The organism is Snodgrassella alvi, assembly GCF_002777855.1.
Classification (GTDB): Bacteria; Pseudomonadota; Gammaproteobacteria; order Burkholderiales; family Neisseriaceae; genus Snodgrassella; species Snodgrassella alvi_E.
Genome location: NZ_MEIK01000034.1, coordinates 346,030 through 461,372, shown reverse-complemented (window position 1 = coordinate 461,372; position 115,343 = coordinate 346,030). Strand labels below are relative to the sequence as shown.

114 protein-coding genes and 2 tRNA genes (2 of these 116 only partly in view) are annotated in these 115,343 nt (G+C 40.9%); 61 read left to right on the top strand and 55 right to left on the bottom strand.

Translation table 11 applies throughout. The annotated features are described in order from the left end of the window. The 6 genes from lepA to BHC43_RS07895 all read left to right on the top strand — a co-directional run. Positions 1–302 carry the 3' portion of a translation elongation factor 4 gene (gene lepA, locus BHC43_RS07920; protein ID WP_100140681.1) on the top strand. It extends 1,489 nt beyond the left edge of the window, so only the last 302 of its 1,791 coding nucleotides appear in the window; its start codon lies beyond the left edge, outside the window; its stop codon occupies positions 300–302. A gap of 3 nt (positions 303–305) precedes the next feature. Next, positions 306–1,292, top strand: coding sequence for a signal peptidase I (gene lepB, locus BHC43_RS07915; RefSeq protein WP_100157023.1), 987 nt, complete (start codon positions 306–308; stop codon positions 1,290–1,292). Between the two features lie 124 nt (positions 1,293–1,416). Continuing rightward, on the top strand, positions 1,417–2,142 hold the full coding sequence (rnc, locus tag BHC43_RS07910) for a ribonuclease III (protein WP_100152635.1): 726 nt from the start codon (positions 1,417–1,419) through the stop codon (positions 2,140–2,142). A 585-nt stretch (positions 2,143–2,727) separates the two neighbouring features. Next, positions 2,728–3,654, top strand: a complete 927-nt coding sequence (gene era, locus BHC43_RS07905) for a GTPase Era (protein WP_100157022.1) — start codon at positions 2,728–2,730, stop codon at positions 3,652–3,654. A gap of 156 nt (positions 3,655–3,810) precedes the next feature. After that, the gene (locus BHC43_RS07900) at positions 3,811–4,371 is read left to right on the top strand and encodes a class I SAM-dependent methyltransferase (RefSeq protein ID WP_100157021.1); all 561 of its coding nucleotides are present in this window, start codon (positions 3,811–3,813) and stop codon (positions 4,369–4,371) included. A 31-nt stretch (positions 4,372–4,402) separates the two neighbouring features. Continuing rightward, complete coding sequence (locus tag BHC43_RS07895) at positions 4,403–5,266, top strand: ATP-binding protein (protein ID WP_100140594.1); 864 nt, start codon at positions 4,403–4,405, stop codon at positions 5,264–5,266. 175 nt (positions 5,267–5,441) lie between these two features. Here the strand turns inward: BHC43_RS07895 and xseA are convergent, their stop codons facing one another. Continuing rightward, positions 5,442–6,794: an exodeoxyribonuclease VII large subunit gene (gene xseA / locus BHC43_RS07890; RefSeq protein ID WP_100157020.1), complete on the bottom strand. Its 1,353-nt coding sequence runs from the start codon at positions 6,792–6,794 to the stop codon at positions 5,442–5,444. A gap of 120 nt (positions 6,795–6,914) precedes the next feature. On the opposite strand from xseA, the gene lpxK reads away from it, so the two are divergent. The 6 genes from lpxK to BHC43_RS07860 all read left to right on the top strand — a co-directional run bounded on the left by lpxK (position 6,915) and on the right by BHC43_RS07860 (position 11,338). Continuing rightward, positions 6,915–7,955, top strand: coding sequence for a tetraacyldisaccharide 4'-kinase (lpxK, locus tag BHC43_RS07885; protein WP_100157019.1), 1,041 nt, complete (start codon positions 6,915–6,917; stop codon positions 7,953–7,955). A gap of 294 nt (positions 7,956–8,249) precedes the next feature. Beyond that, a complete protein-coding gene (locus BHC43_RS07880) occupies positions 8,250–8,438 on the top strand; it encodes a Trm112 family protein (protein WP_100140598.1) in 189 nt (62 codons plus the stop codon). Continuing rightward, positions 8,435–9,193 (top strand): 3-deoxy-manno-octulosonate cytidylyltransferase, encoded by a 759-nt coding sequence (kdsB, locus tag BHC43_RS07875; protein WP_100157018.1) that lies wholly within the window; start codon positions 8,435–8,437, stop codon positions 9,191–9,193. Before BHC43_RS07880 ends, kdsB begins: the two co-directional genes overlap by 4 nt. Positions 9,194–9,252: 59 nt before the next feature. Further along, positions 9,253–9,900: an adenylate kinase gene (gene adk, locus BHC43_RS07870; protein ID WP_100140600.1), complete on the top strand. Its 648-nt coding sequence runs from the start codon at positions 9,253–9,255 to the stop codon at positions 9,898–9,900. A 121-nt stretch (positions 9,901–10,021) separates the two neighbouring features. Next, positions 10,022–10,552 (top strand): CNP1-like family protein, encoded by a 531-nt coding sequence (locus BHC43_RS07865; protein WP_100157017.1) that lies wholly within the window; start codon positions 10,022–10,024, stop codon positions 10,550–10,552. Between the two features lie 12 nt (positions 10,553–10,564). Then, complete coding sequence (locus BHC43_RS07860) at positions 10,565–11,338, top strand: sulfite exporter TauE/SafE family protein (protein ID WP_100140602.1); 774 nt, start codon at positions 10,565–10,567, stop codon at positions 11,336–11,338. A gap of 55 nt (positions 11,339–11,393) precedes the next feature. Here BHC43_RS07860 and tadA read toward each other — a convergent pair whose 3' ends face one another. Further along, positions 11,394–12,149 carry a tRNA adenosine(34) deaminase TadA gene (gene tadA, locus BHC43_RS07855; protein WP_100157016.1) on the bottom strand — a complete coding sequence of 252 codons (756 nt, stop codon included), beginning with the start codon at positions 12,147–12,149 and terminating at the stop codon, positions 11,394–11,396. Positions 12,150–12,352: 203 nt separating this feature from the next. After that, complete coding sequence (gene bioB, locus BHC43_RS07850; protein ID WP_100157015.1) at positions 12,353–13,402, bottom strand: biotin synthase BioB; 1,050 nt, start codon at positions 13,400–13,402, stop codon at positions 12,353–12,355. Positions 13,403–13,872: 470 nt separating this feature from the next. Between bioB and BHC43_RS07845 the strand changes: the two genes are divergently transcribed. Both BHC43_RS07845 and trmA read left to right on the top strand, forming a co-directional pair. Continuing rightward, complete coding sequence (locus tag BHC43_RS07845; protein WP_180297456.1) at positions 13,873–14,589, top strand: SDR family NAD(P)-dependent oxidoreductase; 717 nt, start codon at positions 13,873–13,875, stop codon at positions 14,587–14,589. 56 nt (positions 14,590–14,645) lie between these two features. After that, complete coding sequence (gene trmA, locus BHC43_RS07840; RefSeq protein ID WP_100157091.1) at positions 14,646–15,731, top strand: tRNA (uridine(54)-C5)-methyltransferase TrmA; 1,086 nt, start codon at positions 14,646–14,648, stop codon at positions 15,729–15,731. A 96-nt stretch (positions 15,732–15,827) separates the two neighbouring features. Here the strand turns inward: trmA and aspS are convergent, their stop codons facing one another. Then, positions 15,828–17,636, bottom strand: a complete 1,809-nt coding sequence (aspS, locus tag BHC43_RS07835) for an aspartate--tRNA ligase (protein WP_100157090.1) — start codon at positions 17,634–17,636, stop codon at positions 15,828–15,830. Positions 17,637–17,717: 81 nt separating this feature from the next. Beyond that, positions 17,718–18,434 carry a DUF502 domain-containing protein gene (locus BHC43_RS07830; RefSeq protein ID WP_100157013.1) on the bottom strand — a complete coding sequence of 239 codons (717 nt, stop codon included), beginning with the start codon at positions 18,432–18,434 and terminating at the stop codon, positions 17,718–17,720. A gap of 510 nt (positions 18,435–18,944) precedes the next feature. Between BHC43_RS07830 and BHC43_RS07825 the strand changes: the two genes are divergently transcribed. After that, a complete protein-coding gene (locus BHC43_RS07825) occupies positions 18,945–21,197 on the top strand; it encodes a DNA internalization-related competence protein ComEC/Rec2 (RefSeq protein ID WP_100157012.1) in 2,253 nt (750 codons plus the stop codon). A 78-nt stretch (positions 21,198–21,275) separates the two neighbouring features. Next, the gene (locus tag BHC43_RS07820; RefSeq protein ID WP_100152621.1) at positions 21,276–21,704 is read left to right on the top strand and encodes a hypothetical protein; all 429 of its coding nucleotides are present in this window, start codon (positions 21,276–21,278) and stop codon (positions 21,702–21,704) included. Between the two features lie 52 nt (positions 21,705–21,756). On the opposite strand, the gene lolA is transcribed toward BHC43_RS07820, so the two are convergent. Next, positions 21,757–22,371: an outer membrane lipoprotein chaperone LolA gene (lolA, locus tag BHC43_RS07815; protein WP_100157011.1), complete on the bottom strand. Its 615-nt coding sequence runs from the start codon at positions 22,369–22,371 to the stop codon at positions 21,757–21,759. Between the two features lie 188 nt (positions 22,372–22,559). Then, positions 22,560–22,973, bottom strand: coding sequence for a DUF1090 domain-containing protein (locus tag BHC43_RS07810; RefSeq protein ID WP_100157010.1), 414 nt, complete (start codon positions 22,971–22,973; stop codon positions 22,560–22,562). Positions 22,974–23,098: 125 nt separating this feature from the next. Here BHC43_RS07810 and BHC43_RS07805 point away from each other — a divergent pair, with 125 nt between their 5' ends. Next, on the top strand, positions 23,099–23,980 hold the full coding sequence (locus tag BHC43_RS07805; protein ID WP_373885638.1) for a ferritin-like domain-containing protein: 882 nt from the start codon (positions 23,099–23,101) through the stop codon (positions 23,978–23,980). Positions 23,981–24,035: 55 nt separating this feature from the next. Here the strand turns inward: BHC43_RS07805 and BHC43_RS07800 are convergent, their stop codons facing one another. From BHC43_RS07800 to BHC43_RS07770, 7 genes are all read right to left on the bottom strand, one after another. Then, entirely contained in the window at positions 24,036–24,923 is an 888-nt protein-coding gene (locus BHC43_RS07800) for a metal ABC transporter substrate-binding protein (protein WP_373885637.1), read from the bottom strand. Positions 24,924–24,964: 41 nt separating this feature from the next. After that, positions 24,965–25,840, bottom strand: a complete 876-nt coding sequence (locus tag BHC43_RS07795; protein WP_100157009.1) for a metal ABC transporter permease — start codon at positions 25,838–25,840, stop codon at positions 24,965–24,967. 4 nt (positions 25,841–25,844) lie between these two features. Then, positions 25,845–26,573 (bottom strand): metal ABC transporter ATP-binding protein, encoded by a 729-nt coding sequence (locus tag BHC43_RS07790; RefSeq protein WP_100140614.1) that lies wholly within the window; start codon positions 26,571–26,573, stop codon positions 25,845–25,847. 202 nt (positions 26,574–26,775) lie between these two features. Beyond that, entirely contained in the window at positions 26,776–28,341 is a 1,566-nt protein-coding gene (gene mnmC, locus BHC43_RS07785; RefSeq protein WP_100157008.1) for an FAD-dependent 5-carboxymethylaminomethyl-2-thiouridine(34) oxidoreductase MnmC, read from the bottom strand. After that, on the bottom strand, positions 28,338–30,500 hold the full coding sequence (locus BHC43_RS07780; protein ID WP_100157007.1) for an AsmA family protein: 2,163 nt from the start codon (positions 30,498–30,500) through the stop codon (positions 28,338–28,340). The genes mnmC and BHC43_RS07780 overlap by 4 nt, the downstream gene beginning before the upstream one ends. Positions 30,501–30,721: 221 nt before the next feature. After that, on the bottom strand, positions 30,722–31,195 hold the full coding sequence (locus tag BHC43_RS07775; RefSeq protein WP_100157006.1) for a copper chaperone PCu(A)C: 474 nt from the start codon (positions 31,193–31,195) through the stop codon (positions 30,722–30,724). An 84-nt stretch (positions 31,196–31,279) separates the two neighbouring features. Beyond that, the gene (locus BHC43_RS07770; protein WP_100140685.1) at positions 31,280–32,071 is read right to left on the bottom strand and encodes an inositol monophosphatase family protein; all 792 of its coding nucleotides are present in this window, start codon (positions 32,069–32,071) and stop codon (positions 31,280–31,282) included. 244 nt (positions 32,072–32,315) lie between these two features. Between BHC43_RS07770 and BHC43_RS07765 the strand changes: the two genes are divergently transcribed. From BHC43_RS07765 to clpP, 4 genes are all read left to right on the top strand, one after another. Further along, positions 32,316–33,128, top strand: a complete 813-nt coding sequence (locus BHC43_RS07765; RefSeq protein WP_100140618.1) for an RNA methyltransferase — start codon at positions 32,316–32,318, stop codon at positions 33,126–33,128. A 40-nt stretch (positions 33,129–33,168) separates the two neighbouring features. Then, positions 33,169–34,041 carry a DUF1853 family protein gene (locus BHC43_RS07760; protein WP_180297454.1) on the top strand — a complete coding sequence of 291 codons (873 nt, stop codon included), beginning with the start codon at positions 33,169–33,171 and terminating at the stop codon, positions 34,039–34,041. Between the two features lie 162 nt (positions 34,042–34,203). Next, the gene (gene tig / locus BHC43_RS07755; RefSeq protein ID WP_100152613.1) at positions 34,204–35,523 is read left to right on the top strand and encodes a trigger factor; all 1,320 of its coding nucleotides are present in this window, start codon (positions 34,204–34,206) and stop codon (positions 35,521–35,523) included. 86 nt (positions 35,524–35,609) lie between these two features. Further along, positions 35,610–36,221 (top strand): ATP-dependent Clp endopeptidase proteolytic subunit ClpP, encoded by a 612-nt coding sequence (clpP, locus tag BHC43_RS07750; RefSeq protein ID WP_100140621.1) that lies wholly within the window; start codon positions 35,610–35,612, stop codon positions 36,219–36,221. Positions 36,222–36,342: 121 nt separating this feature from the next. Here clpP and rodA read toward each other — a convergent pair whose 3' ends face one another. From rodA to BHC43_RS07725, 5 genes are read right to left on the bottom strand one after another with little or no spacing between them, the layout of a single operon-like run. Beyond that, complete coding sequence (gene rodA, locus BHC43_RS07745; RefSeq protein WP_100140622.1) at positions 36,343–37,449, bottom strand: rod shape-determining protein RodA; 1,107 nt, start codon at positions 37,447–37,449, stop codon at positions 36,343–36,345. A gap of 11 nt (positions 37,450–37,460) precedes the next feature. Next, complete coding sequence (mrdA, locus tag BHC43_RS07740) at positions 37,461–39,500, bottom strand: penicillin-binding protein 2 (RefSeq protein ID WP_100157004.1); 2,040 nt, start codon at positions 39,498–39,500, stop codon at positions 37,461–37,463. Then, positions 39,497–39,994 carry a rod shape-determining protein MreD gene (gene mreD / locus BHC43_RS07735; RefSeq protein ID WP_100140624.1) on the bottom strand — a complete coding sequence of 166 codons (498 nt, stop codon included), beginning with the start codon at positions 39,992–39,994 and terminating at the stop codon, positions 39,497–39,499. The genes mrdA and mreD overlap by 4 nt, the downstream gene beginning before the upstream one ends. Next, on the bottom strand, positions 39,987–40,877 hold the full coding sequence (gene mreC / locus BHC43_RS07730; protein ID WP_100152611.1) for a rod shape-determining protein MreC: 891 nt from the start codon (positions 40,875–40,877) through the stop codon (positions 39,987–39,989). Before mreC ends, mreD begins: the two co-directional genes overlap by 8 nt. A gap of 31 nt (positions 40,878–40,908) precedes the next feature. Next, positions 40,909–41,946, bottom strand: coding sequence for a rod shape-determining protein (locus tag BHC43_RS07725; protein ID WP_037405504.1), 1,038 nt, complete (start codon positions 41,944–41,946; stop codon positions 40,909–40,911). A 190-nt stretch (positions 41,947–42,136) separates the two neighbouring features. On the opposite strand from BHC43_RS07725, the gene gatC reads away from it, so the two are divergent. The 14 genes from gatC (at position 42,137) to BHC43_RS07655 (ending at position 54,799) form a co-directional block, all read left to right on the top strand. Next, positions 42,137–42,424 (top strand): Asp-tRNA(Asn)/Glu-tRNA(Gln) amidotransferase subunit GatC, encoded by a 288-nt coding sequence (gene gatC, locus BHC43_RS07720; RefSeq protein WP_100157003.1) that lies wholly within the window; start codon positions 42,137–42,139, stop codon positions 42,422–42,424. Between the two features lie 90 nt (positions 42,425–42,514). Further along, positions 42,515–43,972 carry an Asp-tRNA(Asn)/Glu-tRNA(Gln) amidotransferase subunit GatA gene (gene gatA / locus BHC43_RS07715; protein WP_100157002.1) on the top strand — a complete coding sequence of 486 codons (1,458 nt, stop codon included), beginning with the start codon at positions 42,515–42,517 and terminating at the stop codon, positions 43,970–43,972. Positions 43,973–43,987: 15 nt separating this feature from the next. After that, positions 43,988–45,436 (top strand): Asp-tRNA(Asn)/Glu-tRNA(Gln) amidotransferase subunit GatB, encoded by a 1,449-nt coding sequence (gene gatB / locus BHC43_RS07710; RefSeq protein ID WP_257378002.1) that lies wholly within the window; start codon positions 43,988–43,990, stop codon positions 45,434–45,436. A gap of 10 nt (positions 45,437–45,446) precedes the next feature. Beyond that, complete coding sequence (locus BHC43_RS07705) at positions 45,447–45,932, top strand: LPS-assembly lipoprotein LptE (RefSeq protein ID WP_100157000.1); 486 nt, start codon at positions 45,447–45,449, stop codon at positions 45,930–45,932. Continuing rightward, positions 45,929–46,912 carry a DNA polymerase III subunit delta gene (gene holA / locus BHC43_RS07700; RefSeq protein WP_100156999.1) on the top strand — a complete coding sequence of 328 codons (984 nt, stop codon included), beginning with the start codon at positions 45,929–45,931 and terminating at the stop codon, positions 46,910–46,912. Before BHC43_RS07705 ends, holA begins: the two co-directional genes overlap by 4 nt. Before the next feature lie 49 nt (positions 46,913–46,961). Then, positions 46,962–47,396: a type II toxin-antitoxin system RatA family toxin gene (locus tag BHC43_RS07695; protein ID WP_100156998.1), complete on the top strand. Its 435-nt coding sequence runs from the start codon at positions 46,962–46,964 to the stop codon at positions 47,394–47,396. Then, positions 47,386–47,670, top strand: coding sequence for an RnfH family protein (locus BHC43_RS07690; RefSeq protein WP_306807698.1), 285 nt, complete (start codon positions 47,386–47,388; stop codon positions 47,668–47,670). The genes BHC43_RS07695 and BHC43_RS07690 overlap by 11 nt, the downstream gene beginning before the upstream one ends. A 55-nt stretch (positions 47,671–47,725) precedes the next feature. After that, positions 47,726–48,301: an aminoacyl-tRNA hydrolase gene (pth, locus tag BHC43_RS07685; RefSeq protein WP_100156997.1), complete on the top strand. Its 576-nt coding sequence runs from the start codon at positions 47,726–47,728 to the stop codon at positions 48,299–48,301. Between the two features lie 18 nt (positions 48,302–48,319). Then, complete coding sequence (gene ubiD, locus BHC43_RS07680; RefSeq protein ID WP_100156996.1) at positions 48,320–49,798, top strand: 4-hydroxy-3-polyprenylbenzoate decarboxylase; 1,479 nt, start codon at positions 48,320–48,322, stop codon at positions 49,796–49,798. Between the two features lie 61 nt (positions 49,799–49,859). Then, a complete protein-coding gene (locus tag BHC43_RS07675; RefSeq protein ID WP_180297453.1) occupies positions 49,860–51,503 on the top strand; it encodes a phospholipase D family protein in 1,644 nt (547 codons plus the stop codon). Positions 51,504–51,560: 57 nt separating this feature from the next. Beyond that, a complete protein-coding gene (locus BHC43_RS07670) occupies positions 51,561–52,130 on the top strand; it encodes an aminodeoxychorismate/anthranilate synthase component II (protein ID WP_100156994.1) in 570 nt (189 codons plus the stop codon). A gap of 46 nt (positions 52,131–52,176) precedes the next feature. After that, positions 52,177–53,220, top strand: coding sequence for an anthranilate phosphoribosyltransferase (trpD, locus tag BHC43_RS07665; protein WP_100156993.1), 1,044 nt, complete (start codon positions 52,177–52,179; stop codon positions 53,218–53,220). A 91-nt stretch (positions 53,221–53,311) separates the two neighbouring features. Beyond that, entirely contained in the window at positions 53,312–54,619 is a 1,308-nt protein-coding gene (gene serS / locus BHC43_RS07660) for a serine--tRNA ligase (RefSeq protein ID WP_100156992.1), read from the top strand. Positions 54,620–54,723: 104 nt separating this feature from the next. Then, positions 54,724–54,799, top strand: a tRNA-Lys gene (locus BHC43_RS07655). Between the two features lie 143 nt (positions 54,800–54,942). Here BHC43_RS07655 and BHC43_RS07650 read toward each other — a convergent pair. Next, entirely contained in the window at positions 54,943–55,419 is a 477-nt protein-coding gene (locus tag BHC43_RS07650) for a S24 family peptidase (protein ID WP_100156991.1), read from the bottom strand. 451 nt (positions 55,420–55,870) lie between these two features. Here BHC43_RS07650 and BHC43_RS07645 point away from each other — a divergent pair, with 451 nt between their 5' ends. Beyond that, complete coding sequence (locus BHC43_RS07645; RefSeq protein ID WP_180297451.1) at positions 55,871–56,065, top strand: DUF3761 domain-containing protein; 195 nt, start codon at positions 55,871–55,873, stop codon at positions 56,063–56,065. A gap of 329 nt (positions 56,066–56,394) precedes the next feature. On the opposite strand, the gene BHC43_RS07640 is transcribed toward BHC43_RS07645, so the two are convergent. The 10 genes from BHC43_RS07640 to BHC43_RS07605 all read right to left on the bottom strand — a co-directional run bounded on the left by BHC43_RS07640 (position 56,395) and on the right by BHC43_RS07605 (position 62,510). Next, complete coding sequence (locus BHC43_RS07640; RefSeq protein ID WP_100156989.1) at positions 56,395–57,144, bottom strand: hypothetical protein; 750 nt, start codon at positions 57,142–57,144, stop codon at positions 56,395–56,397. After that, positions 57,141–58,781 (bottom strand): RNA-directed DNA polymerase, encoded by a 1,641-nt coding sequence (locus BHC43_RS07635; RefSeq protein WP_100156988.1) that lies wholly within the window; start codon positions 58,779–58,781, stop codon positions 57,141–57,143. The genes BHC43_RS07640 and BHC43_RS07635 overlap by 4 nt, the downstream gene beginning before the upstream one ends. Positions 58,782–58,943: 162 nt before the next feature. After that, on the bottom strand, positions 58,944–59,357 hold the full coding sequence (locus tag BHC43_RS10750; protein ID WP_180297450.1) for a hypothetical protein: 414 nt from the start codon (positions 59,355–59,357) through the stop codon (positions 58,944–58,946). A gap of 66 nt (positions 59,358–59,423) precedes the next feature. Then, positions 59,424–59,972, bottom strand: coding sequence for a relaxase/mobilization nuclease domain-containing protein (locus BHC43_RS10745; protein ID WP_180297449.1), 549 nt, complete (start codon positions 59,970–59,972; stop codon positions 59,424–59,426). After that, positions 59,969–60,316 (bottom strand): plasmid mobilization relaxosome protein MobC, encoded by a 348-nt coding sequence (locus BHC43_RS07625; protein WP_100156987.1) that lies wholly within the window; start codon positions 60,314–60,316, stop codon positions 59,969–59,971. Before BHC43_RS07625 ends, BHC43_RS10745 begins: the two co-directional genes overlap by 4 nt. Positions 60,317–60,755: 439 nt before the next feature. After that, complete coding sequence (locus tag BHC43_RS10740) at positions 60,756–61,166, bottom strand: zincin-like metallopeptidase domain-containing protein (protein WP_257378008.1); 411 nt, start codon at positions 61,164–61,166, stop codon at positions 60,756–60,758. Between the two features lie 8 nt (positions 61,167–61,174). Next, complete coding sequence (locus BHC43_RS10735) at positions 61,175–61,318, bottom strand: hypothetical protein (protein WP_180297448.1); 144 nt, start codon at positions 61,316–61,318, stop codon at positions 61,175–61,177. A gap of 120 nt (positions 61,319–61,438) precedes the next feature. Beyond that, a complete protein-coding gene (locus BHC43_RS07615) occupies positions 61,439–61,618 on the bottom strand; it encodes an ArdC family protein (protein ID WP_373885639.1) in 180 nt (59 codons plus the stop codon). Positions 61,619–61,901: 283 nt separating this feature from the next. Continuing rightward, positions 61,902–62,099, bottom strand: a complete 198-nt coding sequence (locus BHC43_RS07610) for a hypothetical protein (RefSeq protein WP_100156984.1) — start codon at positions 62,097–62,099, stop codon at positions 61,902–61,904. Positions 62,100–62,102: 3 nt separating this feature from the next. Continuing rightward, positions 62,103–62,510 carry a hypothetical protein gene (locus BHC43_RS07605; protein WP_100156983.1) on the bottom strand — a complete coding sequence of 136 codons (408 nt, stop codon included), beginning with the start codon at positions 62,508–62,510 and terminating at the stop codon, positions 62,103–62,105. A 217-nt stretch (positions 62,511–62,727) separates the two neighbouring features. Between BHC43_RS07605 and BHC43_RS07600 the strand changes: the two genes are divergently transcribed. From BHC43_RS07600 to polA, 6 genes are all read left to right on the top strand, one after another. Beyond that, on the top strand, positions 62,728–63,714 hold the full coding sequence (locus tag BHC43_RS07600; RefSeq protein WP_100156982.1) for an SHOCT domain-containing protein: 987 nt from the start codon (positions 62,728–62,730) through the stop codon (positions 63,712–63,714). Between the two features lie 165 nt (positions 63,715–63,879). Then, entirely contained in the window at positions 63,880–64,410 is a 531-nt protein-coding gene (locus BHC43_RS07595) for an inorganic diphosphatase (protein ID WP_100156981.1), read from the top strand. A gap of 104 nt (positions 64,411–64,514) precedes the next feature. Then, positions 64,515–64,748 carry a type VI secretion system amidase effector protein Tae4 gene (locus tag BHC43_RS10830; protein WP_218966480.1) on the top strand — a complete coding sequence of 78 codons (234 nt, stop codon included), beginning with the start codon at positions 64,515–64,517 and terminating at the stop codon, positions 64,746–64,748. Next, entirely contained in the window at positions 64,738–65,034 is a 297-nt protein-coding gene (locus tag BHC43_RS11010) for a T6SS effector amidase Tae4 family protein (protein ID WP_218966483.1), read from the top strand. The genes BHC43_RS10830 and BHC43_RS11010 overlap by 11 nt, the downstream gene beginning before the upstream one ends. Continuing rightward, the gene (locus tag BHC43_RS07585; protein ID WP_100156980.1) at positions 65,031–65,450 is read left to right on the top strand and encodes a type VI secretion system amidase immunity protein Tai4; all 420 of its coding nucleotides are present in this window, start codon (positions 65,031–65,033) and stop codon (positions 65,448–65,450) included. Before BHC43_RS11010 ends, BHC43_RS07585 begins: the two co-directional genes overlap by 4 nt. A 303-nt stretch (positions 65,451–65,753) precedes the next feature. After that, complete coding sequence (gene polA / locus BHC43_RS07580; RefSeq protein WP_100156979.1) at positions 65,754–68,549, top strand: DNA polymerase I; 2,796 nt, start codon at positions 65,754–65,756, stop codon at positions 68,547–68,549. Positions 68,550–68,725: 176 nt separating this feature from the next. Here polA and rpe read toward each other — a convergent pair whose 3' ends face one another. Beyond that, positions 68,726–69,427, bottom strand: a complete 702-nt coding sequence (rpe, locus tag BHC43_RS07575) for a ribulose-phosphate 3-epimerase (RefSeq protein ID WP_100156978.1) — start codon at positions 69,425–69,427, stop codon at positions 68,726–68,728. 115 nt (positions 69,428–69,542) lie between these two features. On the opposite strand from rpe, the gene BHC43_RS07570 reads away from it, so the two are divergent. Then, positions 69,543–69,944, top strand: a complete 402-nt coding sequence (locus tag BHC43_RS07570; protein WP_100140178.1) for a Spy/CpxP family protein refolding chaperone — start codon at positions 69,543–69,545, stop codon at positions 69,942–69,944. A gap of 109 nt (positions 69,945–70,053) precedes the next feature. Here BHC43_RS07570 and BHC43_RS10960 read toward each other — a convergent pair whose 3' ends face one another. The 6 genes from BHC43_RS10960 to dnaB form a co-directional block, all read right to left on the bottom strand. Next, positions 70,054–70,509: a type IV pilin protein gene (locus BHC43_RS10960; protein WP_100156977.1), complete on the bottom strand. Its 456-nt coding sequence runs from the start codon at positions 70,507–70,509 to the stop codon at positions 70,054–70,056. 32 nt (positions 70,510–70,541) lie between these two features. Then, complete coding sequence (locus BHC43_RS07560) at positions 70,542–71,156, bottom strand: pilus assembly PilX family protein (protein ID WP_180297447.1); 615 nt, start codon at positions 71,154–71,156, stop codon at positions 70,542–70,544. A gap of 36 nt (positions 71,157–71,192) precedes the next feature. Beyond that, positions 71,193–72,134: a PilW family protein gene (locus tag BHC43_RS07555; RefSeq protein WP_100152540.1), complete on the bottom strand. Its 942-nt coding sequence runs from the start codon at positions 72,132–72,134 to the stop codon at positions 71,193–71,195. Next, positions 72,134–72,613 (bottom strand): type IV pilus modification PilV family protein, encoded by a 480-nt coding sequence (locus BHC43_RS07550; RefSeq protein ID WP_100156975.1) that lies wholly within the window; start codon positions 72,611–72,613, stop codon positions 72,134–72,136. Before BHC43_RS07550 ends, BHC43_RS07555 begins: the two co-directional genes overlap by 1 nt. 32 nt (positions 72,614–72,645) lie before the next feature. Further along, positions 72,646–73,356 carry a GspH/FimT family pseudopilin gene (locus BHC43_RS07545; protein WP_100157086.1) on the bottom strand — a complete coding sequence of 237 codons (711 nt, stop codon included), beginning with the start codon at positions 73,354–73,356 and terminating at the stop codon, positions 72,646–72,648. 105 nt (positions 73,357–73,461) lie between these two features. Continuing rightward, positions 73,462–74,853, bottom strand: coding sequence for a replicative DNA helicase (dnaB, locus tag BHC43_RS07540; RefSeq protein WP_100140173.1), 1,392 nt, complete (start codon positions 74,851–74,853; stop codon positions 73,462–73,464). 213 nt (positions 74,854–75,066) lie between these two features. Here dnaB and BHC43_RS07535 point away from each other — a divergent pair, with 213 nt between their 5' ends. Next, positions 75,067–75,651: a superoxide dismutase gene (locus tag BHC43_RS07535; protein WP_100156974.1), complete on the top strand. Its 585-nt coding sequence runs from the start codon at positions 75,067–75,069 to the stop codon at positions 75,649–75,651. Positions 75,652–75,706: 55 nt separating this feature from the next. Here BHC43_RS07535 and BHC43_RS07530 read toward each other — a convergent pair whose 3' ends face one another. The 10 genes from BHC43_RS07530 to radA form a co-directional block, all read right to left on the bottom strand. Further along, complete coding sequence (locus tag BHC43_RS07530) at positions 75,707–76,519, bottom strand: MetQ/NlpA family ABC transporter substrate-binding protein (protein ID WP_100156973.1); 813 nt, start codon at positions 76,517–76,519, stop codon at positions 75,707–75,709. A 293-nt stretch (positions 76,520–76,812) separates the two neighbouring features. Next, positions 76,813–77,481, bottom strand: coding sequence for a methionine ABC transporter permease (locus tag BHC43_RS07525; RefSeq protein WP_100156972.1), 669 nt, complete (start codon positions 77,479–77,481; stop codon positions 76,813–76,815). After that, the gene (locus BHC43_RS07520; RefSeq protein ID WP_100156971.1) at positions 77,478–78,491 is read right to left on the bottom strand and encodes a methionine ABC transporter ATP-binding protein; all 1,014 of its coding nucleotides are present in this window, start codon (positions 78,489–78,491) and stop codon (positions 77,478–77,480) included. The genes BHC43_RS07525 and BHC43_RS07520 overlap by 4 nt, the downstream gene beginning before the upstream one ends. A gap of 179 nt (positions 78,492–78,670) precedes the next feature. After that, positions 78,671–79,453: a ChbG/HpnK family deacetylase gene (locus BHC43_RS07515; protein ID WP_180297445.1), complete on the bottom strand. Its 783-nt coding sequence runs from the start codon at positions 79,451–79,453 to the stop codon at positions 78,671–78,673. Continuing rightward, entirely contained in the window at positions 79,446–79,859 is a 414-nt protein-coding gene (locus BHC43_RS07510; RefSeq protein ID WP_100140167.1) for a GtrA family protein, read from the bottom strand. The genes BHC43_RS07515 and BHC43_RS07510 overlap by 8 nt, the downstream gene beginning before the upstream one ends. Further along, entirely contained in the window at positions 79,856–80,818 is a 963-nt protein-coding gene (locus BHC43_RS07505; protein ID WP_100156969.1) for a glycosyltransferase family 2 protein, read from the bottom strand. The genes BHC43_RS07510 and BHC43_RS07505 overlap by 4 nt, the downstream gene beginning before the upstream one ends. 92 nt (positions 80,819–80,910) lie before the next feature. Continuing rightward, entirely contained in the window at positions 80,911–82,386 is a 1,476-nt protein-coding gene (locus BHC43_RS07500) for a glycosyltransferase family 39 protein (RefSeq protein WP_100156968.1), read from the bottom strand. Between the two features lie 176 nt (positions 82,387–82,562). Further along, complete coding sequence (locus BHC43_RS07495) at positions 82,563–83,213, bottom strand: fumarylacetoacetate hydrolase family protein (RefSeq protein ID WP_100156967.1); 651 nt, start codon at positions 83,211–83,213, stop codon at positions 82,563–82,565. Between the two features lie 145 nt (positions 83,214–83,358). Continuing rightward, positions 83,359–83,661 carry a putative quinol monooxygenase gene (locus BHC43_RS07490; RefSeq protein ID WP_180297444.1) on the bottom strand — a complete coding sequence of 101 codons (303 nt, stop codon included), beginning with the start codon at positions 83,659–83,661 and terminating at the stop codon, positions 83,359–83,361. A gap of 97 nt (positions 83,662–83,758) precedes the next feature. Next, positions 83,759–85,132, bottom strand: coding sequence for a DNA repair protein RadA (radA, locus tag BHC43_RS07485; RefSeq protein WP_100156965.1), 1,374 nt, complete (start codon positions 85,130–85,132; stop codon positions 83,759–83,761). Positions 85,133–85,713: 581 nt separating this feature from the next. Here radA and putP point away from each other — a divergent pair. The 5 genes from putP to secF all read left to right on the top strand — a co-directional run bounded on the left by putP (position 85,714) and on the right by secF (position 91,307). Further along, positions 85,714–87,201: a sodium/proline symporter PutP gene (gene putP, locus BHC43_RS07480; protein WP_257378001.1), complete on the top strand. Its 1,488-nt coding sequence runs from the start codon at positions 85,714–85,716 to the stop codon at positions 87,199–87,201. 121 nt (positions 87,202–87,322) lie between these two features. Beyond that, positions 87,323–87,997 (top strand): RadC family protein, encoded by a 675-nt coding sequence (gene radC, locus BHC43_RS07475; RefSeq protein ID WP_100140161.1) that lies wholly within the window; start codon positions 87,323–87,325, stop codon positions 87,995–87,997. Positions 87,998–88,122: 125 nt separating this feature from the next. After that, on the top strand, positions 88,123–88,422 hold the full coding sequence (gene yajC / locus BHC43_RS07470; RefSeq protein ID WP_100140160.1) for a preprotein translocase subunit YajC: 300 nt from the start codon (positions 88,123–88,125) through the stop codon (positions 88,420–88,422). Positions 88,423–88,511: 89 nt separating this feature from the next. Continuing rightward, a complete protein-coding gene (secD, locus tag BHC43_RS07465) occupies positions 88,512–90,365 on the top strand; it encodes a protein translocase subunit SecD (protein ID WP_100156964.1) in 1,854 nt (617 codons plus the stop codon). Between the two features lie 6 nt (positions 90,366–90,371). Then, positions 90,372–91,307 carry a protein translocase subunit SecF gene (gene secF, locus BHC43_RS07460; RefSeq protein ID WP_100152528.1) on the top strand — a complete coding sequence of 312 codons (936 nt, stop codon included), beginning with the start codon at positions 90,372–90,374 and terminating at the stop codon, positions 91,305–91,307. A 190-nt stretch (positions 91,308–91,497) separates the two neighbouring features. On the opposite strand, the gene BHC43_RS07455 is transcribed toward secF, so the two are convergent. Next, on the bottom strand, positions 91,498–92,142 hold the full coding sequence (locus BHC43_RS07455) for a hypothetical protein (RefSeq protein ID WP_100140157.1): 645 nt from the start codon (positions 92,140–92,142) through the stop codon (positions 91,498–91,500). A 181-nt stretch (positions 92,143–92,323) separates the two neighbouring features. On the opposite strand from BHC43_RS07455, the gene BHC43_RS07450 reads away from it, so the two are divergent. Together BHC43_RS07450 and BHC43_RS07445 are read left to right on the top strand one after the other, a co-directional pair. Further along, positions 92,324–92,680: a Spx/MgsR family RNA polymerase-binding regulatory protein gene (locus BHC43_RS07450; RefSeq protein ID WP_100156963.1), complete on the top strand. Its 357-nt coding sequence runs from the start codon at positions 92,324–92,326 to the stop codon at positions 92,678–92,680. A gap of 20 nt (positions 92,681–92,700) precedes the next feature. Then, positions 92,701–93,438 carry a UDP-2,3-diacylglucosamine diphosphatase gene (locus BHC43_RS07445; RefSeq protein WP_100156962.1) on the top strand — a complete coding sequence of 246 codons (738 nt, stop codon included), beginning with the start codon at positions 92,701–92,703 and terminating at the stop codon, positions 93,436–93,438. 185 nt (positions 93,439–93,623) lie between these two features. Here the strand turns inward: BHC43_RS07445 and rho are convergent, their stop codons facing one another. After that, the gene (gene rho / locus BHC43_RS07440) at positions 93,624–94,886 is read right to left on the bottom strand and encodes a transcription termination factor Rho (protein ID WP_100140154.1); all 1,263 of its coding nucleotides are present in this window, start codon (positions 94,884–94,886) and stop codon (positions 93,624–93,626) included. Between the two features lie 843 nt (positions 94,887–95,729). Between rho and BHC43_RS07435 the strand changes: the two genes are divergently transcribed. Next, entirely contained in the window at positions 95,730–96,257 is a 528-nt protein-coding gene (locus BHC43_RS07435; protein WP_100140153.1) for an FKBP-type peptidyl-prolyl cis-trans isomerase, read from the top strand. A gap of 58 nt (positions 96,258–96,315) precedes the next feature. Here BHC43_RS07435 and BHC43_RS07430 read toward each other — a convergent pair. The 4 genes from BHC43_RS07430 to BHC43_RS07415 all read right to left on the bottom strand — a co-directional run bounded on the left by BHC43_RS07430 (position 96,316) and on the right by BHC43_RS07415 (position 98,711). Further along, positions 96,316–96,391, bottom strand: a tRNA-Asn gene (locus BHC43_RS07430). 123 nt (positions 96,392–96,514) lie between these two features. Next, complete coding sequence (gene argB, locus BHC43_RS07425; RefSeq protein ID WP_100156961.1) at positions 96,515–97,426, bottom strand: acetylglutamate kinase; 912 nt, start codon at positions 97,424–97,426, stop codon at positions 96,515–96,517. Positions 97,427–97,675: 249 nt separating this feature from the next. Then, positions 97,676–98,140, bottom strand: a complete 465-nt coding sequence (ruvX, locus tag BHC43_RS07420; RefSeq protein ID WP_100156960.1) for a Holliday junction resolvase RuvX — start codon at positions 98,138–98,140, stop codon at positions 97,676–97,678. Further along, a complete protein-coding gene (locus BHC43_RS07415; RefSeq protein WP_100140246.1) occupies positions 98,133–98,711 on the bottom strand; it encodes a YqgE/AlgH family protein in 579 nt (192 codons plus the stop codon). The genes ruvX and BHC43_RS07415 overlap by 8 nt, the downstream gene beginning before the upstream one ends. 214 nt (positions 98,712–98,925) lie before the next feature. On the opposite strand from BHC43_RS07415, the gene gpmI reads away from it, so the two are divergent. The 3 genes from gpmI to BHC43_RS07400 all read left to right on the top strand — a co-directional run bounded on the left by gpmI (position 98,926) and on the right by BHC43_RS07400 (position 103,467). Then, complete coding sequence (gpmI, locus tag BHC43_RS07410) at positions 98,926–100,449, top strand: 2,3-bisphosphoglycerate-independent phosphoglycerate mutase (protein WP_100156959.1); 1,524 nt, start codon at positions 98,926–98,928, stop codon at positions 100,447–100,449. A gap of 38 nt (positions 100,450–100,487) precedes the next feature. Then, positions 100,488–101,747 (top strand): murein hydrolase activator EnvC family protein, encoded by a 1,260-nt coding sequence (locus tag BHC43_RS07405; protein ID WP_180297443.1) that lies wholly within the window; start codon positions 100,488–100,490, stop codon positions 101,745–101,747. A 136-nt stretch (positions 101,748–101,883) separates the two neighbouring features. Then, positions 101,884–103,467 (top strand): S41 family peptidase, encoded by a 1,584-nt coding sequence (locus BHC43_RS07400; protein ID WP_100156957.1) that lies wholly within the window; start codon positions 101,884–101,886, stop codon positions 103,465–103,467. A gap of 846 nt (positions 103,468–104,313) precedes the next feature. On the opposite strand, the gene ppsA is transcribed toward BHC43_RS07400, so the two are convergent. After that, positions 104,314–106,701 (bottom strand): phosphoenolpyruvate synthase, encoded by a 2,388-nt coding sequence (gene ppsA, locus BHC43_RS07395; RefSeq protein WP_100156956.1) that lies wholly within the window; start codon positions 106,699–106,701, stop codon positions 104,314–104,316. Between the two features lie 422 nt (positions 106,702–107,123). On the opposite strand from ppsA, the gene ppsR reads away from it, so the two are divergent. The 4 genes from ppsR (at position 107,124) to BHC43_RS07375 (ending at position 111,799) form a co-directional block, all read left to right on the top strand. Then, positions 107,124–107,945 carry a posphoenolpyruvate synthetase regulatory kinase/phosphorylase PpsR gene (gene ppsR, locus BHC43_RS07390; protein ID WP_100140146.1) on the top strand — a complete coding sequence of 274 codons (822 nt, stop codon included), beginning with the start codon at positions 107,124–107,126 and terminating at the stop codon, positions 107,943–107,945. Positions 107,946–108,209: 264 nt separating this feature from the next. Next, positions 108,210–108,980, top strand: coding sequence for a gamma-glutamyl-gamma-aminobutyrate hydrolase family protein (locus BHC43_RS07385; RefSeq protein ID WP_100156955.1), 771 nt, complete (start codon positions 108,210–108,212; stop codon positions 108,978–108,980). A gap of 8 nt (positions 108,981–108,988) precedes the next feature. Further along, positions 108,989–110,323, top strand: a complete 1,335-nt coding sequence (locus tag BHC43_RS07380) for a glutamine synthetase family protein (RefSeq protein ID WP_100140144.1) — start codon at positions 108,989–108,991, stop codon at positions 110,321–110,323. Positions 110,324–110,410: 87 nt separating this feature from the next. After that, positions 110,411–111,799, top strand: coding sequence for an aspartate aminotransferase family protein (locus tag BHC43_RS07375; RefSeq protein WP_100156954.1), 1,389 nt, complete (start codon positions 110,411–110,413; stop codon positions 111,797–111,799). Between the two features lie 49 nt (positions 111,800–111,848). Here the strand turns inward: BHC43_RS07375 and BHC43_RS07370 are convergent, their stop codons facing one another. Next, positions 111,849–112,547, bottom strand: a complete 699-nt coding sequence (locus tag BHC43_RS07370) for a class I SAM-dependent methyltransferase (RefSeq protein ID WP_180297442.1) — start codon at positions 112,545–112,547, stop codon at positions 111,849–111,851. A 159-nt stretch (positions 112,548–112,706) separates the two neighbouring features. On the opposite strand from BHC43_RS07370, the gene BHC43_RS07365 reads away from it, so the two are divergent. Then, positions 112,707–114,647, top strand: coding sequence for a lytic transglycosylase (locus BHC43_RS07365; protein WP_100156952.1), 1,941 nt, complete (start codon positions 112,707–112,709; stop codon positions 114,645–114,647). Positions 114,648–115,215: 568 nt separating this feature from the next. Further along, positions 115,216–115,343, top strand: the beginning of a protein-coding gene (locus tag BHC43_RS07360) for an HLGFF motif protein (RefSeq protein WP_100156951.1). Its footprint extends 199 nt past the window's final position; 128 of the gene's 327 nt are visible here — the first part of the coding sequence; its start codon is at positions 115,216–115,218; its stop codon lies off the right edge, out of view.

The following is a 115,343-nucleotide window of genomic DNA, read 5'->3' as shown; positions in this document are numbered from 1 at the left end:
TGATTGTACACCGTAGCAATTCAGTTCATCGTGGACGCGAGCTAGTTGCCAAGATGCGCGAACTGATTCCAAGGCAGATGTTTGATATTGCGGTACAAGCTGCCATCGGCGGTAAGATTATCGCGCGTGAAAATGTTAAGGCATTGCGTAAAAATGTGCTGGCCAAATGCTATGGCGGTGATATTACGCGTAAGAAAAAACTACTGGAAAAACAGAAAGCCGGTAAAAAACGCATGAAGCAGGTAGGCAATGTAGAAATTCCGCAGACAGCCTTTCTGGCGATTTTGCAGGTTGGAGATTAACACATGTCAAAAACAATGATTATCGGCGCAGCGATTTTGCTGGTTTTGGGTATTTTGCTGTTTATTAAAAGCACAAAAGAGCGCGAAGAAAACGGTGAATGGAGCGGTTCGCTGCAATGGGGCTACCTGTTGATGTTGGTAGGTGCGTTTGGGCTGTTATCAGTGCTGATGAGTTTTACTGCAGTACTACTGTTGTTTGTGCTGTTTACTGGAGTAGCTTGGTTTATTCATCGCCGTAAAAGGAAAAATTCTGCTCAGCCCGATGATAATCACTTTACTGATTATATGAGTGGTTTTTTTCCCATCATACTGGTGGTTTTCATTTTGCGTACTTTTGTTGCTGAACCTTTTCAGATTCCCTCCAGCTCAATGCGGCCGGGGCTGATTCCGGGTGATTTTATTTTAGTAAATAAATTCGCCTATGGTATTCGCTTACCTATTCTGAATAATGTACTGATTCCGGTACACAAGGTAGAGCGTGGTGATGTAATGGTATTTAATTACCCTCGTGACACTCGAGTAAACTATATTAAACGTGTAATTGGCTTGCCGGGAGATGTGATTACTTATAAGGACAGAACACTGACCATCAATGGTAAGGTAGTTAATGATATTGATGAGCAGAAAATATATAGCTACCAGGAACAGGTACCTAATCTGGGCAAAATTATGATTCAGGCACAACAGCAAACTGAACAGCTGGGTAATAAGGGAATCGAAGTATTGAAAATGCCGCAGCAACCAGCAGTTATCTTAGAAGGTGTTCACTCTGACTTTCCGAATCGAGAAATGTGCTCATACTATCCTGACAGTAGTGGCTTTAGCTGTACCGTACCAGCAGGCCAGTACTTTATGATGGGTGATAATCGTGACAACAGTGAAGACAGCCGTTACTGGGGTTTTGTGGATGATAAGCTGGTAGTGGGTAAAGCGTTTTTGATATGGTTGAATTTGGGTGATATGAAACGAATCGGCACTAAAATTCAGTAATGTCTGATTTTAAGCGCAAGAATCTGTCTTGCGCTTTATCTTTTGTAGTGCACCTGCAGTTAGTATGTGAATGTAGGAAATGTTTGTCAGTAAAGAAATTAGATACAGGATTTATAAATAATAAATGAAAAAAAATGATGTACGCCATGAAAATGCTTTGATTAATGTACAAAAAATGCTTGGCTACCACTTCAAACGCACTGATTTTCTACAACAGGCATTGACGCATCGCAGTTACAGCGCGTTACACAATGAGCGGTTTGAGTTTATAGGCGACTCAATTTTAAATTATTCGGTAGCTAAAATGTTGTTTCAGGCCTTTCCACGCCTGACAGAAGGAGAGCTTTCCAGAATGCGTGCCAATCTGGTGAATCAGGATACTCTCGCTCAGATTGCGGCTGAATTAAGAATAGGCGATGCATTATTGCTGGGCAGCGGCGAACTGAAAAGCGGCGGATTTCGCCGGCCTTCAATATTGGCCGATGCCATGGAAGCCCTGTTTGCTGCGGTGAGTTTTGATGCCGATTTTAATACTGCTGAAGCCGTGGTAAGGCGTTTGTATGCGGAGCGTATCCGGCATATTAATCCTCAAGACAGCGGCAAAGATGCTAAAACCCGCTTGCAGGAAGGTTTGCAGGCACGGCACATGCCCTTGCCAAAATACCGAATTGTAGACCAGATTGGGGAAGGACAGGATCAGCAGTTTGTGGTGCAATGTGATCTAGGTGAAACCGGCTTTCAGACTGAAGCTACAGGGCATAGCCGCCGTGAGGCAGAGCAGCAAACCGCACAAACTGCTTTGGATTGGATGGAAAAGCATTTTCCACTGGCCAAAACCAGAAAAAAATAGAATTTAATGGCTAAACTATAAATGATATTTCTCAATTAGCGGCTTGCTCTAAAAGCAAGTTTTTTCAGCGGATGAATATATCGGCATGAAATGTGAGATTAGCTTAGCTTTTCTCTTGCTATGCTAAAAGCCTATCAAGTTTGGACTAAGATTTCACAAATAGGCAGATAATTATTGCCAATTCAAAGCCTTGTGATAAGAAAAGCGATGGGTAATCCTGTATTCATTTCCAGCATGTTAATGCATTATTTGATATTGTTAGATAGCACAAAAGTTTGATTATCTGGACTACCGATTCATCTGAAAATATGCTTTATATCATTGCATCAGAAAGCTAAGTTATTTTACTGATGGATTATGATATCTTCAACTTATCCTCTTACTGTAAAACACCTCTTCAGAGCACTAATTGAATAAGAAAAAACAACTTTGAGTTTAGTTTCGGCGCAAATTATTTGTCCAAATGATAAGTAATCATTTATTCTGATGGCTAAGTAGGAATAAATAAATTTTATGCGCTTACTTTTGCACGTTTTGCATTAATTTTAGCCTAGGCAAGGCTGTCTGTATTTTTTGAAAGAATGTATGTCTGTAAAGCCCGATTACCAGTATCCCTCTTCATCCGATAATTTCCGTTGCGGCTTTGTGGCCATCGTTGGCCGCCCGAATGTGGGTAAATCCACATTGATGAATCATCTGATAGGCCAAAAAATCAGTATTACTAGTAAAAAAGCTCAAACTACACGCCATAAAGTGAATGGTATCTATACCGATAACGAAGCTCAGCTGGTATTTGTGGATACACCCGGTTTTCAAACTTACCATCGCAATGCATTAAATGATCGTTTGAATCAGAATGTCACCGAAGCAGTTGCCGGTGTAGATGTGATTGTATTTGTTGTTGAAGCTTTGCGCTTTTCTGACGCAGATCGTGAAGTATTGCAGCAATTACCTAAGCGTATTCCAGTGGTATTGGTTATCAATAAAGTGGATAAGGCGAAAGCCAAAGACCAGAGCGTGATGCAAGCATTTATTGAGGAAGTGCAGCAAGAATTTACTTTTGCCAGCATTATCTTGGTCAGTGCTAAGCATGGTCTGGGTGTTGCACAGCTTGTACGCACGCTTAAGCCAATGCTACCACAAGGTATACCGCTTTATCCGGAAGACATGGTTACCGATAAATCGGCACGTTTTCTGGCCATGGAAATTGTTCGCGAAAAACTGTTTCGTTATCTGGGCGAAGAACTGCCCTATGCGATGAATGTAGAAGTAGAGCAGTTTGCAGAAGAAGAAGAAGGGCTGTATCGCATATATATTGCTGTACTGGTGGATAAAGACAGCCAGAAGGGCATTCTGATTGGTAAGGGTGGTGAAAAGCTAAAAAAAATATCTACTGAGGCTCGGCTAGATATGGAAAAATTGTTTGAAACCAAAGTATTTTTAAAAGTTTGGGTAAAAGTGAAATCGGGCTGGGCGGATGATATTCGTTTCCTGCGTGAACTTGGTATGTAAAAAGGGTTGGATTTTAGTGCTATCTGGGGCTACCGATAACAATCAATCAGTCATGGTAAATGATTTTGTTTACATCAAAATATTCTGATATCCTTAACATGCTGCAGAACAGATAACTGCAATGTTGCTGTGTTTGGAAAATCAGATGTCTACACAATGCTATTAAATATTCTAGATTTTGTTCACGCTACAATCCGTCAGGTTGTACAGGCTGGTGATACTGTAATAGATGCTACGGCAGGTAATGGATACGATACGTTGTTTTTAGCATCCTGTGTAGGTCCTACTGGGAAAGTAGTGGCCTTTGATATTCAACCTGCGGCTATTGTATCTACACGTACCAAACTTGAAAGTGCTGGTATGAGTGATTGGGTAGATCTGATACAGACAGGCCATGAACATATGAATGAATATATCAAAAGCGAAGTTAGTGCCATTATGTTTAATTTGGGCTATTTACCAGGTGCGGACAAAAATTGTACCACTACAGCCATTACCACACTTAAAGCCATGCAGACCGGATTAGCACATCTAGCACCTGGTGGCATACTGGCAGTTGTAATTTATCCTGGTCACGAGCAGGGTAAAATTGAGGCAGTGGCCGTGCTAAGCTGGGCAGAAGAGTTGCCGCAACAGCAGATATCCGTGCTGCAATATGCTTTTATCAATCGTGTTCACAATGCACCCTTTGCTTTATTCTTACAAAAGCGCAATTAAAAAACTACGAAAATAATCATGAGGAAAACACATGAAACGCAAGGAACTCGTACAGCTGGCTGCTACAGTATTGCAGCGGCTTGATGCCATACTACCGCCTTTGGCTCAGGAACCAGACTGGACAGCTATTGCCTATCGCTGGCATAGGCTAGGTAATAAAGGGGTTCTGGAAAGCCTGCCGCATCCGCATACATTTGATCTTAACTGTCTAGCCGCTGTTGATGAGCAACGCAAGCAACTAGTGCGTAATACTGAGCAGTTTCTAGCTGGCCGTTCTGCAAATAATGTATTGATGACCGGTGCACGCGGTACAGGCAAATCCTCACTGGTAAAAGCGTTATTGCATCAATATGCCAGCAAGGGTCTGCGACTGGTGGAAGTAGATAAAAATGATTTACTTACTTTGCCTGCGTTGCTGAATATACTAAAACAAAGGCCGGAAAAATTTATTTTGTTTTGTGATGATTTGTCGTTTGAAGATGGCGACGAAGCTTATAAGGCTTTGAAAACTACACTGGACGGCGGTTTATCACAACGCTGTGATAATGTATTAGTCTATGCAACTTCCAATCGACGTCACTTGATGCCGGAATATATGGCAGACAATATGGCTCAGACAAGCCAAGGCGGAGAAGTCCACCCACAGGAAGCGGTTGAAGAAAAAGTGTCTTTGTCTGATCGTTTCGGATTGTGGCTAAGTTTTTACCCATTCGACCAGAATGCTTACTTGCAGGCCGTAGAAAACTGGCTGGCTGAGGCAGGTTTACAGCTGGATGATACTGCCCGACGCGCAGCACTGAACTGGAGCCAGAGCCGTGGCAGCCGTTCGGGCAGGGTGGCATGGCAATTTGTGTGCGATTGGGCTGGACGAAAACCAGAAGAGCGCACTCTTTAAGTATTGACAGCTTTAAGCGTTAATATATTGGCGTTTTATGCTAAACCAAAGATAAAAACTTTTGATAAGGTATGTTTTTATCAAAAGTTTTTTCAATGAGCAATGACTTGTGATTCTGAGAATCAGGATTGCGTGAAATCGGTTTGCGTCAGAATTGCTATCTTAAAATTCCAATTCAGTTATCAAATAAATCCGATTGAACTTTGGGTGGAGCGACCTGTACACTGCGCTCGCCGCTGGCAAAACGAATATTGAGAAACTGACCGGTTTTCAGTTTGTTACCATCACTTACGATATGCCCACGCTGATTGGTTACCACACTATAACCTCTGGCCAAAATCTGCAAAGGTGATACAGCCTCAAGTAACGAATTCTGCTGTTGTAATCTTTGCTGTGCCTGTAGCAGAATATGTTGCCATAACTGCCGCAATTGCTGATATTGAAAAACAAGCCTCTGGTCCGCATGGTCAGTCTGAGGCCGCAGATTGTTTAAAAGGTGCTGTTGCTGTAAAAGATTTTGCTGGTGCTGCCTGAATTGCCGCTGCATGCTGAGCTGCAATACGCGCTGCATATCAGATAATTGTTGCTGTTGTTGCTGCCAGTTTTGCTGTGGGTGTCTTAATTGACGTGCCAGCCAGTCCAGCCGTTGTGAAGCATCATAATAGCGTTGCTGCAGTATTTGATAGATACGGGTCTGCAATAGAGCGACATTGCGCCGCAATTGTGCCATATCTGGGCTAACCAGTTCTGCGGCAGCAGTGGGCGTAGGCGCGCGCACATCAGCGGCGAAATCTGTTAGGGTGAAATCAGTTTCATGCCCCACACCGCTCACGGTCGGAATAATACTATCGGCTACAGCACGAACAACCATTTCCTCATTGTAAGACCACAGATCCTCAATACTGCCACCACCACGGCAGACAATCAGTACATCTGCTTGAGCATGCTGATTGGCACTGGCAATAGCCGCTGCAATCTGCATTTCACTGCCAGCACCCTGTACCGCTGTAGGGTAAACTATCACATGAATACCACTATGGCGCCGGCGTAAAGTTGTCACCACATCGCGTAAAGCTGCAGCCGCCAGACTGGTTACCACGCCGACTACCTTCGGATGAGCAGGTAACGGACGTTTACGTTCGGCTGCAAACAGGCCTTCTACTGTTAATTGTTGCTTGAGTCGTTCGTAAGCTTCGTATAACTGTCCCAAGCCTTTATGGCGTACGGCATTAACGGTAATCTGAAATTCTCCACGGGCTTCATAAATACTGATTTTGCCGGAAACTTCCAGATGATCACCTTCTTGCAATGGCTGGCTCATTTGCTGTGCTACACCTTTAAACAATACACAGCGAACCTGCGCGCGCGCATCTTTCAGAGAAAAATAATAATGTCCACTGGCTGCACGGGTAAGATTGGAAACTTCTCCGCCTACCCACAGACCAATCAGATTCTCTTCGAGCAACTGCCGCGCACATGCGTTTAGCTCAGAAACACTCAGCGCCGCAGGCGCAAAGAATTCAGACATAGAAGACACCATTATTTTTGTGCAAATTTATTAGCTGAATATTATACGGCCTTTTATGATGAGTTTCAGTTCCGTCTGCGCACCATGGTATAGTATTATTTTATCGTTGAGAGCCACAACATGGACTGGTTAGCCGGTTTAATACAGCGTCACTGGCAGCATCCTCAAATGGCTTTGAGTATCGCATTGTGGCCGCTGGCCAGAATCTTTCAGACCATTGCCTGGATGCGTCGGTTATTTTATCGGACAGGTATATTATCTAGCACCAAATTGTCTTGCCCAGTAGTGGTGATTGGCAATATCCATGTTGGTGGAGTAGGTAAGACACCGCTTGTAGCGGCTTTGGTAAAGGCACTGCAGGCGCGACAAATAAAAGTAGGTATTATCAGCCGGGGATATGGGCGCAACAGTAAGAAGACTGTTATTGTTGAGAATGGCACTGTTGTCAGTGAGGCCGGAGATGAACCGCTAATGCTGTTTCTGCAAACACAGGCACCAATTGCAGTGGCCACCACACGTGAGGCTGCCGGCCAAGCACTGTTAGCTGCCTACCCAGACATACAGCTCCTGATTAGTGATGATGGCCTACAACATTATGCTTTGAAACGAGATATGGAAATCGTGGTATTTCCATCTGTTGATATCGGCAGAAAAATGGATGTACTGCCCAATGGTCCTTTACGTGAACCTTTACGCCGGCTGCAATACGTAAATGGTATTATTTTCAGTCAGGGTAACCAGCAATCTATACAACAGGCCAACCAAGCGGGGCTAATCATAAATAACCAATGGAAGGGTTATAGCTCAATCAATTATGGCGCTTTTTATTCTTTGAATGAGCCGCATCGTACGGCACAGGCTCAAGAATTTAGCGGCAAACATTGTGCTGCTATAGCAGCCATAGGGCGTCCGCAGCGTTTTTTTCTGGCATTGCAAAATTTGGGGATTGAGCTTGTACAAACCGTAGCACTAAATGATCATGCCACCATTGAATCGGCAGACTGGCCAGAGGCAGACGTGGTATTTATCACCGAAAAGGACGCAGTTAAACTTACCATCCCTATGCTAAACAATATCTGGGTTTTACCGCTCTCTGCACAGATTTGTCCTGATTTAGCACACTTTATTCAGACTGAATTACAACTACAACAGCGCCCATAAATTCCAATAGTTATTTAATTAAACAGATGCCATCAGCACTGGCTGCTGGTAAAATTTGTTCTGGGATAGCATCTTGGCTGATATCAAATGCCTCATTTGCACTAGAGCGTAATCAGCATAAAGCAGGATGAGTACATAACGGATAGACAAATGTGTACTGTCTCAGTATTCCGTTATATGGTAAAGTCATTGATGATTGCGATTAGAAATTAATTAAGCGGCTGTGCCTGATTCAAATACAATCCGAATCAATAAGGATATAGCTTGCCACCACAGTGGTATGAAGGACTAAAAATGGATCAAAAATATTTGGATATTCTGGTATGCCCCGAATGTAAAGGGAAACTACAATGGCATGCACAGCAGCAGGAACTGTGGTGTCGGGCATCTCGTCTGGCTTTTCCGATTAAAGATGGTATTCCCTATATGCTGATTAATGAGGCGCGTCAGCTATCAGATGAAGAATGTGCGGCTAGCGCATGAGTAATTTTATCGTATTAATTCCGGCTCGTTTGTCTTCCAGCCGTCTGCCTAATAAGGCTTTAGCAGATATCCATGGTAAACCAATGGTGGTACGCGCAGCCGAGCGTGCGCAACTAAGTAATGCAGACAGAATTGTTGTAGCTACAGACCACGCAGATATTCAGGCTGCCTGTCAGGCGCATGGAATTGAAGCAGTGCTAACAGCCACCGAGCATGAAAGTGGTACTACTCGGCTGGCTGAAGCTGCAAGGATTTTGAATTTGGCTGATCAGGATTGTGTTATCAATGTGCAAGGGGATGAGCCACTGATTGAACCAGAGCTAATAAATGCTGTGGCTATGCAGTTGGTGCAAAGCAAGGCTCCCATGGCTACCGCTGCACACAAATTAACCGATTACGCTGATTTTACCGATGCGAATTGCGTTAAGGTTGTGCTGAATAATCAAAATAACGCCCTTTATTTCAGCCGTGCCCCGATACCATGGCCGCGGGAACTAATGCGTAGCGGCGCTGAAGTAATGCCTACCGATATCTCTGTTTACCGGCATATCGGTATATATGGCTATCGGGTACAGTTTCTGCACCAATATACTGAGCTAACTCCATCACCATTGGAACAAATTGAGTCACTGGAGCAGTTACGGGTGTTATGGCATGGTTTCAGTATCGCAGTACAAATTACCTCTCACGCACCGGCGGCTGGCGTGGATACAGCAGCTGATCTTGAACGCGTACGTGCCAGTTGGACAAACTGACAACATCAAATCTGAACAGTTTATCTTTTATTTAATTTAAGTGTTTTTCAGGAGTTACAATGAAAATTTTATTGTTAGGCGCGCCAGGAGCCGGAAAAGGCACTCAGGCACAATACATTACTGCTGCTTTCAATATTCCTCAGATTTCTACCGGAGACATGCTTCGTGCGGCTGTTAAAGCCGGCACACCTCTGGGTGTTGAGGCCAAAAAAATTATGGATGCCGGCGGATTGGTACGGGACGACATTATTATTGGCTTGGTTAAAGAACGGATTGCTCAGCCAGATTGTGCCAATGGTTTCTTATTTGATGGCTTCCCGCGCACGCTGGCTCAGGCTCAGGCAATGGAAAAAGCAGGTGTGCATTTGGATGCAGTGGTAGAAATCGCCGTACCAGATGAAGTAATTATCGAACGCCTATCCGGCCGCAGAGTTCATCAACCGTCAGGTCGTACCTATCATCTGATTTACAATCCACCCAGAGTCAACGGCGTAGACGATGAAACCGGCGAACCGTTGATTCAACGCGACGATGATCAGGAAGAAACCATCAAAAAGCGTTTGCAGGTTTACCATGAGCAGACAGAAGTGCTGATTGATTTTTATGGCAAACAGGATGGTGACAATGCGCCAGATTATATCCGTGTAGACGGTACGCAGCCAGTAGAGGCAGTGAAAACTCAAGTGTTGGCGGCATTAAAACTGTAATGTCAGTAAACCATCAGGCTGTCTGTTCGAAAAGGTAGACAGCCTGAAAATTAGCTGCTATGTACCGAACGATTTCATAATCAAGAATACTGAATAGATACTCAGTTCCGGAGAATTTGGTATGAATATTGCCAAAACCGTGCTTGCAACCCTATTATTTGGTGTATGTGCTCTTGCACTGGCACGAAAGGAAACCTTATATAACGAACACTATATAGGTCCAGACGAAAATCAGGCATGGGAAGAGCAAGCTGTACCATTACCCGCTTATCCTGCTGGTAACCAGCAGTGGGTAGATGTATATATCAACCAGACTTACAGCGGCCACCCCAAGCTTTTGCTCAACAGCATTTCCATCAATCCCGATCGAACTGTGCACTATATTCTGAATCAGCAATCTGCGCAGGGCATTAACAATCTTTCAGCAGAAGCGATTCATTGTCCTACACGACGGATGAAAGTATTTGGCTTTGGGGATGATGTCAACAAACGCTGGATCCAGCCACGCAATGGCCAATGGAAGGTAATCGGTACTTCACTGAATGAACTAGATAGAGTGCGCTCTGTACTGTATCAGACCTTCTGTGAAGACGGCTTGCCGCGGAACCACAATGAATTAATGCAGCGCATCACAACTCGCGCTATGCGCTAGACAGGAAGATATGTGGATTGGTTAAATGATGCCCATATTTGGTGGCTGTTAATTCTAGGATTTAGTGCTGGACTGATGGATGCAGCAGTGGGTGGGGGTGGGTTGTTACAGATACCTGGCCTCTTTGGTGTACTGCCAGCACAAACTCCCGCTCCGGTTGTTTTGGGGGTGAATAAATTCGCTTCAGCCAGTGGCACACTAGTGGCCACTGCTCAATATACTCGCCGCATATCTGTACCTTGGGCTATGCTGATACCTGCAGCTGTACTTGCATTTGGTTTTTCGTATCTGGGTTCTCATATTGTTGTATACTTGCCAACGTCATGGATGAAGCCGTCTATTCTGGTTATTTTAATCGTGATGGCGGCATATACATTTCTGAAAAAAGACCTTGGACAAGTTGAGCGCCAAAGTGTGCTTACTAAACGCGAATACGTACATGGTTTGATAATCGGCGCTCTTATCGGCTTATACGATGGCGTTTTTGGCCCAGGCACCGGTAGTTTACTGGCTTTTGTGTTTGTGCGGTTTTTCGCCTTTGATTTTATTACTGCTACGGCTTCATCCAAAGTTATCAACCTGACCACAAATTTTGCAGCTTTGTGCTTTTTTATACCTCATCACTATGTAATATGGCATTGGGCCATTCCTCTGGCAATAGCGAATTTAACCGGCGGGCTAATTGGAGCCAGACTGGCCATGCGTGGCGGTACTAAATTACTACGCAAAGGATTTATTGTTCTACTATGTATTATGATTGGTAGATTCGGCTACGATTTGATGTGATAGATAAGAAAATAAATGATGCATTCGTGGCAGTAATTACTCTAATATCTATCATTCAGATTGAATTGTCATCTATGGAAAGAGAAGATGAACGCCTTTTACGGAAAAACTGCTGTAATATTTGTCGCGATTCTGATTCCATTACTCCGCCTAGAATAGCAGTGTGCTGATTAAGCCGGTGATCGGCAAATAAATCTATCACACTGCCGGCTGCACCAGTTTTGGGTTCTGCAGCGCCATAAATAACTCTATGTACTCGAGCCTGAATCAAAGCACTGGCACACATGGCACAAGGCTCAAGAGTCACGTAAACGTCACATTCCTGTAAACGATAGTTCTTTTGTTTTTGGCTTGCTTCTGTCAGTGCCTGAATTTCCGCGTGATGACTCACATTATGATCAGTGATGCAACGATTGTAGCCTAGACCAATAATATTATTTTTATAAACAACTACCGCGCCAACAGGTACTTCATCCAATAACTGTGCCTGATGCGCTGCCATTAATGCATGACGCATCCAAGATTCCATGTTTTCTTTTGCTGGAAATATTGCTACTGGCGGATGTTGTTTGAGTTGTTGCCGCCAATATTCTTTCTCTTCTGTGCCTATGCTTTGAACATTACAGTTTTCTGCTAGCGCAATCAATTGCCATAATACTCTTTCAGTAGTACCTGTACTAATATTTCGCAGCTGTAAAAAAGTTGTAATCGGGCCACGGCGCTGCAAATCTTCCACATTATGTATATCAAGTTGTTTTAGAATAGTAATCGTTTTATGTGGTAGTGGGGGTGAAGTCATTAAGGTATTCATAATTAAAACCAAAATTAATGCACGTTATCCTACTATAAATTTATTTGATTTTGATGAATAAATTATGCCTCATTATTTTAATTTTTTTTGAATAAAAATCGAATGGTATCAAAATCAATATTCAATTTTTATAGTTGACAGCAGAATATTGAAAAAAGTTGATTTTATATTTAAGCTAAAACTTTTAAGTGTTGATTTTTTTGTTAGGACACTGAAGTTTTGTTCGCGCTATTTATCTGTCTTTGTTCATTTACGGCCTGTGCTATGGCTGCTAAATGAATTTCATCGCTGTGATCCTCATGTTTTTCTGGAATAATTCCAAGCTTCTGGAAAAGAGCCTGATCCTTTTCTACCTGTGGATTTGCAGTTGTTAATAACCTATCGCCATAAAATAATGAATTAGCGCCGGCTAAAAATGCAAGAGCTTGAGTTTGTTCATTCATCTTTTCCCGTCCAGCGGATAAGCGAACATGGGATTTTGGCATCATAATACGGGCTACAGCTAGGACTCTAATAAAATCGAACGGATCAATATCTTTTTCATTTTCCAGAGGAGTACCTTTAACCTTAACTAAATTATTAATGGGTACACTTTCTGGATGTTCTGATAAGTTGGCTAATTGAATCAACAGATTTGCTCGATCTTTGATTGACTCACCCATACCAAGAATGCCGCCACAGCAAATTTTCACACCGGCTGCTCTGATATAAGCCAGTGTTTGTAATCTTTCGCTATAAGTACGAGTAGTAATTATATGACCATAAAATTCAGGTGAAGTATCAAGATTATGGTTATAGTAGTCCAATCCCGCATCGGCAAGGGCGGTTGCCTGTTCTTGCGTCAAACTACCCAATGTCATACAGGTTTCCATTCCCAATGCTTTTACTCCTTTTACCATTTCTAAAACATAGTGCATGTCTTTTATAGTAGGATGCTTCCATGCTGCACCCATGCAGAAACGAGTGGAACCTGAGTCTTTAGCAGCTTTCGCTTTATCAATTACTTTCTGTACTTCAAGCAATTTTTCTTTATTCAGCCCGGTATTATAATGGCCTGATTGGGGACAATACTTGCAATCTTCAGGACAGGCACCTGTTTTGATAGATAAAAGTGTCGATATTTGTATTTGATTGGCTGGAAAGTTTTGTCTGTGCACAGTTTGTGCCATAAAAATTAAATCATTAAACGGCAATTTTAATAATTCCATAACTTCCGGCAATGCCCAGTTATGGCGAATAGCACCTAATGACATATAAATTTCCTTTTGGTGTCAATCTGATAATTACAGTGCATCTTAATATGTAAAACTTTGTTGTCAACCGTTTTGAATATATTTTTATATTAAAATAATAAATTTTGAATTACATCTCTTTGAATTAGTTTATTTTTCATTTGTAAATTAAATTTTTTTATCAGGTAAAAGCAATAATGTACTTACTGCTTTTTATGAGAATATTAATTTGAATCGAGCCAATCAAAGGGTTAGAAATTTTATTTATTTCAAAGATATAATGTGTAGATATTAATTCAAAATTTAATTAAATCTTTGAATTAACAATGTTTACGAATTAAATATCAGTAAGTGTTAAAAATTAGTTTGTTTTTGCTATCTTTTAGCTGGAAAATTTATCTGAGGCTGTTTTAGAATAAATATAACTTGATTAGCTCTGTAGATATTTTTATCTGCATGGAATGAGCAAAATACTGGAAAGGGAAATCAATATGCAAAATTGTGTCATAATCACTGGACATAGCCGAGGATTGGGGCGCGCACTAGCTGAATATTATCTGAATCAAGAAGTTAAGGTGATCGGATTGTCGCGCCATGGCTGGGATAATCCGCCAGAAAGGCTATTACAATATGCTATTGATTTTGCCAATACTGAAGCTATATCCACATTGGTGCAATCGGCCAGTTGGCAAAACGGACTGGAAAATAAAAATGAGGTCACGCTGATTAATAATGCCGGAATAGTGGAGCCAAATGCTCTGGCCGGTCAGCAAGGCTGTGATGCCATTTCCAAAGCCATAGCTGTAAACATCACTGCGCCTATGCTGCTCACTAATGCAGTTATTGCAGCTGCCACCAAAGCCGCTATACGCATTGCCCATATCAGCAGCGGTGCCGGTCGCCATCCCATTGCCGGTTGGAGTGTATATGGTGCCACCAAGGCAGCTTTGGATCAGCATGCAGCCGTCATTGCTGCGGAGCAGCATCCACGCGTGCGTATTGCCAGTATTGCTCCTGGTGTAGTGGATACTAATATGCAGCAATGCATCCGTGCAGCTGATGCCGCCAAATTTCCCATGGTAAACAATTTTATTAATATGAAAACAAATAGCCAGTTGCAGAGTGCTGCCGAAACCGCACAGAAGATTGCGGCCATGATTGCTGCCGACGATTATGGTCAGCAAACACTGCGGGATGTGCGGGAGTAGACAAGGGTTTGTTATAATGGCTCCCTTTTTGCTTTGCCTGACAAAACTTCATGACCATTGCCGCCTACCAGCAACAGCTTACTGAGAAACAACTTTATCTTAATAAATTATTTGCCGACTGTGCATTTCCTGAGATGCAGGTTTTTACTTCACCTGCATCACATTATCGCATGCGTGCTGAATTTCGCATCTGGCATGATGGGGAGACATGCAGTTATGCCATGTTTGCTCCAGGAGAAAAGGCCGGTAATGGTAATGTGAAAAAATTGCGGCACTTTGCTGTCGCTCATAAAAATATCGATTCACTGATGCCAGTAATGCTTGATTGCATACAGTCTAATGAATTACTTAAATCACGATTATTTCAGGTAGAATTTTTAACTACACTGGCTGGAGATACGCTAGTTAGCCTGATATATCACAAAAAACTGAATAACGACTGGATGCAGGCAGCTAAAGCCTTAGCCTCTGAACTGGGTATTCAGATTATAGGACGCAGCCGTGGACAAAAAGTGGTACTTGAGCGCGATTACGTTATCGAACGATTAAGCGTAGATAATGAAGTGTTTCAGTACAAACAATTGGAAGGCGGCTTTACCCAGCCTAATGCAGTGGTGTGTGAGTCGATGCTTAGCTGGGCAACAAATGTTGCTAAAGCTATTCCAATGGGAGATTTACTGGAACTTTATTGCGGTAATGGGAATTTTACCTTGCCATTGGCGCGTCACTTCCGTCGCGTACTGGCTACCGAAGTATCAAAAACCTCAGTACAGGCTGCCCGCTGGAATATAGATACCAACCAAATTCACAATATAGCTATTGCACGGCTTTCGGCTGAAGAATTTACTGAAGCCTATGCCGGTGTTAGAACTTTTAAGCGTCTTGTCAGCGAACAGATTAATTTGGGTGATTATGAATTCAGTACGGTATTTGTGGATCCACCACGAGCCGGTATTGATGCAGACACGCTGCAACTATTACAGAAATTCGACAATATAATTTATGTATCCTGTAACCCCGTTACCCTGTATGATAATCTACAAACCTTGTTAACAACACATCAGGTAAGGCTGGCTGCGATGTTTGACCAGTTTCCGTTCACGCCGCATATTGAATCAGGTGTCTGGTTACAGAGATGTTAATATCTAATTCATAGCATGTTTTTCTATTTATTATATTTTATATCAATAAAAAAACTGCCTGATATTTGTCAGGCAGTTTTTTTGTAGAAAAACATTTTAATTCTGTTCTTCAGTTTGTACTTTCTGGCGCAGGCGCAAGCCTAGTTCGCGCAGTTGTTTTTCATCAACGTGGTTTGGTGCATCTACCAGCAAGTCTTGTGAACGTTGTGTTTTCGGGAACGCAATCACGTCTCGAATGGAATCCGCACCTGCCATTAAGGTTACCAAACGATCTAAACCGAAAGCCAGACCGCCATGGGGTGGAGCACCGAATTTCAGATTATTCAGTAAAAAGCCAAATTTATTCTGCTGCTCTTCAGGCGTGATTTTTAGCGCAGCAAATACTTTTTCCTGAATATCTGCGCGATGGATACGAATAGAACCACCGCCGATTTCCCAGCCGTTTAATACCATATCGTAAGCACGGGCAATACATTCTTCCGGAGCGCTTGCGAGCAGGTCTTCGTGGCCAGCCTTCGGAGCGGTGAACGGATGGTGCATAGCAGACCAGCGTTGTTCTTCCTCATCATATTCAAACATGGGGAAATCAACTACCCATAACGGACGCCATTCATCAGTAAAGTAACCATTTGCAGCACCATGTTCGTGGCCAATTTTGATTCGCAAAGCACCAATAGCTTCGTTTACCACTTTGGCTTTATCGGCTCCAAAGAAGATAATATCGCCATTTTGAGCACCGGTTTTGTTAATAATTGATTGCAACGCGGTGTCAGACAAAAATTTCACAATTGGTGACTGTAAACCACTGTCTTCGCTGTTATTTACTTTGCTAATATCATTAACTTTGATATAAGCCAGACCTTTGGCTCCATAAATACCCACAAATTCAGTATAGGTATCAATCTCCTTGCGGCTCAAAGAGGCACCGTTCGGTACACGTAAAGCCACAACACGGCCATTTTTCATGTCGGCAGCCGCACGGAATACTTTGAATTCTTCCGTTTTCATTACGTCGGTTAGTTCGGTAAATTGCAGGCTAACGCGTAAATCCGGTTTGTCTGAACCATAAAGGAACATAGCATCATGCCAGCTCATGCGAGGAAATGTGGGCAATTCAACGGACAAGGCTTTCTGAAATACCAGTTTTACCATGTTTTCAGTGATGTCCATGATTTCGTTTTCGTTTAGAAACGATGTTTCAAGGTCGATCTGGGTAAATTCCGGCTGACGGTCAGCACGCAAATCCTCATCACGGAAACATTTAACAATCTGATAATAGCGGTCAAAACCGGCCACCATCAGTAATTGTTTGAATAATTGCGGTGATTGCGGTAAAGCGAAGAATTCACCTGGGAATACACGGCTGGGCACCAGATAATCACGCGCACCTTCTGGAGTGGAACGGGTAAGCATCGGTGTTTCAATATCGATAAAACCTTGGCTATCTAAATAGTTACGCACGGCCATGGCAACACGATAGCGCAAACGCAAATTATTTTGCATTACTGGACGGCGTAAATCGATAACGCGGTTGGTCAGACGAACATTCTCGCTGATGCCTTCATCGTCAATCAGGAAGGGGGGCGTAGCTGCAGTATTGAGAATCTCAATTTCTTTGGCCAGCAGTTCAATGCCACCAGAAATCATTTTGTCATTTTTAGTTCCTTCCGGACGTGCGCGCACGCGGCCGGTAATGCTCAATACGTATTCATTACGTGCAGAATCAGCCAAGCTGAATGCTTCCGGTGTATCCGGATCAATTACAACCTGTACAATGCCTTCGCGGTCACGCAGATCTATGAATATCACTCCGCCATGGTCTCGGCGGCGATGAACCCAGCCCTTCACGGTGACAGTTTGGTCTAGGTATTGCTCGTTGATTAAGCCACAATAGTTGGTTCGCATTTTGATGCCTTTGTTACTGTGATTACGGTTAATTGTGTTATCAGGAATATCCATTCCGGCCAGTTGTATGCTAATTGTATGCTAATTTGGTCTGGCGGGCTTATGTAAAGAAAATATCGCCTGTAAAGATTGATTGTGCGGCGGTTCATCCGGCTGCACCATTCCCAATGAAATAACATATTTCAGTGCATCGTCCACACTCATATCAATTTCACGCACATCTTTACTGTTGACCATAATATAGTAGCCACCAGTAGGATTGGGGGTAGTGGGCACGTAAACCGAAATATATTCATTGGACTGGGTAGCATCAGACTGCTCTGGCAATGCCGACGCAATATTATCCGGTATGTGTCCAGATACAAATCCGATTGTCCAGATGTTGGGTTGCGGAAACGGGATCAGAACCGGTGTTTTAAATGACTGGCGCGAGTCTGACAAAAGAGATTCAGAAACTTTTTTTACGCCAGAATAAATACTTTTCACTACCGGAATGCGTCCCCACAAGGCGTCCCATGCAGCAAATATTTTACGTCCGAGCATATTTGCAGCCAATAGGCCAGTAAAGAAAACCACGATTATGGCTGCTACAAGACCCAGTCCATGAATTTTAAAACCAAAAAGTGCCTGTGGCTGCCAGCGTGCCGGTAAAATATTCACCAGCTCATCAGCCATACCGATGATATAGCTGATTACCCAAATGGTGACAATAATGGGCAGCCAAACCAGCACGCCGGTGAGCATGTACTTTTTAAGAGATTTTTTCAGTTTTCCGCCCTCGGCAGGCTGTGGTGCCATATTTTGAGAAAGTCCTTTTTAATATGTTCTGATTACAAATATCAAACTTTATATTATACCCATATTTGGTTGTTTTCACAGTGGCTATTACTGATGTTGATTAAATTTTATTTTAAGGAGCGAACAAAGATTCAGAATTGGTTTGATTGAGATGCAGCTTTATTAACTGTTATATGTGTTTGATTTGTATCATCTGCATCGGTATGCTCAATTAATCAAAAGTATGTATTTATAATCTCGTATACAATTAATTTGTTTGTTTTTAAATTATTGATATTAAATTGATATAATAGAGAACCTTTTATTTTAGATTCTGCAAGCATTGGTTTACCGAATTATTGAAGATAGATTCACATTAGCATATCAGCAAAATTGATTCGGCTTCTAATTTGCAATTTATAACTAATGAATAATTAATAATTACAAATAAATTTTTTAGTTAATCTATTTGGTATAATCTGTACCTTAATCAATCTTCTAATAATGTTTTAGGAAGTTATAGCTTTCTGTATGGCTAGTTTCCGTTTTTTCTGTGCATGGCTGCCATGGTGGGTAGCAGGTATTTGCGGCTCTTTTTTATTACCTCAGGCTGATATCTGGCCATGGATTGGTGGCTTTTTCTTATTATTAATACTGTATTTATGTTCTGGTTGGCTGTGGTGTCGTTGTGTTGCAGCACTATGTGCCGGTGTAATTTTTGGGTTATGGCGCACCGATATAGCCTTACAGCAGCAGTGGCCAATAGCCGATAAGACACAACTACAGATTGTGACTATTCAGGTTAAAGATATACCACAGCAGGATACACAACGCAGCCGCTTTGTTGCTCAAGTAAACCTACCTGATGGCCGGCAGCAACAATGGTTGATTACTGATTACAGCAGGCAAGAATGGCCAGTGGGGAGCCGATGGGAGATTAAGGCCAAAGTTCGCGCTATGATCGGGGAAAACAATATGATTGGGTTCAATCGTGAAGCGTGGGCGCTCAGTAATGGTATCGGAGCTATGGCTAATGTCGTTAAGGGACAGCGTAAAGCATTAACAGTTACTTCAGATTGGAAAATAAAACTTTCTCAGTGGCGCATGTGGTGCAGTGCACGTTGGCATAATCAGGAGCAAAAATATCCGCAAGGTGTAGCCCTGCTGAAAGCGCTTGCTGTAGGTGAACAATCTGCATTACCAGCAAGTGCATGGCAGATATTCCGCCCGTTGGGACTAAATCATTTAGTCAGTATTTCCGGATTGCATGTGGGGATGTTGGCCATGCTGGCAGGATGGTTATGCAGCAAGTGCTTACAGTATCTGCCACTGCGAATCCATCAGCCGTGGATATATACGCGCTCTACAGCAGTTATAACTGCCATTGTTTACAGCGCACTGGCCGGCTTTGCTGTACCTACACAGCGGAGTATGCTAATGATTATTATACTGGCACTTACGTGGCGTCGCGGTTATTTACGCGCTTTTCAAGTGTGGTGGCTGACCATAGCATTAGTGTTGCTGTTTGACCCGCTAGCGTCATTAAGCGTGGGTTTCTGGCTTTCTTTTCTGTTGGTAGCAGTGCTGATGTGGGCAGGTGACGGTAATAGTCAGCATGCTAAATGGAGGCAGATGGTACAGGGTCAATGGGCTGCCGGTATGGCTTCCGTGGTGCTGGTGGCTTATTGTTTCGGTTCGGTAGCCATTATCTCGCCACTGGTTAACGCTGTTGCTATTCCTTGGTTTACTTTGGTATTGGTACCACTGGCTTTGCTTTCGTTAATATTGCCATTTGATATCTTACGTACGGTGGCGGCTTATCTGGCTGAGCGAACCATGCGTATGCTGCATTGGATTGCTGATTACGCTCCAGAATACTATCCAGCACAGGCACCGTTGGCCTTGTGGTTGATTGCTGCTGTTGCAGTTATGTTGTTACTTTTGCCTAAAGGCTGGTATTTGCGGCCTTTGTGTTTGCTTATTTTGCTTTTATTGCTGGGCTACCGGCCTCCTAAACCGGCTTTTGGCGAAACTAATATCAAAATATGGGATGTAGGGCAGGGACTAGCCATCAGCATTACTACCGCCAGACATGAATTGCTATTTGATACCGGTACAGCTTACGCGGCACAATCTGTGCTTATGCCCAACCTGCGTGCGGCTGGTATCAATCGTTTGGATACGCTGATATTGTCACACCATGATAATGATCATGATGGTGGTGCTTCGTTAATTAGGCAACAGCTGCAACCACTGAAAATTATTGCTGGACAGAGCAAAGCCTATAACTTTCCGGTGCAACCCTGCCTAGGTGGTGAAAACTGGAAATGGGATGGAGTATGGTTTGAGTTTTTGAATCTACCAGTAACACAGAATAATAAAAAAAATGATTACAGTTGTGTTTTGCGAGTGATCAGCGCTGATAAGGCACTGCTAATAACTGGCGATTTGGGAAAACAAGGAGAACGAGCTTTAGTAGACGCTTATGGTGATGATTTATTTAGTCAGATTCTTGTATTAGGCCATCATGGTAGTAAACATTCCAGTGAAAAAAACTTTCTTCGTACTGTGGCTCCTATCTATGCAGTAGCCAGTGCCGGCTTTGCCAATTCTTATAGCCATCCTCACGCAGAGGTTCAACAGTTACTGAAACAAGAAGGTGTTACTCTATTACGCACCGACCGGCAGGGAGGATTACAGACAACTCTATCTTCACGCCCACTACATTGGAAGTTATTACAAAACTACCGGCCTTATTGGCAGCGTAAACCAGCATTGCTTTAGTTTACCAGCAACTGAACGCCATAATATACTGGCGTATAATGGATAAAATAAATAAACGGCTGATTTGAAGGATTCAACATGCACTGGCGTAAACTATCTATATATATCCTAACAGCTTTCATACTGGCTGCATGTGCTACCCCAGAGCAAAAAGCAGCACGGGCTGCGGCAGAGAAAGCTGCACAGCAAAAATTACAACTTGATTTAGCTGCTCAGTGCGACCCTCGTACCGCTGAGCTGATGCAGGCTCAGATGCAGAATCCAGCTTTTTTTTCCGACCCTGCTAATGCCAAAATAGCTCAAGAGTACATGCAGAAAGTAAACTTGCCTATTTTTCAAAGCTGCTACAAGCTAGCATGGAATAATTATATCAATCAGGTGAAGCTAGAGCAGGCGCGTAGCTGGGCCATGCAACGTAGATGGGACGATGATATGGACTGGATGATGTTCCGGCCGCGTTGGTGTCGAAGTAGTCACAATGGACGGACATTTGTTCATCGCTGCTAATGCAAAAAAACAGACAGGTTAAACCTGTCTGTTTGCCTTGTTATAAGTTTACTTACTGAGTTAGAACGTCTACACCTTTGGGAGGGGTAAACTTGAACTGTGCCCGGTTTAATTGTGGATGCGTATTGATTTTACTGAATGTAATCGTAGTCAGATTACCAAAGCTATCCTTTAGCTTCATATTAGCCAGATTCTCACCTTTAAAACCGATACGAATATTCTGATAGCCTGTATTACTACGTTTAGGTAAGGCACGGACATAGTCAATACCGTTGCTGCTACCATCATCAGATAATGAATAGTTGGCATTTAAGGCTGTTTTATTAGATAGAATCGCTGCAGGAGAATCGCCAATTGTCTGATTTTGAGCACGTTTTGTGACTTGAGCCAAATCCTGATCATAAAGCCAGACAGTGTTTCCATCGCCTACTATTATTTGTTTATAGGGCTGGGTGTATTCCCAGCGAAACAGCCCCGGCCGTTGAATAGCAAAAGTACCCGCAGTTGTCTGAGTTCGCTTTTTACTTTTCACTGACTGACTAAACTGTCCGGAAATACCATCTGTATCAGCATTGAATTTTTGCAAAGTTTCCAGTCCGCCTGCATTAACCCATGCAGTACTGAAAGCCAAAATGCCGCTGAGTACAGCCTGAGACAAAATCCGCATTAAATACTCCTTTGCTTAACAATTATTGAATATTTTAGCTGTTTACAGATAAAGTTGGAACAGAAAATCAATGTTTGATAGGTCATTCCATTCTGGAATAAGACCTAGACACGTCTGCACTTGGCATAAAAATACCAATAAAAAAGCGGATAAATCAGCTTTTTCATTGGTGTGAAAATTAGCCTATTTTACTGTTTGGTAGCCTGCTCAAAACGAGCAAAATTCTGTTTTGCCTGTTGAAGTTTAGCTGTATTTTCATTCATTTTGTTTTGCAGCTCTGCTACTTTATCGTTATCGCCTTTTGCCTGAGCCTTTGCTAGCTTACGCTGTGTTTCATCAATTTTATTATTTAGCTTTGCAATTTTCTGCTGATATTTCTGACGCAAATCATTGTTGTCACAATTTTGCGCAATATCGGCTTTTTGTGCATTAAGACGGTTAATCTGTCTTTGATTATTGTTGGCGCGGGCATATTGCATTTGATTATCAATCTGTTGCTGTTTTTCAGCACAGGTTTGCCATTGATGATCGGCCATAGCTGGTAGGGCGGCAGACAATGACAGACTAAGCAGAGCCACTTTAAGTATACGTGCTGTTTTCATAAATTTAACCTTTAGAAAAAAAATAATTCTGTGTATTGTAAAACTAAGCAGCGATAAACACTATCTAAAATGTAAATTCAGTTTAAATCAAAGTTTATTTTGTTACTGCAGCACATGTATACTGAATGCTCAGTTTTTTACCCTTTTCTGTGAAAATGTCCATTGCTGCCTTATTGGAATCAGCTTTGTTAAGTACTTTGCCTGATGAAAAATGTTCTTTGAGCCATATTGCTCATAAATTATGTATTCAAACACCAGCCAATGCTTTGAAGAGGGAGGTAACGGCTGTTATACGTGATTTTCGTTTTGCGGGCCATCCCGCAAGACCTAAGCTGGTACCGCCTTCTAAAGTGAAAAGCCGTAAATTTTCAACCGAGGAAGGATATGCGGCTTTATTACATGCCGTTTGTCATATTGAATTTAATGCAATCAATCTGGCGCTAGACGCAGCCTACCGCTTTCGTCTCATGCCAGAAGAATTTACCCGCGACTGGGTACGTATTGCAGCTGAAGAAGCACATCATTTTCAGCTTATGCGGCAACGTCTGCAAGCTTTCGGCTATGATTATGGTGACTTTGCTGCGCACAATCATTTATGGGACATGGCCTATAAAACCGCATTCGACCCACTGCTACGGATGGCTTTGGTACCACGCGTTTTGGAAGCACGTGGGCTGGATGTTACCCCAGGAATGCGCTCTAAAATTGCACAAAAAGGAGATGAGTATACCTGTGCAGTATTAGATATTATCTACCGCGAAGAAGTAGGCCATGTTCAAGTGGGAAATTATTGGTATCAGTATTTATGCGCACAACGAGGACTAGAACCACAGGCTTTATTTCGGCGTTTACTCAGCCGTTATGATTTATTTATTTTCCGAGGTTATGTAAATATCGAAGCACGAGAACAAGCAGGTTTTTCCCGTTTTGAACTGGAAATGCTGGAAAATTTCGAACAAAGCCGCCAGTCTGATGTACACAACTGGCGGCTGGCATTGCAAAACTAAATATGTTTTCTGTTAGATAATAACGGCCAAATAATTCTGAAACTGTATTTTCAATCTATATCATAGCCGCAGCGAGTGCATTAACATTAAAACGGAACATATCGATATAGGTTGCCGCTGGCGCTCCGTTGCTCAAGGCATCTGAGTACAAACGACCACTGATTTTTGTCTGAGTTTCGCTGGCAATTCGCTGCACCATTTTCGGATTTTTAATGTTTTCTATAAAAATGGCTTTGATATGCTCACGGCGTATCTGGCTAATAATTGCTGCCACCTGACGCGCTGATGGCTCGGCTTCAGTGCTTACACCTTGCGGAGCAATAAACTGAATACTGTAACGCTTGGCCATATAGGCAAAAGCATCATGACCGGTCAAAACCTTACGTTTGTCTGCCGGTACAGCATTAAATATTTTAGTAGCCCAGTTATTGAGCTCCGCCAGCTGGCGCTGGTAAGCCGCCAGCCGCTGCTGGTAATAGGCTTTGCCTTGCGGATCAACTTTAATCAATGCTCCGGCAACATTACGCGCATAGGTCTGCATCAGAACGGGGTCATTCCATATATGTGGGTCTGTGTGCTGATGATGGTCGTGGCCGCCGTCTGCCATCATCAAAGGCTGAATACCCTGAGTAACAGTAGCCAAAGGTACACGGCTTTGTTGAGCAGCTCGTTGCAGAGACAATGGTTCTAGGCCTAAGCCATTAAGTAGAATCAGTCTGGCTGAGCGCATGTCGCGTAAATCCTTACTGACCAGCTGATACATATGCGCATCCTGATCATAACCAATCAAGCTTCTGACCTGTACACGTTCACCGCCAATTTGCCGTGTAACATCGCCCAGAATACTGAAACTGGTGATAACCGGCAGCGGTGCCGCCTGAAGCAGGCTGGCTAAACTACACAGAAACATACTAAACAGGCAAATAAAAAAGCCTCGTTTCATTTTTATATATCCTTCAGTGATTTATGATGCAAAAATTATCTCTAAGCAACATGGTGTCGCTGACGTTTATATACACGCCATAAAATACCGCTTTCACTGCCAACAAATAATGACAGTATATAAACCAGACCACAGCACAGAATAATAGCCGGCCCAGATGGTAAATCAATATAGAAAGACAATAGCAGACCTATATAGCCACACAACACAGCAATGATAGCTGCTATCATCAGAATACCGCCAATTGATTTTTGCCACAAACGGGCACTGATAGCGGGCAACATCATTAAACCTACAGACATCAGTGTTCCTAAAGCCTGAAATCCAGCAACCAGATTCATCACAACCAGTATTAGAAAAATAATGTGCCAAAGCGTGCCTTTACCGTTCACAGCACGTAGAAACAGTGGATCTATGCTTTCCAGCATTAGCGGGCGATATATTACGGCCAATACCAGCATTGAAATACTGCTCACTATCGCCACCAGCGTCAGCGCTGGCTTATCGACTGATAAAATGGAACCAAAGAGTAAGTTCAATAAATCAACACTGTTTCCCCCTCGGCTCACCAACACTACACCTAAGGCCAAACAGGTAAGAAAAAAAGCGGCAAAGCTGGCATCCTCGCGCACATTGGCAAATCGGCTGGCCAAACCGGCCAGCAAAGCCATCAACAGGCCAGCAATAAACCCGCCTAAACTCATTGCTGGTAAACTTAAGCCAGCTAGCATATAGCCGGCTGCTGCACCCGGTAAAATAGCATGCCCGAGCGCATCCCCAACCAGACTCATACGCCGCATCATCAAAAAAACCCCAACCGGCGCAGTACCTAAAGCCAGAAATACAATTGAACATAATGCATAACGCATAAAATCGTAATCAGCAAAAGGCTGAAAGAGTAAATAGGCCATATTCATTAATTTACCTGTTACACCACTGGTCCTGTTCGTATTGCTGCATTGCTGCGGCCGCCTGTTGCAGATATTGTTCAGTTAATACATGATCCGTTTTACCCGCTGCAATTTTTTCCCGAGCAATCAACAAAGTGTAGGGGAAATACGCCTGCACCTGCTCATAATCATGCAAAACCGTAATCACCGTACATTGCTTCTGCTGCTGGTATGCTTTCAAAATATCCAACAAAGCAAAAGTTGTAGCAGCATCAACTGCGTTAAATGGTTCATCGAGCAACAAAACACGAGCATTCTGAATCAGCATGCGTGCCAGTAATACTCGTTGAAACTGGCCGTTAGACAACTGCGCGATACTGCGTGCCTGATATTGCAGCATACCAACTTGAGTTAATACTGCAATAATCCGCTGATGCATAGATTTACTGATACCCGCAAAGAAACCAGTTTCATACCATAACCCCATAGCAACTAGTTCAAACACACTCATAGGCTGGCTGCGGTCAATATCCGACTGCTGAGGCAGATAAGCTATATCAGAGCGCTGTAAATGCTGCCAGCAAATTTCACCACTATCGGGTCGTACTAGCCCCATAATGGCTTTGAGCAACGTGGATTTACCCGCTCCATTAGGGCCGAATATTGCCCACATTTCATTTGGTTTAAAATCAATGCTGAGATGATGGATAGCTGGTCGCTGGCGATAACTGACCGTGACATTGTCTACCTGAATACTCATGATGCACTCACTGCCCATGCATACATCAACCACATCAAAGCCAAAATAACGCCCACACCCATCAAGCGTTTACCCACACCGCATAGCAAAAGTGAAAACATTGTGATGCCTTTACCGGATCAGCTCAATGACAATTTAATGTTATAGTATAACATTACATTCATCATACCTATACTATAAAGTTTTAGCAAAATGAGAAATTTTAAGCAGGCAAAGGAAATGATAAATGATGTGTTAGCGCTCTAATGGGTAAGCGGTTAGGATGCAAAGCTTGTTGCAGCCGCACAGATAAAGGAGAGGGCAAACCCAGTATGGCAGCAGCAATTGCTTCGGCACATAAAGGCGCTGTCAGCAAACCGCGGCTGCCATGAGCCGTATTAATAAACATACCTGGCTGCCATGGACAAGGTTGATTAAGCCGATAATTTTTGTCCAAACGCAAGCGGGCATACTGCTGCAGCATCGCCTCTGCATTGCCCACAGGCCCGGCCAAAGGCAAATGATCAAATGCATCACAGCGTATAGCCGCATGCCCCTGCGGTTTTGTATTCGGATACAGATTTGCTGCGAGATGTGGTAGCCAGCGGCGTAATTGCTGCCAGTTAACATTTTCATCCTCTTCATTTAGGCTGTTATCGGTATTGTTCGGATGAAAAGTGGCACCAAAACAAAGTTTATCCTGCCATGCGGGGGTAATATAGCTATTTCCGCTTAGCGCACAGCTTGGCTTTATAACATCAGTTCTAAAACAAGCTGTGGTAGTTTGCCCTCTGATTTTATGTAATGGCCAGCCAGAAACTGGAAAGAGCTTATCACTGTCCGCTCCGGCACAGATAACGACATGGGATGCTTTCAAAGTGAATGATCGATTCATATTCTGACAACCAATTTGCCAGCCATCATTCTGATACGCAACACTTGTAACCTTAGTTGCAGTCAACACCTCAATTATAGGTTGTCTAAGCAAAGCATCAACCCAGCTATAAGGATTGATGGCTGCACCAAATGGCCACCATAATCCTCCTGAAAGTAATTCCATACCGGCAATATCACCAGCCTGAGCCTGCGTGACAGATCGAAACAAAGCATTATCAGAATTTTGTGAAGCTAATAATTCATTGCGATTCTTTTCGGCATCATTGTAGTTCAAATGAAGTACACCACAGTCTAGCCAGCCTTGACCCACTGGCAAACTATTTTGAAGCAGGCTACGGCTAAATCCATAGCCTGCCAGCAACAGCTCTGTCTGCACAGTATAATTGGGAGAAATTTTGGCATACAGCAGCCCGAGATGGTTGCCAGAAGCAGCACTGGCGATGGCATGTTGTTCAATTACTGTGACCGCAATCCCACGTTTGGCAAGAGCAAAAGCAGTGGCAGCTCCAGAAATACCGGCACCGATTACCACTACAGATTTAACTGCTCGAGTGGGAGGCAATGTTAGCCAAGGTTTAAAACCACTAACACCAATGTCAGCCTTATCGTGTGCAAAACCCGAGTAAAACTGCGCCCAGTGCTTATATTCTTGCGGCTGAATAAGAAGGAATTTACCTGCCGCTCGAAATGGATAGCTGAATACTGGTTGCTGTTGCCAGAATAATCTTGCCTGAGTCCAAAACCTCACTATCGCTTGCCCAGCATCTGAAGTAGCCAATAATGTCTTCGGCCAGCTTTCGGCTACCACCACAACCTCAGCCTGCTCATCGTTTCCCAACTGCTGAGCCAGCTCATCTGGCTGCGGCCAATTTTGGAAGACATAAGCACTCATGGCTGCCTTACAGTTTCATGATGCTCTACTGATGCATTGCTACCCTGATTTAGCCAGAGCCATTGCTGTTGCAATGTCTGCCGAAGACTATTCTGCTTCTGCTGTGAAGTATGTAGACCAGCAGTAAGTTTTTGATAATCTATGGAGAATGATGGTCTAGTAAATGTTCCGTTAATCCGTAACGGCAGTAAAGTTTGCTGCTGGGCTCGTCTAGTAGCAATCAGAACATTATAATCCATCTGTTGTTGTAACCACTTCACATCACCAGTACCCTTGATATCAAAATTATCAGCATGTAGTTCCATACGGCTACTTCTGGTATTTCCATTACTCAATGGAATCTGCAAGCGAATATAGCGGAAAGGCGTTTGGCTAGTTTCGTTGTAAGCTACAGTTGTCTGACTGTCACTATTTTGCAGAATATTATTAATATCAATACCGTTCCACACACCTTGACGAATATGGATATCCGCCTGACCCGAAAGACTGGAAAGCCATTGCTGACGATTGACACCTGTTCCATGGAAATCAAAGTCTGCATCACCTTCACCATCAAGATTATGCAAACCAAATGTATCTTGTAAAAAAGATTTCATTTGCACACCACGTGCGTGTTGCCGTGCTTTCCAGCTTAAAGGATTAGAATTAGTCACCTGCAACAATCCATCAGTATTACCACCATACATATTTAAACTGATCGGGTCCAAATTTAACGTACGTGCATTTAGAGACAACTGAGTTTTAAACTGATTTACAACTACGGTTGGTGTGAGCAGAGAATCAATGGATAGTTGAGCCGTAAGCGACCGTTTCTTAAACCAGCGATACCATAACTGTTGCCAGTCTAGCGGGAGCAAACTAGTACTGCTATCTGCATAAGGGCGTAAATTTAACTGTGCCAGATGAATGCCTCCGTTTATTTTTGCTTGCTGTTTATCATGTTGATAGTCAAGAGAAATGCTGACAGGCTGATTATCAAACTGGCCTTGCAGATTAAGCTGACCGTTGCCGGCATCGTCACCCTGAACACTGCCAGATAAATCACTGATGAAACGGGAGTTGGGTAGGGCATTGACAGTATCCTGATGGCTATTCACCGAAAAATTGTCAATTTTCCAGTGGCGCATATCCAACCATGATAGCTGACCACTGACAGTAAGCGCGGTCTGAAACAAATGGCTTTGCCAACCACTGTCAATCTGAAACTGAGGTAAAAACCAGTGATTCTGCAACCAGCTGGTATTGGTGGCAGACACCGTGGCATTAATCGCATTATCACCAATCTGAGCTGTAGCAACACCATTTAATTGTGGTAAAAACAGTTTGGCCCAGCCTACCTGCCAGTTTTGCCCATTGCCGGTCACATGCAACTGATTACGCTGACTATGCCACTGCCATTGCACAGCAGCTGTCTGCAGTAACTGCTGCTGTGGCAACCAGCGTGCATCAAAATGCCACTGGCCGTTACTCTCACCCAAAACAGAGACTTTAGTATCTATTTCCAGATTAACATCTTTCCACTGCATCACAGCATCAGGATGATAAACAGCATTGAGCTTGCAATGCAGAGTTTGCATATCTTGGCCTCCTAAAATTCCCTCCAGTTGCAGTGCACTGGAGCTGCCAAGATTACGCCATTGAAGATTCATCTGCTTAATATATTGTAAGTTCTGATCGTCTTGAATATTAAATTTAGCGTTTTCCAGTATCAGCCGGTTTATATGTAAACGTTTACCCGAATATGCTTTCTGCCATAAATCAGCCAGATTCCACTGGCCGTTACTACCGCGTACCAGATTGATACTTGCATCGTTAAGCTGCAATTTTTCAATTGTCATGCGACCAAAGAAACTTTGCCAGCCCAAGCCGATTTTCATCTCGCCTACATTAATGTCATTTTTTTTAGAGGCAACATTTTTAACCTGTACCTGATGTAATGTCACAGTAGGGCGCGGAAACATAGAACGGCTGATATCTGCATCAAAAAAAACTTGCCTGCCACTATCGGCCACAAACTCATTAGCACGTTTATTAATTTCTTTAGCATTAAACAAATAATGCAACACAGCCATATCAATGGCCAATAGCAAAAATATGCTCAGGCAGCCAAAAACCAGCAATTTCAACCAAAATTTGCCTGAATGCAATAAGGAAATCATAAAAACTTAATTTAAAATTGTTTCAAAATATAGATTTGTCGGCTTCAGGACAAATCCATTTTGAAATAACCGTTACAATAGAAAACAATCCAAGCCTTACAAAAGCGTGGATTAAGTCCATATAAAAATACTTATATCAGCCCGCATCTGTAAACAGAGTTAACAAATTAATTCTGTTTAAAATTTACTTCCCCGTCATTTAATTTAAGACACAGATTATTTTAATGATGCATATGATGAGAATTTTCAGTTTGGCTTATATCAGCGGAAGCCGGTCCTATAGCAACAGGCACATTTAGAACAAGGGGTCGTGCATGACGGAAAGTCAATCGCAATGGAATAGTAGTATCTTTAGCCAATGGTTTTTTTAAACCCATCAGCATAATATGCATTTTTCCTGGCTGTAAATGTGTCACTTTGCCAGCAGGTAAAGGCAAACCTTTGGACAAAGAACGCATTTTCATCACACCGTCAGTTTCTACCGTTTCATGCACTTCAGCAGACATTGCCACCGGTGTCGAAGCGCTAAGCAGTATATCATCCCTGCCGGATTGATTATCCAGATCCATAAATACACCACTGGACGACATGCCGGGCACACTAAAACGAACCCAAGCATTATTTGCTTCAATGCCCTTAGCCATCAGCAGGCTAACATAAGAAACTAATAATGCAGTAAACAGTAGTTTTTTCATGTTATCGCCTTCAGCAAATTTCACAGTAATTTTGTTTGTGATGATTTAACCAGAATTAGCCTAAACCATCACAACTTACTTACATTATACCGCTAAATGAGGTGCAAAAATCTGCAATAATTGAGCCAGAATTTTCGGATTGGCAGCTACAATATCTCCACTGTCCAGCCACGCCTGCTCACCTTGCATATCGGTAACAATCCCACCAGCTTCCTGAACAATCAGAGCACCGCCGGCAACATCCCAAGGTTTAAGATTAAATTCAAAAAAACCATCCACACGGCCACAGGCTACATTACATAAATCCAATGCGGCCGAACCTTCACGGCGTGCACCGGCTGTTTTAGCCAGCACATCTTTTAAAATGGCTAGGTAAGTATTCATCATACTCTGATCAACCACCGGAAATCCGGTAGCAATCAGACTACGCAGCAAGTCAATACGACTACTTACTCTAATACGTTTGTCATTTAGTAGCGCACCTTGCCCACGGCTGGCAACATATAGATCATTGTGCTCTGGAGCATAAACCAGTGCTTCAGCCAATGTTCCCTTGTGCAATAGCGCCATAGAAATAGCATATTGCTTATGTCCATGCAAATAATTCGTAGTTCCATCCAGAGGATCAATAATCCACTGATACTCAGCATGAATATTTCCCAGCTGACCGGCTTCTTCACTCAGAATAGCATGCTGGGGATATACTTCCTGAATAGTGCTAACAATAATTCGTTCCGCCTCACGATCAACATCAGAAACAAAATCGTTAGCAGCTTTATTGTCAATTTTAATATTATTTAAATTGCTGCTGGCGCGATGCATCATCTGGCCGGCTTTACGCGCTGCTTTCCAGGCAGTAGTCAAAATAGGATTCATGCTCATTCTCGTGATATGGCTGATAAAAGCTTCAAACAGATAGAAAAGACGTGTTTTAAAGAACAAATGCCGCATTAAAACAACATAGCGGCAATGGAATAGAGAAATTAATTATACGGCAAAATTGCTTTTTCCAAAACCGGCTACTTTCATATACAGAATATATAAACTCATTTTGCTATAATATGCTGGATATATCAGGATTCTGCTATTTCTGAGCTCTTCCCCAGATTTAATATTAAACATGAACAAACCCGTACTTCCCGATTTTTTAAGTAACATACTTGTAGTACTCACACGTACCAGCCATCCGGCAAATATTGGTTCCGCAGCTCGTGCCATGAAAACCATGGGTCTCACCAACCTGACACTGGTCGCACCAAATCTGATGCAAACTCCCATGACAACGCAGCCTCCAGTATTCGACAGTACCAATCCAGACACATTTGCTTTACCGGAAGAAAGCTTTATTCTTGCATCTGGAGCAAAAGATGTGCTGGAAAACGCACACGTAGTAGCCACACTTAATGAAGCTCTGGCTGATACCACATTATCTTGTGCCCTTACCAGCCGGCGGCGTGAGCTAACAGCTCCTTTGTACACACCACGCGAAATCATGCCATCATTACTGGATACAGCCAGAGCTGGGCAGAAAATTGCATTAGTATTCGGTAATGAAACTTATGGACTAAGTATTGAAGAAGTACAAAGCTGCAATCGCCTAATTACCATCAACGGTAATCCTGAATATTTTTCACTAAATCTAGCCCAAGCCGTACAGGTAATTTGTTATGAATTATTCAGCCATGTAAACAGCAGCATGGCTCATTTGATACAGCCAAAAAATCTGGCCACACATCAACAAACACATGATATGGTGGCACATCTACGTCAGGTAATGGATAAAGCCGGATTCTTTAACCGGCGTAATGAAACAAGGTTAATGCGCCGTATGGCTGCCATGTTTGACCGAGCGCAACTCAGTACCGAAGATATTGACATCTTACGTGGCTTTTATAACACCATTAACCAGCAAATTCAGAAAAAGCAAGATTAACTTTCAATAAATCATGTTTATAAAGGAGAAAGCACTACTCATGAATTATGCGTCTGATCCCATCTGGTGGCGGTTAAAAAAAACCATTGTACGCGATTTGGCTAGTTTACTAACCGCTCCTTCACCATGGATATCTACCTTAGAATTGCCTATTTCCCAATTACTTGGGGATGATGGCTTTCGGTTTTTACTCGCTCTTGATAAACAACCCGAGGATTTATATATATTCCTGAAAAGACACAGTGGTTATCAATCCCATCTGGGTATATATGCAGAAAAATTATTGCAATACTGGTTTTTAAATGCACCGCATAGCCAGCTCATTGCCCATAATCTGACAGTGATGGCTAAGCAGCGCACAGCTGGAGCCATGGATTTCATCGTACAGCTGGATAATCAAAAATATCATCTAGAATTGGCGTGTAAATATTATGGTAGTTATTCAAATAAACTGGAAAGCTTTATTGGTCTAAATCAGTCAGATCTGCTGAAAAACAAAAGGGATAAAATCATACAGCAGATAGCATTGAGCACAAGTCTAGAAGCCAAAAAATCGCTGGCAAAGTTATCTGTGCAACCAGAAGAGCTCCGGCAAGCCAGTATAATCCGAGGTATGCTCTTTACCCCTACGGGCAACACACCTTTTCAAACACCATTAAATCCTTTATGCTGGCAGGGACGGTATATCGAAGACTGGTCTGATTTGGAAGCTCCGGAAGATTCTCGCTTTTATCTACTTAATCACTTATCTTTACTATCACCAGTACGCATTAGCAGCAATGCGATTGTGAATTTTAATCAGATTAAACAAATAAAGCAGGGCATCATAGCAAGAGTACAAAAGCATGAAGATGGTTACTGGCACGAAACAGAAAGAATCATGAAAAAAGACAAAAATCCTGTTCAACCATAAATTACTGCAAGTGTCTCGGACATTACATAGGCTTTTATAAAGGCTTATGGTAAACTTGCGATTTAATTTTGTCTGCATGAAAGAATGCCGGGTACTGACAGCCCAGGCAGTGCCTGAAGACAAATCAAACAAATCAGATTAACTGACATCTAAGGGTTAACGATGAGCGTAACAGTAGAAAAATTAGATAATTTAGAGCGTAAAATTATTTTGGCTCTGAACTGGGAAGACATCCGGGCAAAAGTCAATGCACGAATGAAAGTGGCACAAAAACGTGCTCGCGTTGATGGCTTTCGCCCTGGTAAAGCACCCCTGCGAATCATTGATTCCATGTATGGCTATGGCATTCGCGATGAAGTGCTGAACGAAATGACCCATAAAGCTTTCGAAGACCTCATTGTAGCTGAAAAACTCAAAGTTGCAGGCCTGAAAAGCCTCACCGCTTTGGAAGATGAAGATCAGGACGATGAAAAATTTTACAAAATTGCTGTAGTGTATGAAGAATTTCCAGAAATCAAAATCGGCGATTTAACTTCTCAGGAAGTCACCAAATTCAGTACTGAAATCGGTGATACAGAAATCGATAAAACCATCGACATCTTGCGCCAGCAGCGTACACGTTTTAATCACGTAGAACGGGAGGCACAAATTGGAGACCGGGTAATCATTGATTTTGCTGGCAAAATTGATGGAGAGGCTTTTGCTGGAGGATCTGCTGAAAACTATCCGTTCTTACTAGGGAAAGGCCAGATGCTGCCTGACTTCGAAACAGGTATTGCCGGTATGAAAGAAGGTGATGTAAAAGAAGTATCAGTTACCTTTCCAGAAGATTACCAGAGCAAAGAGCTCGCTGGTAAAACAGCTATTTTTACCATTACTCTAAAAAATGTTTCAGAAGCTGTTCTGCCGGAAGTAAATGAAGAATTTGCCAAATCACTGGGCATTGAAGACGGCGACGTAGAAAAAATGCGTGCTGAAATCAAAAAAAATGTCAGCCGAGAAGTAAACCGTCGCGTTAGTGAAATGACAAAAGATAGTGCTATTAACGCTTTGCTGGCCTCTACACCTATCGAAGTACCTACTTCTATGATTACCGAAGAAGCCAAGAGCATGGCAGCACGCATGAAAGAAAATTTTGCCGCGCAGGGTATGGATCAAAAAGATTTGGACTTGCCGCTTGACATGTTTAATGAACAAGCTAGTCGCCGAGTAGCCATTAGCCTGATTATGGGCGAATTGATACGCGAAGAAAAACTGGAGCCAAGCGAAGAACAGGTACGTAAAGTTATCAATGAGTTCGCCGACAGCTATGAAGATCCACAGGAAGTTATTGATTGGTACTATAGCGACAAAAAAAATCTGCAAGGGCCAACTTCTCTGGCTATCGAACAAAATGTTGTAGACTATGTTCTCAGTAAAGCCAAAGTTAGCGATAAAGTGCTTACTTTTGATGAAGTAATGGGACAGCAGGCACAGGCCTAAACATAGCAAACATTGAATAAATGACCAAAAGCACCAAAGTAGTTGAGAAGCTGCTTGGGTGCTTTTATTTCTATTGAGGAAAAAACATGTCACATATACAGAATCTTGGTCTCGTACCCATGGTGGTCGAACAAAGCGGCCGTGGTGAACGCGCATACGATATCTACTCACGTTTACTTAAAGAGCGGATTGTATTTATGGTAGGGCCTGTTACAGACGAAACCGCTAATCTGATTGTAGCTCAGTTATTATTTTTGGAAAGCGAAAATCCCGATAAAGATATTTCTCTCTATATTAATTCACCGGGTGGGTCTGTCACTGCCGGCATGTCTATTTTTGATACCATGAATTTTATTAAACCAGATGTAGCTACATTATGCTTGGGTCAGGCTGCAAGTATGGGGGCATTCCTTTTATCTGCCGGAGCTAAAGGTAAACGCTTCGCATTGCCAAACAGCCGTGTAATGATTCACCAACCTCTCATCAGCGGCGGCTTAGGCGGACAAGCATCTGATATCGAAATTCATGCGCGTGAATTACTCAAATTGAAAAAACAGTTAAACGAACATTTAGCTCGTCATACTGGCCAAAAACTGGCACAAATTGAAAAAGATACAGACCGTGATAATTTTATGTCAGCAGAAGAAGCACAAAAATACGGATTAATTGACGAAGTACTGGTTCATCGCCCCAAATAAACATTCCTGATGCTTAATTAACTAAGAGCAAGCTTTAAATCAATATAAAATCGAAACCAAAATTGGTTTCGATTTTATAATTTTTCACAATACCCTACAGTATAAATTATTCGAGCTGAAATTAGCTTTTACGTTGATTACTAATACCCATTAGCATCGCCAGTATCACCATTACTGATAAAGTAGCAGTACCACCATAGCTTACCAATGGCAAAGGCACTCCCACCACAGGCAGAATACCACTAACCATGCCCATATTAACGAATGCATAGCAAAATAATGTCATAGTCAGTGCACCAGCTAAAGTACGGCAATACAAAGTAGGTGCTTTAAGCGTAATATATAAACCGCGCACCAAAATAAATGTATATACACTCACTAGCAGAATATTGCCAATCAGACCAAACTCTTCTCCAAAAACTGCAAAAATAAAGTCAGTTGTGGATTCAGGAATATAATCAAGATGTGTCTGAGTTCCTTCGAGCCAACCTTTTCCCCAAATTCCTCCTGATCCAATAGCCGTCATCGATTGCAGGATATGATAACCAGCACCAAGACGATCTTTAGTAGGGTCAAGCAAAGTCAGAACCCTCATACGCTGATAATCATGCATACCATAATTCCAAATTATAGGTAGCATAGCCACAAACCCGATAATCGCAGTAATAATAACTTTCCACGGTAAACCAGCAAAAAATATAACAAACAAGCCGGAGGCCATAATCAAAGTGGCAGTACCTAAATCAGGCTGTTTCAAAATCAGTGCTACAGGGATAAATATCAGCACAAAGGCAATAATATAGTGATACCAGCGAATATTACTTTCATTTTTCTGGAAATACCATGCAATCAGCATTGGTACAGCAATTTTCATGATTTCTGAGGGCTGGATTCGTCCTATCCCAATATTTAGCCAGCGAGTAGAGCCATTTACAGTGATACCAGCAAAATGCACACCCACCAAAAGTAATATACCTAAACCATAAAGGGGTAACGCAAAATTACTTAATATCTGCGGTGGAGTTCGTGCAATCAGCCATAATAAAATAAAACTAAGAATAGTATGCAAGGTTTTATTTTCCAGCTGGCCAAAATCTTGTCCATCTGCCGAGTAAAGTAGAAATAAACTCATGACATAGATTATCAACATAGCATAAAAAAGCCACACATCCATCGGTGCCCAGAGCTTATACCAGATACGTTTCAACCATTGCTTCTCATTAATCATATTTATTTATCTCACAAGCCTGACTGTGGACGATAGGCACGCAGTAATGGTGGCAAAGCAGCCTGATTATGCTCATCATGCTGTTGCGCATCCATCATGGCATTATTGGATAAATCATTTACCGGCAAATCAGAAGCATTGCTGGCCACACCTGCGCTAGGAAGATTTTTGAGTTTCAACAGATAAAAATCGGCCAGCTGTCGAGCCAATGGTGCAGCCGTAGCTCCCCAGCCATTATTTTCAAGAATTACAGCTATAGCTATCTGAGGTTTGTCAGCCGGTGCAAAAGCAATAAACCAAGCATGGTCACGTAACTGCATTTTTAGTGCTGCAGCGTTATAACGAGCACCTTGCTTAATCTGTACCACTTGTGCCGTCCCGGTTTTACCTCCCATGGTATAACCCAAACCAGAGCCGATTGCAGCAGCAGTTCCACCCGGCTTCAATACTTTTTGCATTGCGTCCTTCACATATTCAAAATTGCTGCGTTTAAATGGCACAGTTCTGACAGGCTGAGGATCAATCAAGGTCATTTTTTGGGAATTATGGTCGAGTAAAGCCTGTACCAGATGAGGACGATAAACAATGCCATCATTACTCAAAATAGCAGTAGCAAAAGCCATTTGTAATGGTGTATACGCATTGTAACCCTGTCCAATGGCCATACTGACACTATCGGCCGGTTGCCACACCCGTGCCTGTGGCTTATAACGAGCAAATCTTTTCTCTTTCCATGCACGAGTTGGCAACACACCTGCATATTCATGATTAATATCAATACCGGTCTGTTTACCAAGATTAAATTCGGCTAGATAGGGCGACATACGGTCAACACCCATTTCGTAGCCCAGCCGGTAAAAGAATGTATCCGATGATACCTGAATGGCCTTGCTCAGATTAGCAGAACCATGTCCACCTCGTGCCGCATCACGAAACTGATGCGTAGAACCGGGAATACTCCAGACACCAGGGGCAGGCAAGACAGTGTTCTGATTTAGTTTGCCACTTTCAAGTGCAGCCATAGCCAAAAAGGGTTTGAAAGTTGAACCAGGCGGATACATCCCTTGTGTAGCTCGGTTCAATAATGGATGGCGCCAATCTTCATTCAAACTTTTCCAGGTTTCCGTGTCTATTCCATCAATAAACAAATTAGGGTTGTAGCTTGGTTTGGATACCATTGCTAGAATGGCTCCGGTCTGCGGATTTATCGCCACCAACGCACCACGTTTATTGCTCATCAACCGGTCGGCTTCCTGCTGTACACGGATATCCAGTCCTAGCCTCAACGTTTGGCCTGGAATGGCTGGTACGGTTTTTATTGTCCGAACAATATGACCCTGAGCATCTTTTTCAACTTCACGATATCCAGGCACACCGTGCAGCTGGCGCTCATAATATTCTTCCAGTCCCATTTTGCCGATATGTGTGCTACCACGGTAGAGATTAGTAAGATTAGCCTTATCCAGCGCCGCCATATCACGGTCACTAATACGGCCGATATAACCAACAATATGTGCCAGTAACTCACCATACGGGTAATCTCGGAAAGTCCGGGCATTTATTTCCACACCCGGAAACCGATATAGTTCAGCTGCAAGGCGGCTGGCTTCTTCCATGGTGAGCTTCAGTTTTAAAGGGACTTTATCGTAAGACCGGTAATCAGCGCGAAATTTAGCAAAACGTTTCAAATCACTGGGTGTGATGTCTACATAAGCGCGTAAAGCATTAATAGTATCATCAATTTTTCCCGGCACCTGATTAGGGATAATCTCCAGCGAATATGCGGGATAATTATGGGCTAGCACTACACCATTAACATCTACAATTTCACCGCGTACCGGTGGCGTAGGAATCAAAGAAATACGATTATTGGTAGCCGCAATAACATAATCATCATATTTGATAACCTGTAAATAAACAAAGCGTGCAATTAACAGGCAAAAACAAACAATAATTAATATAAATGCTACTGCAATCCGTAGTCCCAGATCACCATACTGAGCCGGTTTGGACGGACGTTTTTTTTTGGTTCGAAATTGCAGTGCTTTCATAGACGTCTAGAGTAGGCGAGATAAAGCATGAATTTAGATAACAGAGGCCAGAGCAAAGCACTGATAAAGGGTGAAACAAAAAGATTCCAGCCTGTGAACTGATGCGTAGAAAAAAAATGAACAATTACCAAAATTAGTGTCATCAGCATCAAGCTACCAAAAATGGTTAGTGCTTGAAACCCATATGAGTAACCAAGCATCTGGTGCCGGTTTTGCTCAATTACATACACCGCAGCAATCAAAGCAAGTGCATGCTGACCAAATGGTGTACCTTGACCAACATCCACAATCAGACCAAGTATAAAAGCCATGCCAATACCAACATTCTGCGGCCGGTGTAAGCTCCAGTACAAAGTCATCATTGCCGTACAGGCTGGCAGCCAACCGGCTAGTGGCTGGGGAATAGGAATTAAATCTAGAAATAATGCAGCCACAAGACTCAAAACAATAAGCCGTTTTCGGGTATGGCGGTGCAGGCTGTCTACTTCAGTCATGATTGGCGGATGTTGGGTTAGTCACTGCTACATCAGCAGAATAATGAGCTGTCTGCCCATGCTTTTGGGGAATAACCAGCACAAATGTGCTGCTACGCATTTGTGCCACCGGCTCAATCTGAGCACGATAATAGGGCGAACCATTACCACTTTGTGCTTTTGTGACGGTAGCAACTGGTATACCTGCTGGATAAACACTATCCATTCCAGACGTTACCAGCAAATCATTGGGTAATAAACTGGCATTAGCCGGAAAATAACGCAAGTCCAAACTACCAGAGCGACCATAAACCAATGTACGAACTCCAGTGCGCATAACCATAGTCGGAATCACTGCATTAGTACTGGTTATCAGCATAACCTCCGAACTTAAAGGCTGAACTGCAGTAATCTGTCCGATTAGGCCATGCTCATCACTTACTGCATCTCCCATGCGAATCTGATGATGGCTACCTTTATTAATAATAAACCTATCAGCAAGCGGATTACTGTCATTTGATACAATCTGCGCTACCTGCGCCTGTGGCAAAGCTGCTTTTTGCACCTGATTCAGCTGATTCAGATTAAGCACAGACTTTAACTCTACTGCGTGCTGACTGAGCTGCAATTTTAATTGTGCATTCTGAGCCTTCAATAATCTGTTTTCATTGCTCAGATTTTGCTGCTTCTCAAGAAAAACCATACCATTGGAAACAGCGTTAACCGGCTGCATCGCTAGCCACTGAAACGGGTACAAAGCCGTAGCAATATAATTGCGGCTTATTTTAACCACATCATATCGGTTATCAAGCAAAAGCAACACTACCGAAACCAGTGACAGAACAACCAGTTTACTGGTACTGCGCAGACCATTGTGAACAAAATTTAGTGAAGGCTCTGCCATTATCAATTACATTGAACAAAAATTACGGCATTTAGGGATTAGATACAAATACAGAATTCATCTTACCAATCATATCTAGCGCATGGCCAGAACCGCGGGCAACACAGGTAAGAGGATCCTCTGCAATCATAACTGGCAGACCGGTTTCTTCTGATAGCAATCGGTCAAGCCCTTTCAGCAAAGCACCGCCGCCAGTTAATACCAGACCACGATCGGCAATATCTGCACCTAATTCTGGAGGTGTTTGTTCCAGAGCATTTTTAACGGCCTGCACAATTTGATTTAATGGTTCTGTCAGCGCTTCTAGCACTTCATTAGAACTAATTGTAAAGGCGCGCGGAATACCTTCAGCAAGATTGCGTCCTTTAACTTCAATTTCTTTAACTTCCATCCCGGGGAAAGCAGAACCGATATTTTTCTTAATTTCCTCAGCAGTTGATTCACCAATCAACATGCCATAATTGCGGCGCACATAATTGATAATGGCATCATCAAACGCATCACCACCCACACGGATAGAGTGGGAATACACCACGCCGGATAACGAAATTACCCCCACTTCAGTAGTGCCACCGCCAATATCCACCACCATGGATCCTGTTGGTTCTTCGATCGGCAAACCGGCACCAATCGCTGCAGCCATCGGTTCCTCAATCAGGTTTACGATAGATGCACCCGCTGCCAGAGCAGAATCACGAATAGCCTTGCGCTCAACCTGAGTAGAACCGCAAGGTACACAGATTACGATACGCGGAGCAGTAAAACGGCTATTGTTCACTTTTTTTATAAACTGCTTCAGCATCTTTTCAGTAACATTAAAGTCAGCTATCACACCATCTTTCATCGGTCTGATTGCTTGAATGCTACCCGGTGTACGGCCCAGCATTTTTTTCGCCGCCGTTCCCACAGCCAGCATGCCGTTTTTGGCATTTATCGTATCGTTCTGTACCGCCACCACAGATGGCTCGTTCAATACTATGCCTTTATTTTTAATAAAAATCAGAGTGTTAGCTGTACCAAGATCAATAGCCAGATCATTGGATAAATATTTAGTAAAAAAGCGAAACATGGGGCTGTCCTAATGAACTTTAAAATTATCAGTATGGCAAAAGCAGTTGTTTGACACATTAACCAAAGCAAATCAATGCGCCATAGAATAGGGATTTCGGTTATAATTCCTGACTATGTAAAAACCGAATCAGAACGCGCAATGATACCGCAGTTTGCTCGTTTTGCTAAATCAAATTTAAGGATTTTTGATGGCTTTAACACTAAGTGATGTAGATAAGCTCGCACGCCTCTCTCGCTTGAGTCTTTCAGAAGCTGAGCGAAATAATATGCTGGCAGAACTTAATCATGTATTCGAACTGGTCGAAAAAATGCAGGAAGTCGATACAAACCAAGTTGAACCGATGGCACATCCTCATGAACTCGCATTACGTTTACGCAATGACATCGTGACTGAAACTGATCAGCATCAGGCTATACAATCTTGTGCACCTTTGGTCGACAAAGATATGTACCTTGTACCTAAAGTAATCGAATAAGTTCAGATTTGCCAATTAAGCCATATCTTTAATTTTTGAAATTATCACAAACAGCTTCTTATCACACTGTTTGAACATTATCTGACCACCATGCCCAAAAACTACACATTGAAACAATGCAGTGATTTACTGCAAAGCAAACAGGCTTCAGCAAGCGAGTTGGCACAGGAATACCTAGCAGCCATTGCAGCGGATAATCCCAGCCTGAATGCCTATATTACGCTGGATAAAGAACGTACTCTAACAGAGGCCAAAGTTGCCGATGACCGTTTGGCACAAGGTTCAGCCAGTGTATTGACAGGTGTACCCATAGCCTACAAAGATATTTTTTGCCAGCAAGGCTGGCGCAGCGCGTGTGCCAGCAAAATGCTGGATAATTTTACTGCCCCCTATACCGCCACTGTAGTACAGAATTTGCTGGATGCAGGTATGGTCACACTGGGTCGAACCAATATGGATGAGTTTGCCATGGGTTCAACTACTGAGACCTCACATTATGGCATTACCAAAAACCCTTGGCAGCATGATCATGTTCCTGGTGGTTCCTCCGGTGGTTCTGCCGCTGCTGTTGCAGCGCGACTGGCACCAGCAGCATTAGGTTCAGATACTGGTGGTTCTATCCGTCAACCGGCAGCTCATTGCGGCATCACTGGTCTGAAGCCTACTTATGGTGTCATCAGCCGCTTTGGCATGGTGGCTTATGCTTCCAGTTTTGATCAGGCCGGCCCAATGGCACAAACCGCTGAAGACTGCGCTTTGCTACTAAACAGCATGGCCGGTTTTGATGAACGGGATTCCACCAGTATAGAGCGTGATAAGGAAGACTACACTCGAGATTTAAACCGTCCGCTTCAGGGTTTAAAAATAGGGCTGCCACGAGAGTTTTTTGGAGAGGGGCTTGATTCACAAATACATTCATCCATTGAGGAAGTTTTAAATATACTGAAAAAACAAGGGGCAGAAATTATTGATGTCTCTTTGCCGCATACTGAATTATCCATTCCGGCTTATTACGTTTTGGCATCAGCAGAGGCCAGTACCAATTTATCTCGGTATGATGGTGTTCGTTACGGATACCGAGCAAAAGAATTCAGCAATTTAGATGAAATGTACAGTAAAAGCCGTGCTGAAGGCTTTGGTGAAGAAGTAAAACGGCGCATCATGATTGGTACCTATGTATTATCACATGGTTACTATGATGCCTATTATCTTAAAGCACAAAAACTACGTCGTATGGTAGCCAACGACTTTCAAGCTGTACTTAATCAATGCGATATTATCTTGGCTCCGGTAGCACCTACTGCTGCACCAAAACTAAGCAGCCACAGTAACGATCCAGTGCAAATGTATCTTTCTGATATATACACTGTCTCACTTAACTTAGCTGGATTACCGGGCATCGCCTTACCCGCCGGTCAAACCACCAGTGGACTACCTGTGGGAGTACAGCTCATCGGTAACTATTTCGCCGAAAGCCGCCTGCTTGGAATTGCACATCAAATACAGCAACATAGTGACTGGCATACCAGAACACCATTTGCACAATAACAGCCAGTATACGAATTGAAAGAAAACAGAATGAATTGGGAAACTGTAATCGGTCTGGAAATCCATGTTCAGCTAAATACACAATCCAAAATTTTTAGTGGTTCTTCTACTGCTTTTGGTGCAGCGCCGAATGTTCAGGCAAATGTAGTAGATTGCGCCTTGCCCGGTGCCTTACCAGTAATGAATCGCGAAGTGGTAAATAAAGCCATCAAGCTTGGTTTGGCATTGAATGCCACGATTAACAGGAAAAACGTATTTGACCGGAAAAACTATTTTTACCCTGATCTACCAAAAGGCTATCAGATCAGTCAATTAGATTTACCGATAGTAGAGCATGGGCAGCTGGAAATCGTAGTAGGTGATGAAGTTAAAATCATCAACGTGACCAGAGCGCATATGGAAGAAGATGCTGGCAAATCTGTACATGATGAATTCGAACACTATACCGGTATTGATTTAAATCGTGCCGGTACACCTTTGCTAGAGGTAGTTTCCGAACCTGAAATGCGTTCGGCTGCCGATGCCGTTGCCTATGCTAGAGCAATGCATAGCTTAGTTACATGGCTAGATATTTGTGATGGCAATATGGCAGAAGGTTCATTTCGTATTGATGCCAATGTATCAGTACGCCCTAAAGGACAGGCTGAATTCGGAACACGCTGTGAAATTAAAAATCTGAATTCTTTCCGCTTTCTAGAGCAGGCCATCAATTACGAGGTTGAACGGCAAATCGAATTGATTGAAGACGGAGGCAAAGTTATACAGCAGACTCGCCTGTTTGACCCCAATAAGGGGGAAACACGTGCAATGCGCAGCAAAGAAGATGCTCATGACTACCGTTACTTTCCTGATCCAGACTTATTGCCGGTTGTAATTACAGATACAATGCTGGAAACGGCCAAAGCCTCCATGCCTGAGCTACCAAAAGAAATGGCTGCACGCTTCATAGAGCAATATGGCATTTCTGACTATGATGCACGCTTATTAACCAGCAACCATATTCAGGCCAGCTGGTTTGAGCAGGCTGCAAAAATAGGGGGGCATGGCAAACTTGTAGCCAACTGGATGCTTGGAGAACTTGCGGCTGCGCTGAATAAAGCCGGAATTGACATATCAGCCAGTCCGATCAGTGCCGAGCGTCTAGCTGGACTGACTAACCGGATTGCAGATAATACCTTAAGTAACAAATTAGCTAAGCAGGTTTTTGAAACCATGTGGGACAGTAATCTGACTGCTGATGCCATTATTGAGCGTGATGGCCTGAAACAAATGACAGATATCGGCGCTATAGAACAAATCATCGATGAAGTGCTTGCTAAAAATCAGAAATCTGTTGAAGAATTTAAATCAGGTAAAGAAAAAGCATTCAACGCTTTAGTAGGTCAAGTAATGAAAGCTTCACGCGGCAAAGCCAACCCGCAGCAGGTGCAAACTTTATTACGCAGCAAACTGGCTCAAGCGTAAAGGATTAGATATGAAAAAATGGCTGGTACTGACTATCTTATTTGCATTGTCCGGCTGTGGCTTTCATCTGAAAGGCACATCCGCATTTGATACACCTTTGCCCTATCACAGCTGGAAAATAGATGGTGGTAGTATGCAACGGGCATTAGAAGTAGTATTGCGGCGTCAGCCAGATGTTGTTGTTGATACCGAACAGCCAGATGTGGTCGTAAAAGTAATTGCTGCTACTCAGGACTCAACTACATCTTCTGTAGACTTGTCCGGTGGAGCCAGTGAATATTTGTTATCACTGAACGTTACGGTACAAGCTTATCGCCACGACCAGCCATTAGGAGATCCTATTCAAGTAACTGTAAATCGTTATATGGATTATTCTGATCATGAAGTGCTGGCAAAAGAAAACGAGCAAAACATGATTTGGCATGACATGCGTACCGATGCAGCAGAACAAATAGTGCGGCGTTTGGCTTTTCTACCCGTCAATACCACAGAATGAGTGAAATATATATCCATCCTCTGGCCGCAGCATATCTGATTCATGGTGAAGAAGATTTATTGCGGCTAGAGGCTATAGACAAGATTAGAACCGGCGCACGTGAGCAGCAATATTCTGAGCGTGAAGTCGTCATAATTGAATCCGGCTTTGATTGGTCATCTCTATTGGCTTCAGTACAATCTGTAGGTTTATTTGCTGATAAAAAACTATTGGAAATACATTTGCCATCTGGCAAACCTGGCAAAGAAGGTGCGGCAATACTACAGCAACTTGCTGAGCATCTACCGGAAAGCACTTGTCTGATGCTGATATTGCCTAAACTGGAACGTACACAAATACAGAGTAAATGGTTTGCGAGCTGGTTTAAAGTCGCTCAAGTCTATGAAGCCAAAACAGTCAGCCAGACAGCTTTACCTCAATGGATAAAAAAACGCCTAGCTGAAGAAAAGCTTAGCATCGACAACGATGCTTTAGCACTATTTGCTGAAAAAGTGGAAGGTAATCTTCTAGCGGCAAAACAGGAAATTGACAAAATTGTACTTATCCATCCTGCTGGTCATATTGTTACACTGCCTGAAGCACAAGCTGCAGTGGCAAACGTGGCGCGATTTGATGTATTTCAGCTATCAGCTGCATGGATGAGTGGCAATTCCGAAAGGATGGTACGACTGCTTGATGGACTGGCAGCAGAGAGCAATGAACCAGTATTACTTTTATGGGTAATCAGTGAGGACATCCGTACCTTATTACGCTTACTGGCAGCACAAAAACAAGGAAAACCCCTCAGCGAATTACGCCAAAGCCTGCGCTTATGGGGAGAAAAACAGACTCTGGCTCCGCTTGCAGCCAAACGCATTGGTGTAAAACGTTTACTAGGCGCTTTGCAGACATGTGCGCACATCGACAGACAAATCAAAGGTGTGGAAGAGGGTGATGCATGGTCAGAAGTTAAGCACCTGTTTCTGACTTTGACAGCTTGATTACCATGCAAACTAATTCTCTTCCATATCGCAATAAATGTGACAAAAAATGAAAACAGTTGAAAAAAGCGTTTTAGTACTCCATAGTGCCGAGCACATATTTGATCTAGTCAATAGCGTTGAAGATTATCCTCAGTTTTTGCCATGGTGTAATCGAACAGAAATTTTAAAAAGAGATGAACATTCACTTGAAGCAGTGTTGCATATGGATTACATGAAAATACACCAATCCTTTGCTACCCGGAATATCAATCACAGACCTCACAAAATACAAATGAGTTTGCTTAACGGCCCGTTTCGCCGGCTAGAAGGTTTCTGGCAGTTTACCCCTATCGATAATTTAGGCTGTAAAATTGATTTTCGCTTGGAATATGAATTTTCTAGTGCCGTTCTTTCAGCACTAATTGGACCTGTTTTCAACCATATAGCTACTACACTAGTAGATGCATTTATTCAGGAAGCCGACAGACGCTATGATGACTGATATTATGGTTGAAGCCGTGTGCGCAACACCTGAATGTCAGCATCTATGGCAAGGTAAAGTCGCAGCGGGAAGCACAGCACGTCAGGCATTATTGGAATCAGATCTGCCACAACAATTTCCACAAATTGATTTTCGTACAGCCCCTATAGGTGTATTTGGCAAAAAAATTAAAGATGATTACATCCTGTGCAACTGGGATCGCATAGAAGTTTATCAGCCATTACTTATCGACCCAAAAGAAAATAGACGTCGTAAAGCACAACAAAAAAAGTAATCCGTTTTTTCTTGTATTTAATTATCTTACTTGCAAAACATTCTAAGGAAAATCTATGTCCCAAATACGGCTCATAGTAGGTCTGGGCAATCCGGGCACAGAGTATGAACATACACGTCACAACATCGGTTTTGATTTTGTCGATGAACTGGCCAGATTATGGAAAACCAGTTTCAGAGAAGAAAAAAAATTTTTTGGACAGATCGCACGAGTTAATCAGGCTAATAGAGAAATCTGGCTATTAAAGCCATTTACATACATGAATAAATCAGGCACTTCTGTTCTGGCGCTGGCAAAATTTTATAAAATTACACCTGCAGAAATTTTAGTAGTTCATGATGAGCTTGACATACCTTGCGGACAGGTAAGATTCAAACAAGGTGGTAGCAATGGTGGTCACAACGGCTTAAAAGATATTCAGGCGTGGCTTAGCAGCCCAGATTTTTATCGCTTACGCCTTGGCATCGGCCATCCCGGCGACCGTAACCTTGTTGTCAGCTATGTACTGCATAAACCACAAGCCCAGGAACAAAACTTAATCAATGAAGCAATTCAAAAGTCACTGACAGCTATGCCTTTACTACTTGAAGGCGAATACAGTAGCGTACAACAACGATTACACAGTAAATGAATTTTGAAAGTTAAAGTAATGAAATACCGTGATTTACGAGAATTCATTGCCATGCTCGAGCAGCAGCAGCTATTAAAACGGGTTCAGATCCCTGTATCACCATATCTGGAAATAACCGAAATAGCAGATCGGGTATTACACAAACAAGGGCCAGCTTTGCTGTTTGAAAAAACAGTCAGTCAGTCAGGAAAACCATATAATTTTCCGGTTTTAGCCAATTTGTTTGGCACAGCAGAGCGAGTGGCCATGGGTATGGGCGCAGAAAGTACTGCTCAATTAAGAGAGATAGGCAAAACTCTAGCTTATTTGAAAGAGCCTGAACCGCCCAAAGGTATTAAAGACGCCTTTGCCAAACTTCCTTTACTCAAAGATTTATGGAGTATGGCGCCACATATCATAAAAAAAGCACTCTGTCAGGAAATCATTCTTGAAGGAGATGCCGTCGATTTAACGCAGCTTCCTATTCAGAAATGCTGGCCAGAAGATGCAGCGCCACTCATAACATGGGGATTAACCGTCACCCGCGGACCGGACAAAAAACGTCAGAATCTTGGTATTTACCGACAGCAATTACTGGGAAAAAACAAACTCATTATGCGCTGGCTAGCACACCGTGGTGGAGCACTTGATTTTCAGGCATTTAAACAAAAATATCCTCATAAGCCTTATCCTGTATCAGTTGTACTTGGCTGTGATCCGGCCACAATACTGGGAGCAGTTACTCCCGTACCAGATAGCTTGAGCGAATATCAGTTTGCCGGATTATTAAGAGGTTCACGTACCGAACTAGTAAAATGCATTGGTAACGATTTACATGTACCAGCCAGAGCAGAAATTGTGCTTGAAGGCGTGATACAGCAAGATGAAATAGCGCTGGAAGGCCCTTATGGAGATCATACGGGTTATTACAATGAACAGGATTATTTTCCAGTTTTCACCGTAGAACGTATCACTATGCGTGAAAATGCTATCTACCACAGCACCTACACTGGCAAACCGCCAGATGAGCCTGCTGTTTTAGGCGTTGCCTTAAATGAAGTATTTATTCCTCTATTACAAAAGCAGTTTCCTGAAATAATTGATTTTTATCTTCCTCCTGAAGGATGCTCCTATCGTATGGCTATTGTCAGCATGAAAAAACAATATGCTGGACATGCCAAAAGGGTCATGATGGGATGTTGGAGCTTTTTGCGGCAATTTATGTATACCAAATACATAATTGTTGTGGATGATGATATCAACATACGTGACTGGAAAGAAGTCATTTGGGCTATTACCACTCGTATGGATCCCGTACGGGACACAACACTAATCGATCATACACCAATAGATTATCTCGATTTTGCCAGCCCCATCAGTGGTCTAGGAGGTAAGATGGGATTGGATGCTACCAATAAATGGCAAGGAGAAACCAACCGTGAGTGGGGCAAAGTGATACGTAAAGATGCAACAACCATAGCCAAAATCGATTCAATATGGCAAGATTTAGGTTTATAAATTGCTATTGGCTCCATGCAGTTTAAAAAATTTAGCAGCATAATCAACATATGGTATGCACATGAATAGTAAGATATTTAATCAAATCTGTACTATCTGTTTCAACCTGTGCACACTTTTTATATTAACTGCCTGTCAGACATTACCGTCACTTCAGGGACGAACAACAGAAACTCATGTTGCAGCCGATATCCCAACTTCATTAGCTTATGCAAATGCTTCTCTTGTTAGCCAGCATCCGGGATTTTCGGGTATATACCCACTTGATGATGGCCATGAAGCCTTTGCAGCACGTGTTGCCTTGATACGTGCAGCTGAGAAAAGTTTGGATGTTCAGTATTACATATGGCGCAATGACACATCTGGGCAGCTATTATTCCACGAACTTGTCTTAGCTGCTCAGCGAGGTGTACATGTCCGTCTACTGTTGGACGACAATAACACTGTAGGGCTGGATAAAGTTCTCACGGCTCTCAATCAGGAGCCTAATATCGAAATCCGGTTATTTAATCCTTTTATCCATAGGCACTGGCGCGCTTTAAGTTACATTACCGACTTTGCGCGATTAAACCGACGTATGCACAACAAATCCATCACTGCAGATAATCAGGCTACCATTCTTGGTGGGCGTAATATCGGTGATGAGTATTTCGATATGGGAAAAGGTACGTTGTTTGTTGACTTGGATATTCTCGCCATAGGTCCTATCGTCAATCAGGTTTCTAATAATTTCGATCGCTATTGGAACAGTGCATCTGCATATGATTTTAGCAGCATAGTTCACAGACGCAACAAACTTCAACCTAGTATGACAGTATTTAAGCGGCGTAGTTTCAACCGTTTGCGTGCAGATAGCTATGACAATGCCTATAATCGTGACAATTTCGTCAATCGCTTACTAGATGGCTCACTTGATTACCAGTGGGCACATTTAATTTTAGTAAGTGACAATCCAGAAAAAGCATTACCTAAAAGTAAACAGGAAACAGCTAAGCAAAATATCGAGACAGGTCTTGTAATTGCTTCAGATATAAAAGATACCAATCATCAACCTGTCATAAAATATGAAAAAGCCAGTTTAACTCTGAATGCACTTGCCGCATCAGTTGTTGAACCACAAAAAGATTTACTGGTTATAACTCCTTATTTTGTACCAACTCAAACGGGTCTAGAATATTTGCAAAAGCTCAGAGAAGAAGGGGTAAAAATCAGAATTCTTACCAACTCACTGGCTGCAACAGATGTACCAGTAGTTCATTCCGGCTATTCCCGCTACCGTATTCCTTTATTAAAAGAAGGTGTTGAAATATACGAACTGAAAAATCAGGGTTTTATCAAAGGTCACCGAGACAGGGCATTTACAGGTAATTCTGAATCCAGTCTTCATGCCAAAACATTTACTATAGATGGACAGCAGCTTTATATCGGTTCCCTGAACTTTGACCCACGTTCCGCCAGACTCAACACCGAAATGGGTGTTGTTATTCAATCACCCGAAATGGCACAATATATGAATCAGGCCATCAATGAGGCATTACCAGACGTGACTTATCAAGTAAAACTCTCACTTGAGGGAAAACTAGAATGGTTGAAAAATAACGACAAAAATCAAATCAGGGTTTATCATCATGACCCAGATACCAGTGTGTGGAAGCGAGCTTGGGTAAAAATACTATCATGGCTACCATTAGAAAGCTTGCTTTAAAACCTTAACTAAAATTATCTAATATCGACCAACACCCAACAATACAAGGTAGAGCTAATGCTGCTATTTATCGACAATTACGATAGTTTCACCTACAACATCGTGCAATACCTTGGTCAGCTAGGCGAAACAATAACCGTTAAAAACAATGATGAAATAACTCTGAAAGATATAGAATCCTTAGCTCCAAATAAAATTGTCATTGGCCCAGGTTCCTGTACACCCAAAGAGGCAGGAATATCAGTAGCCACTATCCAGCATTTCGGCGGCAAAATCCCTATTCTGGGTATTTGTCTTGGACATCAGGCCATTGGCTTTGCTTATGGAGGCAATATAGTCCGTGCCAAAAAAGTAATGCATGGTAAAATTTCGCCTGTTTATCATCACAACAATTCATTGTTCACTGGCCTGCCTAATCCAGTAAATTGCACCCGTTACCATAGTCTGGTTATAGAAAAAGACACTTTACCAGACAGTCTTGAAATCACCGCATGGACAGATGATAACGAAATTATGGGTATCAGACACCGCTCCCTTAGAATAGAAGGGGTACAGTTTCATCCTGAAGGCTTACTCACAGAATATGGCCATCAGATGTTACAAAATTTTTTAGAGCAACACCCATAACCATAATCACATCTGCAAAACGAAATCTACTTCAGAAAGAATAAATATGATTACGCCGCAACAGGCTCTAAACCGTCTACTGGACAATAACGAATTATTTTACGATGAAATGACCGACTTAATGCGCCAGATTATGAATGGGGAAGTGGCGCCAGAAATCATAGCTGCCATACTAATTGGTTTACGTATCAAAGTAGAAAGCGTATCTGAAATTGCCGCCGCAGCAACAGTCATGCGTGAATTTTCCACTAAAGTACCCGTACAATATCGGGATCATTTGGTAGATATCGTAGGTACCGGAGGCGACAATGCTCATACTTTCAATATTTCAACTACCAGTATGTTCGTCGTAGCCGCTGCAGGTGCCAAAGTTGCCAAGCATGGTGGGCGTTCAGTATCCTCTTCAAGTGGTTCTGCCGATATTATCGAAGCCATGGGTGCGGCTCTCGAACTAACGCCCGAACATGTAGGCGAATGTATTGATCAGCTAGGTGTCGGATTTATGTATGCTCCCAATCACCACAACAGCATGCGTTATGTTGCTCCGGTACGCCGAGCGCTTGGCGTACGTACCGTATTTAACATCTTAGGACCACTAACCAATCCGGCAGAAGCATCAAATCAGGTTTTAGGTGTATTCCACATAGATTTAGTGGGTATATTATCACGTGTACTGAAACAGCTAGGCAGCAAACATGTGCTTGTGGTTCATGGCAGCGATGGCCTAGATGAAATTACGCTCACTGGTACAACCCGCGTAGCCGAATTGAAAAACGGTACTATCATGGAATATGATATTCATCCAGCACAATTCGACATGCCGGTTATCGAAGATTTGAAACCCCTTAAAGTAGCCAACAGCGAAGAATCACTGCATATCATGAACGCTGTATTAAACGGAGAAAAAGGACCTTGTCGTGATATCGTCGTTTTGAATGCGGCTGCCGCCATTTATGCATCCGATATCACTACCTCATTGGAAGAAGCAGTGGATTTAGCAATTACTGCCATTGATTCTGGCAAAGCCAAAACCAAACAGACCGAATTTATTCAGAAAACCCAACAATTAGCTGCCATACAGAAAACTTAACATGCAGTAAGCTTGCAGATGTTCACCCTGCGTCACTGCAATTAATCGTTTACAATAAACGCTACAAACCGTCAACAAACACATTAATATCATGTTAGACATTCAAATACTCCGACAAGACATCGACACAGTTGCCCGAAAATTACAAACCCGTGGTTTCCAGCTGGATATTGCAGCATTCACCCAACTAGAACAGCAACGCAAACAATTGCAGATTCGCACTGAAGAACTGCAAGCTAAACGCAATAGCCTGTCCAAACAGATTGGCACTTTGAAAAGCCAGGGTAAACATGATGAAGCCAACGAAGTGATGGCCGAAGTAGGCAAAATTAAAACAGAGCTCGAACAGACTGATCAGAATTATCAAAATATACAAAGCCAGATAGATAATTTAATCCTAACCATACCCAACCTTCCTCATAACGATGTACCAGTAGGAAAAAACGAAACCGAAAACGTAGAAATCAGACGTGTTGGTACACCACGGCAATTTGATTTTCAGATTAAAGACCATGTCGATCTCGGCGAACCACTAGGTTTAGACTTTAAAACAGCTTCAGAACTATCAGGTGCCCGTTTTGCATTAATGCGTGGTCCGATAGCACGGCTACACAGAGCATTAGCACAATTTATGCTTGATACCCATACACAGAAGCATGGATACGTTGAGCATTACACCCCTTATATTGTTAATCCCGAAATACTCGTAGGTACAGGACAGCTCCCTAAATTTGCTGAAGACATGTATAAAGTTACTTGCGGCGGAGAAGAAAACAATCAGGAACAATATCTGATTTCTACCGCAGAAATCACCCTAACCAATACCGTACGTGAACGCATTCTGAGTAAAAATGAATTACCGAAGAAATTAACCGCACATTCACCGTGCTTCCGCTCCGAAGCCGGATCATACGGTAAAGACACACGCGGACTGATACGACAGCACCAGTTTGATAAAGTAGAAATGGTACAGATTCAGCATCCTGAAAATTCTTATGCTGCACTTGAAGAAATGGTTGGTCATGCAGAAAAAATACTTCAGCTTTTGGAATTACCCTATCGAGTAATCGTATTATGTACAGGAGACATGGGCTTCAGTGCAGCCAAAACATACGATCTAGAAGTGTGGGTACCTGCACAGAATACCTATCGCGAGATTTCCAGTTGTTCAAACTGTGAAGATTTTCAGGCACGACGTATGCAAGCGCGCTTTAAAGATAGCGAGGGTAAAAACCAGCTAGTTCATACATTAAACGGTTCCGGTTTAGCTGTCGGCCGCACATTAGTAGCTGTGCTAGAAAATCATCAGAATGAAGATGGTAGCATCAACATTCCTGTCGCTTTACAACCTTATCTAGGGGGACAAAACATATTAAAAGCACAACCAGATACTCTATAAAACATTGAATTTTAATACTTATATCAAAACTTAAAGGACAATATAACTGATCCACTGTATATATTGTCCTTTAATGTAAAGACGAGTATAATTACCTCCCTGTTGGGTCGTTAGCTCAGTTGGTAGAGCAGTGGACTCTTAATCCATTTGTCCAGGGTTCGATCCCCTGACGACCCACCATTTATCTTCCATTTCTTTCAGTATCTTACGCATCATCTCTACTGTAACGACTTCCTCCTCTGATTTATTTGCTGTGACAAAATTGTGATATCAAGACTTTTCCCAAAACGGTCATATTGGTTTTTATTTTTTTGAGAAATGGATCATGTTTGGTATCTTGAGTTGTCTGAAATAATCCTAAGAGTATGGCTTACTATCTGTACTCTTTTTAAATGTAAGTGGTTTGAAAATACAAAAGGGTATATACCGTCACCATCATATTTAGTGGTAGACGTATCCACAAAAACTAAATCGCCTGGTTCAAGTGTACCAGACATGTTGTCGACTTTTATATTCGTAATTCTGAGATTGTATGGCTCCTTTGCGCCAAACATTCTTCTATTTTGTTCTTCAGTATAGTGAATTGATGCCATTGAAGATTTAATGTCGGAGGTACTTATAATAAAATCATTCAGAAATAAAGGGCTGATAGCTAACAATTCAAATTCCGTTAGTGCTTGATGTTCTTTATCTTCGTGTTCAGAAGTACATTCTGAAGGCATTGAAACATCAGTATGCCAAAATCCTTTACCAGTTGACAACCAATCAGGATCACATTCTAAATACTCAGCTGCACGCAAAAGATTTTTTCCTTAGATTCTTTGTCATGCCACTAGTCCATTGTGATACAGATGGCACTTTTACTTTGCAATAATTACCTAGCCCAGCTTGCGTTTTCTTAAGAGCTTTTAAGCGGAATTTAATGCGTTCTGAAAGTGTTTTCATCTTGTTATTATCTAAAACTTTATATTCCCTATGGGAAATAAAATTTACAGAAAATATTAACTCCAAATGTTAGCTATAGGTAACATTGCACAAAATTTTTTTCTAATAAATACGATAAAGGAGTAAAAGATGTCAGAGGGTTGTACATTAAAAGAATGGTTGAGTATGTAAATAGGACGGGTTAAATATATTGCTCGACAGCTTAATACACACTATTCATGGATTAGCCAAATTGCAAATGGCTATCGAAAAGCACCTTTAGAAAAACAGCAGTTCGTATTTCAGAATTGACTGGTGATGGGGTATGTGAAAGAAAACATCCAGAAAGAAATGGGTGGTTTTATCAAACTCAACGGTGAAGTTGTCTATGATGATTTGCCAAGAAGAAGAAATAAAAATATGCAACCAAGAAATTACCCTAATAGTGCCAGATGTTCCGATGGAACTTCATCAAAAGCAGGGAAAGGAGTCTGTTCAAGACATGGTGGAGTAGCAAAATAGAAATTTCAAAAGTAATGTAAAAATGTTAATTTTCAAAGTCGTATTTTCGCATTTCGAAATATTTAATTCTTTGAATAGAGATAATTTTCTACTTTTAAGCTGCCTTAATTTAGTGCAATGTTATAAATAGATAGCTTATGAAAACTATTATTAAGAAAACGAGTCAGAAACGTCATAATTGTTAAGATGGTAGTCGATTCATTATTACAGATAAACTTTTAGATAAAACATTTCGTTAACTATTAAATTTTGTTTTGTATATTTTATATTAAAAAAAATGTTTAGATTCTAAAGTGGCTATAATTTTTCTTAGAAACCAAAGCACATCATTATGCTAAATTTGAAGTTAATGCCCCAGTAATAAAATCATGTTCAGTTACAAAAGTTTTAATTTCATAAAAGACTTCTTCTGGAAGTAATGCCGCTAAATTTTTACATAATAAATGTACATTTGTTGAAAATGCAATTCCTAATCTAGGATTGAAAAGTTTTATTTCATTGATAGGTTTACGATCATTAGAATAAAAATTTAGCGTGCAATAAATAAGTATTTGCCTAAAATCTATAACTTTAAAATATCGATCACCTGCTTTAATCTCAATCAATTTTGAATCTACATAAACATCTCCTTTTACCTGATCTATGAATCCACATCCTCTAAATTCTGGTGCAATAACAATATTAGAATAGTTTTTAAAGTAATCTAACAAATTAGAAGTTAGTTTGCTTATAGAATTTATTTCTTGTTGATTAAATGGTAACAAAAATTTAGAACCATACCTAAATTTGAGGAGATTAGACTTCACTTCTTCCAGTAATAAAGAAAAACTTTTGCTTCTAAAAAATTCATTTTTAAAAACTATAGGGGATAGCAGTGTACCATTAACTATTTTAGTGTATAAATTGAAGGAAATTTCATTAATTAAAGCTATATTTTCTTTATTTTCCGTATGCCTTTGTGGTTCATAGAGTGTTTCAAGTAGACATCCATTGACCAATCTAACATAATTATTTGCATTTGGAAGAAGTTGATTCCAAAAAGAAGTAAATTTTCTTGAAAAGGTAATCTCAGAAATCATAATGCTTCCTCTATGTTATTTTTTTGTTTTCTTTTCGATGCCCATTGTATATATAATTGCTCTATAAAAGTAAATGTTTTCTTGTTATGCTTTCTCCAATGATCTCCTTCATCGTCTAATTGATAACTTGCTATAATAAACAATCTACGCTGTAACATATTCATTGTATGAAATTTTGATTTTAAATCTGATAACCAATATCTTTGATTCCATTTAATCATTGCTTGGGTAACAATATTAGTAATAATAATACTTGTATTATTTTTAGAATAAATTTCAATTAGTAAAATGCGGGTTTGATCACAATTCTCTTTAGCTAATAATTTAGATGCATATGCTAGGTTTAATTCAGTTTTTAATATAAAAGAGTTATTTTTTATTAAATTTTCTATAGAATCTATTATTAATTGTTTTATCTCTTTACTAAATCTTTTCCAACAAGATATTGCAACTTGCATTATAGTAGCGAATATTGGATACAATTCATTATAGTTAGAAATTATTATCTTAAATGCACTAGATAAAGTAGTGTCTTCAGCAACAGTTAATGATTTGATTAATTGTTTACCAAGCGGTTGGTTAATTCTTGATTTTTGAATTTCACTACTGAGCATACCTAATAAATCGAAGTTTTTAAGTGAATCTTTAATCTCTTCGTATTGCTTATCGGCATCAGAGGAGTAAGGATCATATCTTATTGGTAGCCTCATAAATTCAACAACTTGTGTTGAATTTTCATCTTCGTCAAATCCATAAATTTTAGCTTTGGTATACGAAATGAATTCGTCTTTGGACATTATATTTGTTTTATGTTTTTGAAGAGTTAATCCTTCATTTTCCATCAATTTATGTGTTATTAATGTTAGAACTGAGTGAGCAGACTCTTGTGAGTCGCAAAATATTGTATAATCATCAACAAATCTTTTAAATTTAACTCCATTTATTTGTAAAATATGATCTATTGAGTTTAATAATAGTTCAGCCAAAATTCTTGATGCTGGGCAACCAACAGGAACACCATATGACTTAGAGTTTGAAAAAACTTGTAGTAATTTTTTAATCTTACTCGATGTATTTTTTAAATTTTTTTTATCTAAATCATCAAGTGCATTTTCTAGACGGTGGTGATAAATTCTAGGATAAAAGTCGGCGATATCACATGCAAGAACATATTTTATATCGTCACTATTTTGACATAATTCAAAGCTATCTTTTTGAAATTTTTTCCAACCAATATCACTAGAAAATAATGAAAAATTATTATAATTAGGTTTAAATCGATATGAATAAACATAGTCAGAATCTAATCTATTTTCTTCAATTTCATTAGATAGATTCAAAACTAAACCAAGAAAAAAAACATTCCAGTATGGGTCAATTTGGGTTGCCCATCTATAACCAGTATATCCTACTGTTGCGCAACAATTTATATTTAATGGCATTGCTTGCTCAAGCTTATCATTTAAATATTGATAAGTGTCACATAACGAATTAATAATATCCTCTTCTATATCCTCAAACATTCTTGTTTCTAGAGGATAAGGAAAAATATCAGTATCTCCATATTTAATTATATTTTTTACAGCAAGCCTAAAACAATCTTCGATATTATTTAAATTAAATTCGGTTGAAGGCATATAGAATCCCTTTGTTTAGCTTATAAATATGCTTTAGTTGCCACGTTTTAAATTTTGTTAAAATTACATCTAAAAATTTTATAGCAAAAAAATAAAATACTCTCAAATAATTTTAATAAAACGTTTATTTTACATATAAATCTTCATTTAATTATGACTTAGCTACCGTTGAATGTCATCATGCTTAATATCTTTAAATGGGGTATAGTTCAAATTACTAACAGTTTTATCATATCTTTCCTGAGCCTGAGTAGTAAAACCAGCCTTAGTTACATCTGTAGCAAATTTAGTCAGCAGTCGAGCTTCGGTTTTGTGCCCGCTTTTGTATAGTTCTTTGGCTATCTTGGCATATTCGCTGACGATTTCTGAACGTGTTGCAACTGCTTCTTTCAGGAAGATATGTGCCGGTCTGTTACCGGTTTTAATAGCTTCAATTAATACTTTAGCCTGTTCTTTGTGAACATTGCCTGCATAACCACGTTTTCGCATGGAACGCAGTACAAAATTTTCTCCTTTTCTGGTTACTTCTCTGTGCTGGCGACGAGTAGCTGCGCAAGGCACACCTTGTTCGCGCATCTTTTCAGCAAATCGCAGCCGCCATTCGAACAGATCATTTTTACGGGGATTAAGCCTTTGGCCAAACTAATCACGTATCAGTACGCACAGGTGTACATGTGGGTGAGTCGATTCGTCAGGGCGGTCACTGTCTGTATGCAACGCAAACGCGTACTGGTGGACTTGAAACTGTTCGGCGGCAAACTCTCTTGCTGCATTCTTTACGGCCTGTGGCGGCATTCCTGCGGGCATTGAAAGCACAATATTAAGTGCTTCGCAGCGTTTCTCATTTTCTGATATGCCAAGTTTTTGCCAGTTTTTTGTCTGGTTACGCAATGCTTTCTTGCCATTCAGCTTTTCGCCGTCCTGATTTTCAACCTCTACCTCACCGTTACGGCTGATGTAATCAAGATGATTGCGTATGCCTTTCAGGCCGTTACAGGCATTACTTTTGCGTCGTGTTATCTTTACCATCACTTCAGGCTGTTTCAGAGCAGCTGTGCGTAAATTGGCCAAACCGTAGCCTGGTCTAAGTGGTGGGGATTTCTTGAGGACAAGCAAAAAACCGCCAGAATCTTTTGTTCTGACGGCTCGTGTTTTATGGCCTAACAACCAATCATCAACTGACTTATTCATTCAAACCTCATGTTGCTGGCCTGCATCACTTCCTGTACTACTTTTGTATGTTTGTCAATAATGGTGCGCAGCTGGCGGATTTCGTCTGTGATAATACCACCCGATTCGCCAGCATCCAGATGGCGGGCAATCTGATTAAGGTTTCGGCCAATTCGCAGCAGCTGGTAATTGAACTGATACAGAGCCAGGACTTCGCTGTTAGACAGGGCAGGGTGGCCTGTGATGTGATAGTTGATGATGTCCACGGCCAGAGCGTTGGCTGTCATCGATTGCTGCTCAGCTGAGGTGCGTAATAATGTGTTCTGGTGATGGTTGAGTTGCAATTCCACCGGTACTTTTTGCATTGTTTGCCGGTATCATCGCTCTTACGGATAACAGGTGCTGGGCTATCTAGTTCTTTCAGTAAAGGGTGCTTGGCCAGTCCGGATATACTGGGCTTACCCAGTTTAGCCAGTGCAACGTCCTTCAGTTTTTTCTTTACATCTTCGGTTAAACCTCAGATTTTAGGCTGGCTCATGGTCAGTTCTCCTAGCGTTCATATTCTTTCAAAATACCTTTGTCCTGTGGGTATTCGACATTGATGCCTGCTGCTTTGATTTACTGTTTATAGAAATTAGTTAAGGCTTTTGCTTTCAGGTTGTCTGGTAACTTTTCCAGCACTTTTTCGACCGCATACAACCGTATCTGGCGGTGTTGATGCTCAGTTTTGGACAGTAGGGAGTTTTGGCTCAGATAGATTTCTTTGGCTCAGTTTAGTAGTTCTTCTTCCGGCGTTAGTTTATTTTATACCGTTTCAGGAGTGATCTGCTGCTGTTGCTGAAAGCTGAGGACATATTTCTGTATTTTCTGAGCATCGCGGCAGGCATGCAGAATCTCTGTAGGGTCTTTTTCCAGAACACTTACCCAGTTATTCACGTAAGTTGCATGACGTTCTGGGTCGTGAGGCATACCTAGTTCTCGGTTAATCATCATTGATGCGATTTCTGCGCGTAACTCTTCGCGAGCGTAGTCATCAGAGCCAAATTGATTCATCAGCTGTCGGTTCAGTCTTGATTCATGTCCTGTCCAGTGCCCAAGCTCATGCAAGGCGACTGCATAGTAAGAACCGGCGTCGGCAAACTGTTTCTTTTTAGGTAATACAATATTGTCCTTTATCGGGTTGTAATATGCGTTATTACCGTGTTGGTGTTCAATTTCTGCTTTTATGGGATAAGAATGCGTTCAGCCGGATTGTCACTTGACCAGGTTAGTTCTGGTAATGGTTCTTGTTTCAGTGGCAGCAAACCATAAATTTGTTGTGCATTGAAAACGGTAAAATTCTTGATATAAGGATTTTCTAATTGCAAACGGATGATTTCCGGCTCACCTATATCATTTAAAACCGGCTTTCCGTTTTCGTCCCGATTAACACTTTCTGAATGAGTAACCAGTTTGATCAGGCTGACGCCATGTTCTCTTTTTCTTACCTAGGCACCAATGGATTGTGCCTGCTGGTAGGTTAACCAACGTGGATCATTGCGGTTTTGCATCATCAGATACAGTGTATTGCTGCCGCTGTACTCTTTATCGGTAATGTGGTTATAGATTAAACCAGAACTCATGGCTGGGTTCCAGGGTATCTGAAATGGTGCTGTAACGGCTTTAATCAGGGTTATTAGTATTAGTTCGTCAGCTATATTTTTGCATAGTCCTGCTGTTTTTGCTGTGGCGTTTTTTTGCTATTCATAATGCGTTGTCTGTCAGTGCAAAAATATAAAAAACCGCTCAGCGAATACACGCGAACGGTCTGATATCAGGAAAAATCCCGAATAAAGGTTAAATTGTGATGAATAACTACATGTTCCGGATACAATAAAAAAGCCCCGCACAGCTAAACTGGCGAGGCGTTGGTCAGCAAGTTGGATTGCTTTGGATGATCAGTGTTTTCACCTATTCTGGCACCTCTGAATCAGACAGATATTGCTGAAGTGTTTCACTGTTGACTGATGCTTGCAGATAACGGTCAAATTCAGTTTCATTCATAATGGCCATCAGCTGTATTTCGTGAGGTAACAGGAATTGGTCAAGTGTGTTTTCACCGCTTCCATCGTCAATCAGTTCTGATGTTTCTGTAAGTAAACTGGTCATATTTTATCTTTCAATTTCCGGTTCAATAGATGATGAGGCTGAATACTCAGTCTGTTGCTGTTGCTCCTGTATCATTCCCAGCAATGGAATCTGAATCGGTCTGGGTAAGGTTTGATAGTTGTCCCATTCAGTATATAAGTTTATTAATTCATTGTCAGACATATGATATGGATAATCAGGTTCAGACTGCGAAATTGGTTCAGGTTGTAGAGCTGGTTCAGGCTGTTGACTGGCTTGTTGCAGTATATCAACTGAAAACAGGTTACGGTTTACCTGTTTTTCAGTTTGGCCAATTATCTGGCCATTCTGGTCACGTTCAGGAATCTGGATTGTAACCGCTTGCAGTCGCTGCCTTTCCAGTTTGATGCTGTCACCAATTTTTGCACCTGCCTGATTGATAGATTCTGCCAAGCCAGTGCCCCATACGGTGCGTTCTCGGCCATTTTTTCCAGAGTAACGTAATAGTATTACTCAAAAATTACCAAAATGAAAATTGTGTATTTTCATCCAATATAACAATAACCTGTAAACTAAATTTATTTGCTGAAAACGAGCATAAAAGCTTGCAACAAATATATCTTTACTTTATGTTATCAACAATCACATAAATTTTTTACAGGGGTAGGGTATGGATAAATCTTCTCTTACAGAAGAACTTGAAGCATTATTTAAACTATTCGAAAAAGGCGCGATAACCAAAGAAGAGTATGAAGCTCAGAAAGCCATACTTCTATCATCTAAAACCGAAACTTCGCCTTCCGAAAAAGCACATGAGAATCAGGAAACTGTTCCAATATTTATAGAAGAACCATATCAAAAACAAAACGAACCAGCACACAGTAATAGCGTAAAAATAATTTTAATCATCATTATCGGACTTATTATTATAGTAGCCATGTATTTCATTTTTGCTGGTAACAAAAAAGACCTGCAACCCAACAATGGTTCCGGTACCTTATCTGCAAGCGCAGCAAGTGAAAGCATTACCGTCAATGCGCAGCAAACGAGTAATACTGCAGATAAAAATCTGGAAGACGACTCCGATAGTACAGGTCTAAATCTGAATACCAAGACGCCGGAAGAATTAAATCAGCTTTTAAATAAATTCCAGCAGGATCGTGCAAAAGCATTAGCTAATCTACGCAATATATGGTCGAATCTTGATCCAGATTTCAAAGCGACTATACAACAAGAACAAAAAGACTGGGATAACACAGCATTAACCACTTCGTGCTCGCTAACCGGCTATCATACAATATTGGCTCAACAGGTTGCCAACCAATATTGTGAATCCGTCATGCTGAATAATCGTGCTAAAGAGTTACTGGATGAGCAGGCATCAAATCTAACAGATATAAAACAAGAAAAAGCAGCTCAAATGGATGCAAAAGCATCCGATGCACTTAAAAGAGTAAATATTACTTGGTCAACCATCCCTGACGATATTCAGCAGAATCTTAATCAGACATATGAACAGTGGTCAGATGAAATCAATAAATATTGCATTTCCAGACCGACAGCTAAAAACCTCATTGAAACTCAGATAAATTATGATAATTGTATTATCAATAAATCTGAAAATAAAATAAAAGAATTAAATGGTTACAAGATTTAGTAATGATACAGAAAGTCAGAATTGAGAAATACTGGCTTTCTTACTTTAATCTGAAATAAAACAAAATATCAATGAAAACTAACATTTTATCCAATAAAATATGGGCAAACAAAAGTCCATTGTTTACAATACCGCCACTCAAAACTATTGCAGGACATTTATATCATGGCAGATTTCAATAAAATTCTCGATGCCGGTAATGTAGACGGCGGTATTATCAACGTAGTTGTAGAAATTCCAGCAGGTTCAAATCATAAAATAGAGTGGGATCGCAAACTTGGTGCTATGAAACTTGATCGGGTTGAACCCGTGATATTCGCCAAACCCACCAATTATGGTTTTATTCCGCAAACTCTCGATGAAGATGGTGATGAGTTGGATGCCTTAATTATTACTGACCAGCCTTTGAGTACGGGAATTTATCTGGAAGCAAGAATTATTGGTGTTATGAAATTCGTAGATGATGGAGAAGTTGATGACAAAATTGTCGTAGTTCCGGCTGATGACCGTAATAATGGCAACAATGTTCAAACATTAGCAGATTTGCCGGCACAATTAATCAAACAAATTGAATTCCATTTCAACCATTATAAAGATTTGAAAAAGGCAGGTACCACCCAAGTAACACACTGGGGTGACATCGACGAAGCTAAATCAGTCATACGCGAATCTCAAGAGCGCTGGCAGAATCAATAATCAGAAAAATAAATCCTATCAAAAGATCTGCTGCAAAATTTTATACTTATAAAAATTTTGCAGCAACTATATCAAATAAGTTTAAATATATAAAAGGGTTTTATATGAGAGTTATACATGGAATAAAACCGCTTTTTGCCAATGCATGGGCTGCGTCACAAAAAAATTTTAATAAAAATGATTCAGAAACCGAGCGTTTAAACAGAGTAGCTAATGTCATAGGCGGTCGTGTAGCTGATAATATTAATAATCCAGATTCATCCACTAAATGGGTGAATACTTGTGCAGTTCGGATGAGTTATATTTTGAATTATTCTGGATTAAAAAATAAAACCTAACGGCAAGCTTACAGTTTCAAGAAGTGATAAAAACTGGTATTACTATCGAGTAACTAATTTAATTAGCTTTCTTATATCAGAATGGGGTAAACCCGAATCTATTAAATATCCAACAGCAATAGGAAGAAAAGGCATTATATTATTTCAAGTTTCAGGATGGTCTAATGCAAATGGCCACGCCACACTATTTGATGGTAACTCATGTTATGATCACTGTTATTTTAGTGAAAATGAGCCTGAAAAGGGATATGTAACACTTCAAGCCAATTTTTGGGAACTGAAATGAAAAAATTTAAATTGCAAATAATATCCAGCTGCTCCATATTATTGCCATTGATTAGCCAAGCATCAACTCCCGAGGCAGTGAACCGTACCTTTATAGAGAATTATAAGGATATGGTTTTTGCATCTTGTATCACCAAAGCATACAAAGGAAATAAAGACGTAGAAAAAGATACAGGCAGCAGTGTAAGTGCACTAAAAGACTGGATTGATTACGACATTGATAAAAGTATAGATAAAGAAATTGTACTAATCAATTCTTATTTATCCCGTAATTATTTTAATCCACTGGCTGAGCAGGAAGTTAAAGGAATAAAATTTGATTTTCTAAAATGTTTGGATCTTTACCATAGCAAAGACCTAGAGACACTTGCCAGAAAAGTAATTTCAAGTCCAAATGAAAAGGTGACGAAAAATTGAAAAGCAAAAGATAGACACAAACAGAATCAATACTAAAATTTAACATAATATATATTATGCGAAATATGCAAATTATAAATCAATATAAAATATTATTATTTATCGCATGTAGCACTTACATATCTGCGAATTCATAACTACGCAAACATACTTTACCCAGTAAGCCAATAGTTTAAATTACGAACCATATTTTTTATCGTAAAATACAGATATGCTCTGCAATATACTACTGACACAGACAGGCTATAAGAACTGAATGAGTTTGAAAGTTTCTGGGCTAAATTTGATAATTCTGGAATTATAATGCAAAAAAAATTATTACTGGTTGACGGTTCATCTTATTTATACCGCGCATTTCATGCTTTAGCACCTTTAACCAGTCCTACAGGAATGCCCACGGGAGCATTATACGGTGTACTGAATATGCTCAGACGCCTGCGCATGGATACAGCACATGATTATGCCTGTTGCGTATTTGATGCAAAGGGCGAAAATTTTCGCCATCAGATGTATCCAGAATACAAAGCCAACCGTCCCCCCATGCCTGAAGATTTAAGGCCACAGGCTGAGGCTTTACCAGAACTAGTCAAATTGATGGGATGGCCTGTATTATCTGTTAGCGGTGTAGAAGCAGATGATGTTATAGGTACATTATCCTGCATGGCACAACAGGCTGGATACGAAGTAATTATTTCCACAGGCGACAAAGACATGGCTCAGCTGGTAAATAATCAGGTGACTCTAGTCAATACCATGAACAATGAAAAGCTTGATATCACAGGTGTAATAGAAAAATTTGGTGTTAAGCCTGAACAAATTATTGATTATCTAAGTTTAATTGGAGATAAGGTCGATAATGTGCCAGGTGTTGATAAATGCGGGCCAAAAACAGCTGTAAAATGGTTAAAGGAATATGAAACCTTGCAGAATATCATCCAGCACGCCAACGATATTAAAGGTAAAGTTGGAGAAAACTTACGCCACGCAATACCTAAACTCCCCCTTTCTTACCAGTTAATCACAATTAAAACAGATGTAAACCTGCAAGATGTATTACCACGCGGACTAGAAGATTTAAAACGTCAGAAGCCAAACTGGCAAGAATTGATACCAAACTTTCAAGAATTTGGCTTTAAAAATTGGTTAAAAGAAGCGCAAACGCATCTGGATGAACATCACTTAAATGATTCTAAAGAGCCAACAGGAGATTTGTTTGCCGAATCAGAAATCATTAAAAACTCTGGTACAGACAATAATACAATTAGCACTGAAACGGATTATCTAAGGAACATTCCTAAACAATATTCAGCAATTACAACAAATGAACAATTAACAGAATTAAAAACACAGTTAGAAAACGCCCATACCATCGCTCTGGATACTGAGACCGATAATCTAGACGCCATGAAAGCTAATCTAGTAGGTATCAGCATCGCTTTAGAACCAGGTAAAGCCTTTTACATTCCTGTAGGTCACAACCCTACTGCTGTAAATGAACAGCTACCTTTAGAAACGGTATTAACCTGTTTGAAGCCTTATCTAGAATCAAATAAGCTTGGCAAAATCGGTCAAAATATTAAATATGACCAACACGTATTAGCCAATTATAACATCGGCCTAAATGGTATTATTGGCGACTCTATGCTTGCTTCTTATATTGTCGAAAGCCACCTTGGCCATAGTCTGGACGAGCTAGCACTCCGGCATCTAAACTGGCAGACTATTAAATATGAAGATTTATGTGGTAAAGGCGCCAAGCAAATTTGTTTCTCCGATGTGCCTCTGGATGAAGCTGTGAATTATGCTGCAGAAGATGCAGATGTGTCATTGCGTTTAGAAATTTTACTCCGGCAGCAAATGAATTCAGCTCAGCTAGAGCTTTACCATCATCTAGAAATTCCAATTGAGCGCATATTATTTCTCATGGAACGTACTGGAGTATTAATTGATCGACAAGAATTAACACAACAGAGCCACGAGCTAGGCAATCAGCTAATCAAACTTGAAGAACAGGCATATCAGCTGGCAGGCCAACCATTTAATTTGAATTCCCCCAAACAACTGCAGGCCATTCTATTTGATAAAATGGGTATCCCAACTACGGGACTTAAAAAAACATTATCTGGTGCAATTTCAACCAATGAAGCTGTGCTTGAGAAACTGGCAACGGATTATCCCCTTCCCAAGCTCATTCTACAGACACGAACGCTGGCAAAACTGAAATCCACATACACCGACAAACTCCCTCAGCTGATTAATTCACATACTGGGCGTGTACATACTACCTACGCGCAAGCCGTAGCCATTACAGGTCGACTGGCTAGTAACAACCCGAATCTGCAAAATATACCTGTCCGCACAGAAGAAGGCCGCCGAATCCGCAAAAGTTTCATCGCCCCACCCGACCAGCTAATCGTTTCTGCCGACTACTCTCAGATAGAACTACGTATCATGGCACATCTTTCAAAAGATGCCACTCTGATTGATGCCTTCCAAAATAATGAAGACATCCATAAACGCACAGCAGCCGAAATTTTTTCTACTTCGCAAAATGAAATAACAGCTGAACAACGTCGGTATGCTAAAACGATTAATTTCGGGCTGATTTATGGTATGAGCGAATATGGTTTGGCGAAGTCATTAGGAATCGAATTGCAAGCAGCTCAACATTTCATATCACGCTACTTTAGTCGTTATCCAGGTGTGCATGAATATATGGAAAAAACTAAAGAACAGGCATTTCAGCATGGTTTTGTAGAAACTTTATTTGGTCGGCGCCTCTACTTACCAGGTTTAAAGAGCAACAATGGTACAGAACGTGCTGGAGCTTTGAGAGCAGCCATCAATGCGCCAATGCAAGGAACTGCTTCTGATTTAATCAAACGAGCTATGATTGCAGTGCAAGATTGGCTGGAACAGCAAAATATGCAATCAAAACTCATTATGCAGGTACATGACGAATTGGTATTACAAGTAACAGAATCAGAACTTTCCGATGTAATGCATCAATTACCAGAATTAATGTCAGCTGTTGCCAAATTAAGCGTTCCATTAACTGCTGATGTTGGCAGCGGACATAATTGGGAAGAAGCTCATTAAATAAGCATTTTGTAGAATTATTTCGATTGCAAATTGAGAGTAAAAGCAGTCTGCTATTAAAGGACTGCTTTTTCATAACCTACTGAATATATAAAATTAAAATGTTAATAAATAAAATTAACAATCATATGACAATACAAACATAAATTATTAACATGTAAATTAATGCGATTTAATTAGATTCGACCTTCTTTAGCTAATTGTTCACGCATTGCAGATATTTGTTTGCCATAATCCTCAAACCCAAATATAGCAGATCCAGCAACAAAAGTATCAGCCCCTGCTTTTGCTATTTCAGCAATATTATCTATCTTAACACCCCCATCCACTTCAAGACGTATATAGCGTCCATTATTATTGGCATATGTATCAATTATGGAGCGAACTTGTCGAATTTTTTCTAAAGTCGAAGGAATAAAACTCTGACCACCAAATCCCGGATTCACGGACATCAGTAATATTACATCCAATTTGTCCATTACTTGCTCTAAAACATATAATGGAGTAGCAGGATTTAAAACCAACCCAGCCTTACATCCTGCTACTTTGATCAGAGATAAACTTCTGTCTACATGCTTACTAGCTTCAGGATGAAAAGTAATAATATCTGCCCCAGCGCTAGCAAATGCATTAATCATATCGTCTACTGGCTCTACCATCAAATGCACATCTATAGGAACAGAAGCATAGGGTTTGATAGCCTGACAAACCATGGGTCCAAATGTCAGATTCGGTACGTAATGATTATCCATTACATCAAAATGTATCCAGTCTGCACCTGCGTCAATAACGGCTTTTATTTCATTTCCCAGAAAAGCGAAGTTTGCAGACAATATACTGGGTGCAATAAAAAAATCAGGCTTTTTTAAGTTATTCATAAATAAAAGACTCCAAGTATATAATATTCTTTACGCAAGTTTACGGCCATTATATGTGCTTGACTGCTAATGAAGTATACTCATATTGTCCGATGGAAATTAAAGGGAGAACACAATGGTAGCACTTTGCTGGCAAAAAATAGTACGCTATTGTACCGGCATTGCACTATTCGCATTCACTTGCTCTACTTTTGCTTCTGGACAAGTTAATTGTGATGTCCGCAAGCTAGAACTAACACAAATGCAAAAAGCCAGACTCAGATTTATTAGAATGCAGTATAAACGAAATCAGGATACCAACTTACAACGTACTGCAAACAACAAACGTAAAAATGAACAATTAAATCAGATTCTGATGCAACCTAAATTTGATGAAGCTGACGCCAAACGCTATGTTTTAAACCATTATATGCCGCGGATGCAGCAAGACGTAGATGAATTAAAAGTTCAACATGAATTTTTACAGGTTTTAAATCGGCAACAACGTCTTAACTGGATAAATAACTGTTTGCGCTAAAATTATAAATATAGATTTGTTTAAATATCAATAGTTAGAATATATCTGAGATATTTATTCTTATCCATAAATACATTAGTATTAAAAAAATTTTAGCGTTCGCTTTTAATTATTGTTTTTTACATTCAGGGCTTCCAGATGGATCACTTATATTACTGACGTCTTTATTATCACAAATATAAGTACTTGAATCACTGCTCATCCAAATGGATTTTTTTAAATTTATTCCCCCTTTTGGTTCAGCATATAGATGAAAATCACTGCAATTATCGGTACTATCACAAACTCCGGCTATTGTATATTTCCTATCCACGTTAGTATTTTTACCAACATGATTTTTAATTGCTTCGTCTATATTTGACTTTTGTATATTACTATTAAACAAACTCAGTTTTTGCTGGGCAACATCCTGATTGATCATAATCAATGTAGAAGTAGCATCTGCTAAATCTGCTTTTTCTATATAGTTATCATAGGCTGGTAAAGCAAGAGCTACCAGTATTCCCATAACAGCTACTGCGATAATAAGTTCTATTAAAGTAAAACCATTATTATATTTTCTCATGCATCTGCACCAAGTATAAAGTTTATATCTTATCAAAAATCATATAGAGATGCCTGAATGGTTTCCTCAACAATGGCAGTAGTACTATCATTTTTTCCCCAACCTTTGGCCGTAATTCTAAATAAATATATACCAACACCTGCATTTTTATCGGGTCCCAGATATTCAATGACATATCTAGATTTTACGTCTTGATTTTGTGGTGAGGAAGGAGTGGTATTATCTGGTTGAACTTTGGTTGATGGATCTCTATTGTCTTTGCCATCTATATTTGAAAAAACATTTGATCGTTTCCAAACATCAGGCAATTCACCACAATTCTTTTCAACTGCAGCTAAAACACTTAATACTGCGGCTGCATCAATCCCATTAGCTGCACATAATCCATCTTTACAATCACATGAAAATATTTGTTGTGTTTTCAAACCTGGCCATTTGCTAATTCTATCTTCTGCTGCTTTCAAACCAATCTGAGCATTTTGAAGAGCAAGCTGATGATCACTATCATTAGCACTGGTTCGAGTATCCATTGATGTGCTTTGCATCGTAGCTACAACCAGAAATGCAATAACAATCATCATTATCAGAACTAGAAATAATGCAAATCCAGACTGTCTGGTTTGTAAGGATCTATAATCGATTTTCATGTCAGATGTCATATTCCAGAATAGTTTATCTGTAAATTATTTACCACTTGTACAAACTTCACCCTGTCTAACACTTGCATTGATTTCATAATCTATTTCAGTATTATTTGTACTTGTGCTTGTCAAATTTGGATTTACACTAAGTGTAGTTTTAATCATTACCGGAGGGTGCAAAAAATCCAAATCCAAATCTTGTTTATGGCTAATATTTGGTTCTAACGGCTTCATTTGTCCTGCTTCAGATGCACTTGAAGCAGCTGAAGCCTCCGAAGCTTTGTGAATAAGTGGACATTCTGAATCTTTATGTGCATCATAATAAAAATCATATTTGGCTTTTACGACATTACTCACGATCAACTCTGGAGCACTCCACATTTGATTAATGTAATTTATACGATAAAAACCGGGCTTAGAATCAAAAACTGTCGTCCCTACCAAATAAACAACCCCACTTACAGCTTCACCAAGTTTTTCATGCTCACCCAGTTTTTTAATGTCAGTATTGCATTGGCTAGCAAGAATATTATTGGCTAATTTATCATTTATAAACGTAAGTACTAAAGGTTTGCTTCCTGCTACAGGTGTGACACCAATATCTTTAGTAAATGTAGTAGATAAATACTGTTTATTATTAGAGTTGGTGAATGCTCCAGTAAAAATGTCATTTAATTCATTAATATCAGGGGGATTCATACAGCTAAAATTAGCTAGCTGACGCATATCACTTCGTATAACATTCGAAGCATTACGAACATCTTGTTCATAATTTATCCGTGTCTTAACCTGCTCTTTTAATTTATAAGTTGCTAGAAAGGTTGAGCTTGCTGCTAGTAACACAATAATACTGATTGCCGTTGCCACCATAAGTTCAACCAAGCTGAACCCTTGCTGTCTGACTAGAAAATTCTTTGGTTGAGGCTCTATATGGGATTTTCTCATCAGTACAATCCTAATATTTTTATTTAATGTTTTTTTCATTATTGGCCTGCAGTCAGAGTATACGAAAAGCTATTATTATTATTAACATTATTATTCTTATCGTTTTTGTCCAGTGCCTGACCACTCCAAGAAACATCTATTTTACCATTTCGAATAGTACAGGAAGTTATTTGTGCATTAGTTAAATGAATATTTAAACGATTATTACAGTTGGCATCATCAAAATTTGAATAATCTTTAGCTATATATAATATTTTATTTTTATTTTCATCTAATTTTTCTTTAAGGGAAATTCTGGCTTCTGAATTCATTAGTTCGATATAATTTTGCACTGCTCTTGTTACTTCTCCTTGGTTTGCAGCATTAATTGAAGTATGCACCGCTGTAATCTGAGCCAGCATCAATGCCAATACACCAAATGACAATACAAACATAGCCACAATTGCTTCTACAATTGTAGAACCATTTTGTTTCTTTAATTTATGTAATGAATATACAACTAAATGGCATTGATTCATAAACTTATCCAAATATTTTCATATTAATAATTTTAGTTAAATAATTGAGAAGTACAAATCTGAGTATTTGAAACCGAATCATTCCCAGATTTTCCATAACAGGCAATCGGCTTACCGCTTGGTGTTATTATGATTCGTCTTTTAATGTCTTCGTATTTAGCATCAGTAACTTCTAACGCTACACTGGATTGCCCTATATCCCAATTAGATGAATTTTTGCCATAACCTAATCCAAACTGACCATTTGGCATGAAAGCTAGCATTTTGGATTCTGCAATTTCGTCTTTACAATCAGCCTTGCCATTTTTACACACACCCCAATGCATTTTAACTTTAATTTTATTTATATTATCATCATAATTCTGATTTAAAGCTACTGTGCGTACTGATGTATCTTTAGAGGCATTATACGCACCATCTAAATCATTATCACTGAACGCAATAAAACCTTGCCATTTTGTACCATTTTCATAATCGCCAAAATTTACACAAGTATTAGAAGTAGAAGTATTTTTTCTAATTAATGTGGGGCAGATTAAAACTGGAGTATTAGTACGTATAGCCTCAGCTCTGGCAAACTGAAACATTGCAAGTAATTGATCAGCACGGTTATAAGCTCGATGGGAAGCAACCAAATGATTCATAGCTGGTAAGGCTACAGCCGCAAGTATGGCTGTAATTGCTATAACGATTAACAGTTCTATCAAGGTAAAACCAGCATTGCTTGGTTTGGATGAAACCATAATTCAACCCTAAAAGTGCCCAAATTAAGTTAATATGGAATTATTTTCGTATAATTTTACAACATTTCACTGGTTTATGACTATTTTTCTGGCTTGAAAACTGAATTATTCATCAAAATAACCTTCAGGCATGGCCGCATTGTCAAATTTAGTAAACTGACCTTGAAATGTCAGATGCACTTTCCCTGTTGGACCATTACGGTGTTTACCGATAATACATTCTGCCAATCCCTTAAATTGGCTGTCTGGATGGTAGTATTCGTCACGATACATAAACATAATCAAATCAGCATCCTGCTCAATTGCGCCTGATTCCCTTAAATCTGACATCATGGGTCGTTTATCTGTTCTCTGCTCAACTGTACGCGATAATTGTGACAATGCGATGATAGGCACCTGCAGCTCTTTAGCTAAGGACTTAAGAGACCGTGAAATTTCTCCTAATTCTGAAGCTCGGTTATCTGAGCGTCCAGAGCCGGACATTAATTGTAAGTAGTCAAGCACGATGAGACCCAATTTACCCCCTTGCTGTCTGGCAAGACGTCGCGCACGTGCACGTACTTCTAATGCAGTCAAACCTGGGGTTTCATCAATAAACATAGGAGCATCAGTAAGTTTAACTACTGCATCGTTAAGTTTACCCCAGTGTTCATCCTGCAACTGTCCGGTTTTAAGTACACTTTGGTCTACTCGCCCTACTGAACCAAGCATACGCAGTACCAGCTGTGCTCCACCCATTTCCATTGAGAAAACCGCAACCGGCAATTTTTCTGCTATAGCTACATGTTCTGCAATATTCAAAGAAAAGGCCGTTTTACCCATAGACGGGCGTCCGGCTACAATAATCAAATCCCCCGGCTGTAGGCCAGAAGTCATTTTATCCAGATCAATAAATCCGGTTGACACTCCAGTAACATCGTTTTTATTGTCCCGTGAATATAAATAATCAATCCTTGTAACAACTTCTTTCAATAACACCGGCATGGTTAAAAAACCCTGCTTCGACCTTGCGGTAGATTCTGCTATTTGAAATACACTATTTTCTGCTTCATCGAGCATCTGTGCAGCATCTTTACCCTGCGGACTATAGGCTGAGCGTGCTATCTGTGTCCCTACCTGTGCCAGCTGACGCATAATAGAACGCTCCCGAACTATCTCTCCATATCGGCGAATATTAGCTGCAGAAGGTGTATTCTGAGCTAAAGTAATTAGGTACTCAAGGCCGCCAGCTGCATCAAGCTCTTCTCTTCGTTGCAGTTCTTCCTGCACGGTAATGACATCTGCAGGACGGGAAAGCTCAACCAGTGTTTTTATACCCTTAAATATTAGCCGATGTTCATGACGATAAAAATCATTTTCATCGATTACATCCGCGATTCGGTCCCAGGCACTGTTTTCCAACATTAAACCACCCAGAACAGACTGTTCAGCCTCCATTGAATGTGGTGGAACGGCTAGCTGACTGATTTCTTCGTTGTTTATATTGTTTTCTTCCATATATTCTTACTTTAATAACTTCTTTTTCAATTTTACCATTAAGACCATGCTTATTTGCCGCAGATGAGAGCAGTGTATTACAATATTAACGAACCATATAAAGGTTTAAGGTGAGTTAAACGTTCTATATATTTGCAAATAAATATCATTTGCCTGAACGATAGACGCACTGTACAACACAAACTAACCACTCTATCAGAAGGAATCGCAACCATGGAACATAAATTACCGGTTTTGCCTTATGCTTTAGATGCATTAGCACCTCATATTTCCAAAGAAACCATGGAATATCACTACGGTAAGCATCATCAGACTTATATCAGTAATATGAATAATCAGATTAAGGGTACTGAGTTTGAAAATATGCCACTTGAAGAAATTGTTAAGAAATCTTCAGGCGGTTTATTCAATAATGCTGCACAATCATGGAATCACACATTTTACTGGTTTGGTTTTGCACCCAAAGGCGTGGCACTAACTGAAAATGGAGCCTTGGCACAGGCCATCAATGCTAAATGGGGCAGTTTTGATGCATTTAAAGAAGCGTTTGATAAAGTAGCTGCCGGAACATTCGGTTCTGGCTGGGCTTGGCTGGTAAAAACACCGGCAGGTGAATTGGATCTGGTATCAACCAGCAATGCGGCCACTCCATTGACAACTGATAATAAACCTTTGCTGACATGTGATGTATGGGAACATGCTTATTACATTGATTATCGTAACAGCCGTCCTAATTACTTAAGCAATTTTTGGGAAATTGTTAACTGGAGCGAAGTTGAAAAACGCTTTGCAGCCTGATACAAAAATAAAAAAACTGCCTTAATTTAAGGCAGTTTTTTTATGGATTCCTGTTTCAGTTTTTTTCTTCAGGAATATACCAGTAGTGCTTGGTGTTATGAGTTTGCATATATTGCTTGAAATCATTTGAATTATATGCAGCCTTTACTGCTTGAGCCCAAGGTTTTTGCACATTATCTGACCTTACAGCAACTACCAGTTCAAATGAAGGGACAATGTCTTCCTGAAGCAATGCCAGATCAGGATTAATTTTAGCTGCATAGGCTCTGCTTCCAGGAATAACTGAATAATCGAAATCAGACAAAGTGCGAGGAATATTTCCCGGATCCAGTTCAGTAATATTCAGCTTATAGGGATTCGATTTAATATCATTTTTGGAAATCATACCTGGATTAGATAAGGGGCTTAGAGTAATCCATCCTGCTTTGGCTAACAATCGGTATGCTCGTGCAGCATTTGCCGGATCATTAGGTACAGCAATTGCACTCCCATTTTTTATTGCTTGCAGATTGGTATGGCGTTTGGAATAGATTGCTGTAGGTACGGTGGGTATATGAGTTAATGCTACCAAATTAGCTTTTTTATTTTGGTTAAACGCATCCATATAGGCAGTATGTTGATCAACATTGATGTCGACACTACCTTGCTGCAAGGCAATGTCTGCCTGCATCAAATCTGAAAAATCAATTTGCTTAATTTGATAACCCTGTTTTTCCAGTATCGGCTTGATGGCATCAAGAAACAACTGGCTATAGGGTCCAGGCGAAGTGCCGATAACAATCTGTTTAGTACTGCTCTGTTCTTGCTGGCATGCAACGAGTGCCAGACATGTCACAATTAATATCAAAAAATACTTTATCAGTTTCATACCATTTGTTCCGATTGTGGGTAATTTAAAATTTCATTTTATAAAATAATATCTTTTTATTTTTGAATGGAAATTAATAACATTAATTGATTCCGTGAAATAAAAATTTGTTTTACTCTGTAATTCCTATTTGCTCGCTGATGAATATATCGAGCATAGGTTTACTCAAAATAAAATTAGTCTGTATATTCTCTTGAATAGCAGCAATGATAATAGAATAGTTATCTACTAACCAAAGAACGTAATTTTATAAGGTTATAATTAAAAAAGACGGCTTTAAGCCGTCTATAAGGTTAATTTTTTTTGGCTCTGGCCGCTAGCCAGTTACCCAAAGTCTGAATGATTTGTACGATTAATACCAACACGATAACAGTAACGATCATAATCACGTAATCAAAGCGCTGATAACCGTAATTTACTGCCAAATCACCAATCCCCCCTCCTCCTACTGTTCCGGACATTGCTGTGGCATCAATTAAACCAATCAACGCTGTGGTTAGGGCAAGAAGTATTGAGGGCATCGCCTCTGGTAGAATAAAGTAGCGAATAATCTGAAAATTTGTGGCACCCATTGATTGAGCTGCTTCGATAATTCCTGCGGGCACACTTAGTAATGAATTTTCTATTAGACGTGCAATGTATGGTGAAACAAATATTATCAACGGAATAATCATTGCTTTAGTGCCAATAGATGTATGAATAAATATACTGGCAACCGGCAAGACGCATATTAACAAGATGATAAAAGGTAATGAACGGACAATATTTATAATGATATTTAGCAGGTTATACAAAATAGGTTTAGGCCACACGCCACCCTGACGTGTCAGCAACAGTAAAACGCCTAATGCAGTACCCAGTATTGAACCAAGTACAAAAGAAATGCTGACCATATTAAAAGTCTGCAATAAAGCTGTACCAAACTGGTCAGCTGTTAGTGATGTATCCAACCAATGATTCATACACCACCTCTTCCAACCTTAACGCCTCTTTCCTGCAAAAACGCCACTGCTTTGTCTACATCTGTTTCTGTGCCATTCATCTGAATAAACATGCTACCAAGCACAACGCCTCCTATTTCACGCATATTTGCAAAAAGAATATTGATTTCTACGAGCTGCTTCAAAATTAGCTCATTAACAACAGGTTCTCTGGCTGAATCACCTAAAAATTCTAATCTAAATATATTGCCTTGTTCTGTCAGACTATCTAATACAGCTTCTGGTATTTCTGCATTGATAACGGTACTCACAAATTTTTTGGTTGTTTCTTGCTGAGGTGCTGAAAAAATATCCAGTACAGAACCTTGCTCGATAACTTGACCTTTCTCCATTACCGCTACTTTATTGCAGATAGAACTAATTACTTCCATTTCATGGGTTACCAGCAAAATTGTAATATTGCGTTCACTATTGATTTGTTTTAATAATTTTAAAATAGAAAGGGTTGTCTGCGGGTCTAGCGCTGAAGTAGCTTCATCGCATAAAAGTATAGAGGGTTCAGTAATTAAAGCACGTGCAATGCCAACGCGCTGTTTTTGTCCGCCGGACAATTGGCTGGGATAACTCGCTTTTTTGCCGGACAAATCAACATAAGAAAGCATGGCTTCTACTCGACGCTCAATTTCTTCCTTGTTTAAGCCCTGTAAAACTAATGGAATGGCAATATTCTGAGCAACAGTTTTGGATTCTAGCAAATTGAAATGCTGAAAAATCATGCCAATTTTTTTCTTGTGCGCACGTTGTGCCTTCACATCCAGCTTATTTAAATCAACGCCATCTACTTTAACGATACCTGAAGTAGGTTTTTCCAGTTGATTAACCAGCCGGATTAAACTGCTTTTGCCTGCTCCACTCCAACCGATCAACCCGTAGATATCACCGGTATCTACAGTAAGATTGATATCATTTAAGGCATGTACTTGCTGTTTGTTTTTGATATAAGTTTTTTTTATATTTTCAAATATGATCATAACGACCCTTAATAACCCTGAGCGACTTCTTCCTGTTTATATATGTGTAATGCGATACAAATAGTGTACTTGATATATTATGAATGTGCAGAGGGATTCACCCAAGCCAAAGGCTAAAAAATGCAAGTATACTGTAAATAGTAGTGAAACTGGCTAGAATTGTTATATTAAAATAAAGTTTACTGAAGAGTTAGGCTTTGTAGCAATGTTTGCCAGTTTGCCTTTTGACATTGATGCTGCTGCCAGCACAAAGCAAATGCTTCGCTTTTCAGCCACAACCATTCAGTTTCACGCGCCGCTTTAATCTCGTCGGTCCAAAATTTGGATGGTATAGCCGGATGGCACATGATAAGCAAACCACTATTAGAAGCACTTGCCAACCATTCATTCCATTTAAACTCTAGTATCTGTCTATCAGCTTTAAAATTGTAAATACCAGCAAAAGCATGATTGTGCGGTATATGTACACTTTGTAAAAATTTATCCAATTGTGAGCCGCCGAGGGCATGAATTATCTTAGCTTTTATATCTCGTTGCGTGGTTTTTGTACTGCGAATAGCAATTGTATTGTCGTAACGTCGCAATAATGTATTAATTAATACGGAACGTATCTGCGGAAACTGATGGACATGTTGATGTCCGTCCACAAAAACTGGTTTCGCGCCGATTTTATCTTCAAATAAATCCAGCTGTTGATTAATTGCATTTTGTATTTTGTTTTGTTTCCATCCATGCAGATAGGATTTGAATAAAACTCGTTTTAGACCACCCGAAGCCGCGAAACCGGTTAAATCAAAGTGCAGGCCTATGTCGATGTGATGCCTTTTGAGCTCAGCCACCTCATCTGGTGCAATTGTCCCAAAACTCATAAAACTGCTAGCCTGTATACGTTGCATCTCCGCTAAGCGCAGAACGGCTTCATTAACAGCTGGAGACAGCCCCAAATCATCAACATTAATCATGACTGGTTTCATGGCTTACTTTCTCGTTAAAGGCCCAAAACTTACCCAGTAAAAAAGATAATACCATTACGATTGCGGTTACAATAAACCACAACCACCAGTAGGCCTGATTTCCAAACCAATTGATTCCGGCCATAAACAGAATCTGATTTAATGCAAATCCCGTCAAGGAACTGCAAAACCAGCGCCAGAGTGCCTGCAGCCAAGTATAGCCTGTTTGGCTGAATGTAAAATGATAGTGGCCGACAAAGCTAACCACGAATCCACATAAAAAGGCCATTGGATTAGCGATTACAGGCAATAGTTTTGCATACTGTACGAGCAGTACAAGACAGGAAAAGTGCGTTGCCGCAGCAGCTGAGCCTACAACAACAAACCACAAACCCTGTTTAGATAATGATTTCATTTTTGGTCGCGACTGTCCCACACTTTGTCCACCAGATAAAGCGGCCGTTGTTTCACTTCTTCATAAATACGGCCTATATACTCACCAATCACACCGAGACAAACCAATTGAATGCCTGCGGAAAACATTATTCCCGCAGCCAGTGTAGGCCAGCCGGCAAGATCTTTGCCAAAAAACAGGGTATCACCAACGATGTATAGTCCGTATATGATGGCCAATAAAGAAAGAATCAGACCCATACGTGAAATCCAGCGCAAGGGTCGTTGTGAAAAGGAAGTAATTCCAACAAGAGCCAGCTCAAACAGACTAAAATAATTAAATTTACTCTTTCCTGTCTTTCGCGGAGAAGCCTGAAATGGGATATATAGAGTGGAAAAACCTACCCATGCGTACAACCCTTTCATAAATCGCTGGCGCTCCGGTAGTTGCAATAAAGCTTGAACAACACGTTGCTTCATCAAACGAAAATCGCCCGCATTCGGGGTCAGCTCATAACGGTGCGTATCCTGCATGAAATGATAAAACCCATTTTTTAATGTCCGGATTAACAGGCTTTCGTGTTCTCGCGAGGTTTGTACTGCTGCCACTACATCCACATCTCTGGTATGCATTAAGTCCAGCATTTCCTTCAGCACAACTATTGGATGCTGTCCATCTGCATCCATCATCGTCACTAGCTCCCCCTGAGCTTGTGCCAATCCAGCAGTCAGCGCTGCTTCCTTACCAAAATTGCGCGAAAATTGTATTAGTCGCAAAGCTGTATTTTGAGGAAGCTGCTCTTTGAACTGATTATAAGTAGCACTTAAATGGTCTTTACTACCATCATCAACTAGTATCACTTCACAAGCTTGCTCCTGCTGTCCAGTAAAAGAAAATAACTCTGGCAAAAAACGTTTTACCACTGCTGCATCATTGTATATTGGTAAAATAATACTCAAACCAATTCTATTTTTTTCCATTTAATTTACCTCGCAGGCTAATACCAAAGCAAATAACTTAAATTCTGAGTAAATAATAGCCAATTTTTAAGCTATAAAAAATATACCTGTTGTTATTTAAGACAATTTTTAGGTATATAAGCCTGCCAGATTACTTTCAGCGGTTCGCGCTCAGGTAATTTGGTCCATCTAATAAACCATTCTCCTTGTTTCATCACCATATCAGGCTGTTGATTTAGTGTTTGTAACCAGGGCAGGTTTGGCTGCTCATTAGCCGGCCATATTGCTAAAGTACCATGCTGATGCAAGCGTTCAGCGTTCATCCATGGTGAATAGGCCGCATCACCAGAAACCATCACCGAAGGTGAAAATTCAGAATAAGAAGCCACTAGTAAAACAATCCAGTCTGAACCCGTAACACTATCCAGTTTACATGAAGAAAACGTTTGCCACTGCATATCTGCTTGTGTAGCCAGAGCCTGCTGCGGCCAGTCCATGCGTGAAGGTTTATGACGTATGCGTGCACCAAATTCAACATAGATAGCCATCAATATAGTAACAAGCAATGCCCAGATAGCAATGCCTTTGAGCAAGGAGGATTTTTTAAGCGTAAACACCTGTTCAGGAATCAGCGCAACTATAATCAATCCGGAAAGTCCCCACATCGGCATGCCCCACATGTCGCGCAAACCTAATCCAAAAATCAAACCAGCACCAACAAGTAATAGCGTCGGCATCAATCCCATCCATAATAGGAAACGCCAGTCTGACTGATGAAGAATTTGTGCTGGTGTACGCAAGCTCAGGCGTGTCCGATTACAAAGCAAAATCAGCAATAGTGGAAGATGATTGATTATCTGTGTTCCCAGATAGCCCAATGCAGCCAAATGGCCATTGCGACTGGCATCTTCTGCAGAGCGGGCTGAAGCATAAGTTAATGGTAGCCAATCATGCTGTATCAGCCAATATACGTTCGGAGCAAATACCATCAAAGCCAGAAGCATTGCCAGCCAAGGTTTCGGTGTACACCACAAGCGGCGGTAAGAAGTACACAAGGAATACAGCAGCATGGTAAAAATCAATACTGCCACAGTGTATTTCACCAGCATACCGGCACCGGCTATAAAACCAAATATTAACCAATAGCGCCAGTGATTTTTTCGTGTCGCAAGATAAAATGTATAAACCAGCCCCAACCAGACTGGCATTTGTGCAATATTATGATTAAATTCCAATGATGGCCAAGTATAATAAAACACAGCCAATAAAAACAAACTGCCTAAAAAAGCTCTGGCCGGACTCATCAGCTCACGTCCAAACAAATAGGCCAACCAAAGGCTTAAAGCTATAGTGCACTGGCTCAGGATATAGGGACCAATGTGTCCAAAAAGATTATAAAAAGAATATAAAACCCAGCTTGAAAGAGGTGGATGCTTATAATATCCCCATTGCCATTCTCGACCCCAGTAAATACCTTCAGGTACGTCCAAAGGATAGCTGGCGGAAAGTATAAATGGCAGTACTGCCCAAATAATAAAATAAAGTGCCAACCACCAAGGCAATCTGACTGAAAACGGTTTGCTTGACATGGAAAGTTTTAGTTTTTGGAAACCTACTATTATAAGGGTATTGAAAAAAATAGGGGTAAATGGAAAACACAAACCCTGCGCTGAGCAATGATCGGATGCTGATTACTTAAAATCCGACAGAAAGCTTAAGCGCAACTGGAAAACCAATTGCGCTTAAATATATCAAGCTAGATCATCTACGCCACTTGAAATTTAACTGAAATTTTTTCCGGCCAGATTAATTCTAATTCATCTCCAGATTTAATGGCTGCAACACCTGCCGGTGTACCTGTATAAATAATATCACCAGCCTGTAAGCCATATACACGTGATAAATAACTGATAATTTGGCAGCAAGTAAACATCATATCACCACTGTTTCCACGCTGACGTATCTGCCCATTAACCTTTAAATAAAAATCCTGCTGCTGAATATCATTAATTTTATCGGCAGCAATGAAGGATGAAATACATGCAGCAGTGGGAAAACCTTTAGCTTTCTCCCATGGCAAACCTTTTTCCTTTAACTTACTTTGCACATCACGCGCTGTTAAATCCAAACCAATTGCATATCCGCCCACAAAATCTAAAGCGGTATCCTCCCCAACATCTTTAACATCTTCTTTAATGTAAATTACTAGTTCACATTCGTGATGCACATCCTGACTATATGCAGGCAGTATGATATTTTCTCCAGCCTGTACCAGTGCAGAAGTGGGTTTCATAAATACCACGGGTTCTTCAGGTTTAGCATTATGCAATTCTTTTACATGTTCGGAATAATTGCGACCGATACAAAAAATATTACTTACAACAGCCTCTTGGCCCTCGATCTGAATGGTTTTCAATCTCGTGTCCCCATAAAATATCGTTCAGTCTGATAAAGCTATCGGTTGGATTCTTATAGCTTTACACATAAAAAAACCAGAATATTGAAAACTGATTCTGGCTTTATTATGAGCGATTACATAGTTAATTACCGCCTAAACCGACTTAAAAACTGGTAATTTCACTCAATTTTAACAACTGCATAGGTTCTTTTAAATAAGGTTCTACTGTTTTAATCAAATTTTGAAAATGAGCAGTTTGTCCATGCTCGTTAATGGCTGCTTCATCAGCCCAGCATTCCACAAATACAATGCGGTCTTTTTTATCAAGATCTTTATTAGCTGTATAAAATACATTGCCCCGTTCCTCACGTGACATTTTTATGCATTGCTCAACAGCTGCTGAAATGTTTGGCCATGCATCTGCTTTCAATTCCATTGTAGCTACAAGCTTGATAGGATTTGACATAATTTTTATCTCCATTTTTTAGAACCAATACCATTTAAAAATAGTATTTATCACTAACAAGACTATTCCTTTAATCGTATTCTGGCAAATATAATCATCAATTGCGCCGGCTGGCATCCACTCCTTCCTGTACCGAATTGACACCAATAATCGTTAACCCCGGAAAATCTGCTGCTCGTTTCGGACAATTGGCTACCGGCACAATGGCATGAGTAAACCCCAGTTTTTCTGCCTCTCGTAAACGCTCCTGGCCGCGAGGCACAGGACGAATCTCTCCAGATAAGCCCACCTCGCCAAATACAATCAACTTTTCCGGCAACGGACGGTTACGATGGCTTGATAACATAGCCAGTATTACAGCCAAATCAGCAGCCGGTTCGGTAATTTTTACACCACCAACCGCATTTAGAAACACATCCTGATCATAGCAAGCAATACCTGCATGACGATTAAGCACAGCCAGCAGCATTGCCAGCCGCTCCTGTGCTAGTCCCACCGTTAAACGTTTTGGCGTAAAACCATGCGCATCATCTACCAATGCTTGAATTTCCACCAGCAATGGGCGTGACCCTTCCTGAGTAACCAGCACACAGGAGCCGGGAACATCATCACGGTAGCTGGATAGAAACAAAGCAGATGGATTAGATACCCCTTTGAGCCCTTTTTCAGTCATAGCAAATACGCCTAACTCATTGGCAGCACCAAAACGATTCTTAATCGCACGGATCATGCGATAATTAGAGTGAGTTTCACCCTCAAAATACAAAACCGTATCCACCATATGTTCTAAAACACGTGGACCGGCTATTGCACCATCCTTAGTAACATGTCCTACCAGCAGCATACTAATGCCTTGCTGCTTAGCTAATCTGGTTAGCTGAGCGGCACATTCGCGTACCTGAGAAACCGATCCAGGTGCAGAAGTAATGCTGTCAGAATACATAGTTTGAATTGAATCAATTACCACTACTTTGGGATTCAGACGTGCTATAGCCGCGCTTATGGCCTCAACACGGATTTCTGCCAGTAAGTGCACCCTATCCGCTTGGATACCAAGTCGTTGAGCTCGTAAAGCCACCTGTTGCGCAGATTCTTCACCAGAAACATACAGTACTGACTCTTCTTCAGCCAGTAAAGCAATTGTTTGCAACAGTAAAGTAGATTTACCTATGCCGGGATCTCCACCCAGCAAAATAACAGCACCATCCACCAGACCTCCGCCCAGTACCCTATCAAGCTCATTCATACCGGTAGGCGTACGCTGGACTTCCACTGCGCTTACCTCTGCCAGTAACTGTACCGCAGACTGACCAGAGGCCCATGATTGAAAGCGGCTATTGCCATTAGCTGCAGGCAGAACTATCGTTTCTTCTAGCGTATTCCATTCACCACAGTGCGGACAACGACCTTGCCATTTTGGCGATTGACCACCGCAACTGCGACATTGAAACTGAGTTTTTTGTTTTACCATTATTTCTTTCCGATAACCCACTTATAGTAAATACTGTATTCCCCAATTGAATAGAAAACCATTTTAAGAATTTAAATATTCCTGCTTTTGCCATTACCTAAAGCGAAAAACTCAACCATTACAAGCCTTATTCACATCTAATATAAATAATCTAATGATCTTTAATAAACAACAACCTTTATATCTACATTGCCAGATTGAAAACTTTATCAGCCTATCTAAATAAATCGTCACTGCTGGCATAAAGTTGAGACTATCTAAAAATATCCGAATAGCTTTTCAATCTATATGATGAAGAACTGGGATGGAGGATGTACAAAATAATTCTCAAGAGTATATATATGTAAAGTATTATATACTTCTGGTATCGAACCTATGCAGGATAAATTGAAACTATCCGGATGCACATAATCAGTGTCCAATAAAACAATGGTTATCACATTGCTCTGATTTTACTATCTGTATCTTTTGCAGACATATAAACAATTCTGTAAATTATTTCAAATAAACCTCCTGATTTTAGGCATATTACTTTTACCAAAACTAATATCATATTCCATATATATATACAGGTTTAAAAAATGTCCTTACCAATGATTGTCACCTTTGCAGTGTACATAGTAGGAATGATAGCGATTGGATTTTTTGCATATCGTTCAACGCAAAACTTCGGCGATTATATTTTAGGTGGACGTCGAATTGGCAGTATCGTTACTGCACTCTCAGCCGGTGCTTCAGATATGAGCGGCTGGCTGCTAATGGGTCTGCCGGGAGCTGTATTTTTGTTTGGGATATCACAAAGCTGGATAGCCATTGGCCTGATTATCGGAGCGTATTTAAACTGGTTACTGATTGCTGGTCGTCTCCGAGTATTTACTGAAATTAATCATAATTCTCTGACACTGCCAGATTATTTTGCACGCCGTTTTGATGACAATAGCTCTTTATTACGTATTATCTCAGCGCTGATCATTCTTATCTTCTTCACTATTTACTGTGCTTCAGGGGTAGTTGCCGGTGCCAAACTATTTGAAAGCACCTTTGGAATGAGTTACGGCTGGGCTATGCTGGCAGGAGCGGGTGCGACAATCATTTATACTTTTGTCGGTGGTTTTTTAGCTGTAAGTTGGACAGATACTATTCAAGCCAGTCTAATGATGTTTGCTTTGGTTTTAACACCTATTATGGTAATAATAAATGCCGGCGGTCTTTCGGATTCAATTGCCTATATTCACTCCTTAAACCTCGACTACACTAATTTATTTGCCCATATGGATTTGGTTGCAATTGTTTCTTTGCTAGGCTGGGGTCTGGGCTACTTCGGGCAGCCACATATTCTTGCCCGCTTTATGGCTGCTGACTCACATAAAGTGATGAAAAATGCCCGTCGCATCAGTATGACATGGATGGTTTTATGTCTGGCTGGAGCAGTTACCGTTGGCTTTTTCGGCATAGCCTTTTTTGCCCGACATCCTGAACTGAATTATCTAGTTAGCCACGGTAAACATGAGCGTATTTTCATCGAACTGTCAAAATTGCTTTTTAATCAATGGATAGCTGGCATCATCCTAGCCGCCATACTCGCTGCAGTAATGAGTACCCTGAGCTGCCAATTACTAGTTTGTTCCAGCGCCCTCACAGAGGATTTCTATCGCGCTTACTTTAGACCTAAAGCAAAGCAAAGAGAGCTAGTATGGGTAGGACGAAGCATGGTGTTACTGGTTTCAGTCATTGCCATCGTATTAGCAATTAATCCGGATAACAGCGTGCTGGATTTGGTCAGCCACGCATGGGCCGGCTTTGGAGCAGCTTTCGGACCAATCATAATTTTTTCAGTATTCTGGTCACGAATGACACGTAATGGCGCTTTGGCCGGTATGATTACAGGGGCGATAACCGTACTTTTGTGGATCAATTTCAAGTGGTTTAATATTTATTCGCTCATCCCGGGCTTTCTGCTTGCTTCAATAGCCATTGTGCTATTCAGCCTGTTTGATAAAAAACCAAATCAATTGATACAAAATCATTTTAAACAAGCACATGATCGTTATCATAACAATATGGATTAAATTACAATCTCGCATATAAGGATTTCAACATCAGATACCCTAACCAACACAACAGCAAATCAATTTATTTTATTACAAAGTTATATTATGATTTCGTCTTTAAATGACATAATCGTAAAAAATGAGTATCAAACACTGGCCTAAACACGATCGTCCAAGGGAAAAACTGCTCAAGCAGGGTGCCAGTGCACTCAGCGATACAGAATTATTGGCCATATTATTGCGTACAGGAACGAGGGGGAAAAGTGCCGTTGATTTGGCACGAGAGCTAATTGCCAAAACAGGCAGCCTGCGGGCTTTACTTGAGGCAGACTGTCAGCAAATTTGTCAGTACCATGGCATGGGTGTAGCCAGTTATACCCAATTTGCTGTTATTCGTGAAATCAGCCGACGCATGTTGGCAGAAGAAATACATTGCCGTCCGGTTTTCACCCAGCCTGAAACAGTCGCAGATTTTCTACGTTTGCTTATAGGGCATGAAAAGGTAGAAGTTTGCGTGGCCTTACTACTAAACCAGCGCAATGAGCTAATGCATACCATTGAGCTTGCCCGAGGTACCATCAATGAAGCCAGAGTATATACGCGCGAAGTAGCTGCTGCTGCCTTGAGCCACCATGCAGTATCGATTATTCTGGCACATAATCACCCTGGCCAATCAACTATGCCTTCTTCAGGAGATATTCAGCTTACTCGTCAGATTAAAGCAGCACTTAACCTTTTGGATATCCGCTTGCTCGACCATTTTATCGTCACTGCAGAAAAAACCACATCCATGGCAGTATTAGACCTGCTGTAACCAGCATAAGCATCTGAATCTAAAGATTCAGACAATACATTGTACAAAACTGGATAAAATCATCATTGCAGATTACAATAACGGGTTTAATAGTGTTATTTACCTGAATTACACGGAGTAAGCCCATGATTGATTTTGCTTATGCTGCCAACACTGCCGGTACACAAAGTAGCCTGATGCAGTTTTTACCTCTCTTATTAATTCTAGTTGTATTTTATTTTCTGATTATTCGTCCGCAGCAAAGCAAACATAAAAAACATCAGCAGATGTTAACTGAGCTGAAAAAAGGCGATAAAGTAGTTACACTGGCTGGAATGGTCGGCAAAATTACTAAAGTAAACGATCAATACTTCACCATTGAAATCGCACCGAAAGTAGAAGTTGAATTTGAGCGCAATGCCATCAGTGGCAAGGCACCAGAATAAAGCCTGTTATCTGCCGCAACGTTTCAGTTGCGGCCTTTATTTTCTTTACTTATATTGAAAAACAACAGTCTGCAAGTAAGGCAGCAAATATGAATCGTTATCCTTTATGGAAATATCTGCTTATCATCGTCACCATAGTTTTGGGGCTGCTCTATACCATACCAAACTTCTTCGGCGAGATACCAGCAGTACAAATCTCTACCAACCGTCAAGCTATTACAATTAACGAGCAGACTGAAAACACGGTTAAACAAGCACTGGCAGCTGCACATATACAGCATCAGGGTATGTTTATTACCGATGGTAGTCTAAAAGTTCGTTTCAGCGATACAGAAACTCAGCTTAAAGCACGTGATGCCATTGCTTCTCAATTTGGAGATGGCTATATAGTGGCTTTAAATCTGCTGGCCAACACGCCTGAATGGATGGAAAAAATTCACGCCAAGCCTATGTTTCTAGGGCTAGACTTGCGCGGCGGTGTGCACTTTACCATGCAGGTTGATATGGAATCAGCCGTAGACAAGACCTTAGACAGCTATGCCGGCGATATTCGTCGTCAACTGCGTAAACTACAAATTCGCAGCGGCAATATTGTTAAAAACGGACAAACACTGACCATCCCTTTTCAATCAACCAGTGACGCCGACAATGCAACATCTGGTCTGAAAAAATATCTCAACGATGCCACACTTACTCAAAACGGTGACCGTCTAATCGTCAGTCTGAGCAATACTGCGCTGGCTAGAATCCGCACTGATGCAGTGACCCAAAACATCAATACCCTTCACAACCGTGTTAACGAGCTAGGCGTGGCAGAACCTGTCATTCAGCAGGCAGGCCCTGACCGAATTGTCGTACAGTTACCAGGTGTACAAGACACAGCTAAAGCCAAAGATATCATTGGCCGTACCGCCACCCTGCAAGTGCGTATGGTTAGTGACGATCCAAATCTTTATCAGCAGGCACTTCAAGGACACAATCCGGATGGTTATGAACTATTACCTTCTGCTGGTAATGGAGCTCCCACATTGGTGAGCAAGCAGGTTGAACTAACTGGCGATAACATTAATGATGCACAAGCAAGTTTCAATGACAGAGGGCAACCCGGAGTCAGTGTGAACTTTGACAGTACCGGTGCAAGTATTTTCGCAGACCTTACCCGAAATAATGTAGGTAAGCGCATGGCCATGGTACTTATTGATCAAGGTAAAGCCGAAGTTATTACTGCACCGGTAATCAATGAACCTATTCCGGGTGGCAAAACTATCATTTCCGGCAACATGAGCATAGCCGAAGCCAATGATACTGCCCTGCTGTTGCGTGCTGGTTCTCTGGCTGCGCCAATGAAAATTATCGAAGAACGTACCATTGGTCCGTCACTGGGTAAAGAAAACATCAGTAAGGGATTTCACTCTACATTATGGGGTTTTGTAGTAGTTGCTGTATTCATGATGCTCTACTATCGCATGTTTGGCCTGTTTTCAGTGATTGCCTTGTCTTGTAATCTGCTGTTTCTGATTGCTATTCTGTCTGCAATGCAAGCCACACTTACCCTGCCGGGCATCGCCGCTATCGCCCTGACACTTGGTATGGCAATTGACTCAAATGTATTAATTAATGAGCGCATTCGAGAAGAATTGCGCCATGGAAATACACCGCAGATATCAATCAATGCCGGTTATGATCATGCATGGCACACAATTGTAGACTCAAACATCACTTCACTGATTGCTGGTCTGGCTCTGTTGATTTTTGGTTCCGGCCCTATACGTGGGTTTGCTGTAGTGCACTGTCTGGGGATTCTGACTTCCATGTATTCCTCTGTGGTAGTTTCACGTGCCATTGTAAATCTATGGTACGGCCGCAAACGTAAATTAAAAACCCTATCCATCGGCCACATCTGGATTGCTGATAATGCTCCTACCAGTAAAAACAAGGCTTAAATAATTATGGAATTTTTCAAAATCAAACGTGACATTCCGTTTATGAGCTATGGCAAGCTAACAACGGCGATATCACTAATTACTTTTATTCTGGCTGTATTTTTTCTGGTGACACGCGGATTGAATTTTTCAGTTGAGTTCACTGGTGGTACCGTAATGGAAGTGGAGTTTCAGCAGAGTGCGGATTTAAACAAGATTCGCACTGAGCTGGATGGATTAAAACTGGGTGAAGTTCAGGTACAGGCACTTGGTACTAATAAACAACTTATGATTCGCTTACCCAACAAAGCGAATATGTCCTCCGCTCAGTTATCTAATCAGGTAATGGATCTGCTTAAACAGCATCAGGATGGCGTAAGCTTACGACAGGTAGAATTTATCGGCCCACAGGTAGGTGAAGAGCTGGTAACACATGGGCTGCTTGCTCTGGGCATGGTTGTTCTAGGCATCATTATCTATTTATCCATGCGCTTTGAATGGCGTTTTGCCGTATCTGCCATCATTGCTAATATGCACGACGTGGTTATTATTCTGGGTTGTTTCGCTTTATTTCGCTGGGAATTTTCACTTACTGTACTAGCAGGTGTTCTGGCTGTGCTTGGTTATTCAGTGAACGAATCAGTAGTGGTATTCGACCGTATCCGCGAAAACTTTCGCAAACCCCATATGCGCGGCAAAAGTGTACCGGCAATCATTGATAATGCCATTACCGCGACCATGAGCCGTACAGTTATTACGCATGGTTCTACCGAAGCAATGGTTATCTCCATGCTGGTTTTTGGCGGAGCGGCACTGCATGGATTTGCCATGGCCTTAACTATTGGTATTGTATTTGGTATCTATTCTTCAGTACTAGTAGCCAGTCCGTTACTGCTGATGTTTGGTTTGAACCGACAAAATCTGGTTAAACCACCTAAACGTAAAGAAGAAGCCGTAGTATAAATACTAAACAATTACCATAGTCATTATCGTGTAAAAATCTCCAGATTAAATAAAAATCTGGAGATTTTTAATATCCGCTAGCGCCAAACCAAATTTTAATCTATATGCATAATGTCAGATAACCAATTATCTAACTCTTTAAACAATTAATCAGTGAAAATCCATTTGCATTTTATTGATTTTATTACAATCAATGTAATGCACGTTCATCCTTCCAACCTTTATCAGTCAAGACTAATATAGCAGCACGCCGTTGTGGCTCCTGTAAAGATTTCCACCAGTTTTCATCAGTGGTTTTAATCAGATTTTCAGCCCATTTTTCCGGTACCAATTTGGCATCATAAACCACCTTGGAAATAGTCATACCATTGGCAGGTGTGGGTTCAGTAAAGAGCACAATTTTATCTACCTTTTGTGTACCAAGGCAAAGCAGACTACCCTGAGCACTGTTGAGTACATTAGCTTCACCCTTGCTGGTCCGGTAATACACTGCCTGTGGAATATCTGGTCCACCATTTACAGTTAATGTGACATCTTTCCCTTGTTCGTATAAATCTGCATCTGTCAGAATATCCATTTGTTTCAGAGCTGTTTTATTGACTTTCTCTCCATCACTGTTTTTTCTGGCAATCCGAATTTCCTTATTTCCCAGAGTAATCATATTATTAATTCCACCCTGAGCGTTGTCTAATACCAAATTTACCGCCAGACATACCTTATCATTTTTGCCAAATTCATTAATTGCATTTGTAAAATTACTATTACTCGCCTCTTGTTTACCACTACAGGCGGCCAGTAACAGGCTGGCGGCAAATAATAAACTGATTTTTTTCATACCGACTTTCCTTATAAAATAATATTTTTGCACTGATTTAAGCATACTGCCAATGTGTCAGATTAGCAATGCAGACCCTATATCGTGAGTTTAAAAACAATCTGCATGCAACAAACCAACACTTAAGCTCGTTAGAGCAAACCGGTATAATATTCCTATGTACATTTACATGGTCTTAATTATGAGTATTCGGATTTATGGTATCAGCCAATGTAATACGGTAAAAAAAGCGCGTCAGTGGCTACAAGAGCATAAAATTGATGCTGAATTTATTGATTTCAAAAAAACACCTCCCATAGCTACAGATATCCAATTTTGGCTGACACAAATACCTAAAGAAACCCTTATTAATCGTAAAGGCACCACTTGGCGTAAATTAAGTGCCATCGATCAGCAGGATGCACTCTGCAGCAATGAAGCGGCCATACAGCTGATGATGAATCAACCATCAGTAATCAAGCGCCCTGTATTAATAAATGATAATCAACGCGTACTTGTTGGCTTCGACGCAGCAAAGTACAGTGAATTTTTAGCCTGATATTATTAAATCGACAAACCATGAACACCACTATTTTTATTTCAGACTTACATTTGTCAGAACAAACTCCTCCATTAAATAAACTTTTTCAGCGCTGTTTAGAACAATGGCAGGGAAATATTGATGCCTTATATATTCTGGGAGATTTTTTCGATGTATGGATTGGCGATGATGATGACAGTGATTTTATCCGCACCATCAAAAAAGAGCTGAAAGAATTTACTGCCAGCACGCCGGTTTATTTTATTCATGGCAATCGTGATTTTCTGCTGGGAGAAAAATTTTCCGCTGAAAGCGGTATCCAGCTATTAAATGCACCACAACAAATTAATCTTTATGGTCATGATTATATTATCATGCATGGAGATGAGCTATGTACCGATGATGTAGCTTATCAGCAATTTCGTATGCAGTCACGTAATCCATTATGGCAGATGGCCGTATTAAGTAAACCCATAGCAGAACGGAGATTACTAGCCGGACAAATTCGTCAAATGAGTGAGACACGTAAAAATAATGAAGGTAAAAGTGAAATCTCTGATGTCACTGAAGGTGCCATCCAGCAACTGATGGAAAACCATGCTCAAGATACCTTACCAACGCTGATTCATGGCCACACTCACCGCCCTGCCGTACATGAATCTAAACTGAATAATCAGTTATTCAAACGTTATGTTATACAAGACTGGGCTGAAAATTATGGAGGCTATCTCGCTGTCGATGCTAATGGTGTTCATGTACATGAACTTAAACTTTAAGTAGTTCCAACACGATTTTATGCATTTATAATTATCAGAATCATTTACTGTTGAAATATTGTTCAGTCTGATATAAAAAAGCCATACAGTATTTATCAGTATAGCTTTTTTATCAATATTTAAATATCATAAATAAAAAAGCCGTGTTTACAGATTAAAACACGGCTTAGTAAGGTATTATTTTACTATTTACTACCACGCATTAAATCAAAAAAGTCTGCATTATTTTTGGACTGTTTCAATTTATCAATGATAAATTCAGTAGCTTCAATATCATCCATTGGATGCAAAAACTTGCGTAGCAGCCACATTTTTTGCAGATGTTCATTTGATACCAGCAGTTCTTCACGACGCGTTCCAGAACGATTGATGTTGATGGCCGGGAATAGACGTTTTTCTGCCATACGTCTGTCCAGATGCAATTCCATATTACCCGTACCTTTGAATTCTTCGTAAATTACATCATCCATGCGACTACCGGTTTCAACCAAAGCAGTAGCAATAATCGTTAATGAACCGCCTTCTTCCACATTACGTGCGGCACCAAAAAATCGTTTAGGGCGATGCAATGCATTGGCATCAATACCACCAGTCAAAATCTTGCCTGAAGCTGGTATGACAGTGTTATAAGCTCGTGCCAGACGAGTAATTGAATCCAGCAGAATAATTACATCTTTTTTATGCTCTACTAAACGCTTAGCTTTTTCAATCACCATTTCCGCTACTTGTACATGGCGGGTAGCTGGCTCATCAAAGGTAGAAGAAACCACTTCCCCACGTACGGAGCGCGTCATTTCGGTAACTTCTTCCGGACGTTCATCAATCAGCAAAACAAGCAGCTCTGCATCTGGATAATTAGCTGTAATTGCATGGGCAATATTTTGCAACATTACGGTTTTACCAGATTTCGGCGGTGCTACTAGTAAAGCACGTTGGCCGAAGCCAATGGGAGCAATCAGGTCTATAGCACGGCCGGTCAGATTTTCTCCTGAGCGGATATCACGTTCTAATACAAACTGACGATCCGGAAATAATGGCGTAAGATTTTCAAATAGGATTTTATGCTTGCATACCTCTGGATCATCACCATTGATTTTATCCAGTCGCACCAATGCAAAATAACGTTCGTTATCTTTAGGTACACGTACACTGCCTTCAATTGTATCACCGGTATGCAGATTGAAACGTCGAATCTGACTGGGGCTGACATAGATGTCATCCGGCCCAGCCAGATAAGATGTGTCCATACTGCGCAGAAAACCGAAGCCATCAGGAAGAATTTCCAAGGTACCAGAGCAGGTAAAAGCTTCTCCCTGCTTCATTTTGATGCGTACAATCGCAAAAACAAGATCTTGTTTACGCAAACGGTTGGCATTTTCAATGCCAAATTCATCAGCTATGCCCAGTAACTCAGACACATGTAAGTTTTGTAATTCAGAAACGTGCATAAAGATTTAAATGAACTTATTTATTAGAATTTAAGATAAGATGAGTCCGTAAACTCATAATAATTCCTGTTACCAAGCCTTAAATGCATGGGTGTATGCAAAAGAAAGGTAAGGGTATTTTATTGAAAGTCGATTTGGTTTAACTTTGCCACAGCAAACATTAAACATAGATTTAGAATTGACCTCTTCTTATAAGTTGCAATTCTATTCTGCATGCTCTCATGATGTCAAGCCATTATCAACATTCAATTAACACTACTGGTAAGAATACCTGCAAAATGCTGAACTGACATCATTTAGTCGCGAAGCAATCCCAAATCCATATTTTTCTCTTTCCATTTCGCATGCTTATACTTCAAAGCTGCCATAATTCTGGTTAATATAATTTTTTTCTTGTTATATTAACAATTTTGTTTTAACGATTTATAGATATTCGGAAGTTATATTTGCTCTAATATTAATTTAGGTACATAAGTGTAAATAAAAGCATATGGTCTCGCAAAGACAACAGTTATCAATTTTCTGTACTTGAGAACAGATAAACAAGTGTGAATTTAATAAAAAGAAAATTGTAATGATCTATTGATACGTTATTAAAAAGAACAATATTTTCAGCTAAACAGTGTGTGCATTTTCACACAGATAATTCTATTTCGTAAGTTCTGAAAAAATGAAATGCGTTAGTTTTAAACTGATATTTATTCAAATAAGCAAATTCATCACAATAAAATATTACCTACAACTTCTACTTTTGTATTTAAAATTGCGAGGCTTGATGAGTAAATTTATTTTTTGTGGATGGCTGGCTATAATTGCTTTTCCTTCAACATTTAAAGAGAAATTATGAAAAGCTTGTCTTTAACTATAATGGGTATCACAACTTTGCTGGCTGTATCAGCCTGCAACTTTGCGGACAACGGTTTTAAAAATAATAGTAGTGAGCCGGTAGCTGCTTCTTCAGCCACATCAGCCACCCGTAACCCTCAATTAGCTGGAGATGAGTTTCTGGCCAAAAATAAAACTGCACCTGGGGTTATTACTACTGCTTCTGGCTTGCAATATAAAGTCAATCATGAAGGTAGTGGTAAAAAGCCGAAAGCAAGCGATATGGTAACTGTTCAGTATGAAGGGCGTTTGATCGATGGCACAGTATTTGATAGCACAGCACAGCGTAATAATCAGCCAGCCACTTTCCCACTTAACGGCGTCATACCTGGATGGACTGAAGGTCTGCAGCTGATGTCAGAAGGCAGTGACTACACATTTTATATCCCGGCAAATCTTGCTTATGGAGAACAAAGCCCGACAAGCGCTATTCCACCTAACAGTGTTTTAATCTTCAATGTGAAACTGATTAAAGTTGGCGAATAACAGATAAAACGTACACAATGAAAAAAGCACTCAAATAAATGAGTGCTTTTTTTTAAACTGGCTCCCCGACCAGGGCTCGAACCTGGGACCTGCGGATTAACAGTCCGTCGCTCTACCGACTGAGCTATCAGGGAATGAGGCGAAATTATAGCGTTTGTAATTTTAGTGTCAAGCTTTTTGAACAATTATACCAATAAAAAAAATTAAATATTTAATTACACAACAATTAAATATTGTCGGCACCTAAATTAGCACTATTAAGCCTGCTCATTCTGACCAAGAATCATAGTACCCACACCTTTGTCGGTGAATATCTCCAGCAGCAGTGCATGTGGCACACGTCCGTCGATAATGTGTGTGTTGTGCACGCCATGCATTGCAGCCTGCAAGGTCGCATTGATTTTGGGTAACATACCATTTTGTAAGGTACCATCCGCGATTAATGCATTAATATCTGCCGGTGTTAAACGGCTTAATAACTGTTGATTTTTATCCAGTACACCTATGGTATTAGTCAGCATAATCAGCTTTTCTGCTTGCAGGCTTTCTGCCAATTTGCCTGCCACCACATCTGCATTAATGTTAAAAGCTTCGCCCTGCTCACCTACCCCTACCGGTGCCACTACAGGTATATAGCCGTGTTCGACCATTTCCTCTATCAGCGCAGTATCAATAGACTCTACTTCTCCAACCTGCCCGATATCCTGTCGGGCGTTTTCAGGGGTAGAGACATATAGTTTTCTAGCTTTGATAAAATGGTTATCCCGTCCTGTAATACCTACTGCATGTCCGCCATGCTGATTTAAAAGAGAAGTAATTTCCTTATTTACACAACCACCAAGTACCATTTCAACAATATTCATGGTTTCGTGATCTGTCACCCGCATACCCTGAATGAACTGATTATCTTTGCCTATTTTTTGAAGTAAATCATTAATTTGTGGGCCTCCCCCATGAACAATTACTGGATGGATTCCTACCAGTTTCAGTAAAACTACATCTTTGGCAAAACTTTCTTTCAGTTGGGGATCTGTCATGGCATTACCACCGTATTTGATTACCATGGTTACGCCGGAAAAGCGCCGGATATAAGGTAAAGCCTCGGCAAGAATATTGGCTTTAGTGCTGGCCTCCATTGTATCTAAGCTGATACTGCTATCTGTGCTCATTATGCGTCCTAGTCTGATTAAACTGTTTCTCTATTTACTGAGGTTAAGTTTATCCCCGGTTTCGCAAAAATAAAACCAAATAATGTGAACTGCTGTATATTCACGACAGAGAATATACCGGCATTTTTCGCCAGCTAAATAGATGATTAACAAAAAAATGAAAGAAAAGAAAATTCAGAAGTGCTGTTTTCTGAAGAAACTCTAATATTGGAATCAATTTGTAATAAAAAAACTGTATCTGAAGTTCACCTATTCAACCAATTTGGCTTTACAAGCGCCGGAACTGAAAAACGTTGTCAAAATAGCCTGTGCAGCCACTTGATCTAAAACCTGCTTACGTTTTTTTCCAAAAATACCAGCTTCACTGAGCAAACTATCAGCCACGGCTGACGTCCAGCGCTCATCTACCCAATATACGGGTAATTGGAAACGCCCATACAAACGGTTACCAAAACGCCGGCATTGTGCCGTCGCCTCATCTGAAGCACCATCAGCATGAGTTGGCAATCCAACTACCAGAGCCTTTGGCTGCCACTCTTTGATAAGAGATGCAATACGTATAAATCGTTCTTCATTGCTGATAAGCGTAATAGTTTCCAACGGATGTACGGTCGACAATTCCGCCTCTCCTACAGCTACTCCAATTCGCGCTAATCCATAGTCAAAACCAAGAACCGTCCCACTTCTTAACGGAGATAAAAGCGAATCAGGCATGTCCTGCCAGCCCGCTCAGATTGGTAATATCAATTTTCAGCAACTGCAAAGCGGCCTTATAACGCTGTTTATAGGGCATATCAAACAAAATTTGCATATCTGCAGGTGCAGTAATCCAGCTATTATCAGCCAGTTCCTGCTCCAACTGCCCTGCCGACCAGCTCGAATAACCGATAGTGGCCACAGCCTTATCTACCTCATTTTCCTGAGTAAGCCCCATAATAATATCGCGAGACGTTGTCATAGCAATATCATCAGTGACCATCAAACTGCTTTCCCATGAACCGGCCGGAGTGTGAACCAGAAAGCCTCTGTCTACCTGTACTGGGCCGCCCATAAGAACATTTTGGCCATGGAACCGTTCCGGCGTTGGGGTTTTAGCAGAGTCAAATAGCAAATCCATCATAATCGGTGACGGCTTATTTACAATAATACCCATGGCACCATCGGCACTATGTTCACACAGATAAATCACGCTTTCTTTAAAAAAAGGATCCTCCATTGCTGGCATTGCAATCAAAAAATGATTGGCCAGAGAAAAACTGAAAGAAGTGCCACGTTGAGCAGCCATATTTTGCATATCCATAAAAAAATAAAATCAAACCAGATATAATTAATTTATCGTTAAATTGGGTCTGTCCAGCTGTTTCTCAAGCCAGTGCTTTTAGCTATAATTCTATCTTACTTTAAAGCTGGTTTAATACCATCCTTCTTAGCCAAACTCTATTGGATAATACTGGCACTTTTGTCAGAATACACAACCCACCATCACAGAAAGGCCAATTGTGTCATTAACCAAACCTGTCGTTCTCTTAATTCTGGATGGTTTCGGCCATCGTGCCGATGGTGATGACAATGCTATTTTACTGGCACATACACCACATATCGATAATTATCGTCAGCACTACGCTTATGGCACCATTGATGCATCTGAGCGCATGGTTGGTCTACCCATAGGACAGTTTGGTAATTCAGAAGTAGGACACTTAAATATTGGTGCCGGCCGAGTTGTCCCTCAGGACATCACCCGTATTGATATGGCGATTGAAGATAAAAGTCTAGAAAAAAACATTGTTTTGCAAGAAGCATGGCAGACCACTAATCGTACCGTGCATCTGCTTGGCCTGTTTTCAGATGGGGGCGTACATAGTCACATTGAGCATTTTTTTGCAGTAATAGACGCGGCTATTGAAGCCGGTATGCAAAAAATAGTAGTGCATCCGTTTCTGGATGGACGTGACACACCTCCCCAAAGTGCACATCCCTATTTATTGCGTTTGCAAGAATATATGCAGCTGCATCCGCAGGTAATATGCGGCGCCATAGTCGGGCGTTTTTATGCCATGGATCGTGACAATCGCTGGGACAGAGTCGAAGCAGCTTACAATACTTTATTTGGTGATGCACCCTATCATGCTGTTTCACCGATTTCTGCACTTGAAGCAGCCTATGAACGTGGTGAACAGGATGAATTTGTCAAACCTACAATAGTGAGCCCTGATGCAGAACTGAAAAACGGCGATGCGATATTGTTTCTCAATTTCCGCGCCGACCGTGCGCGTGAATTAACTCAGGCGCTTACCTTTGAAAATTTTACCGGTTTCCAACGTCAGCACACAGTACAGCCTGGCTACTTTGCCAGCATCACAGCCTATGGTGCGCAGTTTCCTCATCCGGTAATGTTTGGCCGCCAATCTGTGCGTAATGGACTAGGTGAATTTCTGGCTACACAAGGACTAAGCCAGCTGCGCATTGCCGAAACTGAAAAATATCCTCATGTAACCTATTTTTTCAGTGGCGGACGTGAAGAACCTTATATAGGAGAAGAACGCATCATGATTCCTTCTCCTAAAGTCACCACCTATGATTTGCAACCAGAAATGAGTGCCGTCGGGATCACTGAAGAAATCATAGACAGCCTGCAACATCATCGCCATGACGTCATTATTTGCAACTTTGCTAATGGTGACATGGTTGGACATACAGGCTCGCTGGATGCTGCCGTCAAAGCAGTGGAAACATTGGATAGCTGTGTTGCGCGTGTGGTAGAAGCTACCCTAGCTGCTGGCGGTGAAGTAATAATCACCGCAGACCATGGCAACTGCGAACACATGTATGATAGAGAAAATCAACAGCCACATACCCAGCATACAGTTGAACCGGTGCCTTTTATATATATTGGCCGAAAAGCCACCATTCATACCGGCGGAGCATTAAAAGATGTGGCACCTTCCTTATTAGCGGTTCTCGGTCTAAACCCTCCATCAGAGATGACAGGGCGCAATCTGATTGAATTTACAAACAATTGATGAAAACTTTTTTCTGTCTTTCCCTAACCTGTTATTGTATGGCAACTTCTGTTGCCATAGCTGCCAGCAATCAAAAAATACAACCTGGCAGCGAATTGAAACAGGTACATCAGGCCATATCAGCTACTCAGAATCAGATTAGCAAAACAACTGTTGAGCAGAAAAAAATTGATGCCTCTATGGCAGCAACCAGCCAGCAGCTAAATCAAGCTAGGAATGAATTGGGGCGTCTCAGGCAACAGCAACAAACCAGTATGCGCCAGTTAGAAACACTGCAAACCAGTCTGGATAAAACACGTACACAAATAGCCGAAACTCAGACTCAAATTGCACGCTTACTGAATGCTCATTATCGTAATCGCCAACCAAACAGTGTATATCTGCTACTCAAACAGGATTCGACAGACAAAAAAGGCCGCTCACTACAATATATACGCTATCTGAATGAGGCCAACGAACGAGTGATTAAGCGTTTACAACAGCAACAGACGCGTATGAGTGAGCAGCAACAGGCAGTAGCAAAACAGCAAAATGAGCTATCAAAATTACGCCAGAAGCAGCAGCAAGTGATTAACAAACTGCAAATACGGCATCAAAGTCAGCAAAGTCAATCCACAGTATTAAGTCAGCAGTTAACGGTACAAAATAAACAGCTGCAATCACTCAAGGCTGCTGAAAAGCGTCTGAACAATTTGCTGAGCCGATTATCAGCACAGGCAACCATGCGTCGTCTGGCACAAACAAGTAAACCTAGTAAACAAATTTCAGGCAAAATAGAAAAACCGCAGCCACCCAAAATATCTACCAACTCTGTTAACCGTACAGAGTCCGTTCACAATACATCATCTTCAACACTAACCGCTGAAGATATGGCATTACAGGCTACAGATAACATTAACTCACCATTAATCAAAGGTCTGGCTCAAAAACAAGGTCGTCTTCCACGACCGGTAAGCGGTACCATTGCTGGAAGATTTGGTGAAAGTAGACCTAATGGCGGTATCTGGAAAGGATTGTTTTTTGCCTGTAATAACGCCGTTGTGCATAGCATAGCCAGTGGCACCGTAGCTTATGCAGCTTATTTACAGGGGTATGGCAACACAATTATTATCGATCATGGTGAAGGCTATATCAGTATTTACACCGGCTTAGCATCAGTAGGAGTCACGGCCAATCATACGATAGACGCTGGTCAAAACATTGGTATAAGTGGTAAATTACCAGACGGCCAGAATGGACTATATTTTGAAATCCGCTATCATAATCAGGCAATGAACCCATTATCATGGCTGCGCTGAAATAGAATATAGCGCACTATTACCTGTACTTACATTATGATGTAAACTTTGGCCTGAATAAAATATATGAATCACCCTTACAAACAGGTTTTCTAGACCTGAATCATTGTCGCTATCAGAAAGAAAAACAGAAATAATGGCTAATTCCCGATTAAAAAAAGCTGCTTTATATACATTAGGCGCTTTCAGTGGCGTGATTCTAACCCTGAGCATACAGGGCTATGCCAATGAAAAATCCGAAGCATTACCCGTACAATCTTTGCATACAATGGCCGAAGTTTATGGACAAATAAAAGCCAATTATGTTGAGAATAAAACCGATGATACGATTCTAGAAGGTGCCATGAAAGGCATGGTTAATAACCTAGACCCGCACTCAGAATATTTAACGGTAAAAGATTATTCCGATTTACAGGAAAGCACTACCGGTGAATTTGGTGGTTTAGGTATGGAAATCAGTTCAGAAGACGGACTGATTAAAATTGTTGCGCCTATCGAAGATACACCGGCCGATCGTGCAGGTATTAAAAGCGGTGATTACATTGTTAAAATTGACAATGAATCTACCCGAAACATGACAGCCACTGAAGCGGTTAAAAAAATGCGAGGTAAACCAGGCACCAGTATCACACTGACTCTGGCTCGTAAAGATGAAACTCAGCCCATTGTGGTACACCTCACCCGCGCTATTATTAAAGTAAAAAGTGTTCGCTTTAAATTACTGGAACCAAATTACGGCTATGTGCGCATTACCCAGTTTCAGGAACACACGGTCAGCTTGCTGGCTGATGCTCTTAAAGAACTGAACAAACAGAATAAAGCACCACTAAAAGGTTTGGTATTAGATTTACGTGACGATCCAGGCGGTTTATTGAACAGTGCAGTGGGTGTTTCCGCTGTATTTCTGAAACCTGGAGTAAAAGTAGTCAGCACTAAAAACCGCGACAAAAAAGAAGGAATGGTTTTACGAACGATTCCTAAAGATTACGTGGTTAAAGGTAACGATCCGCTCATTAATCTGACGGATGAGCTTAAAAGCATTCCTGTAACGGTTTTGGTTAATTCAGGAACTGCTTCTGCATCTGAAATCGTTTCTGGCGCTTTGCAGGATTACAAGCGTGCTGTAATTGTTGGTACGCAGAGTTTCGGCAAAGGCTCTGTTCAGACTGTTATTCCTTTGTCCAACGGCGGTGCTGTTAAACTGACTACAGCCTTGTACTACACCCCTAATGACCGTTCCATACAAGCACAAGGTATCGTACCCGATGTAGAGGTTAAAGATAAAAACCGCACATACGAAAGCCGCGAGGCTGATTTGGGTGGACATTTGAGCAACCCGCTGGGTGGTAAAGAAGTAAATGGTGATCTATTGGGCGGACAGAAAAAATCTACGTCTTCTGCTTCAGCTAGCGAAGCTGCCTTACATGAAACTGATACTACTGCTGATAAAGACAGTACTAAAGATGCCAAAGCCAATACATCAATTACCAACAACTCCAAAAATAACGGCGCTAAAAATACTGACGCATCAAAAGACAGTAAAAAGAAAAAGGATGAAGAAGACTGGCTTGCTCGTCGAGACCCCAATCCAGCCAAGGATGCTCAATTAAAAGCAGCACTGGACTTAGTCAAAGATCCGGTCAAATGGAATCAGTCATTGGGATTAGCAGCCAAAAAACCTGCAAAAACAGCGGATAAAGACAAGAAGAACCAAAAATAATAATTTCTTTCAAAACAGATAGCCAATAAGCTATCTGTTTTTTTATGTAAAGGTAAAACCCAAAAGCAGATTACCTTCACCTAAATCTGTCTTTTATCATTCTGATTCAGAATATAGCTTTTAGAAATCAATAATAACTAATATATAGCCTAAGATTAAAGCTTATGAAAATTTAGACAATAATAAAAGCAATGGATTAAATTGCTTCATGCGCTATAAAATCATTGAGCTTTTAGCAAATTTAAATAAAATTGCCATTTATACAACTTTTAGATTCAGGTTATAAATCTGAATGTATTTTAAACATATATTAATTAATCCTACCAATTTGATATTAAATACCCTGACAATGATCAAAAAATAAGAATAAATAATATTATCTTTAAATATATCTATTTCATATCTATAAAATAGATAGTTATTATCATAATTAACCGGATTTTTAAACCCGCTTACATCTAAAATTGAGTTTTTAAACTTTTATTGCAATTTCGAATCAGTTTTCCGCTTTATTAAAATTTCTAATTTAATATGCATTAAGCTAATACTTTTTATTTTAAAAATTAAAATGATAGTAATAAATAAATTAACCAATGAGTTCGAATAGAAATCTAATAGTTTTGTTTTTTTACAGATACAATGTTTGCTTGATACGATTTAAATTAGCAATTCCAGTTAAATAGTAAATCCCAAGTCCAAGGATATGCAGCCAGATTAATCAGGATAAATATGTAATATTTAATGATATGTACTTTGATTATAAATACCAAAATACCGTATCGGCTTGAACAGATAAAGATAAAGGCCGCTGTTAGTTAGCGGCCTTGCATTCAATCAATTGAAAACTTATTTTTTCAATTCTTTTGCTAAATACAACCAAGTTTCAATTACGGTATCAGGATTGAGAGAAATCGTTTCAATACCTTCTTCAATGAGCCACTTGGCGAAATCAGCATGGTCTGATGGTCCCTGTCCACAAATACCAATGTATTTGTTTAACTTACGGCATGCCTGAATAGCTAGACTAAACATAACCTTAACAGCAGGGTCACGTTCGTCAAACGTACCTGCAATCGGGCCACCACTATCACGATCCACACCCAAAGTTAATTGGGTCATATCATTAGAGCCGATAGAGAACCCATCGAAGTATTTCAGGAATTGTTCAGCCAGTACAGCATTGGTAGGCAATTCACACATCATAATCAGACGCAGACCATTTTTACCGCGTTCCAAGCCATTGTCTTTCAATGCACGTACTACATTTTCCGCTTCTTTCAAAGTACGTACAAACGGAATCATGATTTCAACATTCGTCAGACCCATTTCATCACGAACGTATTTGAGTGCCTTACATTCAAGCGCAAAACAATCTTTGAAATCTTCTGATACATAGCGAGCCGCACCACGGAAGCCCAGCATCGGATTTTCTTCGTGAGGTTCGTATTTGTTACCACCCAGTAGATTGGCATATTCGTTTGACTTAAAGTCAGACATGCGCACAATTACTTTTTTCGGATAAACTGAAGCAGCCAGTGTAGCTACACCTTCTGCAATTTTATCTACATAAAAATCTACCGGAGAGGTATATCCAGCTATGCGGTCTGTAATCTCAGCTTGCATCTGCTCATCCTGCTGGTCGAATTCCAGCAGAGCACGCGGGTGAATACCGATCTGACGGTTAATGATGAATTCCATACGGGCCAGCCCGATACCATAGCCCGGCAAGTTTGAAAAGCTAAATGCCAGCTCTGGATTACCCACGTTCATCATGATTTTAGCTGGTGATTCAGGCATATTATCTAAAGGTATTTCATTAATATCTACCTTCAGCAAGCCTTTATAAACATAACCAGTGTCACCTTCAGCACAGGATACGGTTACTTCCTGACCGTCCTGCAATGCAGAAGTCGCATTACCGCAACCAACTACAGCAGGGATACCTAGCTCCCTCGCAATAATGGCAGCATGGCAAGTACGTCCGCCTCGATTGGTAATAATGGCTGAAGCACGTTTCATCACGGGCTCCCAATCGGGGTCGGTCATATCAGTAACCAGCACGTCCCCTGGTAAAACTTTATCCATTTCATCAACGGATTTAACCAATCGTACTTTACCCTGACCTACTTTCTGACCAATAGCGCGGCCTTCTACCAGAATGGTAGATTTGTCATTAATCTGATAACGACGCAATACGCGGCTATTATTTTCCTGAGATTTTACGGTTTCAGGGCGAGCCTGAAGAATATATAGTTTTCCGTCAATACCATCACGTCCCCACTCAATATCCATTGGGCGACCATAATGTTCTTCAATAATCAGTGCATATTGCGCCAGCTCAGTAATTTCTTCGGCACTGATAGAGAATTTTTTCCGCTCAGCAGGTTCTACATCTACAGTCTGTACAGATTTGCCTGCCTGTGCATCTTCTGTGAAAACCATTTTAATCAGTTTAGAACCCATGGTTTTGCGCAAGATGGCAGGACGACCGGCTTTTAATGTCGGTTTATGTACGTAAAATTCATCTGGATTTACGGCACCCTGTACAACTGTTTCGCCCAGACCATATGATGATGTCACAAATACTACCTGATCAAATCCAGACTCAGTATCCATAGTAAACATCACGCCGGATGCGCCTTTATCAGAGCGCACCATGCGTTGTACCCCTGCAGACAGAGCTACGATGTCGTGGGCAAAATTCTTATGAACACGATAAGAAATGGCACGATCATTATACAAAGAAGCAAATACGTGGTGCATGGCTTCTTTGACATTATCATAACCACTAATATTTAAGAATGTTTCCTGTTGTCCGGCAAAGGATGCATCAGGTAAATCTTCAGCTGTGGCGGATGAGCGTACAGCCACACAAATCTGATCTGTACCGGCATCAGCCACCATTTTTTCCCATGCCGCCTGTAAATCAGCTTCCAGTTCAGGCGGGAAAGGAGTATCCATAATCCATTGACGGATTTGTTTACCTACTCTTGCCAGCTCGGCAACATTATCGACATCAAGCGCCTTGAGTTCGCTGCTAATGCGTTCACTCAAACCTTCGTAGGCTAAAAATTTGCGGTAGGCTTCTGCTGTGGTTGCAAAACCACCGGGAACACGCACACCTTTTTCGGTGAGCTGTGAAATCATCTCGCCAAGAGAAGCATTCTTGCCGCCAACGCTTTCAACGTCGGTCATGCGCAAATTTTCAAACCAGATTACGTTATTACCGGCCATGATGGTTATCCAATGTGGAGTGGGGAAAGTTGAAGACGGCCTATTCTAACTATTCAAGTATAAAATGTCATGTATTTTTGGCTATTTATCTACTTTATGTGAGCATTGTTTATCTTTGGTCAAATGTATGTAAAGCACAAGCTGTTGAATGAATAAATATTTTAATTCTATTATCAATTATTTGGACAAATATTGCATTTTAATTACCCTTTCAACAACATAAATCTAAAATTATGATATTTTTGATTTAAATCTGCATTTTATTGCTGATTTCTGGCAGGTTCGGTCTGATTTAACTTTATTTTGGCTGAATGTGGAAAAAAAGCTAATTTTAAACATCTGTCCACAGCCAACTTCATTTACAATGTCTGACCATCGGCTTTCATCTACCGATTTTTTAAATTAAATTTGTGTAAATAATTATGAAACCAGTTCGCCAAGTTTTTTTTGTATCTGACCGCACCGGAATTACAGCTGAAAGTATGGGGCTGGCCTTACTAAATCAGTTTGACAATATAGAATTTAAACGGGCTACTTATCCGTTTGTAGACACCGAAGCAAAAGCAAAGGAAATTGTTGCCCTGATTAATACCGCTGCCAGCAAATGTGAAGCACGACCGTTGGTATTTTCCAGTATTGTTGATGAAAATGTACGCAAACTGATTAAAACTAGTGCTGGCATGCACATGAGTTTTTATGATGCCTTTATTGGTGAGCTTGAAGATGAACTGGCTACAGAAGCTAATCACTCCATTGGGCGTACTCATGGTATGCATGATACAGAACGCTATGATAAGCGTATGGAGGCAATTAATTTTGCGCTTAATCATGATGACGGAATTACTGATCGCGAATTACAGAAAGCAGATGTCATTCTGATGGGTGTATCCCGTAGTGGCAAAACTCCTACATGTCTTTATTTGGCATTGCAGTACGGTATCCGTGCCGCCAATTACCCTCTCATACCTGAAGATTTAGAAAGCAGCGAGTTGCCAAGAATGTTGCAGCCATTTCGGCAAAAACTATATGGTTTGACAATTGAAGCAGACCGTCTACACCATATCCGTTCGGAACGCCGTCCGGACTCCCGCTATGCCAGCCGTGATAACTGCCGCCGTGAAATCTCAACAGCTGAAGAAATGTTTCGCCGATTTAATATACCGTTTACCAATACCACACATAAATCGATAGAAGAACTGGCCGCCAGTATTATGCTGGCTGCAAAATTACAGCGCCGCTTCTAAAGCTATTCAAAAGATTTTGTTAGCCCTGAATTAATTCAGGGCTTTTTTTACATTCATCGGACACTAAAATGTTTTTATATGTACTGCCAAAATAATGAAGGACTAATAACAACAGCTCACTGGCAATATTTATTTAAAACTCGAATTAACAACTTATCACTTTAATACTTTAACTTAAGAAATCTTGCCATTTTTTGCGTGGCGTGGGATTATGCAATACAGAATCAGAAACTCTTTTATTTATTAAAATCTTGAGATTAACTTATGCAAGTGCGTCCGGTAATTGGTATTCCGTGTGATGTAAAGCAGATAGGTAAATGGGATTTTCACGCTGTAGGCGATAAATATATTCAGGCTGTACAGAATAGTGTCGGCGACGTGATTTTGCTGCCAGCCCTGGCTGATCAAGATGCATTACAACGCTTGCTGCCTTTAGTAGATGGCATTTTCCTCTCTGGTTCCTATTCCAATATTGAACCATGCTGGTATGGCGGAGATAACGCCCGAGAAGGCACATTGCACGATAAAGCGCGTGACCATACAACTTTACCCTTTATCCGGAAACTGATTGATGAAGGTATTCCCCTTTTGGGTGTGTGCCGTGGTTTGCAGGAAATCAATGTGGCACTAGGCGGCAAGCTGCATCAGTATGTACACGAAATTCCAGATTTTTTAGACCATCGGGAACCTGATAATCAATCAATTGAGGTGCAGTACGCTGACGCACATCCAGTTCATCTGCACGACGACAGCCTGTTAATGTTGTGGCTGGCAACAAATCAGCAGCAGTATTCAGTTAATTCATTACATCAGCAAGGAGTAAAAACGTTAGCACCCGGGCTTAGCATTGAAGCAACTGCCCCAGACGGCCTGATTGAAGCTTTCAGGATAGATGCAGCACCTCTATTTGGCTATGCAGTGCAATGGCATCCTGAATGGCTGTATGGGCAGAAACCGCTTTCTATTGCTATTTTTAAGGCTTTTCGTGAAGCATGTATGCAATACAAATTGCATAAGCAAAAGGAATCATTTTAAGGTGACTTATGTATGATGATATATTCAATTGGCTTAAAGAACATGGTATCACTGAAGTAGAATGCATTTTGCCGGACATCACAGGTGTAGCACGCGGTAAAATTATCCCTAAAGATAAATTCATATCTGAGCCTGATATGCGGCTACCGGAAGCAGTGCTACTGCAAACAGTTACCGGTGAATATCCGCAATCTAGCCTGCTTGATGAAACCGATGCAGATATGGAATTAAAGCCAGACCCGTCTACCCTACGTTTTGTGCCTTGGGCACAAGATCCAACAGCATCGCTAATATTCGATTGTTTCTCCCCCGACGGTCTGCCGGTAGAAACCGCACCACGCAATGTGCTCAGACGCATTCTAAATCTGTATGAAAATATGGAGCTGAAACCTATTGTGGCGCCGGAGATGGAGTTTTATTTGATTTCTCCCAATCCTGATCCGGATGTGCCGCTACAGCCACCAATTGGCCGTACCGGACGCAGTGAATTTGGCCGGCGCTCTTATGCCGTGGATGCAGTAAATGAATTTGATCCGCTTTTTGAAGAAATATACGACTATTGTCATGACCAAAATCTGGAAGTAGATACCTTGATTCATGAAATTGGTGCTGCCCAGATGGAAATCAATTTCCTACATGGTCACGCCATGGATTTGGCAGATCAGGTTTTTCTGTTTAAACGAACTGTTCGTGAGTCTGCTTTTCACCACAAAATGTATGCGACATTTATGGCTAAACCCATGGAAGGCGAACCAGGTAGTGCCATGCATATACACCAGAGTCTGGTCGAGGTAGAAACCGGCAATAACGCTTTCAGCAATAATGATGGTTCACCTTCAGAGCTATTTTTCCATTTCATCGGTGGTTTACAGAAATACCTGCCACAAACAATGCCTTTCTTTGCACCATATGTAAACTCCTTTCGTCGCCTAACCCGTTTTACAGCTGCGCCTACCAATGTTGAATGGGGATATGATAATCGCACCGTCGGCCTGCGTGTACCACGTGCCAGTGCCAAAGGCAGACGTATTGAAAACCGGCTAGCCGGTGTGGATGTAAATCCTTATCTGGCCATTGCCTGCTCACTGGCCTGTGGTTATCTGGGTATTAAAGAAAAACTACAGCCACGTGCACCTTTAAGCAGTAATGCTTATTCCCTGCCTTATCAGTTCCCAACCACTTTGGAAGAATCCATTGAACGCTTGCGTCAATGTGAACCCATTCACGATATCCTTGGACAGCGTTTCGTAGAAATGTATATAGCAGTAAAAGAACAGGAAGTATCAGAGTATTTCCGCGTAATCAGCCCATGGGAGCGCAAATATTTGTTATTACATGTGTAAACAACAACATTACCTTTTATGCCTGTTTGAATTTTACTGGCAGGGTGACAAACAGGTTATACCTATTTTTCTCAAAGGAGCATCGATATGACAAAAAAAACCGATAACAAACACGCTGTAAAACATCATCTGCACCCATTTTCAGATAACGCTCAGCTTAAAAAGCATGGGGTACGCATGATGGTAAAGGCAAAGGGAATTTATGTTTATGACAGCGAAGGCAATGAAATCATTGATGGCATGGCCGGTTTGTGGTGTGTGAACATTGGCTACGGCCAGAAAAAACTGGCCAAAATTGCCGAAAAACAAATGGAAGTGCTACCGTTTTACAATACTTTTTTCAAAACCACCCATCCGGCCGTAATCAGATTATCCGAAAAACTGGTTGAAATTACTCCCAGAAATTTTAATCATGTGTTCTATACCAATTCAGGTTCTGAATCTGTTGATACCATGATCCGCATGGTGCGCCATTACTGGTCATCCGTGGGCCATCCAAATAAAAAAATCATCATCGGACGCTGGAATGGCTACCATGGTTCCACACTTGGCGGAGCCAGCCTTGGCGGCATGAAAAGTATGCATGAGCAAGGTGATTTACCCATTGCCAACATAGTACATATTGATCAACCCTGGTATTACGGTCTGGCCGATGACAATGAAAGTGAAGAAGAATTTGGTATTCGTGCTGCCAACTGGCTGGAAGAAAAAATACTGGCTTTAGGAGCAGATAAAATCGCAGCTTTCGTCGGTGAGCCGATTCAAGGAGCTGGAGGAGTCATCATTCCGCCTACTACCTATTGGCCAAGAATAGAGGAGATTTGTAAAAAATATAACATTTTACTGGTAGCCGACGAGGTGATTTGTGGTTATGGTCGTACCGGTAATTGGTTTGGATTTGAAACATTAGGTTTTACACCGGATATCTTTACCACAGCCAAAGGTCTGTCATCAGGATACTTGCCGATTGGCGCAGTTTTGGTTAATGACAAAGTAACTGAAGGATTGCTGGCAGGCGGAGAATTCAACCATGGCTTTACCTACAGTGGACATCCCGTCGCAGCTGCAGTGGCGTACGAAAACCTCAATATACTGGATAAAAAAAACATAATTGAAAAGGTACGTACTAAAACCGGCCCTTATCTGCGCAAACGCTGGCAAGAGACTTTCAGCAAATTCAAATATGTAGCTGATATCCGCAGTGAAGGACTGATGTGTGGTTTTACGCTCGTAAAAAACCGTGAAACACGAGAACTTTTTGACGATTTTGGCAGCACAGGTTTGATATGTCGCGATATCTTTTTCAAAAACAATCTGATTTTCCGTGCCTGTGGTGACCACATGGTCGCTGCACCACCACTAATTATTTCCAAAAAGGAAATTGATAATATGTTCGCCATTGCGTCTGCGTGCATGCGTGAATTTGAAGAAATGATGGATAAAAAGCTGAAAACAGATACAGACAAAGCTGCCTGAGATTTATCAAGATATACATAAGACCTGAATAAATTCAGGTCTTTTTATTTCAATCTAATTCTATACCTTTCATGGCCATATTGCTTACGGGATTTAGTATCAGACTCGTATTTTGCGGCGTCAAAGTTAAAGGTATTGTCCGCTTGACCAATACCAAACCATATATAGCAGCCAAATGCGGCCACCATCGATTACCCATATACTCTATTGTATGATGGTTTGTTCCATAGCATGCAGGAATACCATAGCCCATAAACTGACCTTCTTCCAAAAAAAGACCGAAGCGCTGCATACGTTTTACTGCAGCACTGGCCGATAACAAATGTAACGATACGGAGATGCCACGTTGACAAAATAAACGCCAGTAACCCTTAACATTCAGACCGGTCAGAATGAGATGACCACCAGGTACCAGTATGCGCGCCATTTCAGCTATCGTCTCATCCGGAGCGGAAAGCGTATCTAGACCATGTGGCCATATAATAGTATCTACACTTTGTTCTGCCCATGGTAAAAAATTATTTTCAGCCACTACCGCAACATTGGCGTCTGCATGATTGTTCTGCACCAGATATTCGGATTCAGCTGCAAAAACCTCTTTGAATTGCCAGTGTGAAAAACCACATTGCATAATGGTACCAAAACGCAACACGGCCAATTTCTGCCGAATAAACTGTTGTTCAAGGCTACTCAGATAAGCACCGAAAGCATGCTGTGTAAGCCAGTCTGTCAATTGCGGATAACTCATTAACCACACCATCGTGTTTATGTTAAATCAATGCCATAGCCATTTAAAAACATCTAGCACATCTTCATGATTACTGTAAAAATAGGGATTTATCCTTGACCGTTAAGGACTTCCTATTTAATATTAATAGGATTTTGCATAAATTTTACGGTTATCCGAATGGCTCAATTGAAGCATATGGTACTAGCACTCACTAGCTTAGTACTCGCCCCTACTATCTCATTTGCCCAATCTTATACCAGTAATGGCATCGGACTATCAATCATGAACCTGAATGCAGCCACCCTAAAAGGGAAAGCGTATTCAACACGTGATATCTGGGGACGCATGCGTCAGGATTTCAGGATGACAGAAGTTAATCCTGAAATTATTCGCCGGCAGGAACAATATTATTCAAGCCATGGCGACTATTTCAACCGTACTATTCTGCGGAGTCAGCCCTATTTATATCACATTGTGAATGAAGCCGAAAAACGTCAGATGCCAGCAGAAGTAGCATTGCTGCCATTTATTGAAAGTGCTTTTGTTAGTAAGGCACAGTCTCGTGTAGGCGCATCAGGTCTGTGGCAATTTATGCCAAATAGTGGACGACAGTACGGTCTGGAACAAACTAATTTGTACGATGGTCGACATGATGTCTATGCTGCTACCGATGCCGCATTAAACTATCTGCAATATCTTTACAGCCTATTTGGTGACTGGTCACTGGCTCTGGCTGCCTATAACTGGGGTGAAGGCAATGTGGGCAAGGCCATCAAACGCGCCCAGCTAGCAGGGATAGACCCCACATATGAAAACCTGCGCATGCCCAATGAAACCCGTAATTACGTACCCAAGCTACTGGCTGTGCGTAATATTATTGAAAACCCGCAGGCTTTCGGCATCAATTTGGTTTCTGTGCCTAACCGCCCCTATTTCGAAGCCATCAGCATTGATCAGCCAATTGATATAGATGCTGCTGCGCGACTGGCCAATATTTCTACATCTGAGTTTTTAACACTTAACCCCAGCTTCAAAAGCCCAGTATTTATTCCAAAAGAAAACCGCAAAATGCTGCTGCCGATTACCGCAGTAAACACTTTCGAGCGTAATTACCGCAAAGCAGATAAAAGCAGCTTGCTGTCTTGGAATATTTATAAAGCATTTGCCCCCACCAGCGTAGCTGATTTAGCGGCACAGACAGGAATGAGCAGCGCCGAAATCAAACGTTTGAATAATCTGAGCGGCAATACTGTGCCTGCTGGACGCAGCCTGCTAATCAGTAAAAACAGTTTCAGCAATCAGAATCTGGATTCTTTCAGCAATACAGATACAGACCCGTTGCTTAATATTGCAATGGCACAGCCTGTTTTGCCTCCCGGCACCTTTGTAACACATCCGGTGGTATCTGTTTCTCAGACTAGTGAAGTGGTGAATACAGACAATCAGCAGGCACCAGCATTAACCCGCACAACTACTGTTACCACTACGGCACTTAATACTGCACAACCTTTGCCAGAAAATACAACAGTTCAAACCGTAGCTGTTGCCACTTCTCAGCCTGCCGCCAATTCAGTAGCACCAGTTGTAGCAGAAAACAATGATGCATTGATGCAAATTGCCCAGAACGCCGAATTACAGGCAGCAGCAGCCGCTTCAGTACAGAAAACACTGGCACAGGCGGAACGTGAAGAAGCTCAGGCAGCGCGGTCTGCAGAAATTCGTGCAGAACGCGCTACACGCAATACCATTAACGTGGCAGATAGCCGCAGCAGTATTGCTCACAAAGTGAACAAAGGTGATACTTTATTTTCCATAGCTCAACGCTATAATATTAATGTAGCCGATTTAGTCACCGCTAACAATTTGCGTGGACACAATCTTCAGATAGGACAAGTACTGAAAATTAGCCCTAATAGCGATAACAAACGTATGCTTGCAGCTGTAGGTAAAGGCAAAGAAACCAAAGGTAGTATTGTTCCGGTGTCCTATACTGTTAAAAAAGGCGATACACTCAGTAGTATTGCTCAACGGCTGAATATTCCAGTGAGCAAACTACAAAAAGTACATGGCAAGCAGGTATTGCGTCCGGGTCAGAAAATTAAATTGACCAATCTGTAATCTTTATTAATTATCATCTAAAAAAGGGTTTGTGCGTACTTGCATAAATCCTTTTTTATCTTTTATCAGCATGATAGATTTAGAAATAATGTACTGATAGTAACACTGTGCATGTCAAAACGATACCTGCTTATAAACGCTGAGTACTAATTCCTTCATCAGTATCTCCTCCTCTAATGAGTAGATTATTGATTTATTATTTATGCTTTTAACATTACCACAAACACATTTCAATACTTTATTTCCGTTCCAATCTACTTGCAGACTACATCTAACAATCACTCCAGTAATCGCTACTTTCTCTCAGCGCTGGAAACTACAGGACATAAATTACTTGAACAATCAGATTAGTTTATCTAAATGATAGACTAAAACTTATAGGTACAGATATATACAGCAAAAAATCCAACCTGAAAGTTTTATGACAATTTGATAATACAAATACATATTTTGTTTCGAAAAGTATGCAGATTAACATACAAATTTTTTTATAAGCTGCTAGAATTCTGCCAGATTCATGAGAAAAAACAGAATAAGTCCTTTTCAATGCTCAAAGAAAATTTTTATTATGCTCTACTTCAGTATTAACAGTAACGACAATCATCATCTCGGGTTTCTGGTGCTGACTGATGAAGAGGATTCTGCTTACACCGATGGTGCCACTGGTTATTATGCTGTCAAAGCTCAGGCTGATGC

Excerpts from the sequence above, each read along its gene's own strand:
- lepB (WP_100157023.1), top strand. The coding sequence starts at position 306 with ATGTCAAAAACAATGATTATCGGCGCAGCGATTTTGCTGGTTTTGGGT.
- rnc (WP_100152635.1), top strand. The coding sequence starts at position 1,417 with ATGAAAAAAAATGATGTACGCCATGAAAATGCTTTGATTAATGTACAA.
- era (WP_100157022.1), top strand. The coding sequence starts at position 2,728 with ATGTCTGTAAAGCCCGATTACCAGTATCCCTCTTCATCCGATAATTTC.
- BHC43_RS07900 (WP_100157021.1), top strand. The coding sequence starts at position 3,811 with ATGCTATTAAATATTCTAGATTTTGTTCACGCTACAATCCGTCAGGTT.
- BHC43_RS07895 (WP_100140594.1), top strand. The coding sequence starts at position 4,403 with ATGAAACGCAAGGAACTCGTACAGCTGGCTGCTACAGTATTGCAGCGG.
- xseA (WP_100157020.1), bottom strand. The coding sequence starts at position 6,794 with ATGTCTGAATTCTTTGCGCCTGCGGCGCTGAGTGTTTCTGAGCTAAAC.
- lpxK (WP_100157019.1), top strand. The coding sequence starts at position 6,915 with ATGGACTGGTTAGCCGGTTTAATACAGCGTCACTGGCAGCATCCTCAA.
- BHC43_RS07880 (WP_100140598.1), top strand. The coding sequence starts at position 8,250 with ATGGATCAAAAATATTTGGATATTCTGGTATGCCCCGAATGTAAAGGG.
- kdsB (WP_100157018.1), top strand. The coding sequence starts at position 8,435 with ATGAGTAATTTTATCGTATTAATTCCGGCTCGTTTGTCTTCCAGCCGT.
- adk (WP_100140600.1), top strand. The coding sequence starts at position 9,253 with ATGAAAATTTTATTGTTAGGCGCGCCAGGAGCCGGAAAAGGCACTCAG.
- BHC43_RS07865 (WP_100157017.1), top strand. The coding sequence starts at position 10,022 with ATGAATATTGCCAAAACCGTGCTTGCAACCCTATTATTTGGTGTATGT.
- tadA (WP_100157016.1), bottom strand. The coding sequence starts at position 12,149 with ATGAATACCTTAATGACTTCACCCCCACTACCACATAAAACGATTACT.
- bioB (WP_100157015.1), bottom strand. The coding sequence starts at position 13,402 with ATGTCATTAGGTGCTATTCGCCATAACTGGGCATTGCCGGAAGTTATG.
- BHC43_RS07845 (WP_180297456.1), top strand. The coding sequence starts at position 13,873 with ATGCAAAATTGTGTCATAATCACTGGACATAGCCGAGGATTGGGGCGC.
- aspS (WP_100157090.1), bottom strand. The coding sequence starts at position 17,636 with ATGCGAACCAACTATTGTGGCTTAATCAACGAGCAATACCTAGACCAA.
- BHC43_RS07830 (WP_100157013.1), bottom strand. The coding sequence starts at position 18,434 with ATGGCACCACAGCCTGCCGAGGGCGGAAAACTGAAAAAATCTCTTAAA.
- BHC43_RS07825 (WP_100157012.1), top strand. The coding sequence starts at position 18,945 with ATGGCTAGTTTCCGTTTTTTCTGTGCATGGCTGCCATGGTGGGTAGCA.
- BHC43_RS07820 (WP_100152621.1), top strand. The coding sequence starts at position 21,276 with ATGCACTGGCGTAAACTATCTATATATATCCTAACAGCTTTCATACTG.
- lolA (WP_100157011.1), bottom strand. The coding sequence starts at position 22,371 with ATGCGGATTTTGTCTCAGGCTGTACTCAGCGGCATTTTGGCTTTCAGT.
- BHC43_RS07810 (WP_100157010.1), bottom strand. The coding sequence starts at position 22,973 with ATGAAAACAGCACGTATACTTAAAGTGGCTCTGCTTAGTCTGTCATTG.
- BHC43_RS07805 (WP_373885638.1), top strand. The coding sequence starts at position 23,099 with ATGCTCAGTTTTTTACCCTTTTCTGTGAAAATGTCCATTGCTGCCTTA.
- BHC43_RS07800 (WP_373885637.1), bottom strand. The coding sequence starts at position 24,923 with ATGAAACGAGGCTTTTTTATTTGCCTGTTTAGTATGTTTCTGTGTAGT.
- BHC43_RS07795 (WP_100157009.1), bottom strand. The coding sequence starts at position 25,840 with ATGAATATGGCCTATTTACTCTTTCAGCCTTTTGCTGATTACGATTTT.
- BHC43_RS07790 (WP_100140614.1), bottom strand. The coding sequence starts at position 26,573 with ATGAGTATTCAGGTAGACAATGTCACGGTCAGTTATCGCCAGCGACCA.
- mnmC (WP_100157008.1), bottom strand. The coding sequence starts at position 28,341 with ATGAGTGCTTATGTCTTCCAAAATTGGCCGCAGCCAGATGAGCTGGCT.
- BHC43_RS07780 (WP_100157007.1), bottom strand. The coding sequence starts at position 30,500 with ATGATTTCCTTATTGCATTCAGGCAAATTTTGGTTGAAATTGCTGGTT.
- BHC43_RS07775 (WP_100157006.1), bottom strand. The coding sequence starts at position 31,195 with ATGAAAAAACTACTGTTTACTGCATTATTAGTTTCTTATGTTAGCCTG.
- BHC43_RS07770 (WP_100140685.1), bottom strand. The coding sequence starts at position 32,071 with ATGAATCCTATTTTGACTACTGCCTGGAAAGCAGCGCGTAAAGCCGGC.
- BHC43_RS07765 (WP_100140618.1), top strand. The coding sequence starts at position 32,316 with ATGAACAAACCCGTACTTCCCGATTTTTTAAGTAACATACTTGTAGTA.
- BHC43_RS07760 (WP_180297454.1), top strand. The coding sequence starts at position 33,169 with ATGAATTATGCGTCTGATCCCATCTGGTGGCGGTTAAAAAAAACCATT.
- tig (WP_100152613.1), top strand. The coding sequence starts at position 34,204 with ATGAGCGTAACAGTAGAAAAATTAGATAATTTAGAGCGTAAAATTATT.
- clpP (WP_100140621.1), top strand. The coding sequence starts at position 35,610 with ATGTCACATATACAGAATCTTGGTCTCGTACCCATGGTGGTCGAACAA.
- rodA (WP_100140622.1), bottom strand. The coding sequence starts at position 37,449 with ATGATTAATGAGAAGCAATGGTTGAAACGTATCTGGTATAAGCTCTGG.
- mrdA (WP_100157004.1), bottom strand. The coding sequence starts at position 39,500 with ATGAAAGCACTGCAATTTCGAACCAAAAAAAAACGTCCGTCCAAACCG.
- mreD (WP_100140624.1), bottom strand. The coding sequence starts at position 39,994 with ATGACTGAAGTAGACAGCCTGCACCGCCATACCCGAAAACGGCTTATT.
- mreC (WP_100152611.1), bottom strand. The coding sequence starts at position 40,877 with ATGGCAGAGCCTTCACTAAATTTTGTTCACAATGGTCTGCGCAGTACC.
- BHC43_RS07725 (WP_037405504.1), bottom strand. The coding sequence starts at position 41,946 with ATGTTTCGCTTTTTTACTAAATATTTATCCAATGATCTGGCTATTGAT.
- gatC (WP_100157003.1), top strand. The coding sequence starts at position 42,137 with ATGGCTTTAACACTAAGTGATGTAGATAAGCTCGCACGCCTCTCTCGC.
- gatA (WP_100157002.1), top strand. The coding sequence starts at position 42,515 with ATGCCCAAAAACTACACATTGAAACAATGCAGTGATTTACTGCAAAGC.
- BHC43_RS07705 (WP_100157000.1), top strand. The coding sequence starts at position 45,447 with ATGAAAAAATGGCTGGTACTGACTATCTTATTTGCATTGTCCGGCTGT.
- holA (WP_100156999.1), top strand. The coding sequence starts at position 45,929 with ATGAGTGAAATATATATCCATCCTCTGGCCGCAGCATATCTGATTCAT.
- BHC43_RS07695 (WP_100156998.1), top strand. The coding sequence starts at position 46,962 with ATGAAAACAGTTGAAAAAAGCGTTTTAGTACTCCATAGTGCCGAGCAC.
- BHC43_RS07690 (WP_306807698.1), top strand. The coding sequence starts at position 47,386 with ATGATGACTGATATTATGGTTGAAGCCGTGTGCGCAACACCTGAATGT.
- pth (WP_100156997.1), top strand. The coding sequence starts at position 47,726 with ATGTCCCAAATACGGCTCATAGTAGGTCTGGGCAATCCGGGCACAGAG.
- ubiD (WP_100156996.1), top strand. The coding sequence starts at position 48,320 with ATGAAATACCGTGATTTACGAGAATTCATTGCCATGCTCGAGCAGCAG.
- BHC43_RS07675 (WP_180297453.1), top strand. The coding sequence starts at position 49,860 with ATGAATAGTAAGATATTTAATCAAATCTGTACTATCTGTTTCAACCTG.
- BHC43_RS07670 (WP_100156994.1), top strand. The coding sequence starts at position 51,561 with ATGCTGCTATTTATCGACAATTACGATAGTTTCACCTACAACATCGTG.
- trpD (WP_100156993.1), top strand. The coding sequence starts at position 52,177 with ATGATTACGCCGCAACAGGCTCTAAACCGTCTACTGGACAATAACGAA.
- serS (WP_100156992.1), top strand. The coding sequence starts at position 53,312 with ATGTTAGACATTCAAATACTCCGACAAGACATCGACACAGTTGCCCGA.
- BHC43_RS07640 (WP_100156989.1), bottom strand. The coding sequence starts at position 57,144 with ATGATTTCTGAGATTACCTTTTCAAGAAAATTTACTTCTTTTTGGAAT.
- BHC43_RS07635 (WP_100156988.1), bottom strand. The coding sequence starts at position 58,781 with ATGCCTTCAACCGAATTTAATTTAAATAATATCGAAGATTGTTTTAGG.
- BHC43_RS10750 (WP_180297450.1), bottom strand. The coding sequence starts at position 59,357 with ATGCGCGAACAAGGTGTGCCTTGCGCAGCTACTCGTCGCCAGCACAGA.
- BHC43_RS10745 (WP_180297449.1), bottom strand. The coding sequence starts at position 59,972 with ATGAATAAGTCAGTTGATGATTGGTTGTTAGGCCATAAAACACGAGCC.
- BHC43_RS07625 (WP_100156987.1), bottom strand. The coding sequence starts at position 60,316 with ATGCAAAAAGTACCGGTGGAATTGCAACTCAACCATCACCAGAACACA.
- BHC43_RS07610 (WP_100156984.1), bottom strand. The coding sequence starts at position 62,099 with ATGACCAGTTTACTTACAGAAACATCAGAACTGATTGACGATGGAAGC.
- BHC43_RS07600 (WP_100156982.1), top strand. The coding sequence starts at position 62,728 with ATGGATAAATCTTCTCTTACAGAAGAACTTGAAGCATTATTTAAACTA.
- BHC43_RS07595 (WP_100156981.1), top strand. The coding sequence starts at position 63,880 with ATGGCAGATTTCAATAAAATTCTCGATGCCGGTAATGTAGACGGCGGT.
- BHC43_RS10830 (WP_218966480.1), top strand. The coding sequence starts at position 64,515 with ATGAGAGTTATACATGGAATAAAACCGCTTTTTGCCAATGCATGGGCT.
- BHC43_RS07585 (WP_100156980.1), top strand. The coding sequence starts at position 65,031 with ATGAAAAAATTTAAATTGCAAATAATATCCAGCTGCTCCATATTATTG.
- polA (WP_100156979.1), top strand. The coding sequence starts at position 65,754 with ATGCAAAAAAAATTATTACTGGTTGACGGTTCATCTTATTTATACCGC.
- rpe (WP_100156978.1), bottom strand. The coding sequence starts at position 69,427 with ATGAATAACTTAAAAAAGCCTGATTTTTTTATTGCACCCAGTATATTG.
- BHC43_RS07570 (WP_100140178.1), top strand. The coding sequence starts at position 69,543 with ATGGTAGCACTTTGCTGGCAAAAAATAGTACGCTATTGTACCGGCATT.
- BHC43_RS10960 (WP_100156977.1), bottom strand. The coding sequence starts at position 70,509 with ATGAGAAAATATAATAATGGTTTTACTTTAATAGAACTTATTATCGCA.
- BHC43_RS07560 (WP_180297447.1), bottom strand. The coding sequence starts at position 71,156 with ATGAAAATCGATTATAGATCCTTACAAACCAGACAGTCTGGATTTGCA.
- BHC43_RS07555 (WP_100152540.1), bottom strand. The coding sequence starts at position 72,134 with ATGAAAAAAACATTAAATAAAAATATTAGGATTGTACTGATGAGAAAA.
- BHC43_RS07550 (WP_100156975.1), bottom strand. The coding sequence starts at position 72,613 with ATGAATCAATGCCATTTAGTTGTATATTCATTACATAAATTAAAGAAA.
- BHC43_RS07545 (WP_100157086.1), bottom strand. The coding sequence starts at position 73,356 with ATGGTTTCATCCAAACCAAGCAATGCTGGTTTTACCTTGATAGAACTG.
- dnaB (WP_100140173.1), bottom strand. The coding sequence starts at position 74,853 with ATGGAAGAAAACAATATAAACAACGAAGAAATCAGTCAGCTAGCCGTT.
- BHC43_RS07535 (WP_100156974.1), top strand. The coding sequence starts at position 75,067 with ATGGAACATAAATTACCGGTTTTGCCTTATGCTTTAGATGCATTAGCA.
- BHC43_RS07530 (WP_100156973.1), bottom strand. The coding sequence starts at position 76,519 with ATGAAACTGATAAAGTATTTTTTGATATTAATTGTGACATGTCTGGCA.
- BHC43_RS07525 (WP_100156972.1), bottom strand. The coding sequence starts at position 77,481 with ATGAATCATTGGTTGGATACATCACTAACAGCTGACCAGTTTGGTACA.
- BHC43_RS07520 (WP_100156971.1), bottom strand. The coding sequence starts at position 78,491 with ATGATCATATTTGAAAATATAAAAAAAACTTATATCAAAAACAAACAG.
- BHC43_RS07515 (WP_180297445.1), bottom strand. The coding sequence starts at position 79,453 with ATGATTAATGTTGATGATTTGGGGCTGTCTCCAGCTGTTAATGAAGCC.
- BHC43_RS07510 (WP_100140167.1), bottom strand. The coding sequence starts at position 79,859 with ATGAAATCATTATCTAAACAGGGTTTGTGGTTTGTTGTTGTAGGCTCA.
- BHC43_RS07505 (WP_100156969.1), bottom strand. The coding sequence starts at position 80,818 with ATGGAAAAAAATAGAATTGGTTTGAGTATTATTTTACCAATATACAAT.
- BHC43_RS07500 (WP_100156968.1), bottom strand. The coding sequence starts at position 82,386 with ATGTCAAGCAAACCGTTTTCAGTCAGATTGCCTTGGTGGTTGGCACTT.
- BHC43_RS07490 (WP_180297444.1), bottom strand. The coding sequence starts at position 83,661 with ATGTCAAATCCTATCAAGCTTGTAGCTACAATGGAATTGAAAGCAGAT.
- radA (WP_100156965.1), bottom strand. The coding sequence starts at position 85,132 with ATGGTAAAACAAAAAACTCAGTTTCAATGTCGCAGTTGCGGTGGTCAA.
- putP (WP_257378001.1), top strand. The coding sequence starts at position 85,714 with ATGTCCTTACCAATGATTGTCACCTTTGCAGTGTACATAGTAGGAATG.
- radC (WP_100140161.1), top strand. The coding sequence starts at position 87,323 with ATGAGTATCAAACACTGGCCTAAACACGATCGTCCAAGGGAAAAACTG.
- yajC (WP_100140160.1), top strand. The coding sequence starts at position 88,123 with ATGATTGATTTTGCTTATGCTGCCAACACTGCCGGTACACAAAGTAGC.
- secD (WP_100156964.1), top strand. The coding sequence starts at position 88,512 with ATGAATCGTTATCCTTTATGGAAATATCTGCTTATCATCGTCACCATA.
- secF (WP_100152528.1), top strand. The coding sequence starts at position 90,372 with ATGGAATTTTTCAAAATCAAACGTGACATTCCGTTTATGAGCTATGGC.
- BHC43_RS07455 (WP_100140157.1), bottom strand. The coding sequence starts at position 92,142 with ATGAAAAAAATCAGTTTATTATTTGCCGCCAGCCTGTTACTGGCCGCC.
- BHC43_RS07450 (WP_100156963.1), top strand. The coding sequence starts at position 92,324 with ATGAGTATTCGGATTTATGGTATCAGCCAATGTAATACGGTAAAAAAA.
- BHC43_RS07445 (WP_100156962.1), top strand. The coding sequence starts at position 92,701 with ATGAACACCACTATTTTTATTTCAGACTTACATTTGTCAGAACAAACT.
- rho (WP_100140154.1), bottom strand. The coding sequence starts at position 94,886 with ATGCACGTTTCTGAATTACAAAACTTACATGTGTCTGAGTTACTGGGC.
- BHC43_RS07435 (WP_100140153.1), top strand. The coding sequence starts at position 95,730 with ATGAAAAGCTTGTCTTTAACTATAATGGGTATCACAACTTTGCTGGCT.
- argB (WP_100156961.1), bottom strand. The coding sequence starts at position 97,426 with ATGAGCACAGATAGCAGTATCAGCTTAGATACAATGGAGGCCAGCACT.
- ruvX (WP_100156960.1), bottom strand. The coding sequence starts at position 98,140 with ATGCCTGATTCGCTTTTATCTCCGTTAAGAAGTGGGACGGTTCTTGGT.
- BHC43_RS07415 (WP_100140246.1), bottom strand. The coding sequence starts at position 98,711 with ATGGCTGCTCAACGTGGCACTTCTTTCAGTTTTTCTCTGGCCAATCAT.
- BHC43_RS07405 (WP_180297443.1), top strand. The coding sequence starts at position 100,488 with ATGGCAACTTCTGTTGCCATAGCTGCCAGCAATCAAAAAATACAACCT.
- BHC43_RS07400 (WP_100156957.1), top strand. The coding sequence starts at position 101,884 with ATGGCTAATTCCCGATTAAAAAAAGCTGCTTTATATACATTAGGCGCT.
- ppsA (WP_100156956.1), bottom strand. The coding sequence starts at position 106,701 with ATGGCCGGTAATAACGTAATCTGGTTTGAAAATTTGCGCATGACCGAC.
- ppsR (WP_100140146.1), top strand. The coding sequence starts at position 107,124 with ATGAAACCAGTTCGCCAAGTTTTTTTTGTATCTGACCGCACCGGAATT.
- BHC43_RS07385 (WP_100156955.1), top strand. The coding sequence starts at position 108,210 with ATGCAAGTGCGTCCGGTAATTGGTATTCCGTGTGATGTAAAGCAGATA.
- BHC43_RS07380 (WP_100140144.1), top strand. The coding sequence starts at position 108,989 with ATGTATGATGATATATTCAATTGGCTTAAAGAACATGGTATCACTGAA.
- BHC43_RS07375 (WP_100156954.1), top strand. The coding sequence starts at position 110,411 with ATGACAAAAAAAACCGATAACAAACACGCTGTAAAACATCATCTGCAC.
- BHC43_RS07370 (WP_180297442.1), bottom strand. The coding sequence starts at position 112,547 with ATGAGTTATCCGCAATTGACAGACTGGCTTACACAGCATGCTTTCGGT.
- BHC43_RS07365 (WP_100156952.1), top strand. The coding sequence starts at position 112,707 with ATGGCTCAATTGAAGCATATGGTACTAGCACTCACTAGCTTAGTACTC.